Origin of the sequence: Pseudaquabacterium terrae, from assembly GCF_013266755.1 — a bacterium.
GTDB lineage: Bacteria > Pseudomonadota > Gammaproteobacteria > Burkholderiales > Burkholderiaceae_C > Pseudaquabacterium > Pseudaquabacterium terrae.
The window spans coordinates 445,812-561,154 of record NZ_JABRWJ010000001.1 but is presented as its reverse complement, the minus strand read 5'-3'; the positions used below and the strand labels follow the sequence as shown (position 1 = coordinate 561,154).

Here is a 115,343-nt window from a genome sequence, read left to right as displayed (position 1 = left end):
AGCAATGCGCCAGTGCCGCCTGGAAGCGGCATCCGCAGTGCCTGCAGTTGGGTGCCAACGACCGCGTCGACTGAATCGCGACGTGGTGCCCGGTCAGCGCGGCTCGGCTCGTCGTGACGGCAGCAGCCGCGTCTCGCCGATCGCCATCAGCCAGCATTGATCCTCGGAGAGTCCGCGTTCTTCGCGCAACGCGCGCAGCACGCGGGGCGGCTCGTCGAGCGCCTCGTCGCTGAGCGCGAAGGTTCCCCAGTGCACGCCGACCATGCGCTTGGCGCCCACGTCGGCGCAGATCTTCAGCGCCTCGTCGACATCCACGTGCTGCGCCGACATGAACCAGCGCGGCGCGTAGGCGCCGATCGGTATCAAGGCCATGTCGAATCCACCACCGGCGGCCTGCTGCTGGCGCGGCGCGAAATGCTCGCGCACGCGGGCGAAGTCGCGCGAGTAGCCGGTGTCGCCGGGATAGAAGAGGTGGCAGTCGCCGGCCAGCACGGCATAACCGCCCCACAGCGTGAGCATGCGATCGTTGAGCCCGCGTGCCGACCAGTGCTGCGCCGGCAGCAGCACGACCTCCGTTCCGCCTCCAACGTCCACCGACTGCCACCAGTCGAGCTCGGCCACGCGCGTGATGCCACGTGCTGCGAGCCAGGCCTTCAAGCCCAGCGGCACGACGAACAGCGGCGCTCCGCCCGCCTGCGACGCCAGCGCCCGGACCGAGGCGTCGTCGAGGTGGTCGTAGTGGTTGTGGGAGATCAGCACCAGGTCGACGTGCGGCAGCTCGTGCGGTGCCAGCCCGGGTGCCTGGTGCCGCTTAGGCCCGAAGCCGGGCAGCGGCGAGGCGCGCTCCGAGAAGATCGGGTCCGTGAGCACGCTCAAGCCGCCCAGCTGCGCGAGCACCGTCGCATGGCCGACCCAGGTGATGCTGGGCCCATGGTCGGCCGGGTCCGCGGCATGCGCGGCGGCGTAGGCCTGCAGCCGCGTCAGATCGGGCCGGGCGGTCGGGATGGGATCGCTCGGCGGCCGCGGCAGGCCATCGCGCCGGGCATCCAGGCGCCATCGCAGCACCTGGGCCAGCGACTTGACGACCTCGTCGCTGCCGGGGTTGCGGAAGCCATCGGGGCGGTGGTGCGGCTGGGTGGGATCGTAGAACGGATTGCGGGGCATGTGGGCGTCGGTCGTGACTGCGACCCCGAGCTTGCCAGGTTCCGTCGCCTGCGGAGCTCGAGCACCGCACCGATCTGACACGCTGTTTATCGGCGTTATGACGTGGAGGCCTGCCACGGCCTGTCATCGACTGTCACATGTCCAACCGGTCGGTGTGATGGCTGTCACCTCGCGCTGGGCGGCGGCTTCCCACAATTCGTCCCAGCCGCCAAATGACGCGGCCCATCCAGAGAGGAACTTGATGACAACCACTTTTCCCGACGAGACGGCACCGGCCGACACCATCATCCAGGGCCCCGACTACCTCGCCGACGACCATCTCGTCGGCACGGCCGGCAACGATCGCCTGTACGGCGGCAAGGGCAACGACGCGATCGACGGCGGCGATGGCATCGACACCGCGCTGATGCGCGGCTCGTTCAGAGGCTTCCGGGTCACCTACGACGCCGCCATCGACACCTACACGGTCGTCAACCTCGGCGAGCCCCACAAGGACACCGACACGATGCGCGGCGTGGAATTCCTGCAGTTCAACGACACCCGCGTCTCGCTGGCCGACGCGGCGGCGATGCCGGCGCCCCAGCAGCCGGACAGCAACGGCGTGTGGCAGGGCAGCGACGTCGGCTACGAGACCTGGGGCAACGACGGCGGCGACGACCTGCTGCAAGGCAACGGCGGCGACGACACGCTGTACGGCGGCAAGGGGCAGGACACGGCCATCCTGCGGGGCACCCTGGCCGACTACACCATCGCCTATGACCCGGTGACCTGGAAGTACGTCGTGACCGACCGCGTCGCCGGGCGCGACGGGACCGACAACCTGGCGGGGATCGAGCTGCTGCGCTTCGCGGACACGACGATCCGACTCAGCGCCTACCTCGAAGGCCTCGGCAAAGCGCGGCCGGCGGGCGAACCGGACGCCCCGTGGCAGGCATTGCCGCTGACACGCGAAGCGCCGCCGCCGCCGCCACCGCCACCGTTCGAGTTCAAAGACTTCGCCATGGGCATGGGCAACATCGCCGGCGGCAGCGACGACGACGGCACCTACGTCACCGCCAGCACCGACACCCGGGTCGAACCCATCCGGTTGGTCGGTGTCGGGACGATCGGGGTCTACGACGCATCGTGATTCCCCGAGCAGCCCGCCTCGAGTGCCATGGCGGGTCCAGATCATTAGACATAATCAACATTGTCGATCATCCCATCAAGCATGCATGATTGAAGTGAGGCCAGCATGAGCTTCCAGCTCTATCGAATCAACGAGCTGTACTCCGACGGGTACCGCACAACCCAGTTCATCGAGTTGAGCGTCGGCAATGCCGATGGGCAATCGCTCTGGGCCGGCGTGACGATCAGCAGCACGCGTCACGGCATCACGAACACCTTCACTTTCCCGAGCAACCTGCCCAGCAACGCGACGGCGAACACGACGGTGCTGCTCGCGACACAATCCTTCGCCGATCGCGCCGGCGTGACCCCGGACTTCATCATCCCGGACGGGTTCCTGTTCACCTTCGGCGGCACCCTCAACTTCGGGAACGCGGACATCATCGACTATCCCGTGCTGTTGACCGCCGATTCGCTGCACAGCCATTCGCGCGACGGATCGGCGATGGTGCCTTCGCCCAGGAACTTCGCCGGTGAGACGGCCCCGCTGCCCGAGCCGCTGATACAGCTCCCCGGCACAGCGGGCGAGGACATCATGACCGGCGGCCCGCACTCCGAATCGATCGCCGTCCTGGCCGGCAACGACTACGTGCTGGGCAGCAGTGGCAACGACAGCATCAGCGGCGGCACCGGCATCGACACCGCCGTCTACCCGCTCGCGCGCATCGCCTACACGCTGCGCATGACGGCGCCCGGCGAATACCAGGTCGAGAAGCCCGCGGCCGCCGGCACCGACAGCCTCGTCGGCGTCGAGCGATTGCAGTTCAGCGACATGCACCTGGCGCTCGACCTGGACGGCCATGCCGGCCAGACGGCCAGGCTGCTGGGGGCCGTGTTCGGGGCCGCGTCTGTCGCCAACAAGGCCTACGCTGGCGTGGGCCTGGCCCTGCTGGACAGCGGCACGAGCTATGAGGCGCTGGCCGCCCTGGCCGTGCAGGCCGCGGGCAAGAGCAGCCACGCCGATGTGGTGGCGCTGCTGTGGACCAACCTGGTCGGATCGGCCCCGACCGCGGCGGATGCCGCACCCTACGTCGCGATGCTCGACGGCGGCATGAGCATCGGCGCGCTGGCGGCGATGGCGGCGGACCTCCCGATCAACGCCGTGAACATCGACCTCACTGGGCTCGCGCAGACAGGCCTGGCGTTCACGGCCTGAGGCGCGAACGCATCGTTGGGCGAAGGGCTGCTGCTGGACGCCGGATCAGGCGAGGTGCCGAAACGGAGCGCTATTGCCGCGTTCGGCGGCGACTGCGATCAACCCGGGATCTCCGGCTCGACCAGCCGCGCCAGGTGGCGCAGCGATTCCTGCCAGCCGAGGTAGCAGGCTTCGAGCGGAATCATCTCCGGGATGCCTTCCTGCACGATGTGCACCTCGGTACCGACGGACACGGCCTTCAGCGTGACGGTGGTCTGCATCAGGCCGGGCAGGCCGGCGTCCTCGAAGCGGCAGTCGTAGCGCACGCGCTCGCCGGGCACCAGCTCGAGGTACTGGCCGCCGAAGGCGTGGCTGTTGCCCGACGTGAAGTTGGTGAACGACATGCGCCAGCGGCCGCCGACGGTGGCCTCCATCGCGTGGACCTTGCCGGTGAAGCCGTTGGGCGGCAGCCAGCGTGCGAAGGCATCGGGGTCGGTGAAGGCGCGGTAGAGCTTCTCCGGCTTTGCGGCGAAGACGCGGTGCAGGCGGACGGTGTTGCCGGACATGGGGATCTCCTTTCGGGTGAATCGGACGAGGCGGAAGCAAGCGGTCAGCGCTTGTTTTCAGGCGCTCACCTCGACGACGGACGAGCGGGTCCGAATTCGACATCGGCAAACGCGCAGTTGTCGGACTTGCTGCTTTCTTCCTCGGTTGCGCCGAGCAGCGCATCAAGTGTGGCGTCCGCCTGCCGAAAACGGCGAAGACTCCGCAGTTGTGCATGCCCAGCCTGTCGCGCCCGAACCGCCCCCGCCCGTCGGCCGACGATGGCGCCGAGTCGGCCGAAGCGCGCGGACTGCGCTGGCTGCTGGTGATCGGCGCGGTGCTGATCGCGCTGGTTTGCGCCATCGAATGGGCGCAGGGCGTCATCAATGCGTGGGACCGGTGGCTGCAGCCGGCAATGTCCGTGCTGCAGCTGGCTTACGCGGCGGCGCTCGCGCGCTGGCCGCAGCACACGCCGCGGCTGCGGCTGGCCGCCGTGGTGACCTTCAATTCCTACCTGGTCGCCACGGTGCTGCTGCTGCTGTTCGCATTCCCGCCGCCGCTGAACCAGTACCAATTCCTGAGCACCGTCTACTGGCTACCGCTCGGCTACGGCACGGCCTTCGTGTTCCTGCGCCCGCGGGTCGCGCTGGCGGTGTCGGCCGTGATCTTTGCGCTGCTGTTCGTGCCGCTGGGCCTGGTGCTGGCGTCGCGGGGAGCGGCCCATTGGGGGCCGGACTTCGGCTCGCTGGCCGCCGTGCTGGCCGTGGCGCAAGTGGCCTACATCGTGCTGCTGGCCGCGATCGCGACCATCCGTGCCGGCTACCACCGCGCCGAGGAGCGGGCGCGCCTGATGCAGACACTGGCCACCACCGATCCGCTGACCGAACTGCCCAATCGCCGCGCGATGGGCGAGCGACTGCATGCGGCGCTGGCCGCGGCCCGCCGGCATGCGGAACCGGTGACCGTGGCGCTCATCGACGTCGACCACTTCAAGCGCATCAACGACGGCCACGGCCACGCCGCCGGCGACCGCGTGCTGGTGCAGCTGGGCCGGCTGCTCGCCGCCGATCTGCGGGCCTCCGACCAGCTCGGACGGTGGGGCGGCGAGGAGTTCCTGCTGGTCTGCGGCCATACGCGCTCGTCTGCCGGCATCGAGCTGGCCGAGCGGCTGCGCAACAGCGTGGCCGCGTTCGCCTTCGGCCATGGCGCGCGGGTCACCGTCAGCATCGGCGTGGCGCAGGTCGAGTCCGGCGACGATGCGGACGCCGTGCTGGCGCGGGCCGATGCCGCGCTCTACCGCGCAAAGGACGCGGGTCGCAATCGCGTCGAGCTGGCGAACGCTCGCGCCTCGACAGGGCAGCCCTTGGAGGCAAGCGCGCTCCCCTGAGCAGGCCTCGAGCGTGCGTCCTGGTCCGGACCGTCCGGTCGACGGAGCAGAATGCTCCGCCCATGAGCCCACCGTCCCGTGATGTCGTCGTCTTCGGCGCAACGAGCTTCGTCGGCAAGATCCTCTGCCGGTACCTGCTGGAGCAGTTCGGCACGCACGGCGGGCTGAAATGGGCCGCGGCCGGGCGCTCCAGGCCCAAGCTCGAGGAACTGCGCGAATCGCTGGGGCCGAAGGCCAAGCGGCTGCCGCTGATCGTCGCCGACGCCGCCGACGACGCCGCGCTGCACAAGCTCTGCGCAGGCGCGCGCGTCGTGGTGTCGACGGTCGGCCCCTATGCGCTCCACGGCGAGCCGCTGGTCAAGGCCTGCGCCGAATCCGGCACCGACTATTGCGACCTCACCGGCGAGGTGCAATGGATCCGCCGCATGGTGCAGCGCCACGAGGCGGCGGCGCGCCAGTCCGGGGCGCGCATCGTGCATTGCTGCGGCTTCGATTCGATCCCGTCGGACCTGGGCGTTCACTTCCTGCAGCGTGAGGCGATGCGCCAGTTCGGCGCGCCGTGCACGCGGGTCAAGATGCGCGTCGAGTCGATCCGCGGCGGGCTCTCGGGTGGCACCGTGGCCAGCATGATGAACGTGATCAAGGAGGCAGTCGGAAACCCGGCGCTGCGCAAGGAGCTGGCCGACCCGTATTCGCTGTGCCCGCCCGGGCGGGTTGCGAAGGTGCGGCAGCACGAGGTTCGGGCACCGGAGCGCGATCCCGACTTCGATGCCTGGATCGCCCCGTTCGTGATGAGCGCGATCAACACGCGCATCGTGCACCGCACGAACGCGCTGTCGGAGCAGGCCTATGGCGCCGACTTCCGCTACGACGAGGCCACGCTGATGGGCCGCGGGCTGGCGGGCCGGCTGGCGGCCACGGCGATGGTCGCGGGCCTGGCCGGCTCCATGCTCGCGGGCGCGATCGGGCCGCTGCGCGCGGCGCTCGAGCGCTTCGTGCTGCCCAAGCCCGGCGAGGGCCCGAGCCCGGACGCGCAGCGCGACGGCGGCTTCGATCTGCGCTTCGTCGGCACGACCGCGGACGGGCGCCAGCTGCGCAGCCAGGTCACCGGCGACCGCGACCCGGGTTATGGCTCGACCGGCAAGATGCTCGGCCAGGCAGCGGCGTGCCTGGCCCTCGATGTCGACAAGGCCGCCAAACCCGGCGGCTTCTGGACCCCCGCCAGCCTCTTCGGCGACCGCCTGGTGCAGCGGCTGCAGGCGCACGCCGGGCTGAGCTTCGAGCTGATCAGTCCGGCTTGATGCCCGCCGACTTGACGACGTTGGCCCACGCCGCGAGCTCGTGGTCGACGAAGCGGGCCAGCGTGGCCGAATCCATGTAGGCCGCGAACGCGCCCTGCTCGTCCATCTTCCGGCGGTAGGCCTCGCTCTCGACGATGGCCTTGATCTCGGCCGACAGGCGCGCCACGACCGCGGCCGGCGTGCCGGCCGGCGCGAAGACCGCGAACCACGATTCGACCTCGTAGCCGGGCATGCCCGCTTCGGCCGAGGTCGGCACGTTGGGCAGCGACGGATGGCGCTGCTTGCCGGTGTAGGCCAGCGCCCGGAGCTTGCCCGACGCGAGATGGCCGATCAGCGACGGCGGCGTGGTGACGAACAGGTCGACCTGCGCGCCGATCAGGTCGTTGACGACCGGGCCCGACCCCTTGTACGGCACGTGCGTCATCGGCACCTTGGCCTGCTGCGCGAAGAGCTCGCCGGCGATGTGCTGGATCGACCCGTTGCCCGACGACGCGTAGAACAGGCCCTTGCCGTTCTTCCTGCCGGCCTCGATCAGCTCCTTCAGCGTCGTCGCCTTGACCGAAGGTCCGACGGCGATCACGTGCGGCGCGCGCATCACCAGCGCCACCGGCACGAAGTCTTTCGTCGGGCTCCACTTGATCTGCGGAAACAGCGCCGGGTTGCCGACGTGGTAGCCCGAGTACTGCATCAGCAGCGTGTAGCCGTCGGGCTTCGCGCGCGCCACGGCCTCGGTGCCGAGGTTGCCGGCGGCCCCCGGCTTGTTGTCGATCACGATCGCCTGGCCGAGTGCCTTGGCCAGCGGATCGCCGATCAAGCGGGCGCTGATGTCGGTCGAGCCGCCGGGGGCGGTCGGCACGACCATCGTGATCGGTCGGGCGGGCCAGGTCTCTGCGCACGCGGTGTGGGCGCCCGCCGCCGTCAGCGTGAGGGCCACCAGCGTCTTCAAGAAGTTCATCGATGTCTCCTGCAGGGTCTGTGATCAATGGGCCGTGGTCTGCGCCGTCTCGCCTGTCGCGATCACGCGACGCAGATGCGCTTCGACGATCTCGACGAGCCGCGCAGCGAGCCGGCGCTGCGCGCCTTCGCTGGCCCACGCGACGTGCGGCGTCAGCAGCAGGTTCGCGATGTCGCGCGCGAGCAAGGGATGCGACGGCGGCGGCGGCTCGACCTCCAGCACGTCGATCGCGGCCCCGGCGATGCGCCCGTCGCGCAGGGCCTGCGCCAGCGCGTGCGGGTCCACGAGTGCGCCGCGACCGGTGTTGATCAGCACGGCTGTCGGCTTCATCGCCGACAGGCGCTCGGCGCCGATCAGCCCGCGCGTCTGCGGCGTCAGCGGCACGTGCAGCGTCAAGGCATCGACCTCGCGCACCAGCGCGTCGAGCTCGCGCTCGTCCTCGGCGCACGGCTGCCCGGGCGTGCGGGCGAACAGCACCGTCAGCCCCAGGCCGCGAGCAAGCCGCGCCGCGGCTTCGCCGATGCGGCCACGGCCGACGACGCCGAGCACGCTGCCGCCGACATCGCGAATCATCGGGCCATGCCAGCAGAACTGCGCGGCACTCGACCAGCGCCCGTCGACCGCCGCCTGGGCGTAGGTAGCGAGTCCGCGGCGCAGCGCCAGCAGCGTGGCGATGACATGCTCGGCCACCGCGTCGCTGCCGTAGTCGGGCACGTTGTGGACCCCGATGCCCTGCTGCGCGGCGGCCTGCAGATCGACGTTGTCGGTGCCGGCAGCGGCGATGCAGATCAGCTGCAGCTTCGGCGCGCCCCGCAGGGCATCGGCCGAAAGCGGCACCTTGTTGGTCACGATCACGTCCGCGTCGGCGATGCGTTGCGCGACACGGTCGTCGGAAGTGGCCGCGTGCGCCTCGACGTCGATCGGCAGCGCGGCACCGAACCGCAGCCCCTGCGGCAAGGTGGCCGCATCGAGGAACACGAGCTTGAAGCGTGCGCCATTCACTGGGTAACCTCCGTGCTTCGCACTGCGGTGCGAGCCCCCTTCGGAACGGCCGGGCGGGGGCTCATGGCGCGAGCTCCGAGATCTCGATCAGGTTCAGGTCCGGATCGCGCACGTAGACCGATCGGATCCGGCCCGTCGCGCCGGTGCGCAGCACCGGTCCTTCGACCATCGCCACCTGCGCCGCTTCGAGCCGCGCGATCACGCGGTCCAGCGGCAGCGCGGCGATGAAGCACAGGTCCAGCGCGCCCGGCACCGGCGTGTGCGCCTTCGGCTCGAACTCCTGCCCCTTCAGGTGCAGGTTGATCTTCTGCTGGCCGAACTTGAAGGCCCGGCGCTCGACCGGCGGCGTGCCGCCGACGAAGGACTCGAGCTGCATGCCGAGCACCTGCGTGTATAAGTGGATGCAGGCGCTCTCGTGCGCGGTGGTCAGGACCAGGTGGTCCAGGTGATCGATCATGGTTCGCTCCCCTCAGCGTCGAACGGGTCCTGCGGCCGCTGCCACGCGCGCCAGCGCGCGCTCGCGGATCGCTTCGAAGTCCGGCGGCGGCGCATGGCGCTTCAACCGCGCGCCGGCGCGTGACACCTGCGCCGGCAGCGCATGCCCGACCAGCCGCTCCAATTGGCCGGCAGCAGCGATCAGGCCGTCGAGCGCCATGCCGGTGCAGTAGCCCAAACACTCGAGCATGTGCACGACGTCCTCGGTGGCGACGTTGCCGGAGGCGCCCGGCGCATACGGGCAGCCACCGATGCCGCCGAGCGACATGTCGAGCTGCACGATGCCGGCCTCGACCGCCGCGATCGTATTGACCAGGCCCATCGCGCGCGTGTCGTGGAAGTGCGCGGTGAGCTGCAGCCCCGGATGGCGCTGCAGGGCCGCCGCGCACAGCGCCTGCACCTGCGTCGGATAGGCCATGCCGGTGGTGTCGCACAAGGTGATGCCCTGCGCGCCGGCATCGGCAAAACGCGCGATCCAGCCCAGCACGCCCTCGATCGGCACCTCGCCTTCCATTGGGCAGCCGAACACGCAGGACAGAGAGACGTTCGACGGCACGCCCGCCCGTCCGGCCAGCGCGATCACCTCGCGCAGCTGCCGGAACGACTGCTCGCGCGTCATGCGCAGGTTCGCGAGGTTGTGGGTCTCGCTGGCCGACATCACGAGGTTGAACTCGTCGGTGCGGCACTCCAGCGCACGTTCGCCGCCGCGCACATTGGGCACCAGCGCCGTGTACACGACGCCCGGCGCGCGCCGGATCCGCTGCATCACCGCTTCGGCATCGCGCAGCGCGGGAATCGCCTGCGCCGAGGTGAACGAGGTGACCTCGATCTTGGCGTAGCCCAGCGTGCTCAGCGCGTCGACGAGCGCGACCTTGTCATCGGTCTCGACGAAGCGCGGCTCCATCTGCAAGCCGTCGCGCGTCGCGACTTCGTTGATGCCGATGCGTCGTCCATCACCTGTTCGCATCTCAGCACTCCTTGCGCTGCGGCCAGCCGCGTGTCGCGAGAACCTCGCCGGTGTGTTCGCCCAGGCGCGGCGCCGCGCGGGTGATCGCCCCGGGCGTCGCGCTCAACTTCGGCACGATGCCGGGCACCTTCAGCATGCTGCCGTCGGCGGTGCGGTGCTCGATCACCATCTCGCGCGCCCGGTACTGCGGGTCGTCGACGATGTCCTTGACCGAATAGACGCGCCCGGCCGGCACGCTGGCCTGCTCCAGCGCCTGCAGCACCGCGTCGAGCGGGCGCTGCAGCGTCCAGGCCTCGATGGCCCGGTCGAGCTCGTCGACCCGCGCGACGCGCCCGTCGTTCTGCGCCAGCGCCGCATCGTTCTCCAGGTCCGGGCGGCCGATCACGGCCATCAGGCGCTTGAAGATGCTGTCGCCGTTGCCGGCGATCAGCGCGTAGCCGCCGTCGGCGCAGCGGTAGGCATTGGTCGGCGCGATGCCGGGCAGCGCGCTGCCGGCGCGCTCGCGCACGGCGCCGAAGGCGTCGTACTCCGGCACCAGGCTCTCCATCACGTTGAACACGCTCTCGTACAGCGCGACGTCGATCATCTGGCCGCTGCCGCCGCGCGCGTCGCGGTGGTACAGCGCGGTCAGGATGCCGATCACGCCGTGCAGCGCGGCCAGCGAATCGCCGATCGAGATGCCGACGCGCACGGGCACGCGCCCCGGCTCGCCGCTCAAGTGCCGCAAGCCGCCCATCGCCTCGCCCAGCACGCCGAAGCCCGGCTTGTGGCGGTACGGGCCGGTCTGGCCGTAGCCCGAGATGCGCAACATCACGAGCCGCGGATTCAGCGCCTGCAGCGCGTCCCAGCCCAGGCCCCAGCCTTCGAGCGTGCCGGGCTTGAAGTTCTCGATCAGCACGTCGGCCTCGCGCGCCAGCGCGCGCACGATCGCTTGGCCCTCGGCGCTGCGCAGGTCGAGCTCGACCGAGCGCTTGTTGCGCGACTGCACTTCCCACCAGACCGAGGTGCCCTCGCGCAGCATGCGCCACTTGCGCAGCGGATCGCCGGTGCCCACCGGCTCGACCTTGATCACGTCGGCGCCGAACTCGGCCAGCGTCTTGCCGGCGAACGGGCCGGCGATCAACTGGCCCAGCTCGATGACCTTGACCCCCTTCAGTGCTTGCATCTGCATCCCGATCGAACGTTGAGTGGGGTCACTGTAGGAGCCGGGCGGCGGCGGCGGAATTGCTCTGTCGGCAGGGCCCCTTCGCGTTTTGCGAAGGGGCTAGGATCCCCCGCCATGAATGAGCCGATCAATCCGGCGCGCGTGGACTTCGTGACGCTCCGCCTGTTCTGCGCCGTGGCCCGCACGGGCAGCATCACCAAGGGCGCGTCAGCCTGCCACCTGGCGCTGTCCGCGGCCAGCCGAAGACTTGCCGATCTCGAAGCGGCCTCCGGCGCGCTGCTGCTGGAGCGCTCGGCGCAAGGCGTGGCGCTCACGCCGGCCGGCCACGTCGCGCTGCAGCACGCGCTGCGGCTGTTCCACGGCTTCGAGCAGTTCAGCCGCGAGCTGCAGGACTACTCGCGCGGGGTCAAGGGCCACGTGCGGCTGTGGGCCAACATGTCGGCGCTGACCGAGTTCCTGCCGCAGGCGCTTGCCAGCTTCCTTGCCGTGCACCCGGACATCCGCATCGAGGTCGAGGAACAGTTGAGCGGCGACATCGCCCGCGCGCTGGTCGAAGGCCTCGCCGACATCGGCGTGTTCGCCGAGAACACCCCCACCGGCGGGCTCGACGTCACGCCGTTCCAGACCGACGAGCTGGTCGTCCTCTGCGCGAAGAAACATCCGCTCGCCCGGCGCCGGCGCGCCGCGTTCGGCGACTGCCTGGCCCACGACTTCGTCGGGCTGAACCGCGGCAGCTCGCTGCTCGAGCTGACCTCGCGTGCCGCCGAGCAGGCCGGCCTGCCGATGCATCTGCGCGTGCAGGTGCGCAGCTTCGACGCGATGTGCCACATGATTGCGGCCGGGCTCGGCGTCGGCGTCGTGCCGCTGGCGGCCTGCCGGGCGCAGATCGGCGCGCTGGGGTTGAAGGTCGTGCACCTCGACGATGCGTGGGCCCGGCGGCGCCTGCTGCTGGCGTCGAGCGCCGGCGCCCGGCTGGCCCCCGCGGCCGGGCTGCTGTTGGCGCATCTGCGCGCGCTCTCCGGGTCGGGCGCGAACGCCGATGTCAGATGACGATGGGCGGCAAGCCCCTCACGCCGGATCGGCCGCCATGCGCGCCAGGCAGCGCTGCTGGCGTTCGTCGACGCGGCGCGCGAACCACTCGGTCGTCAGCGGCCGCGTGATCTTCGGGCTCTTCAGCGCGATGCGCGGGATCACCGCACGCGGCAGGCGGCGCCCCGCGGCCGTGTCGGCGAGCTGGAACACACCGCGGTAGAAGGCAGTGCGCTCGAGCTCCTTCGCATCACCCTGCTCGAGCGCACGGCGGATCGCGCCCTCGCTCAGGTCCAGGCGGCGGCCGAGCGTGCGCGCGGCCAGCTCGGTGCTGCCGGGCTTCGACGCCTCGCGGTCGTGCGCGATCAGGTCGCCGTCCGGGTCCAGCGGAATGCCCGACGCGGTGCTGATCGCGTTCTGCAGCGCGGCGTTGCGGCTCGCGTAGTGGCCGGCATTGAAGTCGGCATAACGAAAGATCAGCGCGTCATAGTCGGCCTCGTAGTCGAGCAGGTGCGCGATGCCGAAATACAGCCCGCCGCGGCGCGTGAACACCTCGTCGCGCAGGCCGTCCTCGGCCGGGTACGGGTAGGGCCTGCGCTGCGCATGCGCTTCGGCCCAGGCGATGCTCACTTGCATCGGCCCGCCGGTGCGCACCGGGTTGTAGCGGCCGAAGAGGCGCTGGCCCATCGGCAGCCGCTCGATCAGGTCGTCGAAGATCTTGCTCAGCTCGCCTTCGGTCGTCGCCGCGTCGATGCGCTCGGCATAACTGCGCCCGTCGGGTGATGCGAGCTTCAGCGCGGTGCGCACCACCAGGCTCGGCAGGCCCAGGCGCTCCGCCTTGGCATCGATCTCGCGCCACGCGATGGCGGCGAGCCCCGGCACGCGCGGGTTCACCTGGTAGCTCGATTCCTGCTCGATCACCGCCAGCGCCGCGCAGAGGTGGGCGCGCGTGACCGGCAGCTCCAGCGAGGCGAACGCGGCATAGGTGTCGGTGGCCCAGCCGCGCCGCTCGCTCACGCGCTCGGGTATCGCGCGGGTGATCAGCGCGCGCGCCTCGTCGGGCCGCAGCGTCGGCGCGGCGGGTTTCGGCGGTTCGCTGGCGCAGGCGGCCAGCAGTGCGGCGGCCAGCGCCAACAGGCTGGCGCCGAGCCGCCGCCGGGTCGAGGCTTCGTGCATGCCCCCGATCATGCGCCGGCTTCATCTCGGCCCCGACAATCACCGGCCATGACCGACCTCTCCCGCTTCGCCATCACGCGCAAATGGCCTGCCGCCCATCCTGAGCGGCTGCAGCTGTACTCGCTGCCCACCCCCAACGGCGTCAAGGTCTCGATCCTGCTCGAGGAGCTGGGCCTGCCCTACGAGCCGCATCGCGTGGCCTTCGACCGCAACGACCAGCTGTCGCCGGAGTTCCTGTCGCTGAGCCCGAACAACAAGATCCCGGCGATCATCGATCCGCAGGGGCCCGGCGGGCAGCCGCTGGCGCTGTTCGAGTCCGGCGCGATCCTGTGGTACCTGGCCGAGAAGACCGGCCGCTTCATTCCGGCCGACGCCGCGCGGCGCTACGAGACGCTGCAATGGCTGATGTGGCAGATGGGCGGCGTCGGGCCGATGTTCGGCCAGGTCGGCTTCTTCCACAAGTTCGCCGGCAAGGACTACGAGGACAAGCGCCCGCGCCAGCGCTACGTCGACGAATCGGCGCGGCTGCTGCGCGTGCTCGATCAGCGCCTCGAGGGCCACGACTGGATCATGGGCGCGGACTACACGGTGGCCGACATCGCCGTGCTGCCGTGGGTGCGCAACCTGATCGGCTTCTACGGCGCCCGCGAGCTGGTCGGCTTCGACCAGTTCAAGCAGGTGGCGCGAGTGCTCGATGCGTTCCTGCAGCGGCCCGCCGTGCAGCGCGGGTTGACGATCCCCGGCGGGTGACGACGCGCTGCCTGGGCTTCATCAAGTGCCCGCCTCGGTGATGCCGACCAGCGTGATCACCGGCCCGCCGGGCGGCACGGCGCTGGTGTCGACAATGTCGTTGCCGCCCATGCCGAACAGCTGCAGCTCGTCGCCCGTGTCGAAGCCGCGGATCAGGACCTGCGCGCCGAGACCGTCGATGACGAGTGCGCCGCCCTGCATCCACAGCTGGAAGTGATCATCGCCGGTGCTGCCGAGCAGCTTCACCAGATCGAACGCGCCGTCGCCAGCGCCGCCGGGCATGGCGCCGAGGTCGATGTCAATGCGCGTGGTTCCGGTCCCGGCCAGGCTGTTCAGCGTCACCGTGTCGCTGCCGCCGCGCAGCAGCAGCAGCAGGTTCTCGAAGCCGCTCAGATTGCTCGTTACCGAACCGATGTCGCGCGTCAGCCGCACGTGGCCGCCGTCGGCCGTCAGCAAGAGCTGTTCGCCGGCGTTCGACGCATTGAACAGCAGCGTGTCGATGCCGCCCTGCCCGTCGACGCTGTCATTGCCGTCGCCCGGACTCCACGCAAAGCGGTCGTTGCCGTTGCCGAGCTGCACCGCGTCGGCGCCGCGCCCGCCGCTGACCGTGTCGTGGCCCTCGCCGCCGGCGATGCGGTCGTTGCCGTCGCCGCCGGTGAGGGTGTCGTTGCCCAGGCCGCCGTCGATGTCCAGCGTGGTCAGCCCGCTCAAGCCGTTGAGCGCGCTGATGGCGTCGTCGCCCGCGCCGCCGCTGAGGGCGATCGACTCGATGCTGCCGGCATCGATGCCGAAGGGCAGCGTCGCGGTCGACCCGCTGATGAAGATCCGCCCACCGTTCGGCGTCACCTGCAGCGTGTCGGCCGCGTTGCCGCCGACGAGCTCGAGCCGGTCGTCGCCGTTGCCGCCGTCGAGCACGTCGTTGCCGCCGCCGGTGTTGCCGACGAAGCGGTCGTCACCCTCGCCGCCGGCAAGCCGGTCGTCGCCTGCGCCCGCGCGCAGCGTGTCGTTGCCGGCACCGGCGTCGAAGCTCATCGGCGTGCTGCCGGCCGCAAGCCTGAGCATGTCGATCGTGTCGGCGCCGCCGCCCAGCAGCAGCACGCGGTCGATCGCCTCGAAGTGGCTGATCGCCAGCACCGCGTCCAGTCCGTCGACGACCAGCGCGCCGTTCTGCAATGACGGTCGAACCAGGTTGTCGGCCAGCCGGCCCTGAACCTCGATCGAATCCACCGCGCCGTCGCCGGTGCCGCTGAACAGGCCGAGGTCGACATTGACCTGGCGCAGCGCCGTTCCGCTCAGCCGCTGCAGCGTGATCGTGTCGGCGCCGCCGAGCGCCTGCAGGTTCACCGTCTCGATGCCCTGCAGGTCCATCGTCACCGTGGCGATGTCGCGCGTCAGCAGCACGCGGCTGCCATCGGCGGAGAGCGCGAGCTTCTCGCCGGCATTGGACGCATTGAACTGCAGCGTGTCGGCGCCGCCCTGGCCGTCGATCGAGTCGCTGCCGTCGCCCGGGTTCCACACCGCACGGTCGTTGCCGTAGCCGAGCAGCAGCGTGTCGGCGCCGCGGCCGCCGGTGACGCTGTCGGTGCCGTCGCCGCCGGCGATCCGGTCGGCACCGTCGCCACCGGTCAGCGTGTCGTTGCCGGCGCCCCCATCGATGTCGAGCGCGATCAGCGTGCCCAGGCCGTTGAAGCCGATCACTGTGTCGTCACCCGCGCCGGTGTTGATGTCCAGCAGCTCGACGCTGCCGACGTCGAGCACGAAGTCGCCCACGGCGGGGCCGCTGACCACGACGCGGCCGCTGCTGCCGGGGCTGACGATCAGGCTGTCGGCGGTGGCGCCGCCGTTGAGCTCGAGCACGTCGCTGTCGTCGCCGCCTTCGATCACGTCGTTGCCGTCGCCGGCGCGCCAGACGAAGCGGTCGTCGCCGGCATTGCCGTGCAGCTGGTCGGCACCACTGCCGCCGGTCAGCCGGTCGCGGTCAGCGCCGCCGAACATCAGGTCGGCGTTCGCACTGCCGATCAGCGTGTCGTCGCCGGCGCCGCCGTCGATCGGCAGCAGCGGGCCGCCGGCCGCCAACGCGCTGGCGTCGATGCTGTCGTTGCCGCCGAGGCCCAGCAGGTGGACCTGGTCGGCCGCATCGAAGTGCACGATCACGGTCTGCGCGGCCAGCCCGGCGATCACCAGCGCGCCGTCCTGCAGCGATGGCCGGATCACTTCCCTGGCCTCGCCGCCGGCGACATGCACGACGTCGACGCTGCCGTCGGCGATGCCGGCGAGGCCGAGGTCGACGTGAACCCGCTTCGCGTGCGTTCCCGCGAGGCTGTTCACCGTCACCGTGTCGCTGCCGCCGCGCAGCAGCAGGTGCAGGTTCTCGAGGCCGCTCAGATCGCTGGTTACCGATCCGATGTCGCGCGTCAGCCGCACGTGGCTGCCGTCGGCCGTCAGCACGAGCTGCTCGCCGGCGTTCGACGCGTTGAACAGCAGCGTGTCGATGCCGCCCTGCCCGTCGACCGTGTCGTTGCCGTCGCCCGGGTTCCAGACCCAGTGGTCGTCGCCGCTGCCGAGCAGCCCGGTGTCGGCGCCGCGCCCGCCGCTGACGGTGTCGTGGCCGTCACCGCCGGCGAGGGCGTCGGCGCCATCGGCGCCGGTCAGCGTGTCGTTGCCGGCGCCGCCGTCGATGTCCAGCGCGATCAGTGTTGCCAGGCCGTTGATGCCGACCACCGTGTCGTCGCCGGCCCCGGCGTTGATGTCCAGCCGCTCGACCGCGCCGATGTCGAGCACGAAGTCGCCCGCCGCGTGGCCGCTCAACAGCACGCGTGCGCCGTTGGGGCTGACGATCACGGTGTCGGCCGCGGCGCTGCCGTTGAGCTCGAGCACATCGGCGCCGGCACCGCCCTCGACGGTGCGCGAGCCATCGCCGGCGTTCCAGACCAGGCGGGACTCCGGGAGCGAGAGAACCCGGCGCATGTCAGTGCTCCGCCTGTTCCTGCTGCACCACCCGCTCGCCGATGCGCGCACCCATCACCGCGCCGGCGTCGACGGCCGAGCGGAAGTGGATGCCGGCCAGGACCCGCGCATCGGACACCTCGCGCACGAAGGCATCGACCGAGCTCCAGTGCCGCGTGGCGCCCTTGGCCGACGGGCTGCTCGTCGACAGCCGCGGCATCGCCTGCGTGCCGAGATCGGCCTTCAACACCGCGCCGACCGCGCCGGCCAGGATCGAGTGGCCGCTCGGGTACTCGGGGTGCATCGGCGCGTCCACCAGGGGGGCCCAGGACGCATCGCGCTGCGTGCCGTCATGGCCGTCGAGATCGGCGTTGCGGATCGCCGTCACCGGCCGCCAATGGTTGTAGTGGTACTTCGCGTCGAAGACGCTGATCATCGCGTCGTCCATCGCCTGCGCTGCCAGCGCGAAGAGGCGGGCGTTGCGCACCAGGTCGCGCCCGCTGCTCAGCGCCACCGAGCGCAGCACGCCGTGGTAGATCGACGGCAGCGAGTACTCCCAGAAGCGCGCGACCTCCGTCTGTTCGGCGCTGCGCGGCGCGGTCTTCGCGCCGAGCGACTTGACCTCGTTGAAGTCGCGCAGCCAGCCTTCGCTGGTCAGGGCCGGCGGCGGGCCGGGCCGGAACTGCGCGCCGCTGGCCATCGCCCACGGCTTGCGCTGCGACCACTGCGGCACGGCCACCGCGGCGGTCGGCACGTAGACGCCGGCGCTCGTGTGCGGGCGATAGGCCTCGGGCGTCGTCGCACCATCGTCCAGCCGCTGCGCCAGCACTTCGGCGGCCGCGCGCTGGCCGAGCTCGATGCCCGTGGTCTTGGCCGGCCCGTCGGCCAGCGGCGCCAGCGCGGCGTGGTAGGCGGCATCGATCGCCGCCTGCTGCGCCGGCAGCAGCCGCGTCAGCACCGCGCGATGGGCCGCGGCGATCGCGGCTTCGGCCGAAGCAGCTTGCGCGGCGCGCGCCGCGCGGTACGCCGCGGTCTGCACGATGGCCGTCAGCCGCACCGCCGGCGGCGTGCCGATGCGGGCCTCGGTGACCAGGTCGGCGGTCTTCAGGTTCCAGTCGGTCACGGCGTCGGCGCGCGCGCCGAGCGCCGCGCCGGCCGCGAGTGCGGCGATCGTCAGTCGAGTCAGTCGAAGAAGGGAGGTGTGCATGGTTGTCGTTCCTGTGAGGCAGCGTGAGCGGTGCGGGCGGATCAGCGCAGCCCCGTCGGCGACGTGATCACCACTTCGAGGTACTCGGCCGGCACGACCAGCGAATGCGGCCCGCCCACGTTCAGCTCGCCGAGCAGCCGGGTGATGTCCTCTTCCAGCGCCTGCTGGCCGCTCGGATCGAGCGCCGCAAAGGCCTTGTGCGTCGGACCGTAGAAGTCGCGGAACACCTGGACCCAGTGCGCCGCCGAGCGGTAGCGGAAGTTGAAGAGGCGCCGCGTGCAGCGCAGCGCGCCCGGCGGCAGGCCGAACAGCTCGGCCAGGTGCGGCTCGGCGCCCCACAACGCCGGCGACTTCAGCCCCGCTGGCGGCGGCACGTGCTTGCCGATGACCTTGAACAGCCGGCCGATGAAGCCCTCGGGCGTCCAGTTGGCCAGCCCGATGCGCCCCCCCGGCCGCAGCACGCGCAGCATCTCGCGCGCGGCACGGGCCTGGTCGGGCGCGAACATCACGCCGAAGGTCGACAGCACGACGTCGAAGCCGTGGTCGGGGAACGGCAGCGCCTCGGCATCGGCGGGCTGGAACACCACCGGCAGTGCTTCGGCGCGTGCGCGCTCGCGGCCCTTGTCGAGCAAGGCCGGCACGTAGTCGGTCGAGGTCACGCGGGCAAAACGGCGCGCCGCCGCCAGCGTCGCGTTGCCATTGCCGGCCGCGACGTCGAGCACGCTCTCGCCGGCGCGCAGGTCGACCGCCTCGGCGAGCATCTCGCCGACGATCTGCAAGGTGGTGCCGATGACGGCGAAGTCCCCGCTGGCCCAGGTGGCCTGCTGGCGCTGCTTGATCGCGGCGAGGTCGGGCGCGGGCGTGCTGGTGGGGGACGGAATCGACAGGTGGCTCATGGTGAAGGCTCGTCAGAGGTGGAAGAGCCGCGACTGTGCGAAGGCCGGCGTTCCGCGAGCGTTCCGCGGGCCGGCCGGGCGCTGCGGCGCGATACTTGCGCGCCGATGGGCACCCCCGTCCAACTCGTCCTGCTCGGCTCGCCGCTGCTGCAGCAAGCCGGGGTCTCGCACGCGTTGCCGTTCGAGCGCAGCAGCCAGCTCGTGGCGCTGCTGGCGCTGCGCCGCACGTGGGTGCCGCGCGCCGAGCTGGCCGCGCTGTTGTGGCCGGAGCAGGACGGCAAGCTGGCCCACACCAACCTGCGCAAGGTGGTGTTCCGGCTGCATGCGCTGCCCTGGGGGAGCGCGCTGGAGGCGCAGGGCAGCGCGCTGCGCCTGGTCGCCGAGACCGACGTGCTGGCCTTCGAGGCCGCGCTGCGCGAGCAACGGCTGCCGGAAGCGCTCGCGCTCTACCGCGGCGAGCTGCTGGCCAGTTTCGACGCCGGCGGCAGCGAGGGCTGGATGCGCTGGCTCGGCTTCGAACGCGAGCGGCTGCGCATGGCCTGGCGCGGCGCCGCGCTGGCGAGCCTGGCCGCCGAGGGCGACGCCGCGCCGGCGATCGCGCTGTCGACGCGGCTGCTCGAGGCCGACCCGCTGGACGAAGCGGCGCTGCGCGCGCAGATGGCGTGGCTGGCGCGCGCCGGTCAGGCCGCCGCGGCGCGCCAGGCGTACCGCCGCTTCGTCGACCGGCTGGCCGACGAGCTCGGCCTCGCGCCCGGCGCCGAGCTGGCCGCGGTGCACGAGACGCTGCCCGTGCCCGGCCGCGTGGCCGCAGCCGCCGCGCCGGCGGCGGACGACGGCTTCATCGGCCGCTCGGTCGAGCTGCGTCGCATCGCCGCGCTGCTGGAGCGCGGCGAATGCCGCCTGCTGTGCCTGATCGGCCCCGGCGGCGTCGGCAAGACGCGGCTCGCGCGGCGGGTGCTGGACGAGCAGCTAACGCGTCATGAGCACGGCGCTGTCTTTGTTGCGCTGGAAGATGTCGAATCGGCCGCGCAGCTCGCCGGCCGCATCGCGCAGGCGCTCGGCCTCGCCCGCAGCCATGGCCGCGATCCGCTGGAGCCGGTGATCGCCGCACTGCGCGAACGCGATCTGCTGCTGGTGCTCGACAACTTCGAGCAGCTGGTCGAGCACGCGCCGGCACTCGACCGCCTGCTGCAGGCCTGCCCGCGGCTGAAGATCCTGGTCACCTCGCGCACGCGGCTGATGGTGGCCAGCGAATGGACGCTGCCGCTCGAAGGCCTGCCCTTTCCGGATCCGGAGGACAGCGACCGCGCCGACGCCTTCGACGCGGTGCGGCTGTTCGTCGGCGCGGCGCGGCGCGTGGCGCCGGCGCTCGACGCCAGCGCCGAAGCGCCCGCCATCGTCGAGATCTGCCGCCGCGTCGAAGGCCTGCCGCTGGCGCTGGAGCTCGCCGCCGCCTGGGCCCGCGTGCTGTCCTGCGCCGCCATCGCCGCCGAGCTGCGCGAGGGGCTGGAGCTGCTGCGCGCGGTGGATGCCGCGCATCCGGCGCGCCACGCCAGCATCGAGCAGGTGTTCGAGCAGTCGTGGCGCCGCCTGGCGCCGGTCGAGCGCGATGCGCTGGCGCGCCTGTCGGTGTTCCGTGGCGGCTTCGCGGCCGAGGCGGCCCGCGCGGTGGCCGGCGCCTCGCTGCCGGTGCTCGGCGCGCTGGCCGACAAGTCGCTGCTGCGCCGCGACGGCGAGCGCCTGCAGTTGCACCCGCTGGTGCAACAACTGGCCGCCGCGCGCCTGGCCGGCACTGCCGACGCCGAGCGCACGCGCGCCGCGCATGCCGCGTGGTTCCACCGCTGGCTGGCGCGGCTGGCGCCTGCTGTCGAGGATGGTGAGCGCAGTGCGCTGCAGGCCGTCGACCTCGAGTTCGAGAACTGCCGCGAGGCCTGGCTGTTCGCGATCGAGCAGCGCCAGGCCGACGCGCTGACCACGAGCGTGCCGATCCTGCTCAACCACTGCGACTACCGCGGCCGCTGCGAAGAAGGCTTGGGCCTGGTGCAAGCGGCCGTCGACTCACCGCTGGCGCAGGCCGACAGCCGGCTGCAGGCGCTGCTGCTGAGCAAGGCCTCGCACCTGGCCTACCGGCTCGACCGTTATGCCGAGGCGCAGGCGATGGCCACGCGTGCACTGGCGCTGGTTCGCCCAGCGCGCGAACGGCCGGTGCGCATCCAGGCGTACAACGTGCTGGCCTCGTGCAGCCTGCGCCTGGGCCGGCTGGCCGACGCTCGGCGCTTCTACAAGCAGGCGCTGGCGCTGGCCCCGCCGCACGCGCGCGCACACAACACCGCCGCCACGCTGGACAACCTGGCGCTGGTCGAGAAGCGCCTCGGCCACTACGACGAGGCGCTGCGGCTGTCGCACGAATCGCTGGCGCAGCACCGGCGCATCGGCGACAGCGCGGGGGTCGCGCTGTGCCTGAACAACCTCGGCGCGCTGTACCTCGTGCTGCAGGACGGCGCCGCTGCCGCGGCGCACCTGCGCGAAGGGCTGGCCATCTGCGAGCGCGACGGCCTGCCCGGCACGCTGGGCTTCCTCCTCGCCAACCTGACCGAGGTGGCGCTGCGGGCCCGCGACGACGCTGCCGCGCAAGGCCACGCGACCCGCGGCATCGAGGTCGTGACCACCACCGGCAACCGCGCGATCCACTGCTGGCTGCAACTGCTGATGGCCCGCGTGGCGGCGCGCCGCGGCGAAACGGCGGCGGCGCGCAGGCTGCTCACTGATGGCGTGCGGCTGGCGATCGAGCTCGGCGTGCCGACGCTGAACACGATCGCGCTGACGAGCTTCGCCGAGGTGCTCGAGGGCCAGGGCGACGACGGCGCGGCGCGCAGCGTGCTGGTCTTCGCCCGGGACGATCCGTCGACCGCCGCGGCGGACCGCGACCAGCTGCGTGGCGAACTGGCGCGGCGCGCCGCGGCGCCCGGTCCCGAGCCGCCATGGCCGGCGATCGGCCTGGCCGAGCTGCTGCAGCGCATCGTCGCCGAAGGGGCGGACGGCTACGCCGGCCTGCTGGCGGCGCTGCGACCGACCACCCTAGAATGCTGCACCGCAACACACACTGCGCGGTAAGCGGGGGCCGCGTCCCCCGAGCAGCCGGCCCCCACGCGCCGCTGCCCCGCGTTCAGCGCTTTCAACCCTGACGGCCTGCCGGCACCGATCCGACCCGCGGGCCAGGAGCATTCGAATGGCCGACCCGGCATCCTCCCCTCCCCAGCCGTCCTGGCTGGCCCGCCTGGGCCTCGCGTTCAGCGCCTTCAGCGCCGTGCTCGGCGACGCCGCCTTCGCCGCGCGCTTTGCCGCGCTGCGCAGCGGTGCCGCGACGGCTGCACCCACCTCGCCGCCCACCGCCCCCACACCGACGCCCCCACCCGCGCCGACGTTGAAGACGCTCGGCCCCGAGGCCGCGCTGCAACTGCTGGCGCTGCTGCAGCGCGAAGCGCGGCTGATCGACTTCACCCGTGAAAGCCTCACCGGCTACGACGACGCCCAGATCGGCGCCGCGGCGCGGCTGGTGCACGAAGGCTGCGCCAAGGTGCTGCGCGAGCACTTCGAGATCGTGCCGGTGCGCGACGAGGCCGAAGGCAGCCGCATCACGCTGCCGGCCGGCTTCGACGCCGCCGCCGTGCGGCTCACCGGCCAGGTGGTCGGCGCGGCGCCGTTCAAGGGCAGCCTGACCCACCGCGGCTGGCGCGCGGCCGAGGTGCGGCTGCCGAAGCTGGCCGACGGGCACGATGCGCGCGTGCTGGCGCCGGCGGAGGTCGAGCTGTGAGCGCGCGTTATGCGATCGGCATCGACCTCGGCACCACCCACACCGCGCTGGCCTTCGTCGAGCTCGGAGCGGACGACAGCGAGATCCGCGCGCACGGCGTGCTGCAGATCCCGCAGCTGAGCGCGCCGGGCACGATCGAGAACCTGCCGCTGCTGCCCTCGTTCCTGTACCTGCCGCATGCCGACGAGCTCGCGCCCGGCGAGCTGACGCTGCCGTGGACCGACCAGCAGCAGCACGTGGTCGGCGAGCTGGCCCGGCGGCGCGGCGCGACGACGCCGATCCGCTTGGTGTCCAGCGCGAAGAGCTGGCTGTGCCACCCCGGCGTCGATCGGCGCGCCGCGATCCTGCCGCCCGATGCACCGCCCGAGGTGGCGCGCATCTCGCCGCTGGAGGCGTCGACGCACTACCTGCAGCACCTGCGCGACGCCTGGGACGCGGCGCACCCGGACGCCGCGTTCGTCGACCAGGACGTGACCGTCACGATCCCGGCCTCGTTCGATCCGGCCGCCCGCGAGCTGACGCTGGAGGCCGCTCAGAATGCCGGTTATCCGGCATTGACGCTGCTCGAAGAACCGCAATCGGCGCTGTACAGCTGGATCCAGTCCGCGGGCGACGCGTGGCGCAAGCAGGTGCGGCCGGGCGACATCCTCCTGGTAGTCGATGTCGGCGGCGGCACCAGCGACTTCTCGCTGATCGCGGTGCTCGAGCGCGAGGGCAGCCTGGAGCTGCACCGCGTCGCCGTCGGCGAGCACATCCTGCTCGGCGGCGACAACATGGACCTGGCGCTGGCCCACGTCGTCGCGCGCAAGCTCGCTGCTGCGGGCACGGCGCTGGACGCCTGGCAGCTGCGCGCGCTGACGCACGCCTGCCGCGGCGCGAAGGAAAAGCTGCTGCTGCAGAGCAGCGACACCGCGGCCGAACCGATCGTCGTGCCCAGCCGCGGCTCGAAGCTGATCGGCGGCGCGATCCGCACCGAGCTGACGCGCGACGAGGTGGCCGCGGTGATCCTCGAAGGCTTCTTCCCGCCGGTCGCGGCCGATGCGCGGCCGCAGGCCCGCGTGCGTGCGGGCCTGGCGCAGCTGGGCCTGCCCTATGCGCAGGACGCCGCGGTGACGCGGCACCTGGCCGCGTTCCTCGGGCGTCAGCACGGTGCGGTCGACGAGCTCGAAGGCTTCGCCGGCCGCGCCGTCGCCGGCGCCAGCTTCATCCACCCGACCGCGCTGCTGTTCAACGGCGGCGTCTTCAAGTCGCCGCTGCTGGCCGAACGCACGCTGGCGACGCTGAATGCCTGGCTGGGGACGGAAGGCGGCGCGCCGGCGCGGCTGCTGGCGGGCGCCGACCTCGATCTCGCGGTCGCGCGCGGCGCCGCGTACTACGGCCAGGTGCGGCGCGGGCGCGGCGTGCGCATCCGCGGCGGCACGGCCTGTGCGTACTACATCGCGGTCGAGTCGGCGATGCCCGCGGTGCCGGGCCTGGAGCCGCCGGTGCAGGCGCTGTGCATCGCGCCCTTCGGCATGGAAGAAGGCACGGATGCACCCGTGCCGGCGCTCGAGCTCGGGCTGGTGGTCGGCGAGCCGGTGCGCTTCCGCTTCTTTGCCTCGTCGGTGCGGCGCAATGACGTCGTCGGCACGCTGCTCGACATCTGGACGCCCGACGAGCTGCAGGAGCTCGACGCGATCTCGGCCACGCTGCCGCCCGAGGGGCGCAGCCCGGGCGACATGGTGCCGGTGCGGCTGCACGCGCGGGTCACCGAAGCCGGCACGCTCGAGCTCGAAGCGCTGCCGCGCAGGGGCGACGAGCGCTGGAAGGTCGAGTTCGACGTGCGCGGCGAGCGGCGGGAGCACGAGACGGCTTGACCATGGCCGCTTACTTTGTCGGTATCGACCTCGGTACGACGCACACCGTCGTCGCCTACGCGCCGGTCGCCGACCGCGTCAGCGATCAGAGCATCCGCCTGTTCGCCATCGAACAGCTGATCGCGCCCGGCGAGGTCGCGCCGCAACCGCTGCTGCCCTCGCTGCGTTACCACCCGGCCGCGGGCGAGATCGCCGACGGCGCGCTGACGCTGCCGTGGGGGCCGAGCCCGGACGGCGCGGTGATCGGCGCGCTGGCGCGCCGGCTCGGCGCGCGCGTGCCGGGCCGCCTGGTGGCCAGCGCGAAGAGCTGGCTGTCGCACGCTGCCGTCGACCGGCTGGCGCCGATCCTGCCGTGGGGCGCGCCGGCCGAGGTGCCGAAGGTCTCGCCGGTGGCCGCCAGCGCCAGCGTGCTGGCCCATGTGCGCGCGGCCTGGAACCACGCCTTTGCGCAGGCGTCGCTCGAAGCGCAGCAGATCGTGCTGACCGTGCCGGCCTCGTTCGACGATGCCGCGCGCGAGCTGACGCTGCAGGCCGCGCGCGACGCCGGCCTGCCGTCGCTGCGCCTGCTGGAGGAGCCGCAGGCCGCCCTGCAGGACTGGCTGTTCCGCCACCGCGGCAGCGTCGCCGAGGCGCTGTCCGGCACGCGGCTGGTGCTCGTCTGCGATGTCGGCGGCGGCACCACCGACCTGAGCCTGGTGCGCGTGGACACGCTGGCCGGTGCGCCACGGCTCGAACGCGTCGCCGTCGGCCGGCATCTGATGCTCGGTGGCGACAACATGGACCTGGCGCTGGCGCACCTGGTCGAGGGCCGCCTTCCCGGCGCGTCGGACACGGCGCGGCGGCTCTCGGCCGGCGAGCTCCCGCAGCTGGTCGAACGCTGCCGCGCCGCCAAGGAACGCCTGCTCGCGGCCGACGCGCCCGACAGCGCCGCAGTGACGCTGCTCGGCGGCGGGTCGTCGCTGATCGGCGGCACCCGCTCGGTGGCCTTGAGCCGCGACGAGGTCGAGCGCCTCGTGATCGACGGCTTCTTCCCCGCCGGCGCGGCCGACGAGCTGCCGCGCCGCGAACGCAGCGGCGCCGGCCTGGTCGCGTTCGGCCTGCCTTACGCCAGCGATCCGGCGGTGACGCGCCACATCGCCGCCTTCCTGCACGCGCACGCCGACGCCGGCTGGCCGGACGCGCTGCTGCTCAACGGCGGCGTCTTCCATGCGGAGGCCCTCGCCGCGCGGCTGCGCGACATCCTCGCGGCCTGGCGCGGCGCGCCGCTGAAAGTCCTGCACAACGCCGACCCCGACATCGCCGTCGCGCGCGGCGCGGTCGCCCACGCGCTGGCGCGGCGCGGTCTGGTGCCGCGCATCGGCAGCGGGTCGGCGCGCAACTACTTCCTGCTGCTCGACGCCGCAGGCAGCGACGCGCAGCGCGGCGTCTGCGTGCTGCCGCGCGGCAGCGAGGAAGGCCATGACGTGCCGCTGCCCGATCGCAGCTTCGCGCTGAAGAGCGGCGAGCCGGTGCGCTTCGACCTGGTCGCGTCGACCAGCGGCAGCGTGCGCGCCGGTGAGCTCGTCGACCTGGCCGAGCAGCCGGTGCTGCCGCTGCCGCCGCTGGCCACCGTGGTGCGCGGCGCCGCGGCCGACGCGGGCCGGCGCGAGATCGCGGTGCGCCTGACGAGCCGGCTCAGCGAGCTCGGCACGCTCGACGTGCAGTGCATCGCGGTGAATGATCCGACGCAGCACTGGCAGCTGCAGTTCCAGCTTCGCGGCGATACGCCCGCCGCGGCGAATACCGGCCTGCCGCCGCGCTTCGGCGAGGCCGTCGCCGCGATCGAGCGCGTGTTCGGCGTGCGCAACCGCGCGGTCGACGCCAAGGCGGTCAAGCAGCTGCGTGGGCAGCTGGAGGCGCTGTTCGGACCGCGTGACCGCTGGAGCACCGCGCTGCTGCGCCCGCTGTACGACGAGCTGGCGCAGCGCGCCCGCAATCGCCGCCGCTCGGCCGACCACGAACGGCTGTGGCTGAGCCTCGCCGGCTGGTGCCTGCGCCCCGGCTTCGGCGATGCGCTGGACGGCTGGCGCATCGAGCAGCTGTGGCCGCTGTTCGAGCAGGGGGTGCAGCACGGCCGCGACACGCAGGTCTGCGCCGAGTGGTGGACGCTGTGGCGGCGGGTTGCCGGCGGGCTCGACGAGCCGGCGCAGCAACGGCTGCTGCAGGACGTGGCCTTCAACCTGCGCGGCCATGAGCTCGGCCCGGAGGCACGACAGCACCGTTCGCCGACCCTCGTGAAGGGCCCGCCGGACGACATGGCGCGGCTCGGCGCGGCGCTCGAGCGCATCGCGCCCGAGCACAAGGCCGAGCTGGGCGACTGGCTGGCGGCGCAGCTCGGGCGCCCGTCGCCGTCCGGCCTGGGACACGTTCTTTGGGCGATAGGCCGGCTCGGCGCGCGCGTGCCCTTCCACGGCAGCGCGCACCGCGTGGTGGCGGTCGAGACCGCGACGGCCTGGCTCGAGGCGCTGCTGGCGCTGGACTGGAAACTCACCGATGGCGCGGCCGCGGCCGCGGCGAACCTGGCGCGCCTGTCGGGCGACCGCGCGCGCGACCTGCCGCCCGAGTGGCGCGAGCAGGTGGCCGCGCGGCTCGAAGCGGTGCACGCCCCGCCGGCCTGGATACTCCGGGTGCGCGAGGTGATGCCGCTGGACGAAGCCGACGAACGCAGCCTGTTCGGGGAGTCGCTGCCGGTTGGCCTCAGGCTGCTCGGGACAGATTGAGTGGCATTCGAGCCACTGTTCACGTCGGTACGCCGGTGTGGGCATTCCGATACCGGCTACACTGCGCCCCGAGTAGCTATACACAAGACCGTCGTTTTGAGGTCGGTTCGTTCCCCTGTCCGGTTCCGTGACAGGCTCGGTCTGGATTTCCCCCTAAGGTGATTTCTTGCGTGTCTCTGCCACGCGTCAGCATGTGCTGCGCGGTTCTTCACTTTCAAAGGAAATTCATGTCCACCAACACTACTGAAACCGGCATCGTCAAGTGGTTCAACGATGGCAAGGGCTTCGGCTTCATCACGCCTGAAAGCGGCGGCAAGGACCTCTTCGCGCATTTCAAGGAAATCCGCGGCGAGGGCTTCAAGAGCCTGACCGAAGGCCAGCGCGTCCAGTTCGAAGTGACCCAGGGCCAGAAGGGCCTGCAGGCGTCGAACATCCGTCCGCTCTGACCTTTCGGTCAAGTCGACAAGAAAACCGCGGTTCGCCGCGGTTTTTTTTCGTCTGCGCGCCGGCGCCCAGGCCGCCGCCTCAAGCGCGGAACTGCCTGGCGGCAAAACCCCACACCATGCGCGAGGCGTCGGGCCCGCGCCCGTCGCTGAACGGCTGATTCGCCGCGCCCCCGCTCCACGCATGGCCGAGCGCTCCGATCTCGACCAGCGTCGCCACCGTGCTGCCGCGTCGCACGAAGTCGGTCACGGTGCTCGGGTAGCGCTTGCCGCGTTGCACGTTGCGCGGCGTGCCGGCGCGGGCACCGGCCGCGTCGGCCCAGACCTGCGCCGCCGCCTGGCCGTTGCTGGCCGACACCACCGCATCGACGCCGCCGTGGATCACCATCAGCGGCGGCCAGCCCAGCGCCGGCGGCAGTGCCAGCAGCGGGCGCGGCTCGCGCAGCCCGTTCATCGCGCCGAGCGCGGTCAGCGGCGAGTGCGCCGTTCCCGGCGCAATGCCCGAGTGCATCACGACGGCCTTGAAGCGTTCCGGGTGCCGCGTGACCAGCAGGGCCGCCATGCTGGCGCCGGCCGAGAGTCCCGCCACGGCGATGCGGCTGCGATCCGCCGCGTACAGCAGGCACACCTGGTCGATGGCCTTCATGATCAGCGCGGCTTCGCCGTACGCGCGGCCGGTCTTGGTGTCGAACCAGTTCCAGCAGCCCTGCGGATTGGCCAGCCGGTCCTGCTCCGGGTAGAGCACCAGGAATCGCTCGCGCTCGGCGATGCGGTTCATGCGCGTGCTCGACGCGAAACTCTTCGCGTCCTGCCCGCAGCCATGCAACATCACCATCAGCGGCAGGCGCTCACCGAACTTCACGCCGGTGGGGCGATAGAGCCGGAAGCGGCGCGCTCCCGCGGCCCCCATGGCCAGGCCGGCGAGCCAGTCGCCGGCGCCCGGCGGCGGCTTGCGCTTGTCCAGCACCGGCTTGAGCGCCTGCTTCATGGCGAGCGCGCCCGAGCGCAGGGTCGCGCGGGTCATCGTTTTCAGCTGCCGGTCGAATCCCTTCGCCCAGGGCGAGGTGAGCGTTCGTCTTGCCATCCGAGCGATTCTGCGTGCGCCACCCCCTTCGCAGGCCATGCGGGCTGCGTAACACCCGGTCAGTTGAGAACCGGTTCGGAGTAAGCAAGCCCGCTGTCCACCAGCCCGACCAGATCGATGCGCGCCTCGTTGACCGGCTGCACGGCGGCCAGCAGTCCGAGCGCGCCGGGGCTCATGCCCTGGTCGAGCCAGGCGATGAAGGGTGCGGCCTGCGCGGCGCTGGGCGGCGTGTCGAAGAGGTTGGTCCACAGCAGCGCGACGATGGCCGGCGCGGTGTGCGCGCCCGCCGCGTCGAGCGCCAGTGCCGCCAGCGCCTCGTCGCTCATGCCGCCGTCCTTCAGCGTCAGGCCGATGCCGGCGTAGGCCGCATTGGCCACGGCCGCCGGGCCGAACACCGCGCCGAGCAGCCGCGCGACGGTGCCGGCGGCGCCGTCGAGGTCCAGCGCCAGGCCGGCATCGGCGAACTGCAGGCGTTCGATGCCTTGCAGCGCATCGTCGGCGATGCGCCAGCCGCTGCCAGCGTCACGGATGAGCGGGTAGTCGCTGCGCGCGCCGCTCAGCCGGGCACTGTCAAGGCCGGCACCGCCGTCGATCACCATCGTGCCGAGGCCGATCACGAAGTGGTCGCTGCCGTCGCCGCCCAGCGCCGTGTCGTTGCCGTCGAGCACCAGCAGGTCGGCGCCAGCCCGGCCGTCGATCACGTCGGCGCCGTCGCCGCCGTCCAGCAGGTCGTCGCCGTCATCGCCGCGCAGCGTGTCGCCGCCGGCGCCGCCGTACAAGGCATCGGCGCCGCCGCGGCCTTCCAGCAGGTCGTTGCCGCCGCCGCCGATCAGCGTCTCGCCGGCGGCGCTGCCGCGCAGCGTGTCGTCGTGCAGGTCGGAGCCGATCGCGGTTTCGATGCCGGTCACCGTGCCGCCGAAACGCGGGCTGCTGCCGGTGGCCGCCAGCGTGCCCGCGGCCAGGTCCAGCACCAGGCCGGCCAGCACGTTGGAAGCGGCGGCCGAGAGGGTGTCGCGCCCCGTGCCGCCGTCGATCACCGCCTGCCCGCCGCGCACCAGGATCGTGTCGTCCCCCGCGCCACCGCGCACCTGCACCGCGTCACCGGCATCGGCGTCGACCTCGAGGCGGTCGTGGCCCTCGCCGCCGTCGGCCAGGCCGGTCTCCTGCAGCACCAGGTGGTCGTCGCCGACCTCGCCGAAGAGCTGGAACGACGGCGTGCTGCTGCCGCCGCCGCGGCCGTGCAGATAGTCGTCGCCGGCTGCGGCATGGACCACGATCGCGCCGCTGCTGCGCAGCTCGAAGTGGTCGTCCTCGGCGCTGCCGACGTAGCGGTCGATGTCGGCCACCGTGCCCGCGCCGAGCAGGGACGGGCCTGATTCGTTCTGCAGGCTGCCGCCGGGCACGGCGAGCGCGCTGCCGTCGATCGCGTTGAAGGCGCGCAGCGCCGAGCCGATCGCGCCGTCCAGCCGCACCAGCCAGCGCACGCCGGGTTGCGCGCCCAGGTCGAGGGTGTCGAAGCCGCCGCCGCCCGCGGCGCTGCTGCCCGGCGCGGCGACCAGCACGTCGTCGCCACTGCCGCCGCCCAGCAGGCCGACGCCGAGACCGACGACGCGGTCGTTGCCGCCGCCGCCATCGAGTGACACGGTGATGCCGGCGGCGCCGGTCAGCGCGTCGTTCGCGTCGGAGCCGATGTAGCGCTCGATGCCGACGGCGGTGTCGGTGGCGATGACCGTCAGGCCGTCGTCGGACAGGCGCTCGATGCGTCCCGTCGCGGCGTCCAGCCGGATCGGACCCGAGGCCTGCTGGAAGCGCACCTTGCCGCGCAGGCCGGTGTCGAAGTGCTCGCGCTCGACCTGCTCGCGCAGATCGGCCGCGTAGCTCAGCGTGTCGTTGCTGCCGTCGCCGCCGTCGTAGTGGTTGGCGACGCCGGCGAGCGCGCGCTCGCCGGCGGCCAGCGCGTCGGTGCCGGCGCCGCCGAAGAGGACATCGGCGCCAGGGCCGCCGATCAGCACGTCGTCGCCGGCGCCGCCGTCGAGCACATCGTCGCCGCCGCGGCCGTCGAGCAGGTCGCGCGTGGTGGCGCTCGTCAGCTGCTCGGCGGCGCCGCTGCCGTAGAGGTAGGCGCTGCGGTTGTCTTCGACCACCACGGCCTCGATCGACAGCAGCGTCGTCGTGGTGCCGCCGACCAGCGCGCTGCCGCGCTGCAGGTCGACGTCGACATGCGGATTGCCCGAGGTGTTGTCGATGCCGAAGCGCCAGGTGTCGCGCCCGCTGCCACCGTCGACGCCATCGTTGCCGGCGCTGCGCACGATCACGTCGTCGCCGCTGCCGCCGCGCAGCTGGTCGTTGGCGGGGCTGCCGGCGAGCACGTCGTTGCCGCCGCCGGCGTCGATGGTGATCGCGGTGGCGGCGGCGAACAGGATGTCGATGTCGTCGCTGCCGGCGAGCAAGGTCTGCCCCGGCGTCGCGATGCGCACGCCCTGCATCAGTTGCGCCTGCGTCAGGCTCAAGTCGGCGAAGCTGTAGGTCTCGATGTTGCGCGTGACTTCGCTGCCGTCGCTGATGCGCGGGTCGGCCGGGTAGAGGTGGTGGAAGACCAGCTCGCCGCCTTGCGCGCTCTGCGAGAAGCGGTACTCGATCAGGTTGCCGCGGAACACCACGCGGTCGGTGCCGCTGCCGCCGTCCAGCACGTCCTGGCCCGGGCCGGCCAGCAGCACGTCGTCACCGGCGTCGCCGTGGACGGTGTCGTCGCCGGCGGCGCCATCGAGCAGGTCGGCCACCGCCCTGCCCTGCAGCACGTCGTTGGCGCCGCTGCCGATGCCGATCGGCCCGGCCTGCGGGTTGCCCACCGGCGCGAGCAGCGCGCTGTCGAGCCGACCGACCCAGGCCGTGATGCCCAGCGCATCGTCCAGCGCAGCCAGCGGGTCGATCGCCTGCAAGGCGGCATCGAAGTCGTCCAGCACCGTGTCGAGCACACCGGCATTCGGCAGCAGCGCGGTGATGCGGTCGGCCGCCGCATCGATGACCTGCCGCAGGCCCAGCGTCTGCAGTAGGAAGTCGATCACCGGGCGCACCGTCAGGTCGAACAGCAGCCCGGCGGCATCGAGGATCGGCTCGATCGGCTTGAGCATCTGGCCAGCCAGGTCGAGCGGGCCGCGCAGGAAGGCCAGTGATGCGCTGATCTTGTCGAAGGCGATGCGCACGCCCAGCACCGGCAGGAAGGCGGCGTTCGGCACCGCATTGCCGAGCGCCAGCACCTCGGCCTTGATCGTCGCGTAGGCGTCGTTCAGCGCGCCCACGGCAGCGTTGGGCACCGCCACCAGCGGCTCGATGCTCGCGGCCAGCGGCGCCGCCGGGTCGCCCGCGGGGTCCAGCGCATCGACGGTGTCCAGCGCCTTCACCATGCCGCCGATCACGCCCGCATCGTGCGCGATCGTCTCCTCGACCACCAGCAGCCCCGCGTCGAGCGACTCGAGCTTGTCCTGGGCCGAGGTGAGCAGCGCCTCCAGCCCGCTGTCGTCGATGCGCCGGGCCAGCGCGTCGGCCTTGGCCTCGACCTGGCGCGCCACCGTTTCCAGCTTGTCGAGCACGAAGGCGCCCAGCGTCGCCAGCGCCTTCAGCGGGCCGGTCTTGTCCATCAGCTTCAGCGCAAGCTGCATCTGCCCGACGCTGCGGCCGAAAGCATCGGCCTGGCGCTCGACGCTGTCGATGGCGTCGATCACCATCTCGACGGTGTCGAGCCGCTCGCGCACCTCACCGACCCCGGCGCGCACCTCCCTCACGTTGGCGTGCGCCTGGTTCAGGTTGGCGCCGTAGGCGCGCAACTCGGGTCCTGCAGACATGGGGCTCTCCGGTGGGTGATGGGTCTTCACTCACCAAGGCTGGATTCGGCGCCGTTTTCCCCAATCGGGCGCGCTGACTTTGGTCACCTCGGCGCCGAGTCCACTACTGCCGCCAGTTCGCGCACCACCGTGGCGTCGGGCCCCAGCCGCTCGCGCAGCGCGGCCAGCGTGGTGCGTGCCGCGGCCGTGGGGTCGGGCGCGGCCTGCGGCACGAACGGCGGCAGCGTGATCGCCAGCTCGGCCGCCTGCAAGCGCCAATGCGTGGCCGGCAGGCCGCGGCGCATGCGCTCGATCGCGGCGGCGGCGATGAGCCGGCCTTCGTCGCGGCGGCCCTGCAGTGCCCGTGCGCGGGCCAGCGCCAGCGCCACCGCATCACGCGGCACGCGGTCGGGCGACTTCAACGCATCGATCAGGTCCTGCGCCCGCTGCAGCTCACGCTCGGCCGCCGCGGGATCGCCGCGCGCCAGCGCGAGTCGGCCGAGCCCCAGGTGGCTGCCGACGAACTCGGCATGGCCCGCCGGCAGCAGCGCCTGGCGCAGTGCCAGCACGCGCCGCATCGTCGCCTCGGCCTCGTCGAGCCGGCCCAGTCCGAGCAGGGCGACGCCATGGCTTTGCAAGGTGATCGCCGTCCAGCGGTGGCGCTCACCGAGCAGCCGCGTATTGGCCTCGGCGGCGGCCCGCGTCAGCCGCTCTGCCTCGTCGAAGCGGCCGCGATCGATCAACACCAGCGCCACCGCGTTCTGCGCCCGTGCCACCGCGGCGTGGCCGCCGCGGCCGAACACGCCTTCGTAGGCCGCCAGCACCTCGGCCCACAACGCACCAGCACGTTCGAGATCCCCGCGGTCGTAGTGCAGGCCGGCGAGGTTGTTCTGCGTCTGCGCGGTCTCGGCCACCGCCGTGCGCAGCCGCTGCTGCATGGCCAGCGCCTCGTCGTACAGCGGCGCGGCCTCGTCGAGCCGGCCCATCGCGTGCAGGCCCCAGGCCAGGTTGTTGAGCGCCCAGGCGATGTCGCGGTGATCGCCGCGGTGCGCGGTGCGCAGTTTCACCAGGGCCTGGCGGAAGACCGGCTCGGCCTCGTCGCGGCGGCGCAACGCGTTCAGTGCCAGCGCCAGGTCGCTCAATGCACTGCCCTGCTGCGCGGCGTCGCCGACCTGGCGCCACATCGCCTCCGCCTGGCGCGTCCAGTCCAGCGAGACCTCGAGCTGGCCGAGGTCGTGCGTCACCGTGCTCAGCAGCGACAGCGTGCGCGCCTGCTGCGCGCTGGGGCCGCGCTCGCGCGCCCTGGCTTCGGTGAGCGCCGTGGTCAGCAGCTTCAGCGCCTCGTCATTGGCACCCCAGCTGGCATAGGCCGAGCCCAGCGCGCTGCGCAGCCGTGTCGCCACCTCGGGCTCCGCGCCCAACTCCTGATCGACGCGGCCGGCCGCCTTGTCCAGCAGCTCACGCACCGAGAGCTGGCGCGCCGCCGCCTCGTTGGCACCGGTGCCCTCCAGCAGCGAGGCGGTGAACTCGGCCGTGCGGCGGGCGCTGCGTTCGGCGGCCAGCGCGCGGTTGCGCTCGTCGGCCAGCTGCCACGTGAAGAGCCCTGCTCCGGCCAGCGCCAGCAGCAGCGCCGCCGCGCTGGCCGGCACCGCCACGCGATGCCGGCGCCAGAACTTCGCGCCGCGGTAGGCCAGCGTATCGGGGCGCGCGCGCACCGGGCGGTGTTCGAGGTAACGCGTGATGTCCTCGGCCAGCTCGAGCACGCCGGCGTAGCGGCGCTCGGGCTCCTTGCGCAAGGCCATCAGCACGATGTTGTCGAGGTCGCCGGCCAGCTCGCGGGCGCGGCGCATGCGCTCCGCGGCCGGCCCACCGTCGTCGCGCAACACGGCGCTACTCGGCCGCGGCGGCTCGGTCTCGACGATCGCGCGCGCCAGCGCGGCCGGGCTGGCGGCGCTGTCGGCATGCGGCAGCCGGCCCGCCAGCAGCTGGTACAGCAGCACGCCGAGCGCATACACATCGGTGGCCGTGGTGATTGCGCCGCCCGTCACCTGCTCGGGACTGGCGTGGCTGGGTGTCAGCAGCTGCTCGGCACTCGCGGTGCTGCCCTCGGCGTCGAGCAGCCGGGCGATGCCGAAGTCCAGCAGCCGTGGCACGCCCTGCGGATCGACCAGGATGTTGCGCGGCTTCAGGTCGCGGTGCACCACCAGGTTGCGATGCGCGAAGTCGACCGCCTGGCACACCTGCAGCACCAGCCGCAGCCGTGCCGCGGTGTCGAGCGCGTGGTGATCGCACCAGGCGTCGATGGGCTCGCCGTCGACGAAGTCCATCACCAGGTAGGGCGCGCCGTCGTCGGTGCTGCCGCCGTCGAGCAGGCGCGCGATCAGCGGGTGCACCAGCCGCGCCAGGATCTGCCGCTCGGCCGCGAAGCGCGCGCGCGCCGCGGGCGAGACCCGCGCCGGGTTCAGCAGCTTGACGGCCACCGTCTGCCGGTACTGGCCATCGGCGCGCTCGGCGCGGTAGACGGCGCCCATACCGCCATCGGCCACATGGGCCACGATGCGCCAGGCGCCCAGGCGCCGGCCGATCCAGGCGTCGCGCTCGCCGGCCAGCGCCTGGCCCGCGGCCCGGGCCAGTGCGGCGGGCAGCGGGTCGTCGGCGGTGTCGTGCTGCAGCAGCTGGCGCAGCTCGCCGGCCAGCGCGGCGTCGGCCGCTTCGAGCGTTTCGACGAAGGCCTCGCGCGCTTCGGCCGGCAGGGCCAGCGCCTGCGCGAACAGCTGCTGCAGGCGGCTCCAGCGCGCATCATCCATGCGGGCACTCCCGGTCGGGCGGCGCTGAATGATCGCACCGGCGGGCAGGCTGCGCGGCCTAATATGCCGCGGTGAAACCCGACGAGGTGACCCGGTTGCTGCACGCCTGGCGCGGCGGCGACGTCGCGGCGCGCGATGCGCTGGCGCCGCTGGTCTACCGCGAGCTGCAACGGCTGGCGCACAGCGCGATGCGCGGCGAGCGCGCCGGCCACACGCTGCAGACCACCGCGCTGGTGCACGAGGCCTTCCTGAAGCTCGCCGATGCCGGCGTCGACTGGGTCGACCGGGCCCACTTCTTCGGCATCGCCGCGCGGCAGATGCGGCAGGTGCTGGTCAACCACGCCGAGGCGCACCGCGCCGCCAAGCGCGGCGGCGGCGCGCCGCATGCGCCGCTGGACGAAGCGCTCGACGTCGTGGGCACGCCGAGCGCCGAGATCAGCGAGCTCGACGACGTGCTGCGCCGGCTGGCGGCCTTCGATGCGCGCAAGGCGCAGATCCTCGAGCTGCACTACTTCGGCGGGCTGACCTACGACGAGATGGCCGCGGTGATGCAGCTGTCGGCCGCCACGGTGGACACCGAGCTGCGCTTCGCCAAGGCCTGGCTGCGCCAGCAGCTGGGGACGGCGAGGTGAGCTGCGCCTACAGGAAGGCGTGCAGCTCGACGAACATCAGCCGGCGGTTGTCGACCGGGCTTTGCGGAATGCCGCCGAAACGCCGATAACCCGCGCGCAGCTGCACGAACGGGATCGGCGTCAGCTCGTAGACCAGGCTGTGGCGCACCCTGTGGTCGTTCGAGATGCGGCGGTCGGGGTCGAAGTACTCGGCGCTGGCCTTCAGGTTGTGGCCCTGGCGGATCTTCCAGTTCACTTCGCCCAGCGCCGCCACCAACTTGCGCCGGCCTTCGGGGAAGCCGTTGTCGCGCACCAGGTCGATCTCGCCGAGCCAGACGACCGGGCCGGTCAGCAGCCCGCCGAAGATCGCCGTGGCGTTGCGATAGCCGGCGGTCGAATCGGTGGACGCCACCGCGGTGCCGAGCCGGCCCCACGGCTGCACCCACACACCCTGCGCGGTCCACTGGTGGCCCACCGTCGGCCCGACGTTGCCCGGACCGCGCGTGTAGGCCAGCTGCGCCGACCAGTCACCCTTCTCGAGGCCGAGCTCGACGCCCTTGTCCGGCGTCGTCATGCTGATGCCGCTGACCGAGCGCACGAACGCGGTGTTGTCCTGCAGGCGCCAGCCGAACGGCAGGTAGAACTGGCCGGCCTTCGCATACCAGCCGCGATCGGCCCCGCCCAGGCGCACATGCGCTTCCTGGCGCTGCGGCTCGCCCGGGCGCACGTGCTGGTCGACGTAGACCGCGAGCAGGTCGGCGACCACCTCGACATCGGCATACAGCCGCGCGTGGTCGAGGCCCTTGTCCGACTGCGTCACCTCGCCCGGCACGCGGCTGCGCGACGAGCTGTAGCGCAGGTCGCCGCCGACGCGCAGCCAGCTCGCCAGCCGGCCCGACCAGGCCGGCACGCCCTCGGGCAGCTTGGTGGCCGCCATCGTGTTCTGCGAATAGAACGCGCCCAGGCCGTTGCGCAAGCCGCCGCCGGTGATGTTGACGTGGCAGGCCAGGCATTTGTAGCCCTGGTCCAGCGCCAGGTAGGGTTCGGCGCGGGCGGGTGCGGACCCCAGTGCGGCGAGCCAGAGCAGGAACAGCGTGCGAATCAAGGCGCGTGGCATGGTCGTTCTTTTCAGTTGTTAGGAGCGCCGCGGGCGATCCAGTCGCGGATCACGGCGATCGTGGCGGCATCGAGGAAGGGCCCGCCCAGCGGCATGCGAGAGCCCACCGCCGCGCGGCCCTCCAGCTTGTGGATCAGATAGCTGTCGTCGGGCCGCCCGGGCGCCACGCGCTGCAGCGAGGACACCTCGCCGCTGGGAACGCCGACCAGCAAGGCGTAGCTGCTGCCCGCGTCCAGGCGCAAGCCCACCGGCGCCGCCGCACCGGCGTGGCAGGTGGTGCAGCGCGGCGTCAGGACCTGCGCCTGGATCGATGCGAAGGTCGGCGTCAATCCGCCGCCTCCGCTGCCGCCCTCGCCCACCGGCCGGCCGTTGCTGTCCAGCCCGTCGCCGCTGCCGCCGCCGCAAGCGGTGAGCAGCGCGCCGAGCATCGCCGCGGCGGCGAGTTTTCTCCCCGAGTGTCGTGAATCCATTCCATCCTCCGGTCTGTGCTTGTTGGACAGCGGTAGGTGCCCTGCCACAGGCCGATCGGTTTAACCGCAGCGCAAGAATCCGATGTTCATGGGTCCGATCGTGTGTGCGTTGGTAATGCGTTATCAACGCGTCACGGTCGTCAGGGCGTGCGCCGTGCCAGGCGCGCGAGTGCCGCCTCGGCGTTGATGCTCGGCGCCGGCGCGCTGGCCGCCGCGTCGGTCGCCAGCAGTTCGCGCAGCGTCGCCGCGTCCAGCTGCGGTTGCAGCGCCAGCAGCAGCGCTGCGATGCCGCTGGCATGCGCCGCGGCGATCGATGCGCCGCTGGCGAAGTCGTAGCGGCCGCCCGGGGCGAGCGTCAGCACGTCGCGACCCGGTGCGGCCAGCACGCCGGCCGGCAGCGCCATCGTGCCGGCATTGCCGACCACCAGCACGCCGGACACGCCGGCCGGGAAGCCCTCGGCGCGCCCGCTCACCGGCAGCGCCGCGATGACGATGCGGCGCTGCCGCAGCAGCTGCGCCAGCAGGGCCTCGAGCAGCGGATCGGCCGGACCGCCGAGGCTCAGGTTGACGATGCGCGCGTCGGACTCCATCACCGCGGCCAGCGCCTTGGCCAGCGTGAACGAATTGCAGCGCGCCGGTGCCGGTGCCGGTGCTTTGGGCGAGGCCGGGTACCAGCAGGCCTTGTAGAGCTCGAGCCGCGCGCCGGGCGCAATGCCGACGATGCCCTGGCCGTTGTTGGCCACCGCGGCGATCACGCCGGCCACCTCGATGCCGTGGCGATCGGTGTCGAAGGGCTGGCCCGGCGCGACGAGGTCGCGGTGCGCCGCGACGCGGCCGCGCAGGTCCGGGTGTGCCAGGTCGGCGCCGGTGTCGATCACCGCGACCGCGACATCGCGGCCGATGCTGCTGCGGTGCGCCTGCGCGGCGCCGGTCTCGGCGAAACCGCGCTGCAGCGGCAGGTAGGGGTCGTTGTACGCGCTGGCGCCGAGCAGCTCGAAGTCCTGCAGCGGCTGCGCGAGCCGCACGCGCGGATCGGCGGCCAGCGTGCGCAGCAGGGCTTCGCGCGAGGTGCCGGGCGGCAGCTGGTAGACGACGCAGTGCAGCCCGAGCGGCGGGATCGGCCAGGCGGCGGCCGGCTGCAGGCCGTGTTCCCGCTGCAGCGTGGCCAGCGCGCCGGCGGCCTGCGCCCCGACCACATAACGTTGCGGCGGCGTGTAACCGGGCAGGCTGCTGCCGGCGCGGCCCGGCACGCGGTACAGCGGGTTGTCGACCGCCAGCAGGATGTAGCGGCTGCTGTCGCCGCGCATCGCGGCGTCGGCATCGGCCGCCTCGGGCTGGGCGCGCAGCGGTGCGAGGGCCAGCGCGGCCAGCAGCGCTCCGAGCGCAACGAGCAAACGCCGCAGCGGGCTCACTGGGCCCCCTTGGCCCTGCGGGCCGTCCCCCGCGGACCCGAAGGGGCCGCTTCGCGTCCCTTGGGGAGCGAGCGCCTTCGGAGCGGCCGGGCGGCGCTCATCGCGGCGGGTCCAGCGCCTCGGCGAGGCGGATGCCCGGCGCCGCGCGCAGCCGCGCCAGCTGCTCGGCGGTGGCCGCCGGCGCGGCCGGGTCCTGCGGCGCCAGGGCGTAGGCGCCGGCCGCATTCGGGCCGTCGACGATGCGCAGCCCGGCGTCCTGCAGCAGCGCCTGCCATTGCTGCAGCGGCAGTGCCGGATCCGGCACCACACGCAGCGTGGCCGCGCCAGCGGCTGCCGCCGGCGCACGGCTCAGCGTTGCATACGGTGCATCGTCCTGGCGCGCGAGCTGCAGGCTCAGCAGCGCCAGGCCGATCGCCTGCACGATCACCGCCGCTGCCAGTGCCACCGGCAACACGGCGCGCCGCCGCGGCGCCGGCGCCACCGCCTGATCCTCCGGCAGCTGGTCGATGCGGCCGAGCAGGCGCTGCAGGCCGGCCTGCGCATCCACTTCGGCCGCGGCCGGCGGCGTCTCGCGCTGCACCAGCTGGTGCAGCCGCTGCTGCGCCAGCAGCTCGGCGCGGCAATCGGCGCAGCCGGCGAGGTGGTGGTCGGCCGCGGCGCGCTGGCGCGCATCGGCACGGCCGTTGACCAGCCAGGGGATCAGCGCCCAGGTGCGGGCGTGCTCGGCGGGCATCATCGTCATCCTCCGGCGCCGTTGCGCTCGGCCAAGGCCGGCAGCAGGTGGCGCAGCTTGGTGCGGGCGTGGAACATGCGGGCCTTCACCGTGCCCTCGGGGCACTGCAGGATCGCCGCGATCTCGTCGACCGAGTGGCCGCCGCCGTAGGCCAGCTCCAGCACCAGCCGCTGCTCGGTGGGCAGGCGCTGCAGCCCCTTGGCGATCCAGTCGCGCAGCTCGCGGTCGGCATTCGGGTCGTGCGCGGCGGGCAGTGCGCCCTCGTCCGCGGCCATCGGGTCCTCGCCGTGCTGGCGCAGCGCCTTCAGCGCGCAGCGGTAGGCGATGCCCATGATCCAGGTCGACAGCCGGGAGTCGCCCCGAAAGCCGGCGGCCTTCTGCCAGACGATCCAGAAGCAGTCGTTGATGACCTCGTCGACGATGTCGGCGCGCCGCGTCATGCGGCCGACGAAGCGCGCCAGCCGGCGGTGGTAGGCCTGGTACAGCGCGGCGAGCGCGGCGCGGTCGCCGCCGGCGAGCTGCTGCAGCAGCGCGCGCTCGGCATGTTCGTCGGCGGGGTGCGGGGATTGGGACATGGTGCCCGTCCGGCCGCCCGAAGGGCACCGCGCCCCCTCGGGGGGCCGCGAACGAAGTGAGCTGGGGGTCGGCATAGACAGGGCTTGTACTCGCCGTGAGTGCGCTTGAGCGCGCCGGCGGTTGCCTGCGGCTCAAAAATTTGTCGCGACCACTGCTGACCAGCGCGGATGCGCCGTCTCCCCGAGCAGCCGCTGCGCGGTCGAATCCGCGCCCAGGCGGTTGAGTTCGACCCGCCAGCCCGACGCAGCCCAAGCCACGCCGACACCGCCGTAGTGGTACCGGCGCTGCGGCAGCGGCGGCACGTCGGCCTGGCCGAGGCTGGCGGTCAGCGACCACGCTCCGGCGAGCGGCCAGCGCAGTCCGGCGTCGAAGGCCCATTGCAGGCCGCCGCGGCGCCCGCGCCAGGCGCGGTAGTGCAGCGCGGTGAGGTTGAACGACAGCAGGTCGCGGAAGCTCGCACCGGCCGAGGCTTCGACGCGGTTGAAGCTGCGCGCGTAGACGCCGCCGGGGTAGCCGTAGTAGCCGAGCCCGCCATCGAGCTGCCAGTCGTCGGACAGCGTGCGGTAGTGCGACAGCCGGGCCAGCACGCGGCGGTCGCGCCCGTCGGCGGCGCGCGCGCTCAGCGCCGCACCGAGCGCCCAGCGGCCGCGCGACACGCCGAGCTCGGCCTGCAGCGTCGGCCGGCGCTCGAAGACCGAGAGCCCGCGGTCGGTCAGCTCGGTCGCCAGCGCGGCCTGGCCCTGCCATTGCAGCGGCTCGGCGGCTGCGGGGCCGGCGGAAGCGGCCACCACTGCGGCCACCACCACGGACATCAGCCGGCAGGACAAGGTCAAGGAGGGCGACACCGGCCGGCATTCTGCCGGTCCCCGGGCCCCCCGGTCGCCTTCAGACCGTGGGGACCAGCGCAGCAGCGGGCGCCGGCAGGCAGCCCAGGCCGCGTAGCGTCGCCTCGATCGCCTCGTCCAGCGGCGTGTGCGGCTCGCGGCCGAGCGTGGCGATCAGCCGCGTGTTGTCCATGCGCACCGGCGTGCGCCACAGGTAGCGCATCTCCAGCAGCTCGCGCAGCGTGGCGACGAAGGGTGCCGCCAGGCGCACCAGCCACCACGCAAAGGCACGCTGTGTCGGGCGCGCGCCGCCGTGGCGCTCGACGATCCGGCCGATCGCGGCGGCCATCTGCGTGCCATCGGCATCCCAGTGCCCGGCCATGTGGAAGGCGGCGAACGGTGCCAGCCGCTCGCGCCGCGCCAGCAGCTCGACCATCGTGCGCGCGACGTCGGGCAGGTAGGACCACTGGTGGCCGACGCCGCGCGCGCCCGGCAGCCGCACCGTCGTCACCGGCCGGCCCGGCTTGACGAGCCCCTGCGCGAACCAGCTGTTGCCCGCCTGCGGACCGAAGAAGTCCCCGGCGCGCACGACGATCGCTCGCGCGCCCTGCGCAGTGCCCGCCTGCAGCCGGCGTTCGAGCTCGACGCGGATCGCGCCCTTGCGCGTCAGCGGCCGTTGCGGCGAGTCCTCGCGCAGCAGCGGAAAGGCATCCGGGCCGTGGTTGTAGACGGTGCCCGGCAGCACCACGGTGGCGCGCTCGGCGATCGCCGCGGCGATGGTGTTGTCGATCATCGGCAGCACCAGCTCGGCCCAGCGGCGGTAGCCCGGCGGGTTGACCGCGTGCACGATGACCGCGCAGCCGCGCGCGGCCTGCAGCACGTCGGCACGGTTCATCGCATCGCCGCGCAGCCAGGTGATGCCCTCGCGCTGCTCGCTCGGCGGCGCCAGGCCGCGCTTGAGCGCGCGCACCTGCCAGCCGGCGTCGCGCAGCTGGCGCGCCATCTCGCCGCCGATGCCGCCGGTGGCGCCGAGCACGAGGGCCAAAGGGGTGGTCTGTGTCATGGGATCTCTTTCGGAGGGGCTTGCGATGAAGAGAATTCTGGTGACAACGGCGTACAAAAGGAATTGCCAGACATTGACGAGTCTCTATACAGTTTTGCATGGCTCACACCGTCAGCTGGGAGCTTCACCGCTCGTTCCTCGGCGTGCTGAAAGAAGGCTCGCTGTCCGCCGCCGCACGGGCGCTCGACCTGTCGCAGCCGACCGTCGGCCGGCACGTCGCCGCGCTGGAGGCGGCGCTCGGCCTGGTGCTCTTCACCCGTTCGCAAAGCGGCCTGCTGCCGACCGAGGCCGCGCTGGCGCTGCGCGGCTATGCCGAGGCGATGCACAGCACCGCGGCGGCGCTCGAGCGCGCCGCGCAGAGCCAGGGTGAAGGCGTTCAAGGCGCGGTGCGCATCTCGGCCAGCGAGGTGATCGGCGTCGAGGTGCTGCCGCCGATCGTCGCCGCCTTGCAGCAGGCGCACCCGCGGCTGCAGATCGAGCTGGTGCTGACCAACCGGGTGCAGGATCTGCTGCGCCGCGAGGCCGACATCGCCGTGCGCATGACGCCGCCGAAGCATGCGCAGCTGATCGCCCGCCGCGTCGGCGACGTGCTGCTCGGGCTGCATGCCCACCCGTCCTACCTGGCGCGCTGCGGCACGCCGCGCACGCTGGCCGAGCTGGCGCAGCACGCGCTGATCGGCTACGACGAAGAAACCCCGTTCATCCGCGCGGCGCGCGCCGCGCTGCCGGGCTGGACGCGCCAGGCCTTCACGCTGCGCACCGACAGCGACGTCGCCCAGCTGGCGCTGATCCGCGCCGGCGCCGGCATCGGCATCTGTCAGGTGGCGCTGGCGCAGCGTGAACCGGCGCTGGTGCGCCTGTTGCCGCGGCAGGCCGAGCTGAAGCTCGAAACCTGGGTCACGATGCACGAGGACCTGCGCCACAGCCCGCGCTGCAAGGCGAGCTTCGATGCGCTGGTGCAGGGCCTGAGCGCCTATCTGCAGCGCCGGCCCGCATCAGCGGGCGCGCTCAGCCGTTCCTGAACAAGCCCTTCTCCTTCATCCGCTGCAGCCGCGAGCGCGTCGACGTGCGGTGCTCGAGCGGCGGGTCGGGCAGCACGGTGATCGTCGGGCCCGCGGGGTCGGGCTCGACGACGTCGTTCAGCACCGGCGGCTCGTGCACCACGCCGGGCCAGGGTTCCGGCGCGGGGGGCGGCACGGCGTTGAGCGCCAGGTCGACGAAGTCGGCCGAACCGGGGGCGCCGGGTGCAGGCGGCGTAAACGGAGCGGCCGGAGCAGTGGGCGCGGCCGCGCGCCGCACAGTGGCCCGGCGCGGCACGGCGGCCTTGGCCACCTCGGCCGGCTCGGCCGCCGGCAGCGGCTCGGTCGCGGCCCGCGCGACCAGCGACGCCGGATAACCGCGGATCCGCACCACCTCCCACACCAGCCCGGTCGCGGCGAGCTGGCGCAGGCGCTCGCCGCGCGACGCCTCGCTGCCGATCGCGGCCAGCAGCGCATGGAGCTCGGGATACACCTCGCTGTCGACGTCGAGCTCGATGCGGAGGACGGCCACGCGGGAACCCGGATCTCAGCCGGTGAGTTTCAGCCCTCGGCCAGCGCCTCGCCGATCAGCTGGAAGCCGCGCACGTTGGCCGCCATCGGCTCCGGCATGATGAACACCGGGATCGCCGGGAAGCGCTTGACCAGCACGTCGCGGTAACGCTCGGGGTGGCCGCCGACGAGCACGATCAGGTCGACGATCTCGTGCGCATCGCGCAGGCCGTCGACCATGCGGTTGATCGAGTCCTCGATGACGCTCATGATCTCCGGCTCGAAGCGCTCGAGCGGATGTGCCACGCCCGACAGCTTGACCGGCGCGCGCTGGCGCAGGGCGTCGTTGATGCGCGGCATCACCGCCGGCCCGAGCGGCCGGCCGATGTGCGCGGCGAGCGATTCCTGCACCGTGCGCAGCACCCGGTGCCGGCCGGCGTCCGACGCCGCGCCGCTGGCGCGCGGATTGATCGTGCCCTGCTGGATCAGCAGCCAGTCGAGCGTGTGCTCGCCGGGGTCGATCATCAGCACCGCCAGCTCGTCCAGCGCCTCGGCGTTCGGTAGCGGCGGCAGCGCGCCGCCGGTCTCGGTGATGACGCGGTTCAGCTCGTCCAGGTGGTCGCCGAGCGCGGCGTAACCGCCCATCGGCTGCGCCTGCACGATGACCTTGCGCACGGTGATCTTCTTGTCGTCGCCGATCTCGACCTCGCCCTCGTAGTGCGAGCGCAGGTAGTCGCGCCGCTTGGCGTCGTTGTACTGGTTGACCGGCAGGCCCAGCACCAGCACGTCGATCACCGCATCGCCGGCCTCGGCCATGTAACGCAGCGCACCCTTGGTCAGCGCCTCGTAGATTGCGCCGCGGTAGAACTCGTCGGTGACATCGCGGCCGAAGCTGCCGCCGGCCTGCGCCAGGCCGACATCGCGCCCGACCTCGTACTTCGCGCCGGCCACCGGCACGTCGAAGGTGTCTCGGCGGCGCGTGCCGAGCGAGCGCACGGCGCTGGCATCGGCGGGAATGGCCATCGACGGAAAGTTGATGAACGCCACGCCGTTGCCCGAGCGCAGGCTCAGCTTGACGAGGCCGAAGCCGACGTCGATCGCCCGCACGACGGGCTGCGTGGCCGGTGCCGGCTCCGCGGTGCCGCCGGTGAGTGCACGAAGCTTCGAAGTGTTCGGATTCGCCATAGGGTCTTTCAGTTGTGACAAGGCATGTCCGACGATGCCGGGCTCGATGGCAGGGCAGCGCGAAGCTTCCGTTTATAGGACGCCGCAGTGACAGGCCGGGCAAGCCACCACCCCGGGCGTGGACATTGCCGTGACGCTCGTTTCCGGTGTTAGCGACGCACCGATCCGCAAGGAAATGTATCGAGTGAAGCTAGTGCGGACGGCTTTTTCGGCGCCGGCGTTTCGCCACACTGCGCCGCGTGATGAAGCCGCCCCATGCGTAGCAAGCTCTTCGTGCCCGGCACGCAGCCGCAGCGCTTTGCGACAGCGCTGGCCAGCGGCGCCGATGCGGTGTCGTTCGACCTGGAAGACGCGGTGCCCGCCGATGCCAAGGCCGAGGCGCGCGCACAGGTCGCCGCCTTCGTGCACAGCGTTGCGGCGCATGCCACGCCGGCCTGGCTGATCGTGCGCTGCAATGCACCCGGCACGACGGAGTTCGAGCGCGATGTCGCGGCGATCGCCGGCAGCGCGGCGCGCTGGCTGAACCTGCCGAAGATTCACAGCGCCGAGCAGTTGCGCGCCGCGGTCGAGCAGATCGAACGCGCCGAAGCCGGCGCCGGCGCCGCACAGCCGATGCAGCTGCTGGTGAACATCGAGACACCGAAGGCGCTGCGCTGCGCCGCCGAGATCGCGCTCGCCCACCCGCGCATCGCGGCCTTGCAGCTCGGCCTGGGTGATCTGTTCGAGCCGGCCGCCATCCGTCGCGATGACCTGGCCAGCGTGCACGCCGCGATGTTCGCGCTGCGGCTGGCGGCGGCGGAGGCCGGCGTCGCGGCGATCGACGGCGCCTGGCCCGGCCTCGACGACGCCGACGGCTTCATGGCCGAAGCGCGTTTGGCCCGTGCGCTCGGCTTCGCCGGCAAGAGCTGCATCCACCCGAAGCAGATCGCCTGGGCGCATGCGGTGTTCGCGCCCGGTGCCGACGAGCTGGCCTTCGCGCGCCGCGTGATCGACGCGGCGGCTGTGGCGCAGGCCGAAGGCCGCGGCGCCTTCGTCGTCGACGGCCGCATGATCGACACTCCGTACCTGCACCGCGCGCGGGCGCTGCTGGCCGCCGCCGCTTCGACAACACCCACTTCCGAATGAGCTTTCGATCCCTTGCCGCGGCTGGGGCAGCTTGGCTGCTGGTCGCGCTGATGCTGTTGTTGTCACCGTTGCCGGCTCGAGCGGCACCGCTGCCGACCTTGCGCACGCAGGACCTGCCGGCTGTGCCGGGCGAAGTGATCGGCTTCGCCGCGTCGGGTGAGAGCCTGCTCGCCTTCGGCCGCCACGGCGCCTGGCAGCTCGATGCCGCGCGCAGCGGCTGGTCGGCGCTGCCCTGGCGGCCGCCGGCGCCGCTGCTCGGCGTGGTCGGGCGCGGGCCCGAGTCATACCTTCTGATTGGAGCGTCCAACGCGGTCGAGCGCATCGCCCGCGTCGACAGTGGCATCGATGGCTTCGCGACGCGCGAGCTGCCGCCGTTGCCCGAAGCGCTGCGCCAGCCGCGCGGCACGCTGCTCGGCGCCGCACTGCTGATCACCGGCATCGCGGCCGACGGCGCGCCGCGGCTGCTGCGCATCGAGCCGCTGCTGGCAGCGCCGGCGTGGACGGCGCTGCCGCTGTGGCCGAACGGCGGTGCCGCCAGCACGCTGGTCGGGCAGACCGGCGCGCTCTTCGTCAGCGTGCCGGCGAGCCCCGGCGACTCAGTCTGGCGCTGGTCGGCCGATGGCGGATGGCAAGCCCGCACGCCGGCACCGGGAGCCATCCTGCCTGGTGCTGCCCGTGCCACCGGCCAGGCGCACTTGTTGTACCTGCTGCGCACCACGCCTGACGCCGCGCCGCAGCCGATGACGCTGCACACCATCACCAATGCCTGGGCTGCGCTGCCGCCGGCGCAGATTCACAGCGTGCAGGTCAGCGCGCCGTGGCGAAACGGCCTCGTCTACAGCCGCGCGGCCCCGAGCGGCGGCGAGACCGCCGTCGGCATCATCGAGATCGAAGCCGGCAAGCTGCTGCTGAAGTGGCTGGACTGGATCGTGATCGTGGTCTACCTGGTCGGCATGCTCGGCATCGGGCTGTACTTCTACCTGCGCGAGAAGCGCCAGTCGACGGCCGAGTTCTTCGTCGGCGGCCGCTCGATCCCGTTCTGGGCGGCAGGCGTCAGCCTCTATGCGGCGAACACCAGCTCGATCAGCTACATCGCGATTCCCGCCAAGGCTTTCGAGACCAACTGGCAGTACCTGACGAACAACCTGGTCGCGGTGATCGGGCTGATGTTCGTCGCGGTCTGGATCGTCCCGCTGCTGCGCCGGCTCGACCTGATGAGCGTGTTCTCGTACCTCGAGACACGCTTCCACCCCGCGATTCGCATGTTGTCGAGCGCGCTGTGCATCCTGGTGCAGTTGGGCAGCCGGATGAGCGTGATCCTGTTCCTGCCGTCGCTGGCGATCGCGACGATCACCGGCATCGACGTGGTCTGGAGCGTGCTGATGATGGGCGGCTTCACGATCGTCTACACCGCGATGGGCGGCATGAAGGCGGTGGTGTGGACCGATGTCGTGCAGCTGGTCGTCAAGATGGGCGGCGCGCTGTTCGCGATCGGCTTCATGGTCTTCGCGCTCGACGGCGGCGTTGGCGAATTCGTGCGCACCGCGGCGGCAGAGAACAAGACCAAACTCTTCGACTTCAGCTTCGACCTGACCAAGGCCACCGTCTGGGGCTTCATCTTCCTGGTGCTGTTCGACGTGGTGCTGACCTTCCCGAAGGACCAGGTGCTGATGCAGCGCACGCTGTCGACGAAGAACGACAAGGACGCCGGCCGCTCGATCTGGGCCTTCGCGGCGATCATGATCCCCGGCGGCTTCGTCTTCTATTCGATCGGCACCGCGCTCTTTGTCTATTACAAGAACCATCCCGAGCGCATGAACCCGCTGCTCGGCATCGACGCGACCTTTCCGCTGTTCATCGCCGCCGAGCTGCCGATGGGCATCACCGGCCTGATCATCGCCGGCATCTTCGCGGCCGCAATGGCCACGCTCTCGAGCATCATGAACAGCGTCTCGACGCTGGCTTCGGTCGACTTCTACGAGAAGCTCGTCAAGCACCCGACGCCGCGCAAGAGCGTGCTGTTCGCGGAAATCATGACCGTCGTCGCCGGCCTGATCGGCATCGGCTTTGCGCTGGTGCTGTCGCGCTACGACATCCATTCGCTGTTCGACGTCTCGATCGAGTTGGCCGGCCTGCTCGGCGGCGGCTTCGCCGGCGCCTACACGCTGGGCATGTTCACGCGCCGCGCCAATGCGCAGGGTGTGGCGATCGGCATCGCGGGCAGCATCGTGCTGACGACGATCGCCTGGTGGTTCAAGCTCGTGCACCCGTATTTCTATCTGGCGATCTCGATCCTGCTGTGCATCGTGATCGGCTACGCGGCGAGCTGGCTGTTCCCGCGGCCCAAGGTGTCGTTGAAGGGCTTGACGATCTACCGCGACGCCTGACGCGGCGGTGGACACTGTCTACTCGATCACCAGTTGGGGTTGAGGCGCTGGTGCGACTGCCGCGCGCTGCGCTTGGTCGTGCTGCCAGGCGCGTTCGGCCGCCTCGATCTCCGCCAGTTGCGCAGCGATTCCCGGGCTGAGCGCAAGGGCGCGCAGGCGATAAGCGTCATCATCGCTGCCGCCGGCCTCGCGCAGGCGCACCACCTCGCGTTCGACCTCGTGCATTCGGGCCGGCGTCGGCACCTGCAGCACCGCCGCCGGGGCGGGCGGCGCGGCGGGCTTTTCTACTGGCACCTCGCGGGTGGACGCGGCGGGGACGCGCGCGACCGCGTGCCTGACCGGCAACGGCGCCGATTCCGTCGCCGCGCGGGGCGAAGTGTCCTCGTCGCTCCCCGAGATCAGCGCCCCGGCGATCGCCACGGCCGAAGCCGCGACGATCCCGCCCAGGAATCGTGCCGTTGCCATGGCGTGCTTTACAGCCCGTAGAGGATGTTGGTGATGTTGTCGTAGATCGGAAACACCGCCGACGCCGGCAGCAGCCAGCCGATCACGTCGAAGTGGTCGTACTGGTTGTAGTAGCCCAGGTAGTTCCAGGTGCCGCGCACCGGCGCGCCGCTGTGGTTGCGCGACGGCTGCCCGCTCGGGCCGCGCATGCTGATCGTGTTGACCACGCCGTCGTTGGGAAACCAGCTGCTGTTGATGACCACCCGGCTCGGATCCGACTGCGTGTACGAGCCCATGCCACGCGTGAAGATCGACGGCACCACCCATTCACCCGCGGTCGGCTTGGTGAAGAAGATCATGTCGCTGCGTGCGTACTGGTAGCTGCTGCTCTGGAGCGGCGCGATGACGCGGTCGGTGCCGTTGCAGCAGAACGAGCCCTGCTCGGTCGCCTTGCTGCCGATGGAGAAGTAGTAGACGTTCGGCGAGGTCTTGACCCAGCCGTTGAGCTGCCTGGCGCCGTCCGGGCTGAGGTCCCACTGCGCCGAATCCTTGTTCGTCAGCGACCAGAACGGTGCGCCGCGGGTGCGGCTGATGAAGTCCGGCAGGCTTTCGGCCGGCCCCTGCGCGAGGCCGTACTGCTCCAGCTCGAAGTTGTAGAGCGCGCCACTGCTGCCGCCCAGGCCGGCGACCTCGATGATCTTGCCGGCGAGCTCGGACACCTTCGGCACGAAGTCGACGATCACGTCGCGCAGCGTGGTGCCGTCGTGCGGGCTGGACAGGGTGGTGGCGCTCTTCACCCAGCCGATCTTGCCGCCGGTGTAGAGCGCGCCGCCGCCCTCGTTGCCGTTGGGCGAGCCGTTCTCCAGCAGCTGGATCAGCGTGCGCACGGTCTGTCCACCCTGGCTGTGCGCGATGACGTGGATCGGGTGCGCGGCGTCCCATTGCGGATACAGCGCCGGCGGATAGTTGTTCGGATTGTTGTTCGGATCCGCGGCCCAGCACTTGCCGGCAGGCTTCTGGATCTTGCCCCAGGCCGCGTACTTGGCCGTCTGCTTGGCGCCGTAGTCGGCGCAGCCGCCCTTGATCTGGGTGTACAGCTCCACCGCCCGGTCCCAGTTCGAGCTGACCGGGCCGACGGTGGCCGTGTGCACGGGGTGCGAGCCGTTTCGCGTCCTCAGGTAGGACTGCAGATCGTTGAAACCGCCCCAGTACTTGAAGCCGGTGCCCTGCAGCTCGTGCGGCCCGAAGCCGAGAAAACCGTGCACCAGCACGATCGGGTCATTGTTCGCCGCGACGGCCGACTGGCCGGCGGTCAGTGCGGACAGCGCGAGCGTCACGCTGGCCAGGAACCGGGAATACATGGGCGCCCGCGGGCGCTGCAATGCGATCATCTGGAACACTCCGAAAACGATGGATGCAGGCAGCCGCGCGCACGCGACACCCCGGCATCGGGGGTCGGCGCACGGCAACGATTGAACGTGATAACGCGTTAGAGACACGGCCTTCCCGAGCGCCACGGCAACCACGGCAGCGACGGGAACAGCCGCCGCGGCGGCCGCGGCAGTCGGATCACGAGAGCCGCCGCGGGTGCGCGGCGGGGATTCCGGCCGTCGGCTGCGCGAACGTTGCGAGCCCACGGCCGCCGGCAGGCGCTTCGGGCGCACCGCGGGGTCCGCGCCGATCGGACGATAGCCCGTGCGACGCGGTGCGAAATTTAGTACGGCCGACCGTTATGCTGCGCTGCGGGAGAACCCTCGTTTCGACCTCGAATTGCCCTGCAACCAGGGTTCACCAGACCTTCGATCTTGGGGGGTACGGCTCGGTACCAATCCCGGCGGTCGGTGCGACATGGACGACCCCGGCCGGATCGGCCGGCGCGTCGGCTGCATCGACCCGCGCCACCGCGTAGTTCGCTGCCCTATGCGACGACAGCGCGTCGTCCTACGCAGGCCGGCCGATGGCGCGCGCACGCTGACGGAATGATGAAACCGCAACGATGGCTTCGGCCCTGCCGGCACCTGCCGGCACTGCTGCTGTCGCTGACAGCGCTGTCGCTGTCGGCACAGACCTCGCAGACCGTGATCGTGCGCCCGGCCGCTTCGGCGCCGGCACCTGCACCGGCCTCCAAACCGCAGCCGCGGCTGCTGACGCTGGACGAGAAGCGCGCCAGCGCCACCGCGCCGGGCACGCTGCAGCCCGAGCGACCCGCCTTGCCGCAGGTCGCGGTCCCGCTGGAGCGCACGGCCGGCGCCAAGGTGCGCACGGTGGTCCGCACACCGCGCCGCGAGGCGGCCGCATTGGCCTCCAGCGGCCGGGTCTCGGAGGGTGCCGCCCTGTGTGGTGCCCAGAAGAACCCCGCGGTCCGCGAGGATTGCCGGGATGACCTGCACGCCCGTCGAGCGGGCGGATAACTCGGTCCGGCGCAGCGTACGCGTGCTGACGGGACTGAACGCGGCCCGCGACATCACTTGCCCGCAAGCTTCTTCAGCAGCGCCACCACGTCGGCCTCGATGCCGGCGGCCGGCGTTTCGCCGAAGACGAAGCGCGCCTGCGCGTAGACCGAGTCCCACTTGCCGGCATCCGGCGCGCGCGCGTGCGTGTCGGTCAGCCGCTGCACCAGGCCGGGCCACGCCGCTTCGAGCGCGCGGGCGGCCGCGGCCACGTACAGCTCGAGCTCGATGCCCCCGGTGACAGACCAGAAGTCGGGGTCGGCCAGCTGGGCCTGCAGCGATTGCCGCACCAGCGCGACCGACGCCGGGTCGAAGCCCGGCCAGGCGTCCTCGCCGCGGTGCAGGATCAGCTCGCCATGCATGCGGTTCATCGCCGGGTAGAAGACCTTCTCGATCGCTTCGTCGTGCGCCAGGCGCTCGGCCTCGGCGTAGGCCTTGACCATCTTCTCGACCGCCGCGCGGCGCTGCGCGGCATGGCCCTCGCGCTCTTCCCGCATCGCCAGCCGCTTCCACGCCGAGCCGAGCAGGCTCAGCCGCTCGCTGGTCGGATGCAGCCGCGCCAGGTCCTCGAGCAGCGCCACCGCCTCGCCGATCTGCTGCCGCGCCGCGGCGATGTCGGCCTGGCGTTCGGCCTGCCGCGCCAGCAGGTTGCCGAGCTGCTCGGCCGCGCGCAGTGACGCGCTGCCGTCCTCGGCCGCCACCGCGGCGCGGTACCAGGCGATCGCTGCGTCGCGGTTGCCGGTCTCGGCGTAAGCGACGCCGAAGGCCTCGGCCACCGCGCCGACGCGGCCCCAGACGGTCTTGAACGAGGCCTCGATCTGCTCGACGTCGGCCTGCAGCTCGTCCTTGCGCTTGGCGCTCGATTCGTTGCGCGCCTTGACGGCGATGCCCTCGAGCTCGATCGCCAGGCCAGGCGCCGAGACGATCGCATAACGTGCCAGACGCTCGGCCGGCGTCGTCGCCGCCTGCGCCTTGCCGTTCGTGAGGCTCCAGTCCGGATCGCCGTAACACTGGTAGGCGGCCCAGGTGTTGCCGGCGGGGCTGGCGTGCCACGCCGCCTCGCGCGCCTGGCCGACCGCATCGACGAAGCGCTCGCCGCCGAGCAGCGCCTTGTAGAAGGCGGTGGCGAAGACCTGGGCGGCGACATCCTCCACCGCCCAGCCGGCGGCGATGACGCAGCGCACGCCGATGCGGATCAGCGCCTCGGCGACGTTGGCGGCGAACAGCGGCTGCTGGTGCGCGAGCGTCGGCGGCGCAAGGCCGCCGGAGGTGATCGCCCCGAGGTGGCAGCAGTTGATGAAGGCCAGCTCCGGCACCTGGCGCATGCCTTCGATCTCGCACTGGCCGAGCACCGCGTCGCCGGACAGCACGACGCCGGTCTTCGTCGGATCCTTGTCGTCGAGCTGGCCGTGGCCGGCGATGTGCACGATGCGGTAAGGCCGCTCCATCAGCGCGTTGACGATGTCCAGCGCGCCGCGGTCGATCAGCGGCTGCGCGCCGAGCGCGGCGGCCACGGCGCGCGCTTCGCGTTCGGCCGCCGGCAGCGGCGCGAATTGGCCGCCGGTGAGCTTCGGGCTTCCGATCACCAGCACCGCGTCTTCCTTCGACGCGCGCGCCGGCGCCTCGCGAAAGACCTCGGTGCGCAGCTGGCGGATCATCGCCGTGCGCACCGACCACGGCCGCGGGTCGGCCGCGCTCGCCTGGTCGTCGCCGGCGGTGTCGAGCAGCTCCCACGGCACCTGGGCCGTGCGAGCGTCGACCTGCAGCACCACCGCGGTCGACGCGCCGAGGAAGGGTGTCAGCTCCAGCGGCACCAGCAGGTTGAACAGCGTGCGGCCGATGCGCGCGTCGCGCATCGTGTCGCTGGCGCCGGCGCGGATCATCTCGGCGACCAGGCTCGACTGCGTGCGCTGGCCGCGCACCTCGTTGCGCGCGCTGCGGCTGTCGAGCGTGAATTCCAGCGGCGCGCGCTCGCTGGCGGCCTGCGTCACGCTGATCAGGTCGTAGGGCGAGCCGCGGTAGCCGTAGCCGGGCGGGCGGCGCAGCGGCGAGCTGCCCTGCCGCACCACCGGGTGCAACTGGAAGTCGGCGGCGCGTGCGCTGGCCAGCATGCGCAGCGCCTGGTGCGCCTCGGTGGCGCGGTCGAGGAACAGCTCGATCAGCCTGAGCTCGCGCACCAGCGGCCAGCCGTGGCGCGCCAGGCGCGCATTGGCCTCGCGCACGCCGGTGGCCACGGCGCGCGCCGCGCTGCCGGCGCTGATGCCGGTGCCGCCGCTGCCGATCAGCGTGGCCGCGAGCTCGAAGCCGGTGGTCGGCGCCGCGGCCGATTCGGCCACGCGCTGCGCATAGGCGATCGTCGCCTGGCGCACCGTGTCGCAGAGCTCGCGGATGCGCAACTGGCCCTCGGCACCGAGGCCGGCAATGATCACCGCCTCGGGCCGCGGCAGCACGAAGGGATCGCCGGGCTGGCCGAAGCGGTTGACGAACACCTGGTGCGAGGCCGGCGCCGTCGGGTACAGGCCGGTGGCGAGCGACTGCGACATCGTGCCGCCGAGCAGCTGGTCGACGACGTACTCGGCCCCGCTCAGCTTCATCGACTGGTAGTGGCCGAGCAGCAGCGGCTGGCTGATGAAGCGCAGGTCGCCATTGACCACGCTGACGTGCAGCGCCGGCTCCGGCGCAGCGCCGGCCGCGCCGACCGGCTGCGAGGGCATCGTGCCGAACATCGCCGCGACGTCGCTCGGCGGCCGGCCGCTGCCGGCGGTGGCCTGGCGCGCGGGCCGCGCCGGCTGCAGCCGCACCGCACCTTCGTCGGCGGGCGCAGCGCCCGCGCCGCGCACGCCGGCCGGCGCGCCGGCGCTGTCGAGCAGGCGGGTGTCGCCTTTGTCGAGCAGCTCGAGGTAGCCGGCAAAGGCGTCGCTCTCGCGCGGCAGGTCGCCATGCGACGCGTCGACGCGCCAGGTGCGCACCTGCGGCAGGCTGGCGCTCGCGAAGGTGACGCGGCCGTCGCCCCGTTCCGGCGCATCGAGGTACTCGATGCCGGCCTCGACGGTGCGGATGCCGGCCGGCGTGAACTTCGCGTGGCCGACGACCAGCAGCATCCGCGCCGCGTCGGCGGCGAGCTGCGGCAGCTGTGCATCGAGCCGCTTGCGCAAGGCCACCGCCTGATCGATCACCGGCTGCTCCGGCACGCCCCAGCGGTAGACCGACAGCTGGCGCTCGTCGGAATGCCACAGGTTGTACTGCGTGGCCATGCGGAAGTCCTCGTCGGCCAGCGCCTGCCAGACCTCGCGCGACGCCAGCCCCGGCGACGCGTCCAGCAGCGCCGCCTGCAGCTGGATGAAGCCGGGCAGCTGCGCCATCATCTTCCGCGCGCCGGCATCGTCGAACAGCGCGCCGGTGGCCACCAGCGTATTGCCGAAGGTGTCGTCGCCGCTCAGCACCTGCATCGGCGCCCACGAGCCGCCGTTCGGCGTGCCCAGCATCAGCAGCCGCGCATCCGGCCGCGCCATCATGTCGCGCCAGACCGCGGGCCGCTCGAGCTGCATCGTGCGCGCCAGCAGCCCGCCCATCGAGTGCGCGACGATGCGCACCGGCTGGCGGCTGGCCTTGCGCAGCTCGAGCGCCGCGGCGATCTCATCGGCCAGGCGCCGCGCTTCCTGCTCCAGCGGCACACGCCAGTCGTAGGCGAACTCGTGCACCTCGTGGCTGTCCGACAGGTAGGCGGCGAGCTTGTCGTAGATGACGCCGATCGGCCCGTCGGGCAGCACCTCGCCGCCAGGCTGGCGGATGTCGAGCGACTTCAGGCTGTTGAAGAAGCGCCAGCCGAGCCAGACGCGCTTGCCGTCGACCTTCAGGTTCGAGCCCAGGATGCCGGGCAGCAGGAACACCGCCGGCACCTGCGACGGATCGGCGTGCGAGCGCCGCGCGGCGCGCGTGCCGCTGGCATGCTCGCCGGCCCACGACAGCGGGCCGATGGTCGCGAAGCCGGCGGGCGCGTCGTCGAGCAGCGCGCGGGTGATCGCATCGACGCTGCGTTCGTTGCTGAAGTAGTTGAAGTGGCTGACGCTGCCACCCTGGTCGAGCAGGAAGCTGGCGCCACTGCCGGCGGCACCGTCGGCGCGGCGCGGCACGCCGCCGTACATCGAGCGCGTCTGCACGACGAGGTCGTTGTCGGTCCAGTAGAAGGCGTCGCTGGCCAGCGTCTTCAGCCACGAGACGATCGAGTCGCCTTCCATGTCGCCGGCCACCACGCGCAGGCTCGACGGCACGGCCTCGATCGGCCCGGTCAGCCACTGCACGAGCGGGTTGTCGGGAATCATCGCCGCCAGGCCGGGGATCTTCTGCGGGTCCTCGCGGCGGCGCGCGACCTCGGTCAGGAAGTCGACCAGCTCGGGCGCCACCGGCACCTGCGCCAGCTCGAGCCCCCATTTCAGCACCGACAGGTAGGCGGTCAGCCGCTTCGACGCCAGCAGCGTGCCGCGCGCCGGGCACGCCACGCGCACGACGCGCTCGACGCTGAGATGCCGCTCGGCGACCAGCTTGCGCAGCGCCTTCAGGTCGCGGCCGTGCGCCGCGTGGCCGGGCGCTGCGAACGGGTCGTCCTGCACGCCGACCGCGGCCTCGGCGCAGGCGCGCACCAGCGCTTCGGCCACCAGCCCGCCGCGCGAATGCGTGACGAGGTGCAGCTTGGCGCCGTCGGGCAGCGCCTGTGCCAGCGCCAGCGCGTTGGCCAGCGGGCTGTCGCCGAGCGTCTTGTGGTCGAAAGCGTAGACGCCGTCGCGGCCATAACGCTCGAACAGCGCGCGCACGCGCTGCGGGTGTTTGGCCCACCACGCGCCGAAGGTGCTGGTGGTCTCGACGAAGGTGCCGTGCAGCAGCACCAGCAGCGGCGGGTTGCCGGCGCGCGCCGGTGCCTGCTCGATCCGCCGGCCCGAGCCCTTCAAGCGCGGCAGGTGGTGCTCGTCGAGCCGGTACAGGCCGGTCTCGACCTGGCCATCGACCTTGCGCGTCACGGCGGCGGCGGCCAGGTCGGCGGCCGCATCCTTGGTGAAGCCGGTGACGATCTCGATGCCGCTGACCCACACCTGGCCCAGCAGCCCGCCCGCGCCGTCGCCGCCGCGGGTCGCGGCCGCGGCGCTGCCCGGTGCCGCGGGCCACGCCAGCTGCGGCGGCACCGCGACTTCGTCGGCCGCGGTGCCCGCCGCGGCGCCGCGCACCGGCTTCGAGCCATCGGCGGCCGAGGCCTGCGCCAGCAGCAGCGCGCGCGCGTCTTCCGGATGCAGGTACAGCGCCGGGCCGTTGGCGATCTGCAGCACGACCACGTCTTCGCCGGGCCGCGCGCTCAGGCGCACCGTCTCGCCACTGCTGCGCTGCGCGCCGAGCTGCGCGGCCCCGCGCACGGTGCCGGCGGCGCGCATCGAGGCCTGGCCCGACGGCAGCGCGCGGCCGCTGAAGACGAAGGTGATTTCCTGATTCGCCATGACGCTGTGCCTCCCGGCGAGCGACGCCGCCCGCAACCGGACGGATCATGCCGTCGCGCCGCGGCGCCGTCGTCGTCGTTTCTGCTGAAATGCCGCTCGTGGATACCCAGTTCCTGAACACCTTCGTCACCGTCGCCGACCAGGGCTCGATGGCCGCCGCGGCGCGGCTGCTGAACGTCACGCCGGCGGCGGTGGCGCAGCAGATCCGCACGCTGGAGCGCGAGATCGGCGCACCGCTGTTCGCGCGCGCCGGTCGCACCGTCAGCATCACCGAGGCCGGTGCGCGCATCCTCGAGCGTGCGCGGCAGCTGCTGCACGACGTCGCCGACCTGAGCGCGCTGGCCAACGACGAGAACACCGCCGGCGAATTGCGCCTGGGCGCCGGCACCAATGCGCTGACCGGCATGCTGCCCGACATCCTGGCGCGCATGGTCGAGCGCTTTCCGCGCATCAAGGTCTTCATCAAGCCGGGCTTCTCGCCCGAGCTGTACCGCGCCGTCGAGAGCGGCGAGCTCGATGCGGCGATCGTGCTGCAGGCGCCCTATGCGCTGCCGAAGACCTGCGACTGGCTGCTGCTGCGCGAGGAGCCGCTGGTGGTGCTGGCGCCGCAAGCCATGGCCGGGCGTGATCCGCACGAGCTGCTGGCCAACGAGCCGCTGATCCGCTTCGACCGCCAGCAATGGGGCGGGCGGCTCGCCGAGCAGTACCTGCAGCTCGCCGGCATCGCGCCGCAGGAGCGCTTCGAGCTGAATGCGCTGAACGCGATCGCGGTGATGGTCGACCGCGGGCTCGGCGTGTCATTGGTGCCCGACTGGTCGCGGCCCTGGCCCGAGGGGCTGAAGCTCGTGCGCATCCCCCTGCCGATGCCCTTCGAGCCGCGCCGCATGGGCATCGTGTGGTCGCGCGCGACGGTGCGCATCCGGCTCGTCAACGCCTTCCTCGAAGAGGCGCGCGGGCTGATGAAGCGCACGAGCAAGGTGCCGGCCGCAAGCAAGAAAAAGTAGCGGCTGAACATAGCCGCGGATGATTTGTCGGGCCGGGCCGAGGCCCGAGACTCGCTGCGCCTTTCACCACAACGATAGCGAGACATGAGACAACTTCCGGCCACGCTCGCACCTCTGCTGCTCGCCGCCGCAGTGCATGCCGCCTACGCGCAGACCTCGACTTCGACCACCGATCCGAAAGCGGAGGAAAAGGTCCAGACCGTCATCACGACCGGCACGCGCACCGCGAAGGCCGTCGACAAGATCCCCGGCGCGATCACCGTGATCGGCAAGGAAGAGGTGCAGAACACGCTCGCCCTGACCGAGGACGCCAGCGCGGTGCTGGCGCGCTCGGTGCCGGGCTACTCGGAATCGTCGCAGGCGATGAGCAACACCGGCGAGACGCTGCGCGGCCGCATTCCGCTGCGCCTGTTCGACGGCGTGCCGCAGGGCTCGCCGTTGCGCGAAGGCACGCGCAACGCCACCTTCACCGACATGGGCGTGGTCGGCCGCATCGAGGTGATCAACGGCCCATCGGCCTCCGAAGGCATCGGCGCGGCCGGCGGCATCATCAACTACATATCGAAGACGCCGACCAAGCCGGGCGACGAATTCCAGGTGGTCAGCCGCTACTCGACGCAGTTCAAGGACGACTCCGACAGCTGGAAGCTCGGCTTCAACTACGCGCACAAGGATGACCGCTGGGACCTGCTGGCCTCGGTGGCGCACATCGACCGCGGCATCAGCTACGACGGCAACGGCCGCCGCATCGGCCTGAACACCAGCGGCTCGGTGGCGGACTCGAAGGCCAACAACGTCTTCGTCAAGGGCGGCGTCAACTTCGGCACCGACAACGACCAGCGCATCCAGGCTTCGCTGGCCGACTTCAAGATCACCGGCAAGGGCAACTACCACCTCGTCGACGGCGACCGCAATCTCGGCATCACCAACACCTCCTTGCCCGGCGCGCCGCTGGGCGCGAAGACCGAGTTCAACGACTTCCAGCAGACCCAGGTCTCGTACGACCATGCCAACCTCGGCGGCGGCCAGCTGAGCATCAACGCCTACGTCGCGAAGCAGGCGATGCGCTACCCGGCCGAGAGCGGCGAAGACCGCCAGGACCCGCTGATCGCGCCGCTCGGCACGCTGATCGATCAATCGGAAATCCGCGCGAAGAAGCAGGGCCTGCGCACCGCGTGGTCGCGCCAGGACATCTTCGGCCTGCAGGGACTGGAGCTGCGCACCGGCGTCGATGTCGTGCGGGACGAGGCCGACCAGCGCCTCGCACTGACCGATCGGCTGTGGGTGCCGCCGATGATCTACAAGAGCGTCGCGCCCTATGGCCAGCTGTCGTACGAAGTCGGGCCGCTGACGGTGTCCGGCGGCCTGCGGCGCGAGGACGGCGAATTGCACGTCGACTCGTACACCACCACGTATTTCCGCAACCGCGTCGCGGTACAAGGCGGCACGCTCGACTACACCGCGAACCTGTCGAACCTCGGCGCGGTGCTGAAGCTGCCGGCCGGCTGGTCGACCTTCGTGTCGGTCGGCAAGGGCTTCACGCTGCCGAACGTCGGCATCCCGCTGCGCAACGTCAACCAGCCGGGCCAGTCGGTGCAGGGCATCCTCGACCTGCAGGCGATCATCGTGAAGAACCAGGAGATCGGCCTGAACTGGCGCGGCAAGCTGGGCTCGTTCAGCGCGTCGTACTACGACTCGAAGTCGGACTTGGGCGTCTCGCTGTCGATCGACCCCGTGACCAACGACTTCGTGATGAACCGGCTGCCGGTGCGCATCAAGGGCCTCGAGCTGTCGGGCGAATTGAACGTCGCGAAGGACTGGCGCTTCAACGGCCTGTACTCGCGCATTCGCGGCAAGACCTGGTTCACGCGCGGCGGCCCGCTGGATCGCGAGATGGGCGTCAACGACATCAACCCGGACAAGCTCGCGCTGTCGGGCACCTGGAAGTTCCTGCCCGGCTCCGAAGTGACGCTGGGCGCGACGACGCTGTTCTCGCGCGACATCAACGTCGGCAAGCCCGCCGGCGAGGAGCACACCAAGGGCTACACCCTGGTCGATTTCAGCGTCGACTACGAGGCCGGCCGCTGGGGCAAGTTCACGCTCGGCATCGAGAACCTGACCGACAAGTTCTACATCCTGAGCTGGTCGCAGGTGGTGGGTTTCCGCAACTACTGGTCGGGCCGCGGCCGCGTGGTCTCGATCTCGCACACGCTGACCTTCTGATGCCGCGATGGCGCAACTGGGTCGCGACGCTGGCGCTGTGCTGTTCGGCAGTGGCGGCACCGGCGACCGAGGCCGGCTTCGCGCCTGAACGGCTGGAGCGGCTGAGCGGTTTCCTGCAACGCTCGACGGCGCCCGGCGGCTACATGGGCGTCGTCGCGCTGATCGCGCGCGATGGCCGCATCGTGTTCCAGCAGGCGCATGGCCACCGCGACCTGGCGCGCAGCCTGCCGATGCAGACCGATTCGATCTTTCGCATCCGTTCGATGAGCAAGCTGATTGCGACGGTCGCGGTGATGATGCTGGTCGAGGAAGGCCGGCTCGGGCTGGACGATCCTGTTGCACGTTACCTGCCGGCCTTTGCACGGTCGATTGCCGTGCGGCACCTGCTGACACACACGGCAGGTTTCGCGCTCGAAGGGCTGGCCGGCGTGGATCTCGATGGCGCCACCAGCCTGCGCGAGTACGCGGACCGCGTCGCCCGCGTGCCGCTCGGCGCCGAACCCGGGACACGCTTCGCCTATGACGGCGTCAACACCGAAGTCGCCTGCCGCCTCGTCGAGGTGGTCGCCAAGGAACCCTTCGACCGCTTCGTGCAGCAGCGCATCCTCGGGCCGCTCGGCATGGTCGACACCGGCTTCGAGGTGCCGCCGGCACAACGCCACCGCATCGTCGAGCTGACGATGATGGGCGCCGACGACCGCCTGCAGCGCATCGACACCCCCGCCCCGGGCGTGATGCAAAAGTCCTACCCCAGCGGCGCCGGCGGGCTGTATTCGACGGCCGCCGACTACGCACGCTTCGCGCAGATGCTGTTGAACGGCGGCACGCTGGACGGCGTGCAGCTGCTCGGCCGCAAGACCGTCGAGCTGATGATGCGCAACCACCTGTCGGCGCTGCAGCCGCCGACGATGCCGGGATCACCCGGCGAAGGCTTCGGCCTCGGTGGCTCGGTGCTGCTGGACCCGGCCGCGCGCGGCCGCCTCGGCTCGATCGGCCAGTTCGGCTGGACCGGCTCGGCGACGACCTGGTTCACCCTCGATCGCGAGGAGCGTCTGGTGGCCATTCTGCTGATGCAGCACCTGCCGAGCGATCACCGCGCCGACCTGCCGCGGCCGTACGCCGCGTTCCAGAACCTCGTCTACCAGGCGCTGCGCCCTTGAGCCGGCTGGTGCGCCAACGCAGCACGCGGGACACTCGCCCGATGAACAGCACGCAAGCCTCCTCGATCCTGGTCGCCGGCTCGGCGAACCTCGATTTCGTCGTCCGCGCGCCGCACATTCCCGCCCCCGGCGAAACCGTGCTCGGCCGCGAGTTCCGCACCTACCCCGGCGGCAAGGGCGCGAATCAGGCGGTGGCCGCGGCGCGCGCCGGCGGCGCGGTGACCGCCCTGCTGGCGGCTTTCGGCGAGGACACCTTCGCAGCGCCGATCGAAGCCTCGCTGCGCGCAGCAGGCGTCGCGCTGCATGCCGTTCGATTTGCCGACACGCCGACCGGCACCGCCTTCATCTGCGTGTCCGATGCGGCCGAGAACGCGATCACCGTGGCGCCGGGCGCCAATGCGCGGCTCGAGCCGACGCACCTGCCGGTGCTGACGGGCGTCAGCCACCTGCTGCTGCAACTGGAGATCCCGCTGGCCAGCGTGTCGGCCTACGCCGCGGCCGCGCGCACCGCCCGCGTCAGCGTCGTGCTGAACGCGGCGCCGGCGCAGGCGCTGCCGGCCGCGCTGCTGTCGTCGATCGACCTGCTGATCGTCAACGAAGGCGAGTTCGCCGCGCTGACCGGCAGCCACGGCACGCTCGACGAGCGCCTGCAGCAGTTGCCGGTGCCGACCGTGATCGTCACGCTCGGCGAACGCGGCTGCATCGCGAAGACCCCCGCCGGCCGGCTGCAGCAGCCGGGATTCGCGGTGCAGGCGGTCGACACCACCGCCGCCGGCGACACTTTTTGCGGCGTGCTGGTGGCGGCGTTGAGCCGGGGCGAAACCCTGGCGGGCGCGCTGCGCCGCGCCAGCGCCGCTGCCGCCCTCGCCTGCACGCGGCACGGTGCGCAGGACAGCATCCCGGACGCGAGCGCGGTGGATGCCCTGCTCGCGGCATCCTCCTCGACGATCAACCCATGAACGACACAGATCCCTCCGACGCAATCGCCTTCGCACCGGGCAGCGGCCACACGTCGAGCGTGAAGTTCTCGCACGTGACGACCGGCCGCTACCTGCCGACGCCGGGCAAGGCGCCGGGCTGGCCTTTCGCCGAGATCGGCCACTGGCAGATCGATGTCAACGCCGCCTCGGCCGACTGGCTGCAAGGCCTGCGCGAATGGCGCCACGAGCACCTGATCCGCATCGGCTACGACGACGCGGCCTACCGCCGGCCGGAGCTGCAGTGGGCGCAGCGCAATGTCGTGCACGTGCAGATGATGGTCGAGGACCGCTACTTCTACGACCCCATCGAAGGCCGCTACACCGTCGACCGCTACCTGGACGATCTGGAACGGCGTTATGGCGGCGTCGACAGCGTGCTGATCTGGTACGTCTACCCGAACATCGGCATCGACGACCGCAACCAGATCGACCTGGCGCACGACCTGCCCGGCGGGCTCGACGGCCTGAAGGGCGCGATCGCCGATTTCCACCGCCGCGGCGTGCGCGTGTTCCTGCCGACCAAGCCTTGGGACAACGGCACGCGGCCGACCGGCCGATCCGACTGGCAGGCGATCGCCGAGGTCTTCGCGGCCACCGGCGCCGACGGCCTGAACGGCGACACCTACAACGGCGTGCCGCGCGCGTTCTACGACGCCTGCGACGCCCGCGGCTGCCCGGTCGTGCTGCAGCCCGAGTCGACGATGTCGGCCGAGGAGGCGCTGATCTGGAACGTGCAGAGCTGGGGCAAGAAGGTGCCGGCCGACGTGGTGCCGGCGGTCGCCAAGTGGAAGTGGCTCGAACCGCGCCACATGATCAACGTCGAGAACCGCTGGGGCCGGCTGCGCACCAACGACCTGCAGTACTGCTTCTTCAACGGCATCGGCTATGTCGCCTGGGAGAACGTCTGGGGCATCTGGAACCAGTTGGTCGAGCGCGATGCCGAGACGCTGCGGCGCATCGCGGCGATCTACCGGCAGTTTCCGGCGCTGCTGGTCAGCGCGGAATGGACACCGTACTACCCGACCTTGCAGCGCGGCGTGTACGCGAGCCGCTTTCCGGGTGACGGATCGACGCTGTGGACCGTCGTCAATCGCACCGAGTCGCCGATCGCCGGTGAACAGCTCGCGTTGCCGCATGTCGAGGGCGTACGTTACCTCGACCTCTGGCACGGTCGCGAATTGAAGCCGCGTCAAGATGGCGTTAGCGACATCTTGGACTTCGAACTGGAAGCGCAGGGTTACGGCGCCGTGCTGGCCATCGCGCCCGGCATCACCGTCGACGGCCTCGACGCCTTCCTCGCGCGCATGGCCGAGCTCGCCCGCACACCGCTGCAATCGCTGTCGACCGTTTGGCGCTCGCTGCCGCAAAGCTGCGTGCCGATCGAGCGCACGGCGCCGATCGCCGAGCCGCCGCCCGGCATGGTCCGCATCCCCGGTGGCGCTTTCGACTTCGTCGTCGGCGGCGTCGAGATCGAAGGCCAGCAATGGGACGGCGTCGACGTGCAATACCCGTGGGAGTCGAGCGCGCGCCGCTTCCATCGGCATCGGATGCAATTGCAACCATTTCACATCGACCGCACGCTGGTCACCAACCAGCAGTTCCACGCCTTCATCGAAGCCAGCGGCTACCAACCGCGCGACACCCACAACTTCCTGCGCGACTGGGTCCATGGCGCGCCGCGCGCCGGCTGGTCGAACAAGCCGGTGACCTGGATCAGCCTCGAAGACGCCCGCGCCTACGCCGCGTGGGCCCACAAGCGGCTGCCGCACGAATGGGAATGGCAATACGCCGCGCAAGGCAGCGATGGCCGGCTCTATCCCTGGGGCAATGCCTGGAATCCCCACGCCGTGCCGCCGACGCAGCGTGATCGTGTGCTCGGCCCGCCGGCCGACGTCGACGCCTATCCCGAGGGCGCCAGCCCGTTCGGCGTGCTCGACCTGATCGGCAACGTCTGGCAGTGGACCGACGAGTTCGAGGACGAACACACCCGCGCCGCGGTGCTGCGCGGCGGCAGCGCGTACCTGCCGCAGACCTCGCACTGGTACTTCCCGCAGGCGCAGCGGCTCGACCAGCACGGCAAGTACCTGCTGATGGCGCCGGGCAAGGACCGCTCGGCCTGCATCGGATTCCGCTGCGTGGTGGACGTGGCGTGACCATCGCCTGGTGGTGGAGCGCAAGCCCGGGGACACGAGCGATGAATCACGCGACGACGGCCAGCACGCTCGACGTCACGCTCGGCGGACTGCTCGGCGAGGCGATCGGCGCCAGCCAGCGCGGTCGGCTGTCGAGCTTCATCGTCGACGAAGCGAGCCCGGCGCTGCGGCTCTTCGGGCCCGAGCACCGCGAGCGCAACACCGAGGGTGACTGGTACGGCGAGCATGCCGGCAAATGGCTGATCGCCGCCGCACGCGCCGCCGCGCGCAGCGGCGATGCAACGCTGCGCGAACGCGTCCAGCACGCCGCGCGCTGGCTCGCCGGCCAGCAGCAGCCCGACGGCTACCTCGGAACCTACGCGGCCACGCACCGCTTCAGCGTGCCGCAGCCGCCCAAACCCGGTACCTGGGACGGCGCACCGGCGCGCCGCACCTGGGACATCTGGATCCACGCCTACCTGATGCTCGGCCTGCTGGAGGTGCATCGCCACTTCCCCGAGCAGCGCCTGCTCGACGCCGCCTGCCGCATCGGCGACCTGTGCCTGCAGGTGTTGACCGAAGGCGGCCTCGACATCACCACGCTCGGCAACCACCACGGCCTGTCGGCGACGGTGCTGCTCGATCCGGCCGCCCAGCTGTACCTGGACACCGGCGAGCCGCGTTACCTGCAGCTCGCGCTGCGCGTGCTCGAACAGGCGGATGCCGAGCCGCGGCTGCAGCTGCTGCGCCAGGCGCTGGCCGGCGCCGACGCCGCCGACATCGCCACGGCTAAGGCCTACCAGCTGCAGTGGAACCTGGTCGGCCTGGCCAAGCTGTGGCACGCGACCGGTCGTGAGGACTTGATGCGCGCGGTCGAGGCGCTGTGGACCAGCATCCGCACGCACCACCTGACGCTCGGCGGCGGTCCCTGGGGCGGGGTCGCGCACCGCTCGCGCGAAGTCTTCAACGCACCGGGCAGCTTCAGCCCGCAGGCCTACGTCGAGACCTGCTCGACGCTGGCCTGGATCCAGCTGAACCGCGAGCTGCTGCAGCTGACCGGCGATGCGCGCTACGCCGACGAGATCGAGCGCAGTGCCTACAACGACCTGCTCGGCGCGCTGGCGCCGAATGGCGAGGACTGGTGCTACTACGTCTTCCCGAACGGCCGGCGCGTGCACACGACCTACTGGCGCTGCTGCAAGTCCAGCGGCGCGATGGCGCTCGAAGAGCTGGCGCTGGCGGCCTGGTCGCTCGACATCACCGGCGCGGTGCCGATGCTGGCGATGAACCTGATCGGGCCGGCCGACGTGCGCGCCACGCTGCCCGATGGTCGCGTGCTTTGCGTGCAAGCATACACGGCCTACCCCTTCGATGGCCGCATCGAGCTGGTGATCCGCTGCGCCGAGCCGCTGCGGCTGGCGCTGAAGCTGCGCATTCCGCCGTGGGCCGCCGGCGCAACGCTGCAGCTCGCCGGCCAGGTGCCGTTGCCGGCCGAAGCCGGCCACTTCGTGCTGCTCGACCGCAGCTGGCACGACGGTGAACGCATCGTGCTCCAGCTGCCGATCGCCGCGCGCTTCGAGGTCCACTGCCACCGCAACGTGCAGGAGTCGCGTGCGCCGGACGGGTCGACCGTGCGCCAGGAAGTGCTGCGGCAGGACGTCGTCGCGCTGCTGCGCGGACCGCTGGTCTACGCGACCGACGGGCTGATCGACGGCTTCAAGAGTGCCGAGACGATCCGCTTGCCCGACGGCGCGCTGGACCGCACTGCTCCGCCCGGCTGCGTCGACACGCTGCCCGGCGACGCCAGCGGCGACGGACCGCTGCTGCGGCTGAACCTCGCCGACCGCCCACCCATCCACTTTGCGCCCTATTACCGTGCCGGCGGCCGCAGCCACGGCGCCTGGCGCCTGACCTGGCTGTCGCTGGCCCCGGCCGACGAGCCGCCGGCGACCGACGAGCCGCCGATCGACTAGACCGCCTCACCATGCCCTCGCCCTCTACCTTCCGCACCGGTGCCCCGGGTCCCCTCTCCGGCGTGCACGTGCTCGACCTGTCGGCCTACATCGCCGGCCCCTACGGCTGCACGCTGCTCGCCGACCAGGGCGCCGAGGTGCTGAAGATCGAACCACCGGACGGCGACAACCTGCGCAAGTACCCATCGACGCTGGCGGCGGAGAGCCGGGCCTTCGTCGGCGTCAACCGCAGCAAGCGCGGCATCGCGCTCGACCTGAAGAAGCCCGACGGCCTGGCCGTGCTGCTGCGCCTGGCCCGCGAGGCCGACGTGCTGGTGCACAACTTCCGCCCCAGCGTGCCGAAGCGGCTCGGCATCGCCTTCGAGCAGCTGCAGGCGCTGAACCCGCGGCTGATCTACTGCGCCGTCAGCGGCTACGGCGAGACCGGGCCGCTGAAGGACAAGGCCGGCTACGACCAGGTGCTGCAGACGATGACCGGCATGTGCGAGCTGCAGGGCCGGCTCGGCGGTGCGCCGGAGCTGGTCTACGGCTCGGTGGTCGACTACTACGCCGCGGCGCTGCTGGCCGCCGGCGTCGCGTCGGCGCTGTACGAGCGCGAGAAGAGCGGGCTCGGACAGTACGTCGGCATCTCGCTGCTGCGCAGCGCGCTGACGATGCAGTCCGCACGGCTGGTGTGGGCCGAGGGCGAGCCGCGTGACATCGGCCGCGACATGCGCTCCGGAGGCGTCACCGGCATTCACCCGACGCGCGACGGCCACCTCTACCTGTCGGCCAACACGCCGCATTTCTGGGCCGCGCTGTGCCGCAAGACCGGGCTCGACGCGCTGGCGTCCGATCCGCGCTACGCCACCGTGCGCCAGCGCGCCGAGCATGCCGCGGAGATCGTGCCGCAGCTGCATGCGGCGCTGGCGTCACGCAGCGCGCTGGAATGGGAGACGCTCTTCGGCGACGAGGTGCCTTGCGCCGCCGCGCGGCGCATCGAGGACATGTTCGACCATCCGCAGGTGCTGGCCGAGGACATGGTCGGCGAGCTGGAGCACCCTTCGCTCGGCCGCTACCGCGGCGTCACGCGCTCGATCCGGTTCGGGCGCACACCGGGGCCGCCGGCGTTCGCGGCGCCGGGGTTCGGGCAGCACTCGGGTGCGGCGCTGCGCGAGAGCGGGTTCGGTGACGAAGAGCTCGCGCGCTTGCGCCAGGCGGGCGTTCTGCTCGGACCGGCGTAGGCCAAAGGTCACGTCCCCCCGCGCGCCGCCCCCCTGTCAGGCGAAGCGGGTCTTAGACTGCGGCCACTTTGGCTGCCCACCGCACTCCCGGCCCGGAAGGTTCGCGCCCGATCGAAGTACCGATCGACGACGGCACGTTGCCACGCGCTGCGATGCCGCGCCCCGGCCCCACCGGCCCGGACCTGCGCAAGAAGGACACCCCACTGCCGCTGCGCGCCGACAAGCGCCAGCCCGGCTCCAGCGGCGGCGGCGGCGCCAAGGGCGGCGGCGATCCGACGCCGGACCCGAAACCCAAACCGTCCGGCCCGTCGGACACGCCGCCGAAGAAGAAGCCGAAGTACGGTGTCACCGCACTGACGATGCCGCCGCGCTTTGCGCCCAGCATCGAGAAGGTCGGCACCTACACCATCGACGACGCCGAGGTCGCTGCGTCGTCGTGCAAGCTGGAGCTGTTCCACACGGTCAAGGGCGTGATGGACGAGAGCAAGCCGCTGTGGACGCGCAGCCTGAGCAAGGCCGAGTACAAGCACGGCGACCACAAGCTCGAGTGGGACGGCAAGATCTCCGGCCACAACGGCGGATCGGACTATCCGGGCGACTGGCTGTCGCCGCATTTCTCGCCCTACAAGCTGCGCATCACGCTGCCGGGCGGGTCGCCCGAGACGCAGGAGGCCACGTTCAAGATCGAGGTCGCCGAGATCGCGCTCGAGCTCAAGGATGCGGCCGACAAGAAGCTCTTCATGAACGACATCGAGCGCCGCTTCGAGACGATCGCCACCGTCAAGCTCAAGAAGATCGATGGCAGCGCCGTGCTGACCAAGGTGCCGGTGCGCGTGGACTTCAGCTTCACCGACCCACCGGCCGACAACACCACCAAGGCCGATTCGTTCAAGTACGCCGACCCGAAATGCCTGGGCAAGAAGGCCGATGCCGATGCCCTGCACTGGGCCGCGCTGGGGGCCACCACGTCGACCAGCGTCGACAGCTACAAGTTGACCAGCATCGTGCTGACCGACGTGGCCGATGGCGCGGACCTGGGCAAGGCCAAGGTCGGGTTCAAGCCCTCCGGCGTGGGCGGTGACGACTTCAAGCTCAAGGCCGAGGTGAAGGACTCCGGCGGGACGGTGCTGCTGTCCAAGGAGGGCGACACCCACACCGTGTGGCGTTTCGTCGACTTCGCCAACATCCACGAGATGGTCGGCCTGACGCATGTCTCGACCAACGGCTCGACGGGGACCATCTCGCCGGTGTTCGACCCGGCTTTCGTGCGCTACACCGCCGGCGCGGCGACCGGCATCGCCGCCGACAAGAGCGTCAAGTACATCGGGCTTTGGGAGAGCACCGGCACGCCGCAGACCTCGTGGGCGACGATGCAGGCCAAGACGGCGGCCGAAACGCCCAGCGCGACCGAAATCGCCGATGCCAACTACGCCGGCGCCGATGCGGCGCTGGTGGCCAAGCGCGATGTAGCGCGGGCCGCGATCAAGGCCAAGGCCCAGGCCTGGGCCACGCGCATCGACAGCGCCTTCCATGCCGCGATGCCGAAGTGGGTGAGCGATGCGGCGATTCCCGCCAACGCGCTGGTGGCGATTCAGTACTATCACCCGAAGTACTCGAGTGCCGGCGGCGACCACGCGACCAATGAGTGGAAGCTGGGCGGCGCCTCGACCCCGGCCTGGCTGACGGTGGACGTCTTCCCGAAGAGCGGCGGCGGCCACTACTACACCGGCAAGGACCCCGACGCGCTGTGGATCAACTGGGGCGGCCTGAGCCACGGCAGTGGCCGCGTCACCGTGCCGCTGGGCAACTCGGCGGCCACCGTGAAGCAGGTGGTGCGGCACGAGGCCGGCCATGCCACCAAGTCGTTCTTCAAGCGCGACGTGTTCGGCCCGTCGCTGGACCATTCCGCTTCGAACGCCGGCATCATGTACTACACCACGTCGGGCGGAACCACCTTCACCGACCGCGAGAAGAAGATTCTGCGCGGCATCAATCCGTGACCTGGCGCACCTGGCTGGCAGCCGGCCTGGCCGCGGCGGCCGGCTGCGCGGTGGCGCCCGCCGCGACGCAGACGCCCACGCCGATCGAAGCATCGGCCCCGCGCCGGGCCAGCCCGGCGCCCAAGGCCCCACGAGGACACCGCACCATGCAGATCACCCTTCAAGCCGCCGCCCTCACCGCGCTGGGCAAGCCGCTGCCGCTGGAGGTCACGCTGAGCAACCCCGGCAGCAGCGGCCTGGTGATCGACGATCCCGCGCAATCGCTGGACATCGAGTTCCACCTCGTCGACCAGAAGACGCGCGAGGACCTGAGCTTCACGATGGGCAAGGTCACCACGACCACGCTCGGCAGCGTCGACGAATACGCGATCGAAGTGCCGGTGCCGAAGCCGACGACGATCCCGCCCAAGGGCACGCTCAGCTTCAAGGCCGACGCGAACATGCGCCTCTTCCTGCGGGCCGGCGACTACGACGCCTATGTCACGCACAAGGACAGCGAATCGAACCACGTGCCGCTGAAGGTGGTGTACACGCGCGAATCGGTAACGCTCCTGTTCGCCACCGCGCACGATCCGCAGATGAGCTACGGCCGCCGCGAGTGGGCGACCGACCGACTGGCCAAGCTGTTCCCGGCTTTCCGATTGAACCTGCCGCTGCCCGACGAGGCCGCCGCATCACGCAGCCAGCGCGAAGCCTCCAACCAGCCGGCGTACGTGCGCTTTGCCGAATGGTGGCGCGATCAGCTGGCGACGGCCGATCTCGACGAGCGGCTGGAAAAGGCGCGCTGAAGCTGGCGCGTCCCGGTTCGCCGGACGCCTGAAGTCCCCCCGAGTCAAGCCTCGAACAGCGGGGCTTTCGTTGGCAATTTTCCCGTTCCGGCTCGCGGCCGCCTGCCTAGCATGGCGGCATGGTGATTCCTTTTCCGACCCGGCACAGCCCGCTCGAGCGCTCCTTCCACGACGCCTCGCTGAACGCGATGCTGCTGTCCTTGTACGAGGCCAGCGAAGGCGAGCAGCTGCAACGCGCGGTCGATCGCATCGGCGACGCGGAGCGCGACGCCGTGTCTGCGGAACTGGCCCGGCTGTACGCCATGCGCAACCCGGGCCCGCAGCAGCTCTCCCGCATCGTTTTCTGAGACCCTGAGACCGGACTACCGGTCCCCGGGCTGAGCGAAGCGGCCGCTGCGCTGCAGCGCCCGGATCTCGTTGTCGATCAGTGCAGCGCGCGGCCCGGTCGGAGCCGAATCACTCATGACACTGCAGTCGCGACCACGACACGGTCGCGACCCTGGCCCTTGGCCTGGTACAGCGCCGCATCCGCAGCCCGCGTCAGCACCGCGCGATCGCTGCCGTGCTGCGGAAACGAAGCGACCCCCAGCGAGATCGTCACCTGGCCGATGGCGCGCGAGCTGTCGCTCAAGGCGAGCTCGCGCACGCCCTTGCAGAGCACTTCGGCCACCGCGCGCGCGGCCTCGAGCGCTGTGTCCGGAAGAATGACGAGGAATTCCTCGCCGCCGAAACGGCAAGCCAGGTCGGAGCTGCGGATGCGCGCAGCGATCGACTTCGCCACCTCGCGCAGCACCCGGTCACCGACGTCGTGCCCGAAGCTGTCGTTGAGGCGCTTGAAGTGGTCGATATCGATCAGCAACAGCGCCAGCGGGCGGCCAGTGCGCGTCGCGCTGTGGCAGGCGCGCTCCAGGGTTTCGTTCATGAAGCGCCGGTTGTAGAGGCCCGTCAGCGGATCGCGAATGGCTTCGTGCCGCAGCGCTTCGCGCAGCTTGACATTGGCGAAACCCAGCGCGAGGTTTTCCGCGACGGTCTGCAGATAAGGCCGCCGCTGCGCAATCGGGCGCCCCGCGTTGCAGCGCAGGTGCAGGAACCCCAGCGCTTCGCCCTGGGCGATCAGCGGCAAGCAAGCGTAGTTCGAGAGTGCACGGTCGACATGCCGGCAGCGCAGCCCATCCGGGCCGTGCTCGACGAGATGCGGCCGGCCGCGGCGCAAGGCCCAGCAATCATCGGCCGTCAGGCTGTCGGCAAACGACGGCGCCATGCCCCAGGCCGCGGCGATCGCCACGAAGCGTTGTTGGGGCTCGAACAGGTACAGCGCCCCGTCGTCGCCTTCGAACAACCTCGGCAGCTGCTGCGCGATAACGGCCCGCAACTCGTCGAGCGTCGCGCAGGCCTGCATCAGTCCGACCATTTCGCCCAGGCGCGCCATCTCGTCGCGCGCCGCTTCGGCTTGCTGGCGGGCCGCTTCCTCGCGAATCAGGCGCTCGGCATTGGCCTCGGCCTGCCTGCGCTCGGTGACGTCTTCCAGCGTTCCTTCGTAATACAGCGCCTGGCCGTCGGCGCCACGCACGACGCGGCTGCTGTTGCTGACCCACCGCACCTGGCCGTCACGCCTGCGCAACTGCAGCGGGAAGTCGCGCACGCTGCCTTCGCGCTCCATCGCGGTCCGCCAGCGCTGCCGATCGTCGGCGCTCACGTAGAGATCGGTTGCGTCAATCGTCAGCAATTCGGCAGGCTCGGCATAACCGAGCATGCGGGCCATGGCCGGGTTGCCGGTGAGGATGCGACCCGCCGGAGTCGACTGGAAGATGCCCTCGATGGCGTTCTCGAAGATGCTGCGGTACTTCTCCTCCGCAACGCGAAGGTCGGCAACGGCTTCGACCAGTTGGTCGCGGTGCTGCTTGAGCTCCTGATCCGCTTGGGCCCGCCGGCTGAGCTCGGCAGACAAGCTGCGGCTCATCTCGTTCAAGGCCGTCGCCACCTCGTCCAGCTCGTCGGGCTCGTCCCCGGGGCGGCGCGGCAAGGCGAGCGGCTGCGACAGGCGTTCGACGCTCATGCCCCGTGCGTGCCGGGCCATGTGTTCCAGGTGGCGGGTGACCCAGCGGCTGACGATGAACAGGATCAATAGCGCAATGAAGAAGGTCTTGGTGGCCTGAGTCGTCAGGATCACCAGCGTGCGATCGAAGAGCCGACCATAGACGCCCTGCAACCCGATCGCGACCGTCAGGCTGCCCAGCGCCTGATGCGGTGGCTTCGGCGAGCGCAGCTCGAACTCGCGCACCACGCTGCGTTCGTCGGACTTGCGGCCCGCCTGGAACTGCTCGCCGGTCTCGCCGCGCACCGCGGCGAACTGCACGTCGCGCAGCTTCAGCAGCCCCTCGATCTGCAGCTGCGTCTGCGTCCGATCGAAGGACCACAGGCTGCTGGCCAGGCTACCCAAGTAGGAGCTCTCGATCTGCCGGAATTCGGCATCGATCTCAGTCAGCTCGCGCGAATAGTCGAGGTACAGCTGGATGGCCGTGGCGACCAGCGCGAGGCAGGTGCTGGCCAGAACGATGGCGGTCAGCAGCCGCGGCCCCAGGCGGCGCTCGCGCAGGCGCGCGGGCAGGCGCGCAGCGAGATGCGCCAGCCACGATACCGGCGACTCAGCGGCGGCAGCGCGGGGCTTGAGGCTCATCGGGCGCTGGGCTTTCGCTGCTTGTCCTGACGTCGAGGTGCATGCCTATACTCATCGAACGCGTCGCCGGCACGGAGAGCGGCAGCGCTTCCAGCAGGGGCGGAGCAATGGTAGTCCAAGGGCTGGGCAAACAGTCGAATTCGGGCTGGCGTCGCCGGACCCTGTTGTGCGCCGGCATGCTGCCCTTGATGGCCGCGAGTCCGCGCGAAGCGTGGACTGCGGCCCCGGCACCGTTCGTCATGGGCACGACCCGACCCGAAGACACGGCCGCCGGTCAGTGGGTGCGAAAGATCTATGGCGAGGCCTTCCGACGCCTCGGCATCCCGGTGCGCTTCGAAGTCCACCCCGTCATGCGGCTGGGCGTGCTGCTGTCGCAGGGTGAGCTCGATGGTGAAACAGTGCGCGGACCCGACTACGCCTCCGGCCTCGCCGACGTGATCCGCGTCGACGAACCGGTTTGGAACGCGGTGTTTGCTTTGTACGCCACCCACCCGGCGCTGACGCTCGCGCGGCTGCAGGACTTGCCGGCAACCCGTTGGCGCGGGGTCTATGCGCGCGGAGCCGTCGAGTGCGAGCGGACGCTGATCCCCCTGCTGGCGGCCGATCGCTTGATCGACGTGCAAATCACCGAGCAAGCCGTCAGCATGGTCGCCACCGGACGCGCCGATTTCTTGTGCGGTTTCGACCTGGTGGTGTTGTCAGCCCCGCCAGCGGCACCGGAGGCCAGAGCGACGGCACCCCTGCGCAAGTTGATCAATGTCGGCGACCCGGTGCCGCTCTACCTGCACGTTAACCGCAAGCACGCCGAGCTCGCCCCGCGCCTGGCCGCAACGCTCAGGCAGATGAAGGCTGAACGCCTGATCGAACGCTACTGGCACGAGGCACTGCAAGCGTTCGGCAAGTGAGGCCGCCGTGGCCGCACCGCACCGGCCGCGTTTCATTCGTCGCATCGGTGTCGCCCGTATCGACAGCGGCCCCAGGCACCCGTCGAACGCGGCACGATGGCGGCCATGAAGGCAATGCTCGGCTTGTTGTGGGGTCTCGGCGGCATGGTGCTCGGCTTCGCGCTGTTCGCGGCGGGCGCGACGCTGGTGGCCCATTTGACGAATGCCTCGAACCGCGAGGGCGCCGTGGGCTACTTCGTGATCGGGCTGGGCATCATCGGGGCGCTGCTCGGCCTGGTGGGCGGCCTGGTCTGGTATGCCCGCAGCGCACCCACGGGTGAAGGGCTGCGGCAGCTCGGACAGGGCGTGCTGGGGCTGGCCGTCTTCGTGGGGCTGGGCGTGGCAGTGGGCTGGGCCTGGGTGCAATCGCGCGAAGTACCGGTCACCTACAACGGCGACACGCAGGCCAGCCTGCTGCTGGAGTTCCGCGCGCTGGCCGCGTCGGCCCCCGGCGAATCCGCGCGCCGATGGCTGGACGTGGAGGTCACCACGGCGAATACGCGGCCGGTGGCACTGGTGCTGCAGGACGAGGTGCGCCGCGAAGGCGCGCACCTGATCGTGCCCGCCGTGCAGGGGCCGTTGATCCGCGCCGGCAGCCGGCTCGTCGTGGCGCGGCTGAAGCTGCCGAGCGGCGAGCGCCACGAGGTCTTCATGCCGCCGATGCCCCGCCGGCCCGACCCGAAGGCCGGTTGGAGCGAATGGGTCGCGCCGCGCGAGGTGTTCGATGTGCAGACCGGCACCTCGGGCGCGCAGGCCATGCTGCAGATGCGCTGGCGGCTGCGCCTTTACGGTGAGTGACGACGGCGCGTGATGACGGCGCGTGATCACCGGCCCGAGCCGCTCAAGGCCCGGGTTTGGTGTCCAGGAACTGCCCCGTCGTGCGGTAGTGCGGATCCTCGTCGAACTGCCGAACGGTGGGCCGGTGCACGTGGTACACGCCCTTCTTGTCCGTGTAGTCGCGGTTGCGGTCGTGGGTCGCGCCCGTGGCGTCCGGCGTGATCGGATTCACGCTGTCGCGATAGGCCGAATTCTTCGGGTCGTTGAGCGCCGGCTGGTCGCGCATCACCACCACTTCGAACTTCTTGCCGAAGGCCTGCTTGATCCCGTCCTCGCGCCAGGGCGCCAGGTTGCCGCGGTAGACGATGACCTCCTGCACGGCCTTGCCGTTGGCCGTGGCGGCCCAGCGCGCGACGGGCCCCTGCGATCCGTAGAGCGAGTCGTACATCTCGAGCCGATCGGCCTTCAGCAGCTTGCCGCTGGGGTCGAGCGCGAGGAGTGTCGAGAGGGCCGAGCCGCCCTTGGAATGCACCGACACGATCTGCTTGCCGACAGTCGTGATCCCGGCCGCGGTCAGGCCGTCCTGCGTGGTCTGCACCTGGCTCTTGATGCCGGCCCAGCTCACGTTGGGGTTCGAGTTGTCGCGCGCCGGCGAGTCGGTGGCCTGCGTCGTGTTGTTGGCCTCGGGCAGGACGAACACGGTCTGCGGATCGCGGGCCATCGACGCGCGCATGCGTGAATTGGTCCCCGCCTTCGAGCCGACGGGGTCCGCGACCGTGGCGTTGTCGCCGTGGTAGTGGGTGTGCACGCGGGCCGGCAGCGTGTCTTTGAAGCCCGGTCCCTTCATCACCAGCACCGGCTGGCCGCCGTTGGCGTCACTGGAGGTCACGACGATGTGCGCCTTGTGCCCCTGCGCGTTCGGCACCAGCAGGTCGCCATAAGCGACCTTGGCATTCTCGATCGTCCAGCCGAGCCGCTTCTGCTTCAGGTCGCCGCTCTTCTTCAGCGCATCGATCTCGGCCTGGGAGACCGTCGCCAGGTCGTAGACCTTGGGCGGCGGCGGTGCCGGCGGCGGGGTCTTGGTCAGCTGCGCGCGGGCCGCGCCGCGGCTCTTGTCGGCGTACAACACCACGTCGGGGTGCATGTCGTGCCGGGGCAGAGACGCGAACCCCTCGCCCGCCGGCGCCGCCTGCGCCAGCGCCACCGGCTCGGCAGGGGCGTGGGTCGGCCCGGCACCTTCCATGGGCGTGTGGATGGACAGCGGGGCGTTGGCTGAAACGGAAATCATGTCGCAGGGCTCCGGTGAAATTCACCGGCATTGGAGGAGCCACGCGCGGCGCTGACAAGACGGGATTCGCGATAGCTGGGGCGTTCCCGAAAGGCGACCGCCAGGGTGCGTCCGTCTCTTTCGGGGCCACGTATGTCGGCCCCGCATTCTGCGGCCTGTCCGGCGTCCATGGAGTGGCGCACCACTGCGCTGGGCGATGTCCCTATTCTTCGAGGAACTCGTCCACGCGTATCCTGAAATTCCTGGACAGTTCAATGCCGATTGCGCGCATGGTGCGCAGATTGACGACAAGGCGGAAGCGCCTCGGCAGCACCACCGGAAGGTCGGCCGGCGACTTGCCGTCGAGGATCAGGGCCACGTACCGCGCACTCGTCTCGAACTGCTCGATGGCGTCCGGACCGTAGCCTATCAGCGCGCCTCTGTGCGCTTGTCCCAGCGTCGGCAGCTTGTGCTCGATGGCCCAGGCGAACACCTCTTTCGGGATGCCGAACGGGTGGACGTACAGTGCCTGCAGCCGCGCCTCGCGCGCCGCCTGCAGCGGGCCCGCCACGTCGTCGGGGCGAGCGACCGGCAGTGACGTGAACTGCAGGCCCGCCTCGGTGGCGAGCCGTTGGAACTCGGCGTGCATGAGACCGGCGCTGGGGTTGTGCGGTGCCCAGAGCATCCCGATGCGGCGCAGGCCGGGGACGACTTCGCGCAGCAGCTCGAGGTACTTGCCCATCATCGGCAGCATGAAGTCGGCCGACCCGGTCACGTTCCCGCCGGGCCGGGCCAGCGAAGTCACCAGCCCCAGTTCGACCGGAAAGCCGACGAGATGGATCACGATGGGAATCGTCGACGTGAGCGAACGCAGCGCAAGGACCGCGCTCGACGTGTCGCACACGATCACGTCCGGGCGACTCGCCACGACCTCCGCCGCCAGGTGCGAGACCGAGTCCGGGCCGGCCAGCCGCCGAACCTCCACCTTCAGATTGCGGCCATCGATCCAGCCGCGAGCGCTCAGGTCGCGGAAGAACACACCCCAAGGTGAGCCGGGTTTCGTGATCGGGAAACTCGGCGCGACCACGCCCAGGAAGGCGAGCCGGACCACCCGCGCGCGTTGCGCCGGCACACGAGCCGCGAGGCATCCCAACGCCGCGCCGGCCAGCGCTCCGGCGATCCTGCGCCGTGACGTGGCAATCGGGTTCATGTCGCGCTGCTGGCCACGCCTGTTCGCGGTGCTCATGAAAGTGCTTACGTGGCGGTCGCGTCGGAAGCTACGTACCATCAGCTCGATCTTGTCCCGGCGCACTCTACTCTGCGGGAGCCTTCTTGGGGCGCGGGACGATCGCAGCACGTTGACGCGGCAAAACTCGCTCGCTTAAGATCGCGCCCCTTCACTGTCCCGAGCACGATGCCCATGCGGATGTAAGCCTTCCCCGAATGCCGTTCCACGCTCTCCTGCGGCGTGGCATGTCTTCGTTCCAACGGAAAGCTTGCAATGTCATCGTTCTCGACGGGCCGCACCGCGCCCGGGGCGCTTGCGCCTGCCCCTGCGTCACCAGGTCTCTCCTCTTTTCATCTGCACGACGTGCAGTGGCATCTGCCCGACGGCAGGCCGCTGTGGCAAGCGCCGCTGCATTTGTCCATCGGCCGCGAACGCTTGGGGCTGGTCGGCCGCAACGGCGTGGGCAAGAGCGTGCTCACGCACATACTGGCGGGCCGCATGCCCTCGGCCGGCACGCTAGCCGGCACGGTGGTGCGCAGCGGCCGCGTCCACCTCGTCGCCCCGCCGCTGCTGCCGCAGGACCGGCGCAGCGTCGGCGAGGCGATGGGCCTCGGCCCGGCGCTCGCAGCGGTGGAGCGGGTCGCCGCCGGGCTGGCAACGCCGGACGATCTGGTCCTGGCCGATGGCCAATGGGACCTGCCCGCCCGCGTGGCGCAGGCCCTGGCCGACGCAGGCCTGCCCGGCTTGCGGCCCGCAGACGCGATGGCGGACTTGAGCGGCGGTGAGCGCATGCGCGTGGCCCTGGCAGGCGCCATGGCGACCGACGCTCACAGCGTCATCCTCGACGAGCCCAGCAACCACCTCGACGCCGACGCCCGCGACTGGCTGCTGAGCTGGCTGCAGGACGCCAAGCGCACCGTGGTGATCGTGAGCCACGATCGGCAGCTGTTGCGCTGCGTCGACCGCATTGCTGAACTGAGCCCGCGCGGGCTGGCCCTGTACGGCGGCAATTACACGCTGTACCGCGTCCAGCGCGACGGCAATGCATCTGCCGCCCAGGTGGCCTTGCAACGTGCCCGCACGGAGCGCGACGCAGCGCTCATCAAACAGCGCCGCGAACAAGCCGCCCGCCAGCGGCGGCAGGCCCGCGGCCGTCGCATCGCACGCACGGCCAATCTGCCCGCGGTGGCGATCAACAGCCTTCGCGAAACCGCCGAAGCCACTGCCGCACGCGATGCGCAGCGAGATGCCGACAAGCGCCAATCGCTGGACGCTGCCGTTCGCGCCGCCGCCGTGCGGGCGGAGCAGCCGCCAGCCATCTTTCTGGCACTGCCCGCCAGTCGTGTGCCGGCCGACAAGCCGGTGCTGCAGCTGCAGGGGCTGCGCCTGCCGCATGTCGGTGGCGCGATCATCGAAGCGACGCTTGTCGGGCCGGTGCGTGTCGCCGTGGCCGGACCGAACGGCTGCGGCAAGAGCACGCTGCTGCGCGTGATCGCCGGTGCGCTCGCGCCGCAGCAAGGCAGCGCGACAACATGGGTCCCAACCGCCGTGCTCGACCAGGACGGCGGCGACGTTTTGCCGCCCGACCGCTCGCTGCTCGAATGCCTGCGCACGCTCGACTGCCCGCTGCGCGGCAGCGAGCTGAGAACCCGCCTGGCCCAGCTGCGTCTCGACGCGGCGCGCGTGGTGCTGCCGATGGGCCTGCTCAGCGCAGGCGAACGCCTGAAGGCCGCGCTGGCGTGTGCGCTGTGGCGCAAGGAACCGGCCCGGCTGCTGCTGCTCGACGAGCCGACCAATCACCTCGATCTGGACACGACCCTGGTGCTGCAGCGTGCGCTGCAAGGTTTCGAAGGGGCGCTCATCGTCGCGTCGCACGATGTGGAGTTCATCGCGGCGTTGCGGCCGACGCATCGGTGGGAGTGGCGGGACGGTCGGCTGGTGATGCGGCAATCCTCGATGGCCAGGGTGGCGCGAGAGTCCGTGCCCGAGCGTTTCCAACGTTATCCGGCCGCAGTCGATCGGTGAAGATCGGCCGGCGCGGATAGGATCCGCGAACCTCTCACGACAGGTGTTCGCAGTCGAAAAGCCGCAGCCAGGAGTCCTGCCCATGACGAAGTACCTGATCTCGTTCCCCAGCGCCGCGATGGCCATCCCCGAATCGGTTCATTCAATCACGCGTGTCGCGCGCAGCAGCACACTTTGCGGCACGGTCACTCCAAGTGCCCGAGCAGTTCGCAGATTGATGACGAGATCGTGCACATTGGCTTGCTCTACTGGAATGTCCGCCGGCTTCGCGCCACGCAGAATCCGGTCCACGAGCCCGGCGGCGCGTCGGAACAAGTCGGGAATGTTCGGCCCGTACGACAGCAATCCTCCGGCATCGGCTTGTCCTGACAGCACGCTCATCGGCAGCCGGTACTGGACAGCAAGCGCGGCGAGCCGGTCGCGCACGTCGAAGGTCGATGGCGTGCTGGAAAAGTCCAGGACGCCGTTCGCACCCGCTTTGGCAAAGCTTTGAAACGCCTCGTCGATGTCGTCTGGCCGGCTCAGCTCAAACTGCACAAGCGCCAAGCCGAGGTGCCGTCGAGCTTCCTCCAGATACTCGACCTTGTAGCGGTCACGAATGCCAACCAGGACACCGACCACTTTCAAGCCGGGAACTGCCTCCTTGAGCAGTGACAGGCTCTTCTGCCCCAATTCAATGCCGCCCACGGTGAAGCCCGTAACGTTGCGACCGGGATGTGAGAGTGATTTGACGAGGCCGTACGCGACTGGATCTATTCCTGCCGCGAACACGATGGGCACCGTCGCTGTGGAAGCGGCGGCCGCAATGGCCAAGGTGTCGAGGCTTGCGACGAAGACGTCAGGTCGCAGTGCCAACAACTCTGCTGTCAGCGGCGCAACGCGCGAGCCGTCGCCCTGCGTGAATCTCGTCTCCAGGACCAGGTTCTTATGCTCGACCCACCCAAGTTCGCCAAGCCTCGATCGAAACCTCTCGACACCTGGGCTCCCAGGCGAAATGCCGAGGAGCGTGACGCGGCTCGTTGGGTTCTGTGCCTTCGCCATGGGCAGCGAGGCGGCGCTCAGCCAGGTGGCAGCCGACGCTTTGAGCAGCGACCGACGATTCGTCAGTTGGGCACCATGCGCACTCGCAGCAGCGCCGGGCGCCGTGAACGCGGCGGCTGCTGCTCCCCGGACCGTGCGGCGCTCCATCCGGCCTCCTGCTGGAGGACATATTGAAGCACGGGCCGAGCGCTGCCGCTAGTTCAAAGGTGAACGGGCCAACGCCAACACAAGGCAGCCGACGGACGGACACGCGTGCGACCATTCCCGCGTGAACGGTCCGTCTACCCTCCGCCGCGCGGCCTGCGCGCGCTGCCAGCGCCCGCAGGCGACCTGCCTGTGCGCGCTGGCGCGCCCGACCGCCCATCGCACCCAGGTGCTGGTGCTGCAGCACCCGCAGGAACAGCGCCAGGCCAAGAACAGCGTGGCGCTGCTGCGCCTGTCTCTGGCGCACTGCGAGGTGGTCGTCGGTGAGCGCTTCGCGCCCGGCGCGCTGCAGGCACTGCTGCAGCGCCCCGGGCGGGACACGCGGCTGCTCTACCCGGACGTGCCCGCGGCGCCCGCGCCGCCGGCCCCGGGAACGACGGCGGGCGCGCCCCTGCGGCTGGTGGTCCTCGACGCGACGTGGCGCAAGAGCCTGCGGATGCTGCTCGGGCACCCGGCCCTGGCGGCGCTGCCGCGGCTGGCGCTGGACGCGCCGGCACCGACCCGCTACCGCGCAATACGTGCGGCGCGGCGAGCCGACCAGGTCTCGACGCTGGAAGCCACCGTGCAGGCGCTGGCGATGCTGGAGGGCCCGTCCTTCGACGCCGCGCCGCTGCTCGAGGCCTTCGGCCGGTTCGTCGATGGCGTGGCGGAGCGGCAGCGGCCTCGGGTGTCCTCGGACCAGGCGTAGCTCGGCCCGAAACGTTCGTTCAAGCGTAGACTTTCCCCCTGCAGGCCAGGCGCGAATGGGGCGCCAAGACCGCACGCAGACAAGCTCGCCACGGCAAACCGGTGAAGACGGGCGCGAGCACATGGCACGCACGCGCATGCGTCCGCGTGGTGCGTTGACAGGAGTTGGTCTCATGCGCAGGCGAACTGTCATCGTCGGCGGCCTTCTCGCGCGGCCTCTGGAGGGCATGGCGCAGCCCGCGGGCAAGATGGCGCGAATCGGTTTCATCGGCGGCAGCACGCCCGATCCGGTCGTTCTGAGCACCTGGGTCGAGCCCTTGCGCCAGGGCCTGCGCGACCTGGGCTATGTCGAGGGCCGAAACATCACCATCGAATTCCGCTGGCACGAGGGCAAGCAGGAACGTCTGCCCGGACTGCTGGCCGAGTTGATCGCGCTCGCTCCCGACGTGCTCGTGACCCTCGGCCCGCCCTCGGCGATCCTCGCCAGGGACGCGACCCCCACAGTCCCGGTCGTCGCCTTGGCGATCGATGACCCGGTCGCGACGGGGCTCGCGGTCACTCACGCGCGCCCGGGTCGCAACATCACCGGGCTGTCGGGCGCGTTCCAGGGCATTCTCGAAAAGCGCCTGCAGTTGATGAAGGACATCGTGCCGGACGCGCGGCGCTTTGCGGTGCTGACGAACCCCATCAGCTATGGGCGCGCTCAGGTCGAAGCGTATCTTCAGAGGCAGAACGTCGAACGCCTTCTCGCCGTTCAGGTCAAGGTACTCGAAGTGCGCGGGCCGGACGACTTCGACGCCGCCTTCGCGACGATGGCGCGTGAGCGCGTGGATGCCGTCGCCGTGCTCAGCGACTCCATGTTCTGGGTGCACCGCACGCGGCTTGGCGAGTTGTGCATTAAGCACCGGCTGCCGTCGGTGTGGGGCGGCGCCGGTTACCTGGACGCCGGCGGCCTCCTGTCGTACCAGGGCGACTTCGCGGAAACGGCCAGGCGCGCGGCGAGTTTCATCGACAAGATTCTCAAGGGCACGAAGCCGGGCGACATCCCGTTCGAGCAGGCAACCAAGCTGGAACTCGTTGTCAACCTGAAGGTTGCCAAGACGCTCGGCCTCACCCTCCCACAGAGCGTGCTGGTCCGCGCTGACCAGGTCATTGAATGAATCGTGGCGCGCGCATTCCGGAGGACTTCGCAATCGGGTTCCCGCGACGCCGTCGTCAAAGCGCCCGATCGCTTCAGGTGCTTGTCACCGCCCGACCAGACGCGCGACGCGCTGAGGCGCTTCGGGAGGCGCTTCGGGATCGAAGCGGATCGAGAAGACGAAGCGATCGCCAAGCGAGTCGGGAATGCAGGTCACCGCACGCATTGCACGACGGACGAACGGCCGGTACTCGTGCGGACCGCCGCGCGCGGCGACGCTTTCGACCGCGTCTCCGGCGATGCGGAACTCGACCCGCACAGTGCCCTCGCGACCAAACATCTGCATCGCCGGCGAGAGTTCGCGGTTGAGGGTCTCGGCGATTGCGGGGCAGGCTCGCTCGACATCGACGCGAGGAGGGCGGGCCGGCTGCTGGCCGGTGATCACCGTCTGCTGCGGCTGTGCGAACGCCGGGCCGGACACGGCAACAAGGAAGGACGCCGCGATAGCGATGCAACGGAAGACGTGGCGCATGACGAGCTCCTGATGAAGGTCGCACCGGCTCGCCGGAGAGGATCTCGGGTGAAGGCCGGGCGGGAGTCACTGTCGCCCTGGTCCGTTGGACCAAGCGTTGAATCGGCCGTTGGAATGCACTGATCGGGATGCCGACGAAACGCCGCAGCGCCGTGCTGCCGAGCAATGCGTCCTCGCACGCGGCGTCGGAGCTGGTTCACCCCCCCGCCGTCTGAGGCGGAGCCTCGTTAGAGATCGTCGGGCACGTGGGGTGCCACCGCGGGCTGGCTCGCCACCAGCCGCGCCCGTCCGAGAAAGGCGTGCGACGCGAACAACGCGTAGTTGTCGGCGTTGCGCATCCGCTTTTCGTGCGGCAACTGGAACGCCCGATCCCGGTATCCGAGGTCGCCGATCACGCGCTTCGTCGTCTCTTCGTCGATGAAGTGCAATAGTTCGTGCAGCAGGACGTGCTCGAAGTGGTCGGGCACGAGTCGGGCCGCCGCCGACCCCAGGTAGACGCGCCCCGCGTGCGGGGCGTTGGGGTCCTGGCGGCGCGGCTCTGCAGCCTGCGCCGGTGAGTACGCGACGGCGCTCGTGCCGGTCCGATCGATCTCGAAGATGCTGAGACCGAACGGGTCGCCGCCCGTGGCGCCTGGCCGCGACGTCAGCACCGTCAGCACGCGGCGAAACGTGACCTGGATATCTGCCAGGGCCGTCAGGGCCCTCGCGCGGGGCACGCGATCGAGCGCGAAGTGCAGCTGCGCCAGCCGCCACGGCCGCGCACCCCCCAACCCCCCGCGCAAGTGATCGGCAGCCAGCTCGGCGGTGCGGAGGGCCTTGCGGGCCGTGTCGCGCACCTGCGGCAGGCTCCTCGCCGTTCGCAGTGGCAGCGTCGGCACTGTGAACAGCGAGAAGAGCCCATCGGCGATGCCGTGGTAGGCGTGCGCGTCGACGTCCTTGCCGGAGATCTGCGCGAGCTGCGGGTCGCGGTCACCGGCCACGGCGTTCATCTTCGCCAAGGTCGGTCCGCCCGGATCGATCCGCGCGTCGGACCCGGTCCCGTGATGCTTCTGAAAGCGCGCGATCGTGCCCAGCGTGAGCGGCCCGATGAAGCCGTCCTCGGCCAGCAGATCCTCAGGTCCGCCGTCGGCCACGGCGATGCGATTGAAGAGTCGTTGCACGGTCTTGACGTCGTTCGACTGGTTGGCGCTGTTGCGTCCGACCGAGCGCCCGATCGTGCTGGGCGGCGTCGGGGCGCCGGACCTGCCGCCAAGCAGGTTCAGCGTCGTGAGAATGCACGCGTGGTGGGTGTGCGCGCGAACGATCATGACCGCTCCTTCACCGTGCCACGCGGTGGCACTGCCGGGTGTGGACCGGTGGCCCATTCCATCGCCGGCCAGGCAGGCCGCGGCGGCATGATGACAAGGACATGGGGGACACCCTTTCGAGTCATTGACGGGGCGAAGCAAGTCTCATGGCACCGGGGATGCGGCGATACAACCGATCTCTAACACGGCATCCCTAGTCTTGCTGTGTCAACGGCGTACTCCGTTTGCGCGCAGGCAGCTGTCCAGCAGCCTGACGCACTCGAAGCTGCTGCCCCTGCCTTCACCCCATGGTGCCAGCTGCTCGTCATGGCCAAAATGTCGGCGTGCCACGTCGCCATGACCCACCGGACCTTCACCGCCGATACAGCCTGCTGGCGGCTTTGCCCTGGCTGTCCTTGCCAGTGCCCGCGCTCGCCGATGAAACGCACCTGCGCGTGGCGATGCGTCGCGCCGAGGAGCTTCGAGACGAGGCGCTTCGCGCTGGCGACCAGCCTTTCGGCGCCGTGGTGTTGCGCGGCGACACCATCGTCGGTGCCGCGCGCAGCCGCGTGGTCACCGGCACGGACCCCACCGCGCATGCCGAGCTGGAAGCCATCCGCGACGCGGCGCGCCGGCTGCGCACGCGCGACCTTTCGGCTTGCGTGCTGGTGTCGACCTCGCGCCCCTGCCGCATGTGCGAGGCAGCAGCCGGCTGGGCCGGCATCTCGCGCATGGTCTACGGCGAGGCGCTGACCGACGCCGGAGCCCCGCGGTGAGGCGCCGCGCACTGCTGGCCGGCAGCGTGGCATGGCCGACATGGGCGTGTGCCGATGTCCTCATGCTGGCAGCCGCGGCCCGACAGGGCGACACGGCAACCCTGCAGCGGCTGCTCGATGCAGGGGTGCCTGTGGACGGGCGTGACGGACGCGGCCGCACCGCCCTGCTCGTGGCCACGCACGCGAACCGGATCGACGCGGCGCGTCTGCTGATCGAGCGCGGCGCCGACGTGAACGCCAAGGACGACATTCAGGATTCGCCCTTTCTCTTTGCAGGCGCAGAGGGGCGGCTCGAGATCCTGCGCATGACGCTGGCCGCAGGTGCCGACCTCAAGAGCACCAACCGATATGGCGGTACGGCCTTGATCCCGGCGGCGCACCACGGTCATGTGCAGATCGTGCGCGAGCTGCTGAAGACACGGATCGACGTCGATCATGTCAACCGCCTGGGTTGGACGGCACTGCTCGAGGCCATCATCCTGGGCGATGGCGGCGCGGCGCACACCGAGATCGTCCAGCTGCTGGTGGCGCACGGCGCCAATCTGCAGTTGGCTGATGCGCAGGGCGTGACGCCGTTGGCCCACGCAGAGCAGCGCGGGCAGCACGCGATTGCACGGGTCCTGCGCCGCGCCGGCGCACGGGCTTGAACTCCCAGCGCGGCGGGCCACGGGTAGCGGAAGCTGCGGGTCTCAAAGGGCGCCGGGGCGGGCACCACTGCATAGCGGGTCGAAGATCAAAATGCCTCATCGCAGAGTCGAGCCAAGCGGACTATGCTGCATCCGTCCACACTGCAGCGCGAGGAGTCGACATGTCGAATCGCGGCCTATGGCTGGAAGGTGGCACCACGTTTCCCGACCGCACGTCGCGAGTGCTTGCCGTGTGCTTCGCCGCCGCCTGGGTGCTCTTGATCGCCGCACGCAATTGGCAGCCTCCGGTGACGAGCCGGTTGGGATGCAGCACCGATCCGTGGGACTTCCTTCGCATCGGAGAGACAGTAGAGCCCAGCTCCCTGGCATTCCTCGTTGAAGCGCACTGCGCGAACGCGAAGTACTCGTCGGACGGCTGGATCGAACTCAGCTACGGCGGCGGCAGAGTCGACGTGGAATTGCGGCGGCTCGACATTGCCGGCGCGACCTATTTCCAGGTTGTCTCGATCGGTGGAGTCACTTCGTAGTAGGTCGAACCGTCACCGGTAGCATGGCAATGGCCCCTATGCTTGTGCAACATGCTCCCCCCCGCCCTGACCTACTTCCGCGAAGTCGCCCTCAGCGGCTCCATCCGGCGCGCAGCGGAGCATCTGTCGATCGCACCGAGCGCGATCAGCCGCCAGATCAGCAAGCTTGAAGCGGATCTGCAAGCGACGGTCTTCGACCGCCGGGGCCGCCGTCTGTCGCTGACCCCGGCGGGCGAGCTCCTGCTTGCCTACTCCGAACGTTCCACGGCCGACTTCGAGACGCTGCGCGAATCGCTGCAGCAGATTGCCGGGCTGCAGGCAGGGCAGGTCAAGATCGGCAGCGTCGAGGGCATGGTGACCTACTTCCTCTCGCGCTACCTCGCCACCTTCGACAAACGCTTTCCCGGTGTCAAGGTCATCGTATCGGTCGTCGGCTCGCGCGCCGTGCTCGAGCTGCTGCGCGACGGCGAGGTCGACCTTGCGCTGGCTTTCGGCCTGCCGACGCGCCATCCGTTCCGCGAACATGCGCGGCTCGAGCAACCGCTGTGCGTCATCGTGGCTGCAGGCCACCCGCTCGCGTCGCGCCGCAGCGTCTCGTTCAAGGCGCTTGCCGACCAGCGCGTGGCGCTGCCCGACCGCACGTTCCAGATCCGCTCGTTGATCGACGGCATCGCCGCGAAGACCAAGACGCCGCTGGTCCACATCATCGAGACGAACACCCTGGAGATGGCCAAGGGCGTGGTGCGCAACTCCGAGCTGCTGACCTTCCTGCCGCGATATGCCGCGCTGCGAGAGATTGCCAACGGCGAGCTCTGCGCCGTGCCGCTGCAGGAGCGCGACCTGGCGCACACCAGCATCAGCCTGATCACGCTGCCGTCGCGCCAGCTGTCGCCGGCAGCGCGCAAGCTGCTGGAAACGTTCAAGGCGGGAATGGCCCGTCACGGCTGAGCAGTCTGCGCTGCAGACGCCCGGTCTGTGCGCATTTCGGCAACACGCGCATGCCGCCATTCGCCTTCTTTCGGTGCGACAACCTGACTAGAGTTGGCACCAACGGAGGCATTCATTCATGGCGAACGTTGTTGATTTCGAACCCGGCGGCTACCGCTACGTCAAGGCGGTGTTCCAGTACTCGGCCGGCGTCGCCGCGCAGCCGGGTTTCGCGATCGAACGCGTGCGCTTCCAGCGCACACCGGACCTGACCGAAGGCTTCGAGGCGATCGCCGCGCATCTGAAGCAACGCGGCCGCCCGCTGACCGCGCTGTGCGGCTGCGAGTTGCGCTCGCCGGCGCCGTTTTCCGAAGAGGGGTTCATCGCGTTCAATCGCCAATACGTCGAGACGCTCGAACGTTGGGAACTGGTCGACGGCGACACCAACCCGGTCGCCCGCACCAATGTCTGTCCCGCGCATGAGCCCCCGTCGCAGCCGGTGTTCCACGCCTTTTCCTACACGGTGGCGCAGGATGCCGAGGCGCTGCCGACCTTCGTGGTCGCCGGCGGCGGCGAAGCCCCCGAAGGCCATCCCAACTATCGCGACGTCATCGTGCGCCGCGGCGACACCAGTCTGGACGGCCTGCGCGAGAAGGTGAGCTACGTCGTGGCGGAAATGACGCGTCGGCTCGAGGCCCTCGGCTTCTCCTGGCAGGACGCGATGGCGACGCAGGCCTACACGGTGCGCGACATCGGACCGCTGATGTGGCAGGAGCTCGTGCAGCGGGGCACGGCGCCTGCGGGCCTCACGTGGCAGTTCGCGCGTCCGCCGATCGTCGGCCTGGAGTACGAGATGGATGTGCGGCGCGTGGCGCGCGAACTGGTGCACGCCTAGGCGGCCGAGAACAGGCCCATGGACAGCGGCATGACCACAGCAGCGCAGCTCGCGGCCGCACTCGCCGCAGGAACAACCTCCTCGCGCGCGCTCGTCGAGCAAGCGCTGGAACGCATCGCGGACCCGTCCGGCGAAGGCGCGCGGGCTTTCACGCAGGTGCATGCGGAGCTCGCGCGCTCGACGGCCGACGCATCGGACGCGATGCGCCGCAGCGGCATCGTCCGTTCGCCCATCGAGGGCCTGCCGGTGTCCGTGAAGGATCTCTTCGACGTGGCCGGCCAGGTCACGCGCGCCGGCTCGGCGCTGCTGGCCGATGCGCCGCCGGCGGCGCACGATGCGGCGGCCGTCGCGCGGCTGCGTGCCGCCGGCGCCGTCATCGTCGGCCGCACCAACATGGTCGAGTTCGCGTTCGGCGGCGTCGGGCTCAATCCGCACACCGGCACGCCGCGCAACCCGTGGGACCGCGGCACCGGCCGTGTGCCGGGCGGATCGTCGTCGGGCGCCGGCGTCGCCCAGGCCGACGGCATGGGCGTGATGTCGCTCGGCACGGACACGCGCGGATCGGTGCGCATTCCCGCCGCGCTGTGCGGCGTGGTCGGCTTCAAGCCGACGGCGCGCCGCGTGCCGACGGCGGGCGCCTTTCCGCTGTCATGGAGCCTCGATTCGGTCGGGCCGCTGGCCAACTCGGTCGAGTGCTGCGCAAGCTTCGACGCCGTGCTGGCCGGCGAAGCATCGCGCCCGCTGGTGATGCTGCCGGCCAAGGGCTTGCGGCTGCTGGTGCCGCAAGGCGGGCCGATGGAGGACCTGGACGACGATGTCGCTCGCGCCTTCGACACGGCGTTGAACACGCTGTCGCGCGCCGGCGCGTGCCTCGTCACGGCAGCGGTGCCGCCGCTGGCCGCTCAGCAGGCCTATTTCGAGCGCGGCGGCATCGCCGGCGCCGAAGCCTACGTCGTGCACCGCCGGAACCTGGATCGACTGCATCTCTACGACCCGCGTGTCGGCCAGCGCATCGCGCTCGGCGCGGACATCCGCGCGGCCGATCACATCGAGTTGCTGCGCCTGCGCGCATCGGCCATCGAGGCGTTCTCGAGCGTCGCCGCCCCGTTCGATGCCGTGGTGATGCCGACGGTCGCCTGCATCGCGCCCTCGATCGAAGAAGCCGGCCGCAGCGACGACGACTACGTGCGCTGGAACCTGCGGCTGCTTCGCAATGCCGGCGTCGTCAACTTTCTCGACGGCTGCGCGCTGACGCTGCCCTGCCACGAACCCGGGTCCGCGCCGGTCGGATTCAGCGTCTGCGGGCCGACCGGCGCCGATCGTCACGTGCTGGCCGTCGGCGCCGCCATCGAACGTGCACTCGAACTTCCCAGGAGACTCTCATGAAGACATCGCTCGAACGCATCGTGGCGGCCCTGTGCGGCCTGTCGGCCTCGCTCGTGATGGCCAGCGCGGTCCACGCGCAGAACGTCAAGGAGCGCAACTTCAAGTACGCCTTCGTCAACCAGAAGGACCATCCGCAGGGCATGGGCGCGCAGCGCTTCGCGGAACTGGTGGAGAAGAAGAGCGGCGGCAAGATGAAGGTCAAGCTCTTCCCCGCCGGGGTGCTGGGCGGCGACTCGGCGATCATCTCCTCGCTGCAGGGCGGTACCGTGGACCTGACGATGGTGGTGCCCGGCTCGCTCTCGGTGGCGATCAAGGACTTCGCGCTGTTCGACCTGCCCTTCCTGTTCAACAACGAGAAGGAAGCCGACCACGTGATCGACGGACCCGTGGGCAGGAAGCTGCTGGAACAGCTGCCCGCGAAGGGCCTCGTCGGGCTCACCTACTTCGAGCACGGCTTTCGCAACGTGACCAACAGCCGGCGGCCCGTGGCGAAGATGGAAGACCTGCAGGGCCTGAAGCTGCGCACGATGCAGATCCCCGTGATGATCGACATGTTCAACGCGCTGGGCGCCAACGCGTCTCCGCTGCCGCTGCCGGAGGTGTACACCGCGCTGGAGCAGAAGGCGGTGGATGGGCAGGAGAACCCGTATTCGCTGGTCGAGGCCTCGAAGTACTACGAGATCCAGAAGTACGCCTCGGACACGCGCCACACCTTCAATCCCATCGTCGTGCTGTTCAGCAAGAAGGTGTGGGACCAGCTCTCCGAGGACGAACGCAAGATCCTCAACGACGCGGCCAGGGAAACGCAGCCCTACCAGCGCGCCGCCAACCGCGAGGTCAATGCCAAGGCCGCCGAATTCCTCAAGAGCAAGGGCATGACGCTCACCAGCTTCCCGCCGCAGGAGCGCGAGCGCCTGCGCGAGAAGCTCAAGCCCGTGACCGACAAGTACGTTAAGCAGCTCGACCCGGCGATGGCGCAGGAGATGTTCGCCGAGCTCGCCAAGGCACGCGCCGTCAAGTAGGCCCGGGCTCGTCATCCGAGAGGGAGCCGCCATGACACGCCTCATCGACCTGTACTGCAAGGCCCTCAGCGTGCTCATTGCGCTGGCGCTGGCCGTCATGGTGGTGCTGGTGTTCGGCAACGTGGTGTTGCGCTACGCCTTCAACTCCGGCATCACGGTGTCGGAGGAAGTCTCGCGCTGGCTCTTCGTCTGGCTCACGTTCCTCGGCGCCATCGTCGCGATGAAGGAGCACGCTCACCTGGGCACCGACATGCTGGTGTCGCGCCTGCCGGTGCTCGGCAAGAAGCTGTGCCTCGTCGCCGGTCAGTTGTTGATGCTCTTCATCACGTGGCTGCTGTTCAAGGGCAGCCTCGAGCAGGCGAAGATCAACTGGGACGTCGCCGCGCCGGTCACCGGCGCATCGGGCGCCATCTTCTACGCCTCGGGGATCGTGTTCGCCGTGTCCGCCGCGGTGATCATCGTGCGCGACCTGTGGCGGGCCGTCTCGGGTCAGCTCAGCGAGGCGGAGCTGGTGATGGTCAAGGAGTCCGAGGAGCAGGGCGAGCTCGAAGCGCTGCAGGCCGAGCTGGCGCGCGAGGAGCGCACGCCATGACCGTCGCCATCTTCCTCGGCGCCTTGCTCGGCGCGATGGCGCTCGGCATCCCGATCGCCTTTGCGCTGCTCGCGACCGGCGTCGCGCTGATGTGGCACCTCGACCTGTTCGATGCGCAGATCCTGGCGCAGAACGTCGTCAACGGCGCTGACAGCTTTCCGCTGCTGGCTGTTCCCTTCTTCATGCTGGCCGGCGAGATCATGAACGTCGGCGGCCTGTCGCGGCGCATCGTCGACCTGGCCCTCGCGGTGATCGGCCACGTCAAAGGCGGACTGGGTTATGTCGCGATCATGGCGGCGGTGCTGCTGTCCGCGCTGTCAGGCTCCGCGGTGGCCGACGCCGCTGCGCTGACCGCGCTGCTGCTGCCGATGATGGTGAAGGCGGGGCACGACAAGGCGCGCTCGGGCGGCCTGATTGCGGCGTCGGGGATCATCGGGCCGGTCATCCCGCCGTCGATCGGCTTCGTGATCTTCGGCGTCGCGGCCAACGTGTCGATCACCAAGCTGTTCCTGGCCGGCATCTTCCCGGGCCTGTTGATCGGCGCATCGCTGTGGTTCACCTGGTGGTGGCTGGGCCGGCGCGAGCAGATCACCCCGCCGCCGCGCAAGTCACGCGCCGAAGTGCTGACTGCGTTGCGCCAGTCGACGTGGGCGCTGATGCTGCCGGTGATCATCCTGGTCGGCCTGCGCGCCGGCGTGTTCACGCCGACCGAGGCCGCCGTCGTCGCCGCGGTCTACGCGCTGTTCGTCTCGACCGTCGTCTACCGCGAGCTGAAGCTGTCGCAGCTTCACGCCATCTTCGTCACCGCCGCCAAGACCACCTCGGTGATCATGCTGCTCATCGCCGCGGCGATGGTGTCGGCGTGGCTGATCACGGTGGCCGACCTGCCGAGCAAGGTGATCGGCCTGCTCGAGCCCTTCATGGGCAACCCGACGCTGCTGCTGATCGCCATCATGGTGCTGGTGATGGTCGTCGGCACGGCAATGGACATGACGCCGACCATCCTGATCCTGACGCCGGTGCTGATGCCGGTGGTCAAGGCCGCCGGCATCGACCCGGTCTACTTCGGCGTGCTGTTCATCATCAACAACTCGATCGGCCTCATCACGCCGCCGGTGGGCACCGTGCTCAACGTGGTCGCCGGCGTGGGCCGCATGAAGATCGACGACGTCACCAAGGGCGTGATGCCGTTCATGCTGGCCGAACTGGCGGTGATGTTCCTGATGGTCCTGTTCCCGTCGCTGGTCACCGTGCCCGCCAAGTGGTTCGGCGGCTGACGCCTCTGTCGCCGTCGTCGGCAGCCAAGTACGCCACCATCGAAGTCAACAACTTTTCGAACATGTCTTCGAACTCAAGCATGCCCATCGCGCGCCGATAACCCTGCGAAGAGGCAAGAGGCACAGGAATCGTGCCTGGGGAGACAAGGCGCCAGGCCAGGTAACAACGGCCGCGTCAGCCCGGGCCCGGGCGACTCATTGGCAGGGGCTGCTCATGCAGGACGGCGCACCGAATGGGCCGGGGTGTCTCCCCGGGGGAAACCATGGACACGACTGAACGCGCCCTGCCTCCCATTGGCACATCGTCGCGTGGCTTCGGGCTCGCCCGTCGGGTCTATCTGCCGCGCTTCGTCGGGCTGGGCATCGGTGCACTGTGCGCAGGAGCCGGGCTGTACCAGGCGGACGCGCCACCCTGGGTCTGGGTCGTCATGATCGCCTACTGCTGCGCTTGGCCGCACATCGCGTATCAGATCAGCATCCGCTCAGTCTCACCCTTCGCGGCGGAAGGCCGAAACCTCCTGGTGGACTCGTTCGCGGGGGGCTTCTGGGCCGTGGCGATGGCCTTCAACGTCCTGCCCAGCGTATTGCTCCTCGGCGCACTCGCGATGAACAACATTGCGTCAGGCGGCGCCAGGTTCCTCGGGAAGGGCGCTGTCGCTCATGTGGCGGGCGCCGGCGTTGCGCTCCTGACTGTGGGGCTGAAGTTCCGGCCTGAAACGAGCTTCCTGACCGTGCTGTTGTGCGTGCCCTTCCTCCTGAGCTATCCCCTCGTGCTGGGGGTGGTCATGTACCGCTTGTCGATCGAACTGAGCCGGCGCAAGGATGCGCTTGTGCTGGAGAAGCGCCGAGCCGATGAAGCGAACCTCGCCAATACCCGCGCGCTGGCCGAGCTGGCCTCGCGCGACGAGCTCACCGGGCTGTTCAACCGACGCCACATGAACGAGCTGCTGGCGCAGCAGCGCATGGCCTGCCAGCGCGCGGGCGACTCCTTCGCGGTGGCGCTGGTCGACCTCGACCACTTCAAGCGCATCAACGACACCCATGGCCACGCGGTAGGCGACAGCGTGCTGCGCGCCTTTGCAAAGCAGGCCGGCGCGGCGATGCGCAGCACCGACACCGTCGGACGCTGGGGCGGCGAGGAGTTTCTCGTCATCTACCCCCGCAGCACCGCACACGAAGCGGCCCAGGGGGCGGCCCGACTGCATGAGTGTGTGGCTGCCGCGGTCGTGACGACACCTGGCGGCCAGGCTCTGACCTTTACGGTGTCGATCGGGCTGACCGACTACCTGCCGCCCGAGTCCGTCGATGCCTTGATCGACCGTGCCGACCGCGCGATGTACGAGGCCAAGTCACAGGGCCGCAACCGGGTGGTCACGCTGCCGGAAGCGACTGCGACGGCCTGAAGCCGTCGACGCTCTCGCGATGGCGACGTGGCGGCGCATGCCGGCTGACGCACTTTTTGGCCGCTATCGCCGGGTTGCTGGCCCACGCCGGCCGCCCAGCAGAATCGCCCCATGTCTGCCACCGACCCCGACCTCCTCGCCCGCGCCCAGGCCGGCGACAGCGCCGCGTTCGACGCCCTCGTCGCGCCCCACCGCCGCCGTCTCCACACGCACTGCTACCGCATGCTGGGTTCGCCACACGATGCCGACGATGCCTTGCAGGAGACGCTGCTCGCCGCCTGGCGTGCGCTGGCGTCGTTCGAAGGCCGCAGCGCGCTCGGCACCTGGCTGTACCGCATCGGCACGAACGTGTGCCTGCGGCTGATCTCGCAACGGCCGCGCCGCCTCGTCTCGTCGGAGTACGGCCCTGCGTTCGAGCAGACCGCCGAGCTCGGCGCGCCGGTGCCCGGGCCGGTGTGGATCGAGCCGCTGCCCGATGACGACGGCCTCGCGGACGAGGCGGTCGAGGACCCGGCCGCGGCGCTGCAGCGGCGCGAGCGCGTGGCGCTGGCCTTCGTCGCCGCCCTGCAGCACCTGCCCGGCGCGCAGCGCGCGGTGCTGTTGATGCGCGAGGTGCTCGAATACACCGCCGCCGAGACCGCCGAGGCGCTGGAGACGAGCACAGCATCGGTGAACAGCGCGCTGCAGCGCGCGCAGAAGACCGTGGCCGAGAAGTTGCCCGCGGTGTCGCAGGCGGCAGAGCTGCAAGCGCTGGGCACCGAGGGCCTCGAACGGCTGCTCGGCGCGTTCGCGCGCGCCTGGGATGCGCGCGACGTGCCAGGGCTCGTCGCGCTGCTCACCGAGGATGCGCGCTTCACCATGCCACCGCTGCCCGCCTGGTTCGACGGCCGCGCGGCGGTCGCCCGGTTCCTCACCGAGCGGGTGTTTCAGACGCCGTGGATCCTGCGGCCCCTGCGGGCGAACGGCCAGGTCGGTTATGCCTGCTACCTGCGGGCGGCCGGCGACGACCGCTTCCGCCTGGGCGGGATCACGCTGCTGAGCCTGCGGGCAGGGCGCATCGGCGGTCTGCACAGCTTCCTGGACCCCGCCGTGCACCAGCGTTTCGGTCTGCCGATGGAGATCGCCGCGCCGGACCGATGAGTTTTGGCGTTGCCCTGTCTCCAAGTGAATGACGCCGGCCGAATCTGCGGCCGGCGCGCATCCATTTCAGGAGAACCCATGGCCAGGCTCGTCATCAGCACCCTCATTTCACTCGATGGCCACTGCGCCGGTCCCGGCGGCCAGCTGGCCGGCATGCCAATGGACGCGGCGTTCGACGCCCACAACCTCGAGCGCCTGCGCCACGCCGGCACGCTGCTCTTCGGGCGCACCACGTTCTGCATGTTCCGCTCCTTTTGGCCGAACGTGGCTCAGGACGATGCGGCCATGTCGCCGACGGTGCGCGAGATCGCACGGCGGGTGCAGGACGCCGGCAAGCTGGTGGTGAGCGACACGCTGGCGCAGGCAGAGCCGTGGGGCGAGGCCGAGCATGTCCGCCGCCGCGATGCCCATGCGCGCATCCGCCAGCTGAAGGCCCGGGAGGACCGTGACCTGCTGATCTATGGCAGCCCGGTGCTGGCGAGCGACCTGTTGGCGCACGGCCTCGTCGACGAGTTGCACCTGCTGGTGGGCAACGTGCTGCTGGGCGCAGGGGTGCCGGCCTTCCAGGCCGCCGCTGCACGGCCGTTCAAGCTGCTGGGCCAGCAGCGGTTGCACGGTTCGGACACCGTGCACCTGCACTACGCCTGCTAGTTCTTGAGCCGGTACCCGGTGCGGAACATCCAGGTCACCACCGCCATGCACAGCAGCAGGAAGCCGCTCGAGGCCGCGAGGCTCCAGCCCACGCCCACGTCGGCTGAGTCGAAGAAGCTCCAGCGGAAGCCGTCGATCAGGTAGACGACAGGATTGAACAGCGTCACCGTGCGCCACAGCGGCGGCAGCATGTCGATCGAGTAGAACGCGCCGCCCAGGAAGGTGAGCGGCGTGATGACCAGCATCGGGATCAGCTGCAGCTGCTCGAAGCCCTTGGCCCAGATGCCGATGATGAAGCCGAAGAGGCTGAAGGTCACGGCGGTGAGCACGAGGAAGGCGACCATCCACACCGGATGCGCGATGTGCAGCGGGACGAAGAACGCGGCGGTGAGCAGGATCACGAGGCCGAGGATGATGGACTTGCTGGCTGCTGCGCCCACATACGCCACCACCAGCTCGAAGGACGAGACCGGTGCCGAGAGGATCTCGTAGATCGTGCCCGTGAAGCGCGGGAAATAGATGCCGAAGGAGGCGTTCGACAGGCTCTGCGTGAAGAGCGACAGCATGATGAGCCCCGGCACGATGAAGGCGCCGTAGGCCACGCCGTTGACGTCCTGCATGCGCGAGCCGATGGCCGCGCCGAACACCACGAAGTACAGCGAGGTGGTGATGACGGGCGCGACGATGCTCTGGCCGATGGTGCGCAGGAAGCGGGCCATCTCGAAGCGGTAGATGGCCCAGACGCTGAACCGGTTGAAGGCTCCGCTCATTGCAATACCCTCCGCGCTGCGCGCTGCGGGATGAGCCCTTCGGAACGGCCGGGCGGGCTCATGCCGCCGTCTCCGCCTGACGGTCATGCACCAGGCTCACGAAGATGTCCTCGAGCGAGCTCTGCTGCGTGTTCACGTCCTTGTAGCCGATGCCCAGCTCGGCCAGGCGTTTGAGCACCGTCGCCACGCCGGCGTTGCGATCGGAGGCGTCGAACTCGCACTGCAGCGTGTGGCCGCCCGGCTTGAGCACGAGGTTCCACGCGGCGAGCTCGTGCGGGATGGCCTCGAGCGGCGCGTCGAGCTCGATGGTGAGCTGCTTCTTGCCGAGCTTGCTCATCAGCGCCGTCTTCTCCTCCACCAGGATGACCTCGCCCTTGCTGATGACACCGATGCGGTCGGCCATCTCCTCGGCTTCGTCGATGTAGTGGGTGGTGAGGATGATGGTCACGCCGCGCTCGCGCAGCCCGCGAACCATCTCCCACATGTCGCGGCGCAGCTCCACGTCGACGCCCGCGGTGGGTTCGTCCAGGAACAGGATCTCGGGCTCGTGCGACAGCGCCTTGGCGATCATCACGCGGCGCTTCATGCCGCCCGACAGCTCCCTGATCTCGCTGTGCCGCTTTTCCCACAGCGACAGGTCGCGCAGCACCTGCTCGATCAGCGCCGGGTTCGGCGCCTTGCCGAAGAGCCCGCGGCTGAAGTTCACGGTGGACCACACGGTCTCGAACGCGTCGGTGGCGAGCTCCTGCGGCACGAGGCCGATCTTCGAGCGGGTGGTGCGCCAGTCGCGGCCGATGTCGTGGCCGGCAACGGTCACGCTGCCGCGGCTGGCGGTGACGATGCCGCACACGATGGAGATCAGCGTGGTCTTGCCGGCGCCGTTCGGCCCGAGCAGCGCGAAGATCTCGCCGCGCCGGATGTCGAGGTCCACCCGCTGGAGTGCCTGGAAGCCGGTGGCGTAGGTCTTGGTGAGGCCCCGGATCGAGACCGCACTGGCGCTGTCAGGGGATGTTGGCATGCGCGGCTGTCAGTGGAAAGGCGCGCATGGTAGGGGAAGCGGAGAAACCTTGCCGGCGGGCCCAAGGGCACGCGCCCTGCTTCGTCACCGCGCCTTCCACCCCAGCACCTTCAAGTGCAGGTTCTGCACGTACAAGCGATCAGCCGTTTCGGTCACCCCCGTGGTCTCCGGATAGGTGCCGGTGGCGTCCTGAAGGTCGGCGACCACACGCCCGTCTTCGGTGAAGGCGATGACATGGCCATAGGGCTTCGGGACCGGCCACATCGCGCGCGGCAGGCGCAGCGTGAGTGAGCGCATGAAGGGCTTGCCGGCCAGGCTGTCCACGTTCGGGCTGCGCGGTCCCGAGAAGCCGAGCCAGATGCGCCCGTCCTGGCCGCGCATCAGGTTGTCGGGGAAACCGGGCAGGTTGTCGAGCAGGACAGTGGCTTGCGGCGAGCCTTGCGCCACGTCGAGCCGGTCCGCGGCCACGGCCACTTTCCAGACGCGGTACTTGCCGGTCTCGGCGACGAACAGGGTCTGCTCGTCCTCGCTCAGCGCCACGCCGTTGCCGAAGCTCAGGCCGCGCACCACCACGCGCGTGGCGCGGGTGGCCGGGTCGTATTCCAGGATGCGGCCGGTCGAGCGCTGCTCGATGATGTCCAGTACCGCCGCTTCGTAGGTGCCGCCCCATGAAGCCGGCGCAAAGCGGGTCGACGCATCGCTGAAATAGATCTTGCCGTTGCGCGCCACGACCACCGCGTCGGCATAACGGATGGCGTCGCCGTCCACCTTGTCGGTGAGCACCGTGACCTGGCGGTCGGTGCCGATCGCGAGCAGCCCCTTCACCGCGTCGGCGGCGATCAGTCGGCCCGCGGCGTCGAAGGCAAAGCCCAGCACGCGTCCGCCGGTGGTGGCGAAGACTTCCTGACCGGTCCCGTCGGGGTTCATGCGCAGCACGCGGCCGCTGGCCACGGCCGCGTAGAGCTTGCCGTCGCGCCCCAGCACGACGTGTTCGGGGCCGGCCTCGTCACCCAGCGCGATGAGGTTCAGCCCGGCCAGCCGGCTGTTGACGGCGTGCACGCCGGTGTAGCCGGGCGCCGCGGGCGCATTCCAGGCCACCGGCTCCACCGGCACGGGCCACAAGCTCAGGTACGCGGCCAGGGCCAACACGAGGGCCAGCAGGCCCATGGCAACTCGCTTCATCGCTCCACTCCCGGTGCAGGACGCGTCGTCAGGCTAACCGCTGCGCCGATTGTTGTGAATCGTGCAATGCCGTATCGACCACGATGGGTTTACTGGACGGCGGATCGCCTGAGCCAGGCGACGCCTGGACCAGGAAGACGACGACGTCGCGATCAGCAGTTCGTGGTCGATCGCCGGTCTACCCAGTCATTCCAGCGATCGGCTGCTTCGGCCACCAAGTCACACATCAGTGGAAGCCCGAACAGATCAACGCTCTGGGAGAGGTCGGCCAGCGTGTCGAACAGCCGGCGATTCTGGGATCCGAACGCGATTGCGATAGCGGGATCAAGATGAACCCCTACTGGCGTGTGCACGCTCGATGCCTCGAACAGATAGTGCATCGCGATGCGCATCGGATCGGCCATGATCATGCCAATACGGGTCCGGGGCACTCCGATCATTGAATTCATCCACGGGGAGCCAACTCGCTTGGCCTTCCGCGCTGCGTGCAGTGCCCTGTCTGCATTGAACCCGCGCGGGTCCTTCGCGCAGCAGCCCACGATAGCCGCAATCGCATCTTCGATGAATGGTTCGCTCGGATACCAGCGATGCAGCACGATCTTGGTCTGCACGGCATAGAACGGATCATCGGGCGGAGCGAGAGCGCCAGCGATCGACGCCTCGTCGAGGACATGGGCTTTCTGCGACAGCTTGGGGTAGTGCCTGGGGAAATGGATGGCTTCACACTCATCAGTGAAGCTCTTCCACTGATCTTCTGACTCGTCAGGACAAGAAACGTGAAAACCGGACTGCTGATACCAGCGCTTCATCACCCACGGTGGCAGCAACTCCAGATGCAGATCGATGAGCCCGACATCCTGCATCCGCTGGAGCTTCCCGAAACGGGTTCGATAGATGACGCCGTGACCCGGCAATGGGTGGTTTGCCGGGGCAGCGGCGTTGGCGTCCAGACTTGCGAAGTGCAGCGCAACGAGCGGGTGGAAGGTGAAGTCGACCCAATGCGTAGGAAGTCCATAGTGTTGCCCCATCGCAGCCGCATTGCTGAAGTGCGAAAGATTGGCGTATTCGCTCAGGCCGGCAATCTCTTCTTCAGGCAAGTGGGTAGCCACGTAGCTCCGCAGAGCTTCCACGAAATTGTGGTTGTGCTGCCTATACAACTGCGTCCGCAGCGCGCTTGGAAGGATCGGCCAGGGGTTCGCCTGCCCACGGAACACCCAATGCGCACCAAAGTATTGGTTGGCTGACTCCGGCGTCAAGCTTTCTTCACGTAGGCGTGTCCTGGCCCATGCTTCCAGCAATGCCGCTGCGGCATGCCAAAAGCTTGGGGCGACCCAATCCATCGGATGGCCGTTGGCATTTCGTCGACCGCCGACGAGAGGCTCAACGTGGGCCGCTTGGCTTATGTAGCCCAGTGCCTCGAGCGTCCGCGCGTTCCACAGACTTTGCCGTTGTTCCCCAAACGCGGTGCGAAGAAAGTACTCGACAGCCTTCTGGGCAGACTCTTCGTGGCTTGAATTGCTCATCCCAGAACTCCTCCGTGGACGCCCCGATGCCTGTGCCTATGGCCTGGCGGCCCTGGCGAGCCGACGATGCAACTCGGCGGTGTAGAGGTTGACCGGCTGGTCGACGATCTGCACGCCGCATTGCGACCAGTAGGCCACTCTCTCCGGCGGCTTGCCCTTTACCACCGCCCAGGACCGCATCCCCCGGTGGTCCTGGTGGGCGAAGCGGAGCACCGACTCGACGTCCGACTCGACCAGCCCATGGCCGAGGAAAAGCAGCGGATGCGCCTCCAGCGTGCGCCGCAGCACCGCCGGCAACCCCTCCGGGATGCGCGCGGCCAGGTCGATGTAGTCCATCATTGTCGTCACGTAGCTGCGGCTAATGCCCAGGCCCTGGTTCTGACCGCCGTTGAGCTTGACCACCACCATGGCGGGCGCCAGCCGCAGAAGATTGCGCGGCCTCTCGACAATGCGCAGCGAGCCGTCGACGTCGAGGTGGCTGAACAGGCCACGCCACTCACCCTCGTTGTGGTACGTCAGCAGGTGGAACGGAACGTCGGCCCCGGCGAGGTGTCGTTCGAGAACATCGTCGTAGTTGGTCGTGAATACGGTCGGCCACGGCGGTGGCTGGCCCTCCCCGCCATAAAGCTGCGGCCAGGCTGCCAGCAGCTGATGGGCTTCACGCGGCTGCAGGTCCGAACGATCGAGCAGCTTGTCGATTTCGCCGTTGAGCGCCTCGCGACCATGGCGATCGGCGATGTGCTGCGCCACCGCACTGCGCTCGCTGGCCAGGGCCTCACAGTCGAAGCGGCGGGCCAACTCATCATAGAAGTGCTTGGCCATCAGCTTGGTCGGCCAATGCACCGCCGAGCCGAGGAAGAGGCTGAGTTGACCGGCGCGAATGAGGTTGACCACCCGCTCCAGTTGGCCGTTCAGCTCGGGCGGCATGCCGGACATGCCAGGCGGTGGTGCGATTACTCGTGCCCGGACGGTCGCCCGAGCCCGCGGGCCGCGTAGCGTGCGCACCGAGATGCGCGCGACTATGCGCTGCACCAGCGCTTCAACTTCACGCACATGCTCGGCACCGCTGCTGGCGCGGTACCACAGCGGCAGCACGCCTAGAGAACGCAATTGCCGCTCCTTGGCGCGAAACGCCCTCGCCGTGGATGGCGCGCTCATCACCGCGAAATGGCGTACGCCGGCGTAGTCTTCCTGCACTTTCAGCAGCATGTCCACGGTGCGATCGACACCCAGGCTGGCGCCGATGAACAGCATCGGCCGGCTGGCGAACAACAGGCATTGCGCGCTCTCCAGCAGAACGCGCTTGTCGGCTGAGCCGTCGCTGCCGTAGTTGGCGGCATAGTCGGAGCGCGCGAACGTGCGGCCGACGCGATCCTGCCAATCGCCGTGCAGCTTGATCAGCACGCGGCGGTTACCGTGCAGCGCATCGACGATCAGGTCCGGCCTGGGCCCGGAAACCACCGACTCGAAAGCGCGCCCGTTGGCCGCGAAGGCATGCTCGAGCAGGCGGTCGAAGTTTGTCGTGACGACTGGGCCGCCGGCAAGCAGTGGCAGCAGCGACAGCGTGCCTGCGCGCAGTGCAGCCTCATCGAAGCGGCGGTCGCCGGCGGCTACGGCCACCATGTTCTGGAAGCCGTCGGCCCCCAAATCATCGAGCAGGCTCTGCGCGGCCCCTTCGTAGTCGCCGGCGTCGAGCGCGCTGCGCATCGCATCGCGCAGATGCGGCGGGGCGGCGCCGAGCAGCAGGCTGCGCCAGTCCTGGAAGCCGAAGGCGGTGGACAGCCCTGCCCCGACGAACGGCACCAGACCCAGCCCGGTGCGGCCCTGCCGCTCGAGTAGCGCCAGGGCTTGCTCGTTGCACTGTGCAAGCCAGGTCTCGTCGACGACGGCCGGGGCCGCGCGCGTGGTACGCGCCGCAGGCTTGGCCGCGCTACGTGGACGCTTGCCGCCTCTCATGTCGCCCTCACGGCGCCGGCAGCGGCGGCAGTCTGACCTGCCCGACATAGGCCTTGCGGTAGGCCGCCAGGCGTTGCGCCAGGGCCTCGCGCTGGCTGGCCAGCGCCGCCTCGTAGATCGTGGCGCGGCCCGCCGAGTAGTTGAGCAGCGTCTTGGCCTTGTTGAACTTAAAGAACAGTACCTGGATCAGTTCGCTGTGTGCCTGCAGGTCGAAGGCCACCAGGGCCACCTGCACCAAGCCGCCTTCACCGACCTCGGCGGTAGCGACCTGGAAGTGCGCCGACTGCTCGACCCGCGAGTAGCGCTCGAAGAGCGTAATCCACGGCGCGTTCTCGCTCATCTCCTTCAGGCCATCGAAGGCGGCCTTGAGAACGGCCAGCGCGGCGGCCTGAGGACCGAGCAGCGCGGTGACCACCGGCAGCACTGCCTGGTGCGCGACGGCGCCGCTGGTGTCGAACCGGTACTTCTGGAATTGCTGGTCGCTCTGCGCCCAGCCGAGGTTGGTGAGGGCGCGGAAATACGCGCCGTACCACTCGTTGACCTTGGTCGGATCGCCGACCTCAGCAGTGGCCACGAGCTGCGCGAACAGCGTGCAGTTGACGACGTCTTCGCGCACCTGGACTGGCACCTTCTCGGCGGCGACGACGAGGCCGCTGCCGACCACCAGGGCCTGCGCGTCCTTGGCCTTGAGCTCGAGCGGCGGTAGGTCTTCGATCGCCCCGCGCAAACCCCTGTCGGCGCTGCGCGGGACTTTCGGCAGGCGAGACCTGCTGATGAAGCGGCGTGTGGTGTCGTCGGTAATGATCATCGGCAGAGACCCCCTGGGTGGTGGTGAATGGACATCGGGGCAGCGACGGTGAGCGTCAGCGCGTCACGAATCGTGAAGCCGGGTCGCCGTAATGCTGGTACGCAGCCCAAGCCGCCCGCGGCGCGCCTTCGGCGTGTACCTGCGCTGTCTGTTCCGGCTGCCAGATCGCGGCACGTGCCTCCCTCAGCGCCTCGCCGATGGGCGCTCCGAGTCTGTTGGCGGCCGGCAGCAGCTCGCGATAGAAAGTCATGGCCAGCGTGCGGGCCGGTTCCGAAGGCACCTCCCAGGCAGTACCGATGAAGTCCTGCACGCCGACGTGGAAGAACTCGTCGGCCAGGCCAGCGGCGACGTTGCCACGCTTGATCTGCGAGGTCAGGCAGGCGTTGGCAAACACCAGGCGCGGCGGCCTGGCCATGCCTTGCAGGTCGCTGCCGGTGAGCCGGTGGTTTTCATCGAACAGCCAGCCGCAGCGTTCGGCGCTCCCCTGCTCGTAGTCGGCATGGCCGCAGAAATGCACGATGTCGTACTGGCCGGATTGCAGCAAGGTCACGACCTCGACGTACTCGGCCGGCTCGTAGCCTGCTTCCGTGCCGGCACCAGTGCCCGCCTCGGGCGGACCGATGAGCACAGTGCAGTCCACCTCGTGCTCTTTGAACCACGTGCCGAGCTCCTTGGCCTCGACACGCGCCGATGGCAGCGCGCCTGTGCCGGAGGCGGGGTCGCCGATGATCAGCACGCGCGGCAGCCCGCCGCGGACGGACTCGCCGGGGCGCGGGCTGTACCGCGTGCGCAACTGCCGAGCCAACGGGCGACGCACGGCCAGCGGCTCGGCGTTGCCCTCCAGAGCCAGCATCTCCCAGGGCATCGAGGCGGTCACCTCGTCGAGTTCGAGCACCAGGTCGCCCAGCGCTTGGAGCAGGGATTGCAGGTCACCGTGCACCAGCAGCCGCCGTATCCGCTGGCCGAGCTGGGACGCGCTGCTGGTACTGGCCTCGGCGAGCTTTTCGGCGGCGCGCAGAGCGAGCTGCACTCGGCGCTCGAGCACCCGCTCGGTGACCGTGGTTCGCTCCGTGATCGCGGTGGCGTGCAGGTCGTCGCCTCTATGGGTGAAAGCCATTCGTGTCGGCACCAGGCGGGTGACAGGCTCCTCCGGCGGCGCGAGACGCAGTTGCAGCGCGGCGTGGCGCAGCGCTGCTTCGGGCGGCTGGCCGTTCGCCTGCGCGCCGCGGATGCGTTGACGCACCGCATCGCGCAGCGACTCGGGCAAGCGCTGCAGCGCCGACTCCAGCAGGCCCGGTTTGCCATCATCGGGAAGTCCCAGCGCTGCGAGCAACATCGCGCAGCCGAAGTCGGCCGACACGCCGCCGCCGTCGACCTCCTGCAGCCCATCGGCCAGCGTCCATTGCCGTGTGGCCGCCGGGCGCGTTGGGGCCGCGGCGAGTGCGCGTTGGACCTGCAAGGCCCGTTCGAGCTGGCGTTCGGCGATGGCCAGCGAACGCACCTTCAGCCGCGGGTCGGCCTGCAGCGCGCCGGCAAATGCATCGACGAAATCCCGCGCGGCTAGTTCGAGCGGCAAGTTGCCTTCGCCGGAGCCGATGACCACACTGGTCACGCTGCGGGTCTGTGGCAGCATGCCGATCACCTGAGCCACGGCGGTCGCCAGTCGGCGCTGCTGTGATGGCCCGAAGGTGCCCGGCTGCCCCATGCCGGCCACCGCGGCGAGGCGGCCGTCCGGGCCTGGGAAGAATTGCACCTCGCCGAGGTCACCGCGCAGCACGCCGCGACGGGTCATCTCGGTGATCAAGCGCGGCACTTCGGGACCGCCGCCGGCCGTGGCAGAGACCCAGTCGTCCACCGCCAGTTCGGCACGCTGGGGCATCACGCCAGCGTAGTGGCCCACCAGCAGCACATCGCCGGCGGAGCGCGTCATGTCGCCCCAGCAGACGCTAACCTGCAGCGGCGTGGTGGCCGGGGCGGCTGGGGCCTGCGTCGGCGCCTTGGCGCGGCGGCTCAAGGCAGAACCACGCCGGCGAGCGAGGCAATCCAGTCGCGGAAGCGGTCGACGCGCTCGTAGATGCCGCCGTCGCCGCAGGTGCTCATTGCGCTGCTGGTGGCGCGTGAGGTGGCCCCGGCGAGCACCCAGGCGCTCTGCGCATTCAGCACGTAGAAGGGGCCGCCGCTGTCGCCGCGGCAACTGTCACGCTCGAGCATCGGCCGGCCGGCGACCAGTTCCTGGCCAGGGTCGCACCCGTAGCTGAAGCGGTCCTGCTTGCCGTCGAGCTTGCCGCGGCAGGCGTTGGAGACGACAGGCACGTCGACGAAGCGCTTGATGCCGTAGCCGAGATCGCCGCCGGCGTTGACGGTGCCAAAGCCGACCACGCGGCCGTCGGTGGCCTTGTCGGCCAGCGCCTTGGTGGCCAGCGCGCGCGGCTTCACGGTGGTGACGTTCTGCTGCAGCAGCAATACCAGCAGATCGTTGGTCGCGCCTTGATGGTACTTGGGGTGGCGCACGCGCTGCTTGACCTTGACCACCTTGCCGGGACGGGACACGTCGTTGCCGAAGTACACGCGGGTTGCGAATTCGGCGCAGTGGCCGGCGGTGAGCACGACGTTGGGCGCGATCAGCGTGCCGGTACAGGCCCAGTCGGTGTCCGAGCCGACGGCTACGCAGTCGAGGAATTCACCGGCCTTCACCGGCTGGCCGCCGACGACACGTTCGCCGCCGCCGGTGCGGTGCATGAGCTGGCGCATGTTGGCCAGGTAGCGCGGATCCTTGAGGACCTCGAAGCTGCGGTTGGGCGGCGTCGCCGGAACGATGCGGATCGTCCTACTGCGGGCTGTCGGCGGCGCTGCGCTGCGATTGCCGGGCCCGGCGCGCAGGCGCTGCTCGAGTTGATGCAGGAACAGCGCGTCGTCGGCACCGGCTTCGCGTTCGGCCGCGGCGATCGCGGCTGCGAGGCCAGGACCAGAGGAGTCGGCCGCGGGAATCGGATCACCCCTGACGCCAACGGCTGCGGGAATTCGTGTGCGCGAGGTAGCCATCCGGTTCTCCTCCTTGTGGCGGGGACAGCCACTGAAAGTGGCCGCTGGCAATGTATGTAATCTGCGGATACTGATCAAGCGGCAGAGGAGAGCTCGACCCGCCACGCATCCACCGATCGAGGGAGGGAGGCACACCCGCTGGTGGGCGATGACGGCCACCGCGGGCCGAAACCGATGAGCAGCCGGCGGGTCGGGATCCATTCGGATTCGGGAGTACCCGCCGCTAAGCTACGGGAAGCCCTCGGCGGGAAATAGGCCTTCGGCCGCAACGCGGTTTTCAGCGAAGTGAATGGCGTCATGAACCCTCCCACCGTCGCCGACGTCATCGTGATCGGCCTGGGCGCCTTCGGCAGCGCCACCGCCTGGCAGCTCGCGCGCCGCGGGGCGCGCGTGATCGGCATCGATCGCTTCGCCCCGCCGCACGACCGCGGTTCGAGCCACGGCGCCACGCGCATCACGCGGCTGGCCATCGGCGAGGGCGAGCTGTACGTGCCGATCGTGCTGCGCTCGCACCAGATCTGGCAGGCGCTCGAGGCCGCGCACGGCGAGCGCCTGTACCTGAAGACCGGCGGCCTGACCATGGGCGCGGGCGTCGGCCAGGCGCACCATCACCGCCGGCCCGACTTCCTGCGGCGCACCATCGCCGCGGCGCGCCGCTTTGACATTCCGCACGAGGTGCTGAACGCCGCCGAGGTGGCGGCGCGCTTTGCGCAGTTCCTGGTGCGCGGCGACGAGGTGGCCTATTACGAGCCCGACGCCGGGGTGTTGAAGCCCGAGCGCTGCGTCGCCGTGCAGCTCGAAGCGGCCCGGCGAGCGGGCGCCGTGCTGCGGCTGAACGAGACCGTGCTGGCCATTGAGAGCGCGCCGGGCGGCGCGGCGGTGCGCACCGATCGCGGCAGCGTCGCCGCCGGCCACGTGATCGTGACGGCCGGGCCCTGGCTGCCCGGGCTCGTCGGCGGCGCCTATGCGGCGCAGCTGCGCGTCATGCGCCAGGCCTTGCACTGGTTCCGGCCGGCCGAGCCCGCGCTGTACGCCTCGCCGGGCTGCCCGGTCTTCATCTGGATGCACGGCAGCGGCGACGGGGACACCTTCTACGGCTTCCCGATGGTCGATGGCTTCGGCGGCGTGAAGGTCGCGACCGAGCAGTACCGGCAGACCACCGACCCCGACCACCTGGTGCGCGAGGTCGGCGCCGAGGAAAGCGCCGACATGCACGCCCGGCACGTCGCAGGCCGCTTGCGCAGCGTGACGCCCGAGCGCGTGCACGCCGCCGCCTGCCCGTACACGGTGAGCCCGGACTCGGGCTTCGTCGTCGACCGGCATCCGACGCTCGACCACGTCACGGTAGTCTCGGCCTGCTCGGGCCACGGCTTCAAGCACTCGGCCGGATTGGGCGAGGCGCTGGCCCAGGCCACGCTCGGCGAGGTGCCGTTCATCGACCTCGGCGCGTTGTCGCTGCGCGGACCTTAAGGCCACTGCGCCGCTGGCTGGCGTGCGCGACGTGCCACGTCGGCGAAGGTGGCCACCCAATAGCGGCCAGGATGGGTGGCCAGGTGCCGCAGCAGGCGTTCGTGCGCGTGCTTCGACACCGCCAGGTAGTCGCCGCCGATGCCGTGGAAGGTGATGCTGGCCAGCCCTCGCCCGCTGCTGGCTGCCGCGGCGCGTTCGAGGAAGCCGATCAACGCGTCCGCGTCCGCTGCCACCGGCGCCCACGTGCTCACATCGTGCAGGTCCTGCGCCAGCACATCGTCCGTCACGCCGCCGCTGCGCGACTTGATGCCGAGAAAGAGAGGCAGGATCGCCGGCAGGTAGGGCTCGCCGCCGGCGCGCAGGTCGCCGCACGGCGCGGTGAACGTGCGCTCGGTGCGCCCGTCGATCGCGTGCAGGAACCCATTCGCCGCGACGATTTCGTCGCGCAGCGCCGCGACGCTCAGGCGATCGAGGTCACGATGCGGCGCGACCCAGTCCCGGTCCGACGCGGCGCTGCGTGAACACGGATGGAAGATCGTGTGGTTGCCGAGTTCGTGCCCGGCCGCGGCCGCGGCGCGCCATTCAGGCAGGCGCTGCGCGAGCGTCTCGCTCGACAGCGTGAGGTAGAAGCTGGCTTTCAGGCCGAGCGCGTTCAGCGCCGGCAGTGCGTTGTCCAGCTGCGACGGCAAGGCATCGTCATAGGACAGGCTGACGGCCAGCGTCGCGCCACCGGGCCAGGCGAACGATGGCCGCTGCTTTTCGGAGGCATGACCTGCAGGTGAACCGAGCAGCAGACACAGTGCCGCGAAGCCCGCGGCCGCCTTCACCTCGGCACGGCCAGCGCCGGCGCAGCCGCCGGCACGCCGGCCGGCTGCGCCACCGCGCCGCAATACTCGCGCACATAGGCCTCGTGCCGCGGCAGTGGCATTACTGTGCGCTCGACGCCCATGCGAATGCCCTCGAGGAAATGCCGCAGCTCCTCGTCGCCCATCATGTCGGCCGTTGCATTCGGCCGCCGCGGCACGATGCCCTGCCCCAGCATCACCTGGATCCACGAGTTCTCGGCGAACAGCTCGTTCGGCGCGCGAAAGACGCGGCCGCTCTCCTGGAACAGCTCGATGCGCTGGCGCAGCGACGCCGGAATGTCCATGCTGCGGCAGTCGCGCCAGAACGGCGTGTCGTCGCGCTGGGTCACGTGGTAGTGCAGCACGATGAAGTCGCGGATGTGCTTCATCTCCCAGCGCGTCTGGCGGTTGTATTCGTCGACGTCGGCCGCGCAGATGCCGTCCGAGGGGAACAGCTGCAGCAGCCGGATCACGCCGCGCTGGATCAGGTGGATGCTGGTCGACTCCAGCGGCTCGATGAAACCGCCGGCCAGGCCGATCGCGACGCAGTTGCCGCGCCAGGCTTCCTCGCGCTGGCCGGGGCGGAACTTCAGCACCCGCGGCGGCGCCAGCACCTCGCCCTGCACGCGTTGCAGCAGTGTCGCCTTGGCCGCGTCGTCGTCGAGGTAGCGGCTTGCGTAGACCATGCCGTTGCCGACCCGGTGCTGCAGCGGAATGCGCCATTGCCAGCCGCATTCGTGGGCGATCGAGCGCGTGTACGGCACCGCTTCGCCCACCGAGGCCGTCTGCGCGGCGACCGCGCTGTCGCAGGGCAGCCAGTGCGACCAGTCCTCGTAGCGCACGCCCATCGTCGTGCCGATCAAGAGCGCCCGGAAGCCGGTGCAGTCGATGAAGAGGTCGCCCGCGATCTCGGCGCCGCGATCGAGCTTCAGTGCGCGGATGTGGCCCGAGTCGGCGTGCTTCAGCACGTCGACGATCTTGCCCTCGACACGCTTGACGCCCAGCGGCTCGCTGAAGCTGCGCAGGAAGCGCGCATACCGCGTCGCGTCGAGGTGGAACGCGTAGTTCATGCCGGCCTTCGGCAGGTGCGCGAAGCGGTTCTCGCGCGCGGCGCGATGCTCGGTGCAGTAGTCGCCGTACTCGGCCGAGGCCAGGCCACGCTCGCGGCCCTTCAGCCAGAAATGCTGGAAGCCGGCGGTCCAGTGGTCGCGGCCGGTCAGGCCGAAGGAATGGATGTACTGGTGGCCGGGCGCGCGCCAGTGCTCGAAGCCGATGCCGAGCTTGAAGGTGGCCAGCGTCGCGGCCATGAACTCCTGCTCGTTGATGCCGAGCAGCTCGTGGAACAGCAGCAGCGTCGGGATCGTCGCCTCGCCGACGCCGACGGTGCCGATCTCGTCGGACTCGACCAGCGTGATGTCGAGCTTCCTGCCCAGCGTCTTCGCCAGGCAGGCCGCCACCATCCAGCCGGCGGTGCCGCCGCCGGCGATCACGATGCGGCGGGTCGGGGTGGGCGGGGTCGGTTGCATCGTGATCACCTCAGCGGTTGAGCTTCTGCAGCAGTTGCGCGCGCAGGCGGCGCGAGGCTTCGGCATCCAGCGGCTTCAGCACGCCGCGTGCATGCTCCGGGATATGCGCAGCGGTCGATGCATCGGCCGCGAAGACGTAATGCTCGAACAGCTGCTGCCAGGCGCGGCGCTGCTCCGGCGGCAGCTCGCGCACGCACAGGATGGTGTGCAGCAGCGCGGCGACCGGCGCGTCCATGTGCTCGGGCGTGTCGCGCCACCAGTAGTTCACCAGCGCGTTGAAGGGCGTGGTGGCCTCGACGTGGTGCCACCACAGGCTGGGAATGAGGATCGCATCGCCCGGAGCGAGCTCGGCGCCGCGGGCGCGCCGCGCGGCATCGGCATAACGCGGAAAACGATCGAGGTCCGGCGCGGTGATGTCGACCAGGCTCACCGGCTGGCCGGCCGGCGTGAAATCGAGGGGGCCGATGTACAGGTTGCCGACCTCCCCGGGCTCGAACAGCGTGAAGCGCCGCCGCCCGGCGACCACGCAAGCCAGGTTCGCCGGCAGGTCCTGGTGCGCGGCGATGCGCGTGCGATTGCCGAGCCACAGGCTCATCAACGGCTGCAGCTTGCCGAACCCGAGGTCGTTGTCATCGCGGAAACCCGGCAGGCAGGTGTCGATCGTCGTCGAGCCGACGTAGAGCGATGGCGGCCGCGGGTCGGCGTGGTGCCGTGCCAGCGCATCGAGCACGCTGCCCAGCGGCAGCCGCTCGGCATGGAAGTTGAAGCCGCTGAACTGAGCGTCGTAGAAGAAGCGGCCCTCGATCTCCGGCGCACCGATCCAGGCGTTGACGGTGGCGTCGCGCCAGCAGCGGCGCAGCAGCTGCGAGACGGCAGCGCCGGATGCGAGCGCGGCCTGCACAGCCGGCCAATGCCGCACCAGGCCGCGCACGACCACCGGCTCGGTGGACTGCAACAGCTCGTCGGGCAGCGCGGCCGGATCGATGCCGGTGATCTCGCGCACCGGCGTCGGCATCGGCAGGTGGACGCTCATGGTGCGTGCTACGAGCGACGGTTGCGGCGCTCGACCAGTGTGCGGAAGTTCGACAGCGACGCCACCGCCATGTAGATCGGCATCAGCTGGCCGGCGCGCTGCAGGCGCTCGAGCACCGCGCCGTCGAGCGCGGCGAGCCGGTCCTCGTCGATCGTGTAGAAGCCGGCCAGCCGGTGCGTCGAGCCGTCGTCGAGCTCGACGTCGAAGACGAAGGATTCCAGCAGCCGCAGCTCGAGCAGCGTGGTGATGAAGGCCGGCGTGGCCTGCAGCCCTTCGTGCAACGCGAGCAGCACCGAGTTCATGCGGTCGAGGTAGTCGGTGGTGCCGCCATGGGCCCGGAACAGCGCTTCACCGCCGGCACCGTTCACACCCAGCCGCGGGCTGTCGAGGTCGACGTGCATCAGCAACGAATCCCCGTCGCGGCCGATCAGAAACGGGTCACGCTCGATCGCCATCGGGACATACGGCGCGTCCCAACCCTGCGAGCCGAGGAACAGGTTCTCGCCTGCCTCGAACCCGAACAGCGCGAGCGGCTGGAAGCCCGTGCCGTCAGCGGTCTTCTGAAAGACGATCGGATAGTGCGCCTGCACGCTGCGGAACTCGGCCGGGAAGGTCACGGCCGACATCACGGCGTCGCCGAAGTGCTCGGCGCGGTCGGTCTTCACACGCAGATCGCGGTGGTCGATGTTGTTGAGCAGTGCGGGGCGGGTCATGGGCTGGTCTTAAATCGTCGATTGGCCGTGCAGCTTGATGTGATCGATCAGCGTGCGGTGGTCGGGCAGCGCGCCGAGCATGCGGCGCGTCAGTTCCGCGGCAGCGTGGAAATGTTCATCGGCCGCGGCCGCGTGCCTCGGCAGCGCCTCGGGCCGGAAGCCCATGCCGTACAGCACGTATTGCCAGCTCGCCGACGGAAACACCTCGTCGATGCGCTGCAGGTCGTAGCGCGACGGGCTGCGGTGACGCCACAGCAGCAGCATCTCGCGCAGCCGCTCCGGTATTGATTCCGCGCGCCGGTTGTCGCGCCAGAACTCGCTGTCGGCGCGCTGCGACAGCACGTAGTGCAGCTTCAGGAACTCGATGATGCGGCCCCAGCGGTAGCTGAAGCACTCGTTGAAGCGGCGCGCGCAGATGTCGACCGCCTCGCGCGTCGCCGGCAGGTCGTCGGCGAGCATCGCGGCCGAGAGCTCGATCAGCGCCAGCGCCGAGGCTTCGAGCGGCTCGATGAAGCCGGCCGACAGGCCGATCGCGACGCAGTTGCGGTGCCAGAAGCGCTCGCGGTGGCCGGGCGTGAAGCCGATCTTGCGCGGCGTGCCGGCGTTCTTCGGGCCGCCATGGGCCTCGATGTAGCGCAGCAGCGCGTCCGCGGCCGCGTCGTCGCTGGTGTGGGCGCTCGAGTAGACGTGACCAATGCCGCGCCGGCTCGACAGCCCGATGTCCCAGATCCAGCCGCTCGCTTGCGCGGTCGAGATCGTCTGCGAGGCGATCGGGTGGTCGTCACGCGAGTACGGCGCCTGCAATGCCAGCGCCGTGTCGCAGAACAGCACATGGCGCTGCGACACCAGCGGCACGCCGTAGTGCCGGCCCAGCAGCAGCGAGGGCATGCCGGTGCAGTCGACGAACAGGTCAGCCGCCAGCACGCCGTGGTCACGCGTCTTCAGCGCAGCGATGTCGCTGTTGTCGTGCGACAGCACCTCGACCATCTCGTCGAGCACATGCCGCACGCCGAGCCGCTCGACGCAGTGCCGGCGCAGAAAGGGCCCGAACTTGCCGGCATCGAAGTGGTAGGCGTAATTCGCGATCGACGCGTACTCCGGCGTTTGCGCCTGCTTCGGCGCGCGGTGCTGCGCGCACAGGTGCGGCTGCGGGCCGACCAGGTCGGCGAACGGCACATCGGCATGCTGCCGCAGCCAGCCGGCGACCAGGTCCGCATCGCCGTAGCCCTGTGGCAGCGAGAACGGGTGGTAGTAGCGATCACCGTCGCGCTGCGGATCGCGCCCGCCGATCCAGCGGTCGAAGCGCGAGCCCTGCTTGAAGGTCGCGTCGCATTCGCGCACCAGGTCCGATTCGCTGACGCCGATGGTGCGCAGCGTGTCGCGCATCGTCGGCCAGGTGCCCTCGCCGACGCCGATCGGCGCCTTGTCGGGCGACTCCAGCAGCGTCACGCGCAAGCCGTCGGCATCGGCCGAGCGGTGGCGCGCGGCGAGCACGCCCGCCACCAGCCAGCCGGCCGAACCGCCGCCGACGATGATCACCTGGCGGACGCTGCTGCTCATCCCTCGCCCTCCTCAGAACTGCCAGCGTGCCCCGAACATGTAGCGCCGGCCGGTCTGCGTCACACCGAGCAATTGCTCCTTGCGCCGGCCGTGCTGGCGCTGGATCTCGTCGGTCAGGTTGATCACCTCGGCCTGCACGGTGAGGTTGTCGGTGATCTTGTAGCCCAGCGTCACGTCCCACTGGCCGTAGGCCTCGGTGTAGACCGGGTTCGGCAGGCCGCTGCCGTCGACGACGTTGGCCAGGAACTTGTCGCGCCAGTTGTAGGCCGCGCGCACCGAGAACTTGTTGTCCTCGTAGAAGCCGACGAAGTTGGCCGAATCCGACAGCCCGACCAGCGGGAACTGTTCACCGAGGCTCGCGTTGTTGTACTCCAGCCCCGACTTGACCTTCGTGAAGTTGGCCGAGACGCCGAAGCCGGAGTTGCCGAACACGTGCTGGATGTTGAACTCCAGGCCCTTCAATTTCGACGAGCGCTGGTTCGCCGGGATGGTGATCGCGAAGGTCGCGATCGGGTCGCCCGGCTGGCCGGCGATCGTGCCCTGCTCGTTGCCGTTCGGATCGGTGCCGGTGCGCACGACACCGTTGCGGCCGTTGTGGGTGCGGAAGATGTAGTTGCGGATGCAGGTCAGGTCGCCCTGCACGCAGCCGCTTTGCACCGCCTCGTTGAACAGCGCGCCGCCGGCCGGCGTATGGAGATTGAACGGCGTCTGGTTCACCGTCGTCACGCCGACGAAGTTGTCGATGGTCTTGTGGAACAGGCCCAGCGCCGCATAGCTCGACTTGGCGTAGTAGTACTCGAACGACAGATCGAAGTTCTTGGCCTTCAGCGGCTTCAGCCCCGGGTTGCCTTGCGCGCCGGTGCCGCCGTTGATGCGGGCCAGCTGCGTCAGCGTCTGGCCGCCCTGGATGTGGTGCCACTGCGGCCGGCCGATGCTCTCGCCATAACTCGCGCGCAGCTTCATGCGGTCGTTCAGCTCGGCATCGAAGTCCAGGCTCGGCAGGAAGTACTTGTAGTCGCCGCTCAAGGTCGTGAACCCCGGCTGGCCGAACTGGACCGAGAACTCGTTGTTGCCGGTCCACAGGATGCCGGTGGCGGTGGGCACCAGCGCGGTCGACGTGATCTTGGTCCGCTCGTAGCGCACGCCGAGCGCGGCATGCATCGGCACGCCCCATTCCCAGTCCTGGTCGAACTGCAGGTAGGCGCTGTCGGAGTTCTCCTTGACGCGGCGGTCGGTCGTGAAGGCGTTCGACGCGAGGTACAGCGACGGGTCGCCGCCGACCTGCGCGGCGATCGCGCGCACCTTCTCGAAGTCCCAGACGTAGAACTGGTTGAACAGTGCGGGATCGCCGCTGCCCGAGATCTGGCCGAAGTACTGGCGCACGGTGTCGGCGCGCCACAGGTCATCGGGATAGTCGCCCGGATTCGTCGCGCCGCCCCAGGTGTCGCGCTGCACGTTCGAGAAGGCCGTGCGGTTCTCGACGCGGGTGGCCGCGAGGCCGAACCGGAGCTCCGACTCCTCGCGGATCTTCCACTTGCCCGACGCCTGGGCCTGGTCGACGCCCGACTTCATGTAGCTGTTGCGGAAGGACGAGCCGGTGACCATCATTTTCGATGCGTCGAGCTGCGAACCCTGGATGCTGAGCACCGGGAAGTCGCGCGTGAAATCGACCGAGGTCGTGCCGCGATTGAAGCTGGCCGCGCCGAGCACCGAGTTCGAGCCGTAGGGGCTGTCGGCGCCCGAGGTGGCGGTGGACTGGTGGATGTCGAACTCGAAGCCGAGCTTGTCGCTCGCTTTCCAGGCCAGGTTGAAGCCGGTCGACTTGTTCTCGTTGCGCGTGGCGTACAGCGCGCCGGCCATCGCGATGTCGCTGGTCGGCGGGTTGATGATCTCCGAATAGAAGGTCGGCGCGGCGGCCGGGCCGTCGGTCCACTTGGTCACCGTGGGGCCGAAGTTGAACCACGCCGACAGCTCGTTGCGCTTGGTCTGGATCTTGTTCTCGGAATACGTGTGGTCCAGCGTCGCGCGCAGGCCCTTGAAGGGCTCGAACTGCAGCGCCAGCTGGCCGTTGGTGCGCTTGCGCTGCA

At 70.4% G+C, this 115,343-nt stretch carries 91 protein-coding genes (2 of these 91 cut by a window edge); 45 read left to right on the top strand and 46 right to left on the bottom strand.

Going from position 1 to position 115,343, the window contains the following annotated elements; genetic code table 11:
• Positions 1-74, top strand: the 3' portion of a protein-coding gene (locus HLB44_RS02565; protein ID WP_173120288.1) for a serine/threonine-protein kinase. It extends 1,726 nt beyond the left edge of the window; the window shows 74 of its 1,800 coding nt (coding positions 1,727-1,800); its start codon lies beyond the left edge, outside the window; it ends in the stop codon at positions 72-74.
• Between the two features lie 19 nt (positions 75-93).
• Here HLB44_RS02565 and HLB44_RS02560 read toward each other — a convergent pair whose 3' ends face one another.
• Entirely contained in the window at positions 94-1,164 is a 1,071-nt protein-coding gene (locus tag HLB44_RS02560) for an MBL fold metallo-hydrolase (RefSeq protein WP_173120286.1), read from the bottom strand.
• A gap of 241 nt (positions 1,165-1,405) precedes the next feature.
• On the opposite strand from HLB44_RS02560, the gene HLB44_RS02555 reads away from it, so the two are divergent.
• Together HLB44_RS02555 and HLB44_RS02550 are read left to right on the top strand one after the other, a co-directional pair.
• Entirely contained in the window at positions 1,406-2,293 is an 888-nt protein-coding gene (locus HLB44_RS02555) for a hypothetical protein (protein WP_173120284.1), read from the top strand.
• Positions 2,294-2,398: 105 nt separating this feature from the next.
• On the top strand, positions 2,399-3,487 hold the full coding sequence (locus HLB44_RS02550) for a calcium-binding protein (protein WP_173120282.1): 1,089 nt from the start codon (positions 2,399-2,401) through the stop codon (positions 3,485-3,487).
• Positions 3,488-3,585: 98 nt separating this feature from the next.
• On the opposite strand, the gene HLB44_RS02545 is transcribed toward HLB44_RS02550, so the two are convergent.
• Positions 3,586-4,032: an SRPBCC family protein gene (locus HLB44_RS02545; RefSeq protein ID WP_173120280.1), complete on the bottom strand. Its 447-nt coding sequence runs from the start codon at positions 4,030-4,032 to the stop codon at positions 3,586-3,588.
• 212 nt (positions 4,033-4,244) lie between these two features.
• Between HLB44_RS02545 and HLB44_RS02540 the strand changes: the two genes are divergently transcribed.
• Complete coding sequence (locus HLB44_RS02540) at positions 4,245-5,396, top strand: GGDEF domain-containing protein (RefSeq protein ID WP_173120278.1); 1,152 nt, start codon at positions 4,245-4,247, stop codon at positions 5,394-5,396.
• A gap of 62 nt (positions 5,397-5,458) precedes the next feature.
• On the top strand, positions 5,459-6,697 hold the full coding sequence (locus tag HLB44_RS02535) for a saccharopine dehydrogenase family protein (RefSeq protein WP_173120276.1): 1,239 nt from the start codon (positions 5,459-5,461) through the stop codon (positions 6,695-6,697).
• Here HLB44_RS02535 and HLB44_RS02530 read toward each other — a convergent pair.
• The 5 genes from HLB44_RS02530 to HLB44_RS02510 all read right to left on the bottom strand — a co-directional run bounded on the left by HLB44_RS02530 (position 6,684) and on the right by HLB44_RS02510 (position 11,281).
• The gene (locus tag HLB44_RS02530; protein WP_173120274.1) at positions 6,684-7,652 is read right to left on the bottom strand and encodes a Bug family tripartite tricarboxylate transporter substrate binding protein; all 969 of its coding nucleotides are present in this window, start codon (positions 7,650-7,652) and stop codon (positions 6,684-6,686) included. The genes HLB44_RS02535 and HLB44_RS02530 overlap by 14 nt on opposite strands.
• 24 nt (positions 7,653-7,676) lie before the next feature.
• Entirely contained in the window at positions 7,677-8,654 is a 978-nt protein-coding gene (locus HLB44_RS02525; protein WP_173120272.1) for an NAD(P)-dependent oxidoreductase, read from the bottom strand.
• A gap of 61 nt (positions 8,655-8,715) precedes the next feature.
• A complete protein-coding gene (locus HLB44_RS02520; protein WP_173120270.1) occupies positions 8,716-9,111 on the bottom strand; it encodes a VOC family protein in 396 nt (131 codons plus the stop codon).
• Between the two features lie 12 nt (positions 9,112-9,123).
• The gene (locus tag HLB44_RS02515) at positions 9,124-10,116 is read right to left on the bottom strand and encodes a hydroxymethylglutaryl-CoA lyase (protein WP_173120268.1); all 993 of its coding nucleotides are present in this window, start codon (positions 10,114-10,116) and stop codon (positions 9,124-9,126) included.
• A gap of 1 nt (position 10,117) precedes the next feature.
• On the bottom strand, positions 10,118-11,281 hold the full coding sequence (locus HLB44_RS02510; RefSeq protein WP_173120266.1) for a CaiB/BaiF CoA transferase family protein: 1,164 nt from the start codon (positions 11,279-11,281) through the stop codon (positions 10,118-10,120).
• A 114-nt stretch (positions 11,282-11,395) separates the two neighbouring features.
• Between HLB44_RS02510 and HLB44_RS02505 the strand changes: the two genes are divergently transcribed.
• The gene (locus HLB44_RS02505) at positions 11,396-12,331 is read left to right on the top strand and encodes a LysR family transcriptional regulator (protein WP_173120264.1); all 936 of its coding nucleotides are present in this window, start codon (positions 11,396-11,398) and stop codon (positions 12,329-12,331) included.
• A gap of 18 nt (positions 12,332-12,349) precedes the next feature.
• On the opposite strand, the gene HLB44_RS02500 is transcribed toward HLB44_RS02505, so the two are convergent.
• A complete protein-coding gene (locus tag HLB44_RS02500; protein WP_173120262.1) occupies positions 12,350-13,486 on the bottom strand; it encodes a DUF1615 domain-containing protein in 1,137 nt (378 codons plus the stop codon).
• Between the two features lie 48 nt (positions 13,487-13,534).
• On the opposite strand from HLB44_RS02500, the gene HLB44_RS02495 reads away from it, so the two are divergent.
• Positions 13,535-14,236 (top strand): glutathione S-transferase N-terminal domain-containing protein, encoded by a 702-nt coding sequence (locus tag HLB44_RS02495; RefSeq protein ID WP_173120260.1) that lies wholly within the window; start codon positions 13,535-13,537, stop codon positions 14,234-14,236.
• 21 nt (positions 14,237-14,257) lie between these two features.
• Here the strand turns inward: HLB44_RS02495 and HLB44_RS37735 are convergent, their stop codons facing one another.
• The 3 genes from HLB44_RS37735 to HLB44_RS02480 are packed head-to-tail and all read right to left on the bottom strand — an operon-like array spanning position 14,258 to position 19,285.
• A complete protein-coding gene (locus tag HLB44_RS37735; protein WP_173120258.1) occupies positions 14,258-17,203 on the bottom strand; it encodes a beta strand repeat-containing protein in 2,946 nt (981 codons plus the stop codon).
• A 1-nt stretch (position 17,204) separates the two neighbouring features.
• A complete protein-coding gene (locus tag HLB44_RS02485) occupies positions 17,205-18,389 on the bottom strand; it encodes a vanadium-dependent haloperoxidase (RefSeq protein WP_173120256.1) in 1,185 nt (394 codons plus the stop codon).
• A gap of 41 nt (positions 18,390-18,430) precedes the next feature.
• Positions 18,431-19,285 carry a class I SAM-dependent methyltransferase gene (locus HLB44_RS02480; RefSeq protein WP_173120253.1) on the bottom strand — a complete coding sequence of 285 codons (855 nt, stop codon included), beginning with the start codon at positions 19,283-19,285 and terminating at the stop codon, positions 18,431-18,433.
• Between the two features lie 105 nt (positions 19,286-19,390).
• Between HLB44_RS02480 and HLB44_RS02475 the strand changes: the two genes are divergently transcribed.
• The 5 genes from HLB44_RS02475 to HLB44_RS02455 all read left to right on the top strand — a co-directional run bounded on the left by HLB44_RS02475 (position 19,391) and on the right by HLB44_RS02455 (position 28,160).
• A complete protein-coding gene (locus tag HLB44_RS02475; protein WP_173120251.1) occupies positions 19,391-22,399 on the top strand; it encodes an ATP-binding protein in 3,009 nt (1,002 codons plus the stop codon).
• A 115-nt stretch (positions 22,400-22,514) separates the two neighbouring features.
• Positions 22,515-23,099 carry a DUF2760 domain-containing protein gene (locus HLB44_RS02470; RefSeq protein ID WP_173120249.1) on the top strand — a complete coding sequence of 195 codons (585 nt, stop codon included), beginning with the start codon at positions 22,515-22,517 and terminating at the stop codon, positions 23,097-23,099.
• On the top strand, positions 23,096-24,955 hold the full coding sequence (locus HLB44_RS02465; RefSeq protein WP_173120247.1) for an Hsp70 family protein: 1,860 nt from the start codon (positions 23,096-23,098) through the stop codon (positions 24,953-24,955). The genes HLB44_RS02470 and HLB44_RS02465 overlap by 4 nt, the downstream gene beginning before the upstream one ends.
• Before the next feature lie 2 nt (positions 24,956-24,957).
• Positions 24,958-27,714 (top strand): Hsp70 family protein, encoded by a 2,757-nt coding sequence (locus HLB44_RS02460; protein WP_173120245.1) that lies wholly within the window; start codon positions 24,958-24,960, stop codon positions 27,712-27,714.
• Between the two features lie 227 nt (positions 27,715-27,941).
• The gene (locus HLB44_RS02455; RefSeq protein WP_173120243.1) at positions 27,942-28,160 is read left to right on the top strand and encodes a cold-shock protein; all 219 of its coding nucleotides are present in this window, start codon (positions 27,942-27,944) and stop codon (positions 28,158-28,160) included.
• A gap of 79 nt (positions 28,161-28,239) precedes the next feature.
• Here HLB44_RS02455 and HLB44_RS02450 read toward each other — a convergent pair whose 3' ends face one another.
• The 3 genes from HLB44_RS02450 to HLB44_RS02440 all read right to left on the bottom strand — a co-directional run bounded on the left by HLB44_RS02450 (position 28,240) and on the right by HLB44_RS02440 (position 35,869).
• On the bottom strand, positions 28,240-29,181 hold the full coding sequence (locus HLB44_RS02450) for an extracellular catalytic domain type 1 short-chain-length polyhydroxyalkanoate depolymerase (RefSeq protein ID WP_246312010.1): 942 nt from the start codon (positions 29,179-29,181) through the stop codon (positions 28,240-28,242).
• A 119-nt stretch (positions 29,182-29,300) separates the two neighbouring features.
• A complete protein-coding gene (locus tag HLB44_RS02445) occupies positions 29,301-33,083 on the bottom strand; it encodes a calcium-binding protein (RefSeq protein WP_173120239.1) in 3,783 nt (1,260 codons plus the stop codon).
• An 83-nt stretch (positions 33,084-33,166) separates the two neighbouring features.
• On the bottom strand, positions 33,167-35,869 hold the full coding sequence (locus HLB44_RS02440; protein WP_173120237.1) for a serine/threonine-protein kinase: 2,703 nt from the start codon (positions 35,867-35,869) through the stop codon (positions 33,167-33,169).
• A gap of 71 nt (positions 35,870-35,940) precedes the next feature.
• On the opposite strand from HLB44_RS02440, the gene HLB44_RS02435 reads away from it, so the two are divergent.
• On the top strand, positions 35,941-36,501 hold the full coding sequence (locus HLB44_RS02435) for an ECF-type sigma factor (protein WP_173120235.1): 561 nt from the start codon (positions 35,941-35,943) through the stop codon (positions 36,499-36,501).
• A gap of 7 nt (positions 36,502-36,508) precedes the next feature.
• On the opposite strand, the gene HLB44_RS02430 is transcribed toward HLB44_RS02435, so the two are convergent.
• The 7 genes from HLB44_RS02430 to HLB44_RS02400 form a co-directional block, all read right to left on the bottom strand.
• The gene (locus HLB44_RS02430) at positions 36,509-37,597 is read right to left on the bottom strand and encodes a hypothetical protein (RefSeq protein WP_173120233.1); all 1,089 of its coding nucleotides are present in this window, start codon (positions 37,595-37,597) and stop codon (positions 36,509-36,511) included.
• Between the two features lie 11 nt (positions 37,598-37,608).
• The gene (locus HLB44_RS02425) at positions 37,609-38,067 is read right to left on the bottom strand and encodes a hypothetical protein (RefSeq protein ID WP_173120231.1); all 459 of its coding nucleotides are present in this window, start codon (positions 38,065-38,067) and stop codon (positions 37,609-37,611) included.
• 140 nt (positions 38,068-38,207) lie between these two features.
• The gene (locus HLB44_RS02420; protein ID WP_173120229.1) at positions 38,208-39,479 is read right to left on the bottom strand and encodes a S8 family serine peptidase; all 1,272 of its coding nucleotides are present in this window, start codon (positions 39,477-39,479) and stop codon (positions 38,208-38,210) included.
• A gap of 97 nt (positions 39,480-39,576) precedes the next feature.
• Entirely contained in the window at positions 39,577-40,212 is a 636-nt protein-coding gene (locus tag HLB44_RS36985) for a zf-HC2 domain-containing protein (RefSeq protein ID WP_173120227.1), read from the bottom strand.
• Positions 40,213-40,217: 5 nt separating this feature from the next.
• Entirely contained in the window at positions 40,218-40,787 is a 570-nt protein-coding gene (locus tag HLB44_RS02410; protein WP_173120225.1) for an RNA polymerase sigma factor, read from the bottom strand.
• Positions 40,788-40,919: 132 nt separating this feature from the next.
• Entirely contained in the window at positions 40,920-41,633 is a 714-nt protein-coding gene (locus HLB44_RS02405; RefSeq protein WP_173120224.1) for a hypothetical protein, read from the bottom strand.
• A gap of 40 nt (positions 41,634-41,673) precedes the next feature.
• Entirely contained in the window at positions 41,674-42,675 is a 1,002-nt protein-coding gene (locus HLB44_RS02400; RefSeq protein WP_173120221.1) for an NAD-dependent epimerase/dehydratase family protein, read from the bottom strand.
• A 98-nt stretch (positions 42,676-42,773) separates the two neighbouring features.
• Between HLB44_RS02400 and HLB44_RS02395 the strand changes: the two genes are divergently transcribed.
• On the top strand, positions 42,774-43,697 hold the full coding sequence (locus HLB44_RS02395) for a LysR family transcriptional regulator (protein WP_173120219.1): 924 nt from the start codon (positions 42,774-42,776) through the stop codon (positions 43,695-43,697).
• Here the strand turns inward: HLB44_RS02395 and HLB44_RS02390 are convergent.
• Positions 43,684-44,226, bottom strand: coding sequence for a hypothetical protein (locus HLB44_RS02390; RefSeq protein WP_173120217.1), 543 nt, complete (start codon positions 44,224-44,226; stop codon positions 43,684-43,686). The two genes, HLB44_RS02395 and HLB44_RS02390, sit on opposite strands and share 14 nt — an antisense overlap.
• 29 nt (positions 44,227-44,255) lie before the next feature.
• Entirely contained in the window at positions 44,256-45,389 is a 1,134-nt protein-coding gene (locus HLB44_RS02385) for a ParM/StbA family protein (RefSeq protein WP_173120215.1), read from the bottom strand.
• A gap of 255 nt (positions 45,390-45,644) precedes the next feature.
• Between HLB44_RS02385 and HLB44_RS02380 the strand changes: the two genes are divergently transcribed.
• The gene (locus HLB44_RS02380; protein ID WP_173120213.1) at positions 45,645-46,514 is read left to right on the top strand and encodes an HpcH/HpaI aldolase/citrate lyase family protein; all 870 of its coding nucleotides are present in this window, start codon (positions 45,645-45,647) and stop codon (positions 46,512-46,514) included.
• Positions 46,511-48,901: a sodium:solute symporter gene (locus tag HLB44_RS02375; RefSeq protein ID WP_173120211.1), complete on the top strand. Its 2,391-nt coding sequence runs from the start codon at positions 46,511-46,513 to the stop codon at positions 48,899-48,901. Before HLB44_RS02380 ends, HLB44_RS02375 begins: the two co-directional genes overlap by 4 nt.
• A gap of 18 nt (positions 48,902-48,919) precedes the next feature.
• Here HLB44_RS02375 and HLB44_RS02370 read toward each other — a convergent pair whose 3' ends face one another.
• Both HLB44_RS02370 and HLB44_RS02365 read right to left on the bottom strand, forming a co-directional pair.
• A complete protein-coding gene (locus HLB44_RS02370) occupies positions 48,920-49,366 on the bottom strand; it encodes a hypothetical protein (RefSeq protein WP_173120209.1) in 447 nt (148 codons plus the stop codon).
• 8 nt (positions 49,367-49,374) lie between these two features.
• Positions 49,375-50,706, bottom strand: coding sequence for an esterase/lipase family protein (locus HLB44_RS02365; protein WP_173120207.1), 1,332 nt, complete (start codon positions 50,704-50,706; stop codon positions 49,375-49,377).
• Positions 50,707-51,327: 621 nt separating this feature from the next.
• On the opposite strand from HLB44_RS02365, the gene HLB44_RS02360 reads away from it, so the two are divergent.
• Complete coding sequence (locus tag HLB44_RS02360; RefSeq protein ID WP_173120205.1) at positions 51,328-51,756, top strand: hypothetical protein; 429 nt, start codon at positions 51,328-51,330, stop codon at positions 51,754-51,756.
• A 53-nt stretch (positions 51,757-51,809) separates the two neighbouring features.
• On the opposite strand, the gene HLB44_RS02355 is transcribed toward HLB44_RS02360, so the two are convergent.
• Complete coding sequence (locus HLB44_RS02355) at positions 51,810-57,278, bottom strand: CHAT domain-containing protein (protein ID WP_173120203.1); 5,469 nt, start codon at positions 57,276-57,278, stop codon at positions 51,810-51,812.
• A 98-nt stretch (positions 57,279-57,376) separates the two neighbouring features.
• Between HLB44_RS02355 and HLB44_RS02350 the strand changes: the two genes are divergently transcribed.
• The 10 genes from HLB44_RS02350 to HLB44_RS02305 all read left to right on the top strand — a co-directional run bounded on the left by HLB44_RS02350 (position 57,377) and on the right by HLB44_RS02305 (position 71,108).
• Positions 57,377-58,282, top strand: coding sequence for a LysR substrate-binding domain-containing protein (locus HLB44_RS02350; protein WP_173120201.1), 906 nt, complete (start codon positions 57,377-57,379; stop codon positions 58,280-58,282).
• Positions 58,283-58,366: 84 nt separating this feature from the next.
• Positions 58,367-60,505, top strand: coding sequence for a TonB-dependent receptor (locus tag HLB44_RS37730; protein WP_173120199.1), 2,139 nt, complete (start codon positions 58,367-58,369; stop codon positions 60,503-60,505).
• On the top strand, positions 60,505-61,665 hold the full coding sequence (locus HLB44_RS02340; RefSeq protein WP_173120197.1) for a serine hydrolase domain-containing protein: 1,161 nt from the start codon (positions 60,505-60,507) through the stop codon (positions 61,663-61,665). The genes HLB44_RS37730 and HLB44_RS02340 overlap by 1 nt, the downstream gene beginning before the upstream one ends.
• A gap of 41 nt (positions 61,666-61,706) precedes the next feature.
• Positions 61,707-62,624 carry a ribokinase gene (locus tag HLB44_RS02335; RefSeq protein WP_173120195.1) on the top strand — a complete coding sequence of 306 codons (918 nt, stop codon included), beginning with the start codon at positions 61,707-61,709 and terminating at the stop codon, positions 62,622-62,624.
• Positions 62,621-64,798 (top strand): formylglycine-generating enzyme family protein, encoded by a 2,178-nt coding sequence (locus HLB44_RS02330; protein ID WP_173120193.1) that lies wholly within the window; start codon positions 62,621-62,623, stop codon positions 64,796-64,798. The genes HLB44_RS02335 and HLB44_RS02330 overlap by 4 nt, the downstream gene beginning before the upstream one ends.
• Positions 64,799-64,839: 41 nt before the next feature.
• Entirely contained in the window at positions 64,840-66,750 is a 1,911-nt protein-coding gene (locus tag HLB44_RS02325) for a glycoside hydrolase family 127 protein (protein WP_173120191.1), read from the top strand.
• Between the two features lie 11 nt (positions 66,751-66,761).
• On the top strand, positions 66,762-67,973 hold the full coding sequence (locus tag HLB44_RS02320) for a CaiB/BaiF CoA transferase family protein (protein ID WP_173120189.1): 1,212 nt from the start codon (positions 66,762-66,764) through the stop codon (positions 67,971-67,973).
• 152 nt (positions 67,974-68,125) lie between these two features.
• Entirely contained in the window at positions 68,126-69,973 is a 1,848-nt protein-coding gene (locus tag HLB44_RS02315) for a hypothetical protein (RefSeq protein ID WP_173120187.1), read from the top strand.
• On the top strand, positions 69,970-70,761 hold the full coding sequence (locus HLB44_RS02310; protein WP_173120185.1) for a hypothetical protein: 792 nt from the start codon (positions 69,970-69,972) through the stop codon (positions 70,759-70,761). The genes HLB44_RS02315 and HLB44_RS02310 overlap by 4 nt, the downstream gene beginning before the upstream one ends.
• 119 nt (positions 70,762-70,880) lie before the next feature.
• Entirely contained in the window at positions 70,881-71,108 is a 228-nt protein-coding gene (locus HLB44_RS02305) for a hypothetical protein (protein ID WP_173120183.1), read from the top strand.
• 113 nt (positions 71,109-71,221) lie between these two features.
• On the opposite strand, the gene HLB44_RS02300 is transcribed toward HLB44_RS02305, so the two are convergent.
• A complete protein-coding gene (locus tag HLB44_RS02300; protein WP_173120181.1) occupies positions 71,222-73,438 on the bottom strand; it encodes a diguanylate cyclase in 2,217 nt (738 codons plus the stop codon).
• Between the two features lie 176 nt (positions 73,439-73,614).
• Between HLB44_RS02300 and HLB44_RS02295 the strand changes: the two genes are divergently transcribed.
• Both HLB44_RS02295 and HLB44_RS02290 read left to right on the top strand, forming a co-directional pair.
• Complete coding sequence (locus HLB44_RS02295; protein WP_173120179.1) at positions 73,615-74,343, top strand: hypothetical protein; 729 nt, start codon at positions 73,615-73,617, stop codon at positions 74,341-74,343.
• A gap of 105 nt (positions 74,344-74,448) precedes the next feature.
• On the top strand, positions 74,449-75,180 hold the full coding sequence (locus HLB44_RS02290) for a hypothetical protein (RefSeq protein ID WP_173120177.1): 732 nt from the start codon (positions 74,449-74,451) through the stop codon (positions 75,178-75,180).
• A 43-nt stretch (positions 75,181-75,223) separates the two neighbouring features.
• On the opposite strand, the gene HLB44_RS02285 is transcribed toward HLB44_RS02290, so the two are convergent.
• Together HLB44_RS02285 and HLB44_RS02280 are read right to left on the bottom strand one after the other, a co-directional pair.
• Entirely contained in the window at positions 75,224-76,447 is a 1,224-nt protein-coding gene (locus tag HLB44_RS02285) for a hypothetical protein (RefSeq protein WP_173120175.1), read from the bottom strand.
• Positions 76,448-76,649: 202 nt separating this feature from the next.
• Entirely contained in the window at positions 76,650-77,672 is a 1,023-nt protein-coding gene (locus HLB44_RS02280) for an ABC transporter substrate-binding protein (protein WP_173120173.1), read from the bottom strand.
• A 345-nt stretch (positions 77,673-78,017) separates the two neighbouring features.
• Here HLB44_RS02280 and HLB44_RS02275 point away from each other — a divergent pair, with 345 nt between their 5' ends.
• Positions 78,018-79,679 (top strand): ATP-binding cassette domain-containing protein, encoded by a 1,662-nt coding sequence (locus HLB44_RS02275; protein WP_173120171.1) that lies wholly within the window; start codon positions 78,018-78,020, stop codon positions 79,677-79,679.
• A gap of 138 nt (positions 79,680-79,817) precedes the next feature.
• Here the strand turns inward: HLB44_RS02275 and HLB44_RS02270 are convergent, their stop codons facing one another.
• Entirely contained in the window at positions 79,818-80,867 is a 1,050-nt protein-coding gene (locus tag HLB44_RS02270; RefSeq protein WP_173120169.1) for an ABC transporter substrate-binding protein, read from the bottom strand.
• A 121-nt stretch (positions 80,868-80,988) separates the two neighbouring features.
• Between HLB44_RS02270 and HLB44_RS02265 the strand changes: the two genes are divergently transcribed.
• Both HLB44_RS02265 and HLB44_RS02260 read left to right on the top strand, forming a co-directional pair.
• A complete protein-coding gene (locus HLB44_RS02265) occupies positions 80,989-81,612 on the top strand; it encodes a DTW domain-containing protein (RefSeq protein WP_173120167.1) in 624 nt (207 codons plus the stop codon).
• A gap of 172 nt (positions 81,613-81,784) precedes the next feature.
• Positions 81,785-82,771: an ABC transporter substrate-binding protein gene (locus HLB44_RS02260; RefSeq protein ID WP_173120165.1), complete on the top strand. Its 987-nt coding sequence runs from the start codon at positions 81,785-81,787 to the stop codon at positions 82,769-82,771.
• Between the two features lie 84 nt (positions 82,772-82,855).
• Here the strand turns inward: HLB44_RS02260 and HLB44_RS02255 are convergent, their stop codons facing one another.
• Together HLB44_RS02255 and HLB44_RS02250 are read right to left on the bottom strand one after the other, a co-directional pair.
• Complete coding sequence (locus HLB44_RS02255) at positions 82,856-83,281, bottom strand: hypothetical protein (RefSeq protein ID WP_173120163.1); 426 nt, start codon at positions 83,279-83,281, stop codon at positions 82,856-82,858.
• Positions 83,282-83,508: 227 nt separating this feature from the next.
• Entirely contained in the window at positions 83,509-84,588 is a 1,080-nt protein-coding gene (locus tag HLB44_RS02250) for a M35 family metalloendopeptidase (protein ID WP_173120161.1), read from the bottom strand.
• 287 nt (positions 84,589-84,875) lie between these two features.
• On the opposite strand from HLB44_RS02250, the gene HLB44_RS02245 reads away from it, so the two are divergent.
• The 12 genes from HLB44_RS02245 to HLB44_RS02190 all read left to right on the top strand — a co-directional run bounded on the left by HLB44_RS02245 (position 84,876) and on the right by HLB44_RS02190 (position 95,810).
• Positions 84,876-85,343, top strand: a complete 468-nt coding sequence (locus tag HLB44_RS02245) for a nucleoside deaminase (protein WP_173120159.1) — start codon at positions 84,876-84,878, stop codon at positions 85,341-85,343.
• Positions 85,344-85,405: 62 nt separating this feature from the next.
• A complete protein-coding gene (locus HLB44_RS02240) occupies positions 85,406-85,990 on the top strand; it encodes an ankyrin repeat domain-containing protein (protein ID WP_173120157.1) in 585 nt (194 codons plus the stop codon).
• Between the two features lie 161 nt (positions 85,991-86,151).
• Positions 86,152-86,517, top strand: a complete 366-nt coding sequence (locus tag HLB44_RS02235) for a hypothetical protein (protein WP_173120155.1) — start codon at positions 86,152-86,154, stop codon at positions 86,515-86,517.
• Positions 86,518-86,568: 51 nt separating this feature from the next.
• Positions 86,569-87,465: a LysR family transcriptional regulator gene (locus HLB44_RS02230; protein ID WP_173120153.1), complete on the top strand. Its 897-nt coding sequence runs from the start codon at positions 86,569-86,571 to the stop codon at positions 87,463-87,465.
• A gap of 118 nt (positions 87,466-87,583) precedes the next feature.
• Positions 87,584-88,339 (top strand): 2-amino-5-chloromuconate deaminase CnbZ, encoded by a 756-nt coding sequence (gene cnbZ / locus HLB44_RS02225; RefSeq protein ID WP_173120151.1) that lies wholly within the window; start codon positions 87,584-87,586, stop codon positions 88,337-88,339.
• 30 nt (positions 88,340-88,369) lie between these two features.
• Positions 88,370-89,725 carry an amidase gene (locus tag HLB44_RS02220; protein WP_173120149.1) on the top strand — a complete coding sequence of 452 codons (1,356 nt, stop codon included), beginning with the start codon at positions 88,370-88,372 and terminating at the stop codon, positions 89,723-89,725.
• Entirely contained in the window at positions 89,722-90,747 is a 1,026-nt protein-coding gene (locus HLB44_RS02215) for a TRAP transporter substrate-binding protein (protein ID WP_173120147.1), read from the top strand. Before HLB44_RS02220 ends, HLB44_RS02215 begins: the two co-directional genes overlap by 4 nt.
• A 31-nt stretch (positions 90,748-90,778) precedes the next feature.
• A complete protein-coding gene (locus HLB44_RS02210) occupies positions 90,779-91,339 on the top strand; it encodes a TRAP transporter small permease (protein WP_173120145.1) in 561 nt (186 codons plus the stop codon).
• The gene (locus tag HLB44_RS02205; RefSeq protein WP_173120143.1) at positions 91,336-92,616 is read left to right on the top strand and encodes a TRAP transporter large permease subunit; all 1,281 of its coding nucleotides are present in this window, start codon (positions 91,336-91,338) and stop codon (positions 92,614-92,616) included. The genes HLB44_RS02210 and HLB44_RS02205 overlap by 4 nt, the downstream gene beginning before the upstream one ends.
• A 263-nt stretch (positions 92,617-92,879) precedes the next feature.
• The gene (locus tag HLB44_RS02200) at positions 92,880-94,019 is read left to right on the top strand and encodes a diguanylate cyclase (RefSeq protein ID WP_173120141.1); all 1,140 of its coding nucleotides are present in this window, start codon (positions 92,880-92,882) and stop codon (positions 94,017-94,019) included.
• Between the two features lie 111 nt (positions 94,020-94,130).
• On the top strand, positions 94,131-95,159 hold the full coding sequence (locus HLB44_RS02195) for an RNA polymerase subunit sigma-70 (protein ID WP_173120138.1): 1,029 nt from the start codon (positions 94,131-94,133) through the stop codon (positions 95,157-95,159).
• Positions 95,160-95,237: 78 nt separating this feature from the next.
• On the top strand, positions 95,238-95,810 hold the full coding sequence (locus HLB44_RS02190; RefSeq protein WP_173120136.1) for a dihydrofolate reductase family protein: 573 nt from the start codon (positions 95,238-95,240) through the stop codon (positions 95,808-95,810).
• On the opposite strand, the gene HLB44_RS02185 is transcribed toward HLB44_RS02190, so the two are convergent.
• The 8 genes from HLB44_RS02185 to HLB44_RS02150 form a co-directional block, all read right to left on the bottom strand.
• A complete protein-coding gene (locus HLB44_RS02185) occupies positions 95,807-96,580 on the bottom strand; it encodes an ABC transporter permease (protein ID WP_173120134.1) in 774 nt (257 codons plus the stop codon). The genes HLB44_RS02190 and HLB44_RS02185 overlap by 4 nt on opposite strands.
• Positions 96,581-96,638: 58 nt before the next feature.
• Positions 96,639-97,598 (bottom strand): ABC transporter ATP-binding protein, encoded by a 960-nt coding sequence (locus HLB44_RS02180; RefSeq protein WP_173120132.1) that lies wholly within the window; start codon positions 97,596-97,598, stop codon positions 96,639-96,641.
• 84 nt (positions 97,599-97,682) lie between these two features.
• Positions 97,683-98,780 (bottom strand): SMP-30/gluconolactonase/LRE family protein, encoded by a 1,098-nt coding sequence (locus HLB44_RS02175; RefSeq protein ID WP_173120130.1) that lies wholly within the window; start codon positions 98,778-98,780, stop codon positions 97,683-97,685.
• Between the two features lie 152 nt (positions 98,781-98,932).
• Positions 98,933-100,303, bottom strand: coding sequence for an FRG domain-containing protein (locus tag HLB44_RS02170; protein WP_173120128.1), 1,371 nt, complete (start codon positions 100,301-100,303; stop codon positions 98,933-98,935).
• A gap of 36 nt (positions 100,304-100,339) precedes the next feature.
• Positions 100,340-102,259, bottom strand: coding sequence for an SIR2 family protein (locus tag HLB44_RS02165; protein WP_173120126.1), 1,920 nt, complete (start codon positions 102,257-102,259; stop codon positions 100,340-100,342).
• Positions 102,260-102,266: 7 nt separating this feature from the next.
• Complete coding sequence (locus HLB44_RS02160) at positions 102,267-103,067, bottom strand: hypothetical protein (RefSeq protein ID WP_173120124.1); 801 nt, start codon at positions 103,065-103,067, stop codon at positions 102,267-102,269.
• Positions 103,068-103,122: 55 nt separating this feature from the next.
• Positions 103,123-105,081, bottom strand: coding sequence for a CHAT domain-containing protein (locus HLB44_RS02155; protein WP_173120122.1), 1,959 nt, complete (start codon positions 105,079-105,081; stop codon positions 103,123-103,125).
• Positions 105,078-106,187 (bottom strand): S1 family peptidase, encoded by a 1,110-nt coding sequence (locus tag HLB44_RS02150; protein ID WP_173120120.1) that lies wholly within the window; start codon positions 106,185-106,187, stop codon positions 105,078-105,080. The genes HLB44_RS02155 and HLB44_RS02150 overlap by 4 nt, the downstream gene beginning before the upstream one ends.
• A 219-nt stretch (positions 106,188-106,406) precedes the next feature.
• Here HLB44_RS02150 and solA point away from each other — a divergent pair, with 219 nt between their 5' ends.
• The gene (gene solA, locus HLB44_RS02145) at positions 106,407-107,579 is read left to right on the top strand and encodes an N-methyl-L-tryptophan oxidase (RefSeq protein WP_173120118.1); all 1,173 of its coding nucleotides are present in this window, start codon (positions 106,407-106,409) and stop codon (positions 107,577-107,579) included.
• On the opposite strand, the gene HLB44_RS02140 is transcribed toward solA, so the two are convergent.
• The 6 genes in view from HLB44_RS02140 to HLB44_RS02115 are tightly spaced (at most 12 nt apart) and all read right to left on the bottom strand, a layout consistent with a single transcriptional unit that may run on beyond the window.
• The gene (locus HLB44_RS02140; protein WP_343051203.1) at positions 107,576-108,406 is read right to left on the bottom strand and encodes a polysaccharide deacetylase family protein; all 831 of its coding nucleotides are present in this window, start codon (positions 108,404-108,406) and stop codon (positions 107,576-107,578) included. The two genes, solA and HLB44_RS02140, sit on opposite strands and share 4 nt — an antisense overlap.
• Entirely contained in the window at positions 108,403-109,950 is a 1,548-nt protein-coding gene (locus HLB44_RS02135) for a tryptophan halogenase family protein (RefSeq protein WP_173120114.1), read from the bottom strand. Before HLB44_RS02135 ends, HLB44_RS02140 begins: the two co-directional genes overlap by 4 nt.
• A 10-nt stretch (positions 109,951-109,960) precedes the next feature.
• Positions 109,961-110,983, bottom strand: a complete 1,023-nt coding sequence (locus HLB44_RS02130; RefSeq protein ID WP_246312008.1) for a cupin-like domain-containing protein — start codon at positions 110,981-110,983, stop codon at positions 109,961-109,963.
• Positions 110,984-110,991: 8 nt separating this feature from the next.
• Positions 110,992-111,696, bottom strand: a complete 705-nt coding sequence (locus HLB44_RS02125; protein WP_173120112.1) for a SapC family protein — start codon at positions 111,694-111,696, stop codon at positions 110,992-110,994.
• Positions 111,697-111,705: 9 nt separating this feature from the next.
• Entirely contained in the window at positions 111,706-113,256 is a 1,551-nt protein-coding gene (locus tag HLB44_RS02120; RefSeq protein ID WP_173120110.1) for a tryptophan halogenase family protein, read from the bottom strand.
• A 12-nt stretch (positions 113,257-113,268) separates the two neighbouring features.
• Positions 113,269-115,343, bottom strand: the 3' portion of a protein-coding gene (locus HLB44_RS02115) for a TonB-dependent receptor (RefSeq protein WP_173120108.1). 1,018 nt of this gene lie beyond the right edge of the window; only the last 2,075 of its 3,093 coding nucleotides appear in the window; its start codon lies beyond the right edge, outside the window; it ends in the stop codon at positions 113,269-113,271.

Excerpts from the sequence above, each read along its gene's own strand:
- HLB44_RS02560 (WP_173120286.1), bottom strand. The coding sequence starts at position 1,164 with ATGCCCCGCAATCCGTTCTACGATCCCACCCAGCCGCACCACCGCCCC.
- HLB44_RS02555 (WP_173120284.1), top strand. The coding sequence starts at position 1,406 with ATGACAACCACTTTTCCCGACGAGACGGCACCGGCCGACACCATCATC.
- HLB44_RS02550 (WP_173120282.1), top strand. The coding sequence starts at position 2,399 with ATGAGCTTCCAGCTCTATCGAATCAACGAGCTGTACTCCGACGGGTAC.
- HLB44_RS02545 (WP_173120280.1), bottom strand. The coding sequence starts at position 4,032 with ATGTCCGGCAACACCGTCCGCCTGCACCGCGTCTTCGCCGCAAAGCCG.
- HLB44_RS02540 (WP_173120278.1), top strand. The coding sequence starts at position 4,245 with ATGCCCAGCCTGTCGCGCCCGAACCGCCCCCGCCCGTCGGCCGACGAT.
- HLB44_RS02535 (WP_173120276.1), top strand. The coding sequence starts at position 5,459 with ATGAGCCCACCGTCCCGTGATGTCGTCGTCTTCGGCGCAACGAGCTTC.
- HLB44_RS02530 (WP_173120274.1), bottom strand. The coding sequence starts at position 7,652 with ATGAACTTCTTGAAGACGCTGGTGGCCCTCACGCTGACGGCGGCGGGC.
- HLB44_RS02520 (WP_173120270.1), bottom strand. The coding sequence starts at position 9,111 with ATGATCGATCACCTGGACCACCTGGTCCTGACCACCGCGCACGAGAGC.
- HLB44_RS02515 (WP_173120268.1), bottom strand. The coding sequence starts at position 10,116 with ATGCGAACAGGTGATGGACGACGCATCGGCATCAACGAAGTCGCGACG.
- HLB44_RS02510 (WP_173120266.1), bottom strand. The coding sequence starts at position 11,281 with ATGCAAGCACTGAAGGGGGTCAAGGTCATCGAGCTGGGCCAGTTGATC.
- HLB44_RS02505 (WP_173120264.1), top strand. The coding sequence starts at position 11,396 with ATGAATGAGCCGATCAATCCGGCGCGCGTGGACTTCGTGACGCTCCGC.
- HLB44_RS02500 (WP_173120262.1), bottom strand. The coding sequence starts at position 13,486 with ATGCACGAAGCCTCGACCCGGCGGCGGCTCGGCGCCAGCCTGTTGGCG.
- HLB44_RS02495 (WP_173120260.1), top strand. The coding sequence starts at position 13,535 with ATGACCGACCTCTCCCGCTTCGCCATCACGCGCAAATGGCCTGCCGCC.
- HLB44_RS37735 (WP_173120258.1), bottom strand. The coding sequence starts at position 17,203 with ATGCGCCGGGTTCTCTCGCTCCCGGAGTCCCGCCTGGTCTGGAACGCC.
- HLB44_RS02485 (WP_173120256.1), bottom strand. The coding sequence starts at position 18,389 with ATGCACACCTCCCTTCTTCGACTGACTCGACTGACGATCGCCGCACTC.
- HLB44_RS02480 (WP_173120253.1), bottom strand. The coding sequence starts at position 19,285 with ATGAGCCACCTGTCGATTCCGTCCCCCACCAGCACGCCCGCGCCCGAC.
- HLB44_RS02475 (WP_173120251.1), top strand. The coding sequence starts at position 19,391 with ATGGGCACCCCCGTCCAACTCGTCCTGCTCGGCTCGCCGCTGCTGCAG.
- HLB44_RS02470 (WP_173120249.1), top strand. The coding sequence starts at position 22,515 with ATGGCCGACCCGGCATCCTCCCCTCCCCAGCCGTCCTGGCTGGCCCGC.
- HLB44_RS02460 (WP_173120245.1), top strand. The coding sequence starts at position 24,958 with ATGGCCGCTTACTTTGTCGGTATCGACCTCGGTACGACGCACACCGTC.
- HLB44_RS02455 (WP_173120243.1), top strand. The coding sequence starts at position 27,942 with ATGTCCACCAACACTACTGAAACCGGCATCGTCAAGTGGTTCAACGAT.
- HLB44_RS02450 (WP_246312010.1), bottom strand. The coding sequence starts at position 29,181 with ATGACCCGCGCGACCCTGCGCTCGGGCGCGCTCGCCATGAAGCAGGCG.
- HLB44_RS02445 (WP_173120239.1), bottom strand. The coding sequence starts at position 33,083 with ATGTCTGCAGGACCCGAGTTGCGCGCCTACGGCGCCAACCTGAACCAG.
- HLB44_RS02440 (WP_173120237.1), bottom strand. The coding sequence starts at position 35,869 with ATGGATGATGCGCGCTGGAGCCGCCTGCAGCAGCTGTTCGCGCAGGCG.
- HLB44_RS02430 (WP_173120233.1), bottom strand. The coding sequence starts at position 37,597 with ATGCCACGCGCCTTGATTCGCACGCTGTTCCTGCTCTGGCTCGCCGCA.
- HLB44_RS02425 (WP_173120231.1), bottom strand. The coding sequence starts at position 38,067 with ATGGATTCACGACACTCGGGGAGAAAACTCGCCGCCGCGGCGATGCTC.
- HLB44_RS36985 (WP_173120227.1), bottom strand. The coding sequence starts at position 40,212 with ATGCCCGCCGAGCACGCCCGCACCTGGGCGCTGATCCCCTGGCTGGTC.
- HLB44_RS02410 (WP_173120225.1), bottom strand. The coding sequence starts at position 40,787 with ATGTCCCAATCCCCGCACCCCGCCGACGAACATGCCGAGCGCGCGCTG.
- HLB44_RS02400 (WP_173120221.1), bottom strand. The coding sequence starts at position 42,675 with ATGACACAGACCACCCCTTTGGCCCTCGTGCTCGGCGCCACCGGCGGC.
- HLB44_RS02395 (WP_173120219.1), top strand. The coding sequence starts at position 42,774 with ATGGCTCACACCGTCAGCTGGGAGCTTCACCGCTCGTTCCTCGGCGTG.
- HLB44_RS02385 (WP_173120215.1), bottom strand. The coding sequence starts at position 45,389 with ATGGCGAATCCGAACACTTCGAAGCTTCGTGCACTCACCGGCGGCACC.
- HLB44_RS02380 (WP_173120213.1), top strand. The coding sequence starts at position 45,645 with ATGCGTAGCAAGCTCTTCGTGCCCGGCACGCAGCCGCAGCGCTTTGCG.
- HLB44_RS02375 (WP_173120211.1), top strand. The coding sequence starts at position 46,511 with ATGAGCTTTCGATCCCTTGCCGCGGCTGGGGCAGCTTGGCTGCTGGTC.
- HLB44_RS02370 (WP_173120209.1), bottom strand. The coding sequence starts at position 49,366 with ATGGCAACGGCACGATTCCTGGGCGGGATCGTCGCGGCTTCGGCCGTG.
- HLB44_RS02365 (WP_173120207.1), bottom strand. The coding sequence starts at position 50,706 with ATGTATTCCCGGTTCCTGGCCAGCGTGACGCTCGCGCTGTCCGCACTG.
- HLB44_RS02360 (WP_173120205.1), top strand. The coding sequence starts at position 51,328 with ATGAAACCGCAACGATGGCTTCGGCCCTGCCGGCACCTGCCGGCACTG.
- HLB44_RS02355 (WP_173120203.1), bottom strand. The coding sequence starts at position 57,278 with ATGGCGAATCAGGAAATCACCTTCGTCTTCAGCGGCCGCGCGCTGCCG.
- HLB44_RS37730 (WP_173120199.1), top strand. The coding sequence starts at position 58,367 with ATGAGACAACTTCCGGCCACGCTCGCACCTCTGCTGCTCGCCGCCGCA.
- HLB44_RS02340 (WP_173120197.1), top strand. The coding sequence starts at position 60,505 with ATGCCGCGATGGCGCAACTGGGTCGCGACGCTGGCGCTGTGCTGTTCG.
- HLB44_RS02335 (WP_173120195.1), top strand. The coding sequence starts at position 61,707 with ATGAACAGCACGCAAGCCTCCTCGATCCTGGTCGCCGGCTCGGCGAAC.
- HLB44_RS02330 (WP_173120193.1), top strand. The coding sequence starts at position 62,621 with ATGAACGACACAGATCCCTCCGACGCAATCGCCTTCGCACCGGGCAGC.
- HLB44_RS02325 (WP_173120191.1), top strand. The coding sequence starts at position 64,840 with ATGAATCACGCGACGACGGCCAGCACGCTCGACGTCACGCTCGGCGGA.
- HLB44_RS02320 (WP_173120189.1), top strand. The coding sequence starts at position 66,762 with ATGCCCTCGCCCTCTACCTTCCGCACCGGTGCCCCGGGTCCCCTCTCC.
- HLB44_RS02315 (WP_173120187.1), top strand. The coding sequence starts at position 68,126 with ATGCCGCGCCCCGGCCCCACCGGCCCGGACCTGCGCAAGAAGGACACC.
- HLB44_RS02305 (WP_173120183.1), top strand. The coding sequence starts at position 70,881 with ATGGTGATTCCTTTTCCGACCCGGCACAGCCCGCTCGAGCGCTCCTTC.
- HLB44_RS02300 (WP_173120181.1), bottom strand. The coding sequence starts at position 73,438 with ATGAGCCTCAAGCCCCGCGCTGCCGCCGCTGAGTCGCCGGTATCGTGG.
- HLB44_RS02295 (WP_173120179.1), top strand. The coding sequence starts at position 73,615 with ATGCTGCCCTTGATGGCCGCGAGTCCGCGCGAAGCGTGGACTGCGGCC.
- HLB44_RS02290 (WP_173120177.1), top strand. The coding sequence starts at position 74,449 with ATGAAGGCAATGCTCGGCTTGTTGTGGGGTCTCGGCGGCATGGTGCTC.
- HLB44_RS02285 (WP_173120175.1), bottom strand. The coding sequence starts at position 76,447 with ATGATTTCCGTTTCAGCCAACGCCCCGCTGTCCATCCACACGCCCATG.
- HLB44_RS02280 (WP_173120173.1), bottom strand. The coding sequence starts at position 77,672 with ATGAGCACCGCGAACAGGCGTGGCCAGCAGCGCGACATGAACCCGATT.
- HLB44_RS02270 (WP_173120169.1), bottom strand. The coding sequence starts at position 80,867 with ATGGAGCGCCGCACGGTCCGGGGAGCAGCAGCCGCCGCGTTCACGGCG.
- HLB44_RS02260 (WP_173120165.1), top strand. The coding sequence starts at position 81,785 with ATGCGCAGGCGAACTGTCATCGTCGGCGGCCTTCTCGCGCGGCCTCTG.
- HLB44_RS02255 (WP_173120163.1), bottom strand. The coding sequence starts at position 83,281 with ATGCGCCACGTCTTCCGTTGCATCGCTATCGCGGCGTCCTTCCTTGTT.
- HLB44_RS02250 (WP_173120161.1), bottom strand. The coding sequence starts at position 84,588 with ATGATCGTTCGCGCGCACACCCACCACGCGTGCATTCTCACGACGCTG.
- HLB44_RS02245 (WP_173120159.1), top strand. The coding sequence starts at position 84,876 with ATGGTGCCAGCTGCTCGTCATGGCCAAAATGTCGGCGTGCCACGTCGC.
- HLB44_RS02240 (WP_173120157.1), top strand. The coding sequence starts at position 85,406 with ATGCTGGCAGCCGCGGCCCGACAGGGCGACACGGCAACCCTGCAGCGG.
- HLB44_RS02235 (WP_173120155.1), top strand. The coding sequence starts at position 86,152 with ATGTCGAATCGCGGCCTATGGCTGGAAGGTGGCACCACGTTTCCCGAC.
- HLB44_RS02230 (WP_173120153.1), top strand. The coding sequence starts at position 86,569 with ATGCTCCCCCCCGCCCTGACCTACTTCCGCGAAGTCGCCCTCAGCGGC.
- cnbZ (WP_173120151.1), top strand. The coding sequence starts at position 87,584 with ATGGCGAACGTTGTTGATTTCGAACCCGGCGGCTACCGCTACGTCAAG.
- HLB44_RS02220 (WP_173120149.1), top strand. The coding sequence starts at position 88,370 with ATGACCACAGCAGCGCAGCTCGCGGCCGCACTCGCCGCAGGAACAACC.
- HLB44_RS02215 (WP_173120147.1), top strand. The coding sequence starts at position 89,722 with ATGAAGACATCGCTCGAACGCATCGTGGCGGCCCTGTGCGGCCTGTCG.
- HLB44_RS02210 (WP_173120145.1), top strand. The coding sequence starts at position 90,779 with ATGACACGCCTCATCGACCTGTACTGCAAGGCCCTCAGCGTGCTCATT.
- HLB44_RS02205 (WP_173120143.1), top strand. The coding sequence starts at position 91,336 with ATGACCGTCGCCATCTTCCTCGGCGCCTTGCTCGGCGCGATGGCGCTC.
- HLB44_RS02200 (WP_173120141.1), top strand. The coding sequence starts at position 92,880 with ATGGACACGACTGAACGCGCCCTGCCTCCCATTGGCACATCGTCGCGT.
- HLB44_RS02195 (WP_173120138.1), top strand. The coding sequence starts at position 94,131 with ATGTCTGCCACCGACCCCGACCTCCTCGCCCGCGCCCAGGCCGGCGAC.
- HLB44_RS02190 (WP_173120136.1), top strand. The coding sequence starts at position 95,238 with ATGGCCAGGCTCGTCATCAGCACCCTCATTTCACTCGATGGCCACTGC.
- HLB44_RS02185 (WP_173120134.1), bottom strand. The coding sequence starts at position 96,580 with ATGAGCGGAGCCTTCAACCGGTTCAGCGTCTGGGCCATCTACCGCTTC.
- HLB44_RS02180 (WP_173120132.1), bottom strand. The coding sequence starts at position 97,598 with ATGCCAACATCCCCTGACAGCGCCAGTGCGGTCTCGATCCGGGGCCTC.
- HLB44_RS02175 (WP_173120130.1), bottom strand. The coding sequence starts at position 98,780 with ATGAAGCGAGTTGCCATGGGCCTGCTGGCCCTCGTGTTGGCCCTGGCC.
- HLB44_RS02170 (WP_173120128.1), bottom strand. The coding sequence starts at position 100,303 with ATGAGCAATTCAAGCCACGAAGAGTCTGCCCAGAAGGCTGTCGAGTAC.
- HLB44_RS02165 (WP_173120126.1), bottom strand. The coding sequence starts at position 102,259 with ATGAGAGGCGGCAAGCGTCCACGTAGCGCGGCCAAGCCTGCGGCGCGT.
- HLB44_RS02160 (WP_173120124.1), bottom strand. The coding sequence starts at position 103,067 with ATGATCATTACCGACGACACCACACGCCGCTTCATCAGCAGGTCTCGC.
- solA (WP_173120118.1), top strand. The coding sequence starts at position 106,407 with ATGAACCCTCCCACCGTCGCCGACGTCATCGTGATCGGCCTGGGCGCC.
- HLB44_RS02135 (WP_173120114.1), bottom strand. The coding sequence starts at position 109,950 with ATGCAACCGACCCCGCCCACCCCGACCCGCCGCATCGTGATCGCCGGC.
- HLB44_RS02130 (WP_246312008.1), bottom strand. The coding sequence starts at position 110,983 with ATGAGCGTCCACCTGCCGATGCCGACGCCGGTGCGCGAGATCACCGGC.
- HLB44_RS02125 (WP_173120112.1), bottom strand. The coding sequence starts at position 111,696 with ATGACCCGCCCCGCACTGCTCAACAACATCGACCACCGCGATCTGCGT.
- HLB44_RS02120 (WP_173120110.1), bottom strand. The coding sequence starts at position 113,256 with ATGAGCAGCAGCGTCCGCCAGGTGATCATCGTCGGCGGCGGTTCGGCC.